Genomic DNA, 111,264 nt, shown 5'->3' with positions numbered 1-111,264 from the left:
CCGTCCATCAAAACGGCGGATGGTTCTGTCAACGAGCATATTGACGGGTTTATCAAGGAAGAATGCCGGGCCATGCTTTCGACCTTCGACGGAATCACGGAAGAGAATGCAAGCAAAGTACTGAATGTCTTGATTGTCTCCGTGCTGACGGTTCAGGCAGGGTTTTACCAGGCTGTAACGAAGAAGTATGTGGCGGATGCACTATCTTGACAAAAAAAGCCTGTCCTCCTTCAAAAGGGGACAGGCTTTTCTATGATTATTTTGCTGCTTCGACCGTTTTTGAGTGCTGTATATGAGAGGTAAACCACGCGATTCCACCAGCCACAGCCAAATAGGCAAACAGAATCCACAGCTGGTGCGCAAGCTGAGTGAAGTCACCTAATGTAATGACCTCCTGGAAGCTGCTTAACGAGTGAGCCATCGGCAAGTTCTCACCGATCACGCGCAATATCGGTGTATTCAAGTCTCTAGGGAACGTCCCTCCACAAGTCGCAAGCTGCAGGACGAGGAAGGTGACAGCCAGAAACTTCCCGACGAATCCGAATACGGTGATCAGCATGAAGATAAAGGTCATGAACGTAAAGGAAACGATGACACTCGATAGAATAAACAACGGTATATTCACGACTTCTAAATGGAATCCAAAGAGAAGGACCGCGTCGACGATGAGTGCCTGAATGGATCCGATGGCAAACACCAATCCCCATTTATTAATGAAATGAGTCGTGCCATTCACGCGAAGATCATTGCGTTTGCCGAGTGGCAGGATGTTCGCCGCCATGATTCCCCCTACGTATAACGCCAATGACAAGAAATAAGGTGCGATTCCGGTTCCATAGTTCGGTACCTCAGACATATTGGATTTCACAAGATGCACGGGATCCGAGAACATGGACGATAACTCTTCCGTTGAATGAACAGCGGAGGTTTTTTCTGCTGCATCGGCGAGCTTCGTCGCTAATTCCCCTGAACCTGCTTCAAGATCTGTCAGTCCATCATTTAAAGCACCAACACCTGATGAAAGCCTGTCACTTCCGTTTGATAAGCGGTTGAGTCCGGCAGTCAGGGTTGTGAGGCCCTTGTTCCATTCGGCAAAACCAGAAGAAAGGGTGGACGTACCGGACGCCAGTTCAGATGTTCCGTTGGATGCCTGGTTCAGCTTGTCCGTCAATCGGGAGAACCCTGCATGTAGCTGACTCTGTCCACCTGCAAGCTGTTCAGTTTGCTGATGAAGTTTTGTTTGTTCACTTTCAAGCTCCGATGTGGAAACTGATAGCTTTCGGGAAAGTTCTTGAAGACGAGCGAATTCAGGATCCTCTTTTGCCTCAGGATGTGTCTCCTGATACGTTTGAAGCTGACTCGCAAGCTTCCCAGCAGTTACATTTGCTTCCGTTTGTTGTTGTAGGAGCTGATTCTCTGCGCCAGCCAGCTTCTTCGTTTGTTCCGCCAGTTGTTCAGTGCCCGTATCCATTTTCTCGCCTGCTTGGGACAGGCTCTTCATTCCACCGGCTAATTGGACGGTACTTGAATGGAGATGCTTTAGGCCGCTCTCAAGTGAACCTGCTCCGGTTGACAGTTTTTCACTTCCGGCTTGAAGTTTTTCGGATCCTTCTCCCAGTCCAGTGATACCGGCTGCAAGAGAATTCATTCCTGCCTTTTCATCTGCAATTCCATTGTGGAGTCTGCTTGCTCCGTCACCCGCTTTCGTTAATCCCTTCCCTAGTTCCTCAAACTTGGAAAAGACACCGTCTGCATAGGATTTGGAGATCGTATCAGACAGCTTGCTTTTCATTTTCTCTGTAGCACTCGAACTGATTTGAGAGGCTACGAAGTTCTTACCAGGGTTGTCCGTATACAGAAGTTCGGCAGGCTTGGGATGATCATCCATTAAGGTGCTTACCCTTTCCGAGAAGTCTTTGGGGATCGTAACGACCATATAGTACGACCCTTCTTTAAGACCCTCTTTCGCTTTAGCAGCGGTAACGAATTTAAAATTCAGATCTTCCGACTTTTTCAGTTCCTTTACAAAATCTTGACCCGCCTCGATCGGTTCATCCTCCATCACGGCTCCCTCGTCCTCGTTGACGATGGCAACAGGTAATTGCTCAAGCTTGCCGTATGGATTCCAGTATCCTGACAGGAATAATCCCGAATAGATCAATGGAACTAAAAGAAGAAAGCCGAGGGCGATTCTTCTGTGCTTATGGCTTAACATTGCCTTTAAATCTTGAAATATTAATGCGAATCCTTTCATAACAAACTCCTTCTTATACTCATTTACATCCATTTATCATACGTGGATAAAATGATAATGTATAATACATAATTAGTTATACATATATAGCTTTCAGTCTATGAAAGGATGTGTCCTTATGGAACTACAGCAGCTGCACTACTTTCAGACCGTTGCCCGCCTGGAACATATGACCAAGGCTGCAGAAGAGCTACGGATCGCCCAGCCTTCCCTCAGCAAGACAATTGCCCGTCTGGAAGAAGATCTAGGAGTGCCTTTATTCGAACGGCAGCACCGTCAAATCAAACTGAACCGTTTTGGAGAACTGTTCCTTAACCGGGTGGAACGTGTCTTCATGGAGATTAACGAAGGAAAGAGAGAGATTATGGAGGCCATGAATTTTGAGGAACATACCATACGGATGGCCGTCACGATTCCAAGGGTACTTCCCGATTTGGTCGGCTCATTTTTAAAGGAGAACCCACACGTCCGATTTCAGCAATTCGTCCACTCCATGAGTCGGATGAAGGAGCAGTTAAAGAATGGGGAAGTGGATTACTGCATCTCTTCCATCCCTCTGGAGATGATGAAGATATTGTATGGGAACCGCTTATGACAGAGGAAATCTTCCTGATCGTACCTCCTGGTCATCGGTTGGAGAACAAAAGTGAAATCGATCTGATTGAAGTGAAGGATGAACCGTTCATCAGTATGAATACAGGCTATGGACTGCGTAACCTGACAGACGAACTGTGTTTACAGGCAGGATTCTCACCCGTGATCTCCTTTGAAGGAGATGAGCCCGGCGTCATCGGAGACTTGGTCAGGCAGGGACTCGGTATCGCCTTCATCCCCGCCATCTCCTGGATGAATCGCAGAACACCCTTCCCCCACAAAATCCGGATCAAAACGCCAACCTGTGAGCGCACCATCGGACTCGGCTGGTCCAAACGGAGGCACCTCACCAAAACCGCCAAACAATTCCACCCATTCATGATCGACTACTTCAACCATATAGAAAAAAAGCTGCATCAACTATAAAGGGACGGACCTTCATTTTGGCAAATGAAGGTCCGTCCTTATTGGGTTTATCCTTAAAATTAGAGGTCCGTCCCTCTCTTAACCTATCTCAATCCATAAGCCTTCGTAATTTCCTGGCTGATCTTATTCCCTTCATCGTCCCAGGCACTGGCTTTCAATGACACACTCTTGGCATTTTGGGGGTTCTGAATGATCGCTTTGAACGTATCTCCATCACGTTCAAGCTTCACTTTCTTCCATGATTCCCCTTCGTTAAAGGACACTTCCAATGATGCATCTTCTACATTCCCATAACCCATGGCACCTTCTACCTTATCGACAGTAAGTTCGAGTTCGGTTGGACGATTCAAAAGGGCATCTCCGTTCACATCTGTATCTACCTTGTAATCCAGGATAAGGAATGGAAGGTCTTCCATCCAATTCTCAGTTTCTTCTGTCCAGAACGTCCACTCCGTATGGGTCCGTGTGGAAGTGTTCCAGCGGTTCTCATCCCGTTTGGCATCTGTGACGAATCGGTATTGAGTGCGTTCTTTCGGTAGGATGTCCCAGACATTCAATGCCTGACCTTTCCCTTCTTTCAGCAACGCATCTCCTTTGTATAACTTAGTGGTCTGGTTTTGGAATGAAACATCCCAATCCGTCCCACCGGTGTTCCCTTTCCCGCCGTCAGCCCATGCAGGAACATTGATTTGTAGTGAGTCACCCTGTCTTCTCGGAGGCCAGTATCCATCTCCGAGACTTGGACGAACGACCGGTGAGAACCAGTTCTCAGTGATGTTCTCTCCACCGTCATATGTCTTCAGCGGTTGTCGCACCTGCCAGGTCTCATCGAGTACGTTTGCCTGATGATACCAACCTGTTCCTTCAATTGCCGATACATATTCAGTACGGGCGCTTGGCAACGAGACTTTTTGTAAGAAGCCGATAGCCCTCATCGTATGTGGACGGAGATCAAAACGGAATTCCCCTCCATCCGTTTCAACATGTGACGTGTAGTTTGTTTCGATCTTCGCCAGTTCCTTTCCTTTTGGCGCATACGTCAAATCTTTCGGAATTGAGCCCTCATGAACATCCATCAAATCATAAAGGTACGGAGAATCGACCGTTCCCTCCACCTTTAACTTTACGTTTCCTGAGCGGACTGCTTTCACAAGCTTATCCCCTTCACTCTTACTGATACCGGCAACGGCCACAGGATTATCCTTATAATCAGAGGTCCCCGCATACACACTGAATTCCTTATCCTCATTGTTTACAACGATCAACAGTTTCGCTCCTGCTGCTACGGCATTCGTTGCTTGTTGGGACACGTTCACTTCCGCATTCCGATCGACCACCACAGCTTTCCCTTTCGCTTTCAGGCGTTCAAAGTCAGCTGAGGTACCCTTACCCGCATATACGGTGGACAGATTATACTTTCCATCCAATCGGGTACTTCCCACTTGTGGGATATCATCCAATTCTTTCCCATTAAAATCAATCGTCAAGGCCGGTTTCGTCAAACGCCAGCGGGTCAATTGCTCAAAATACCCACTTTCCGTTTTTTTCGTCGGAACAGCATACAGCTTATCAATCCAGACAGGCATCAAGTATGAACTTGTCATTGGCATATCTCCGATGGTTTGGTGATATTCCAGACGCTTATAGTTCGCTTCTGCTTTCTTCGGAACGACGGCTTTGATTTCTTTCGCTTTCCGTGCATCAAGTTCCACCGTTTTCGGTCCATCCAGTTTCACTTCCGGATCGCCTACAAGCGCTACCCCCATATCATCAGTCTCGGTATCCACATCCATCAGTGACATGGCCGAATACGTACCAGGCGGCAGTCGAAGCTCGAGTGTTCCATTGACAGCCACGACTTCAGGCTCCATTTTCTCACTGAACAACACGACGTACGCAAGGCCTTCCGTCCCATCACGATCGGTTGCATTCAGGGTCAACGGGTAACGCTCTTCCTCCTTGACCATGGCCATCGTCGTCCGGACGAGCTCTGTTCCGTTTGCTTTCGCTGTCAGGAACCCCTGGTAGCGGGACCCGGTTTCACCCAATGTGGAATCGAGGGTCACTGTAACATCCACTTTTCCACCTGCAGGTACCGTCACGGTTTCTTGAGAGAGGGCCAGCATGCCGGATGGAGCTTCTTTCCCTTCTGCATTTATAAAATCAGAATCTAATTCCAGCGTCACATCCTGCTCTCCATCATTGTAATAGGTGACCACCTTCTCAACAGGTTGAGCCTCATCATGCGGCCATTTGAAGAAACCGAATGAAACGGATTCAGTCGCTCTTACATCTGCGTCGAGTGCTGCCGGGATGTCCACTCGCCCGGTCCCCACATGATAAGGCTGATACCCATTAAGCTTTTTGGTCGTATTCATGAGGGCCTGTTTCAATGTTTCTCCGTCCCACTCTGGATGCTTCTCTGCTAAAATAGCTGCTGCTCCTACTACATGAGGCGTGGCCATCGAAGTTCCACTCATGCTTTTATACAATCCCTCTCCACTTGAGTAGTGGGAACGGGCCGCCACGATGTTTACACCGGGTGCTGATAGATCGGGTTTCAGACCCATATCTCCATATCTCGGACCCTTGGAAGAGAAGTAGGCAAGTTTGTCCGACTTATCCACGGCTCCAACCGTCAATGCAGAATCGGCCGCCCCAGGAGAACCAATGGTCCCTTCCCCGCCTCTATTCCCTGCAGCGATGACAAATAGTGTCCCTTTTTCGTCGGTCAATCGATTGACCGCTTCTGACATTGGATCTGTTCCGTCACTCGGCATGTCACTGCTAAGACTCATATTGACGATTTTGGCATGCTCAGAAGCCCATTCCATTCCATCAATAATCCAGGAATCCTGTCCATATCCTTGATCACTCAGAACCTTTCCTACTAAAAGACGGGCATCAGGCGCAACCCCTTTATGCTTCCCGTCACCCGCTCCAGTCCCGAGCACCGTCGAGGCCACATGGGTACCATGACCATGGACGTCCTTTACTTCTTCTCCCGGAACAAAACTGACAGCTTCATCTAACTGACCTGTAATGTCGGGATGTTCCGAGTCAATCCCTGTATCCAGGACCGCCACCTTGACTCCTTCACCCGTATACCCTTGTTCCCAGGCTTCGTCGGCTCCTATTTGCGGCACACTTTGATCAAGGGCGGCTTCTACACGTCCGTCGAGCCAGATTTTATCGACACCATTTTTGAATTTTGATGTCACTTGCTTCTCATCATTGTGGACCGTTACGTCACTCCAGAAAACTTCCGCCTGCTTTTTCTCTGCAGAAAGAGCCGCTCCATTGATACTTTCCAGATCACGTACTTTCTTTGAACCCTTTAGAGCGGACGAGACGGATTTCGCCTTCGTTTCCTGATACTCGACGATGACCGGTACGGAATCCGTGTTCTTGTCATCATAGCCATACTCTATCAATTTCGTGATGTTAAACAAATCCTCATCCAGCTTACCAGCTGACATATAAGGCATTGCCGAGTTCGGGAAAACGAATGTATCATCTTGGATGATCATCACCCTTACTCCCTGCCCGTTCTTATCTGCCGGCTCTACATTGATGATCTGTTTGCCATTGTCCAGTGTAGAGACTTTTACCACATCACCTGTGATGAGGGTGATGGTATGTTCCCCTTTAACGGCGGCATTCACATCGACCGTTGACTGTTGGGGATCGGCCCCATTCGATGGGACACCTTTGGCATTGACTTGGAACATCGAGCCTGAAATCATCGTTGCAGCGATGGATCCCACGAGAAGTGGTTTCACGTTCAGCTTTTTCATAATCATTCTCCTATTCTATTAAGATCTTGATTTGTTCATAGAGTAGTTTCTTGGTGAGGAAAAATGAAGAAGGTATGTAGTCCAAAAAACGATTACATAAATGATAGACTACTGGAATGTGAGTCAGTTACCTGGATTGATTGTGTGCAGTCTGGGTATGTGACGCTTCTGGGAGTCGTGAAAAGCTCATGTCGTTAATCAAATTGTAAGGTGTCCGACACGCATTTCTCAATTGGGGTTTTTTTGCGGTACGAGAGTACTAGAGAGCAATCGCACGGATGGAAGAAGGAAATAAATCTATGTAATTGGGTTGATATAAGAAAGACGAATAATAGATTAAAACATCTTTTTCCCATTTCAACAAGTTCTACAGGTGGCTAAAGTCCCTTTAAATGATCCTTTAGTTAATCGGGAGAAAGTATCTGGATTTCGCCATTTATGTCAGCCGTTACGTCATTGTTCCGGGCAACCAGCTGCCTCGTTGGATTGTAAGCCTTCATTTACTTGAGAAACACAAACGAAAGAAGGCAGGATCCTGAGGAACGCTGCCTTCTTTCGTTTGTATTGCCGAGACTATATGAACGGGTCATTGGGTTCATTCCGTCACCTTACATCTTTCACAAGCTCAAACGTTCCTTTGTCTTTTAGGTACAGCTGTTCAGCTCCCTCAGCCGAAACATTATTTAGTGAGGGTTTATGAAGATCCGTCATCACACGTGTCGCCCCGATCAGCATCAGCTTCGCCGACAGGATCGTCAACGTAAAGAACACCACCGGAATGAAGGAGATCCATGGATAGGTGGTCCATAGATATTGCCACCAGCCTCCAAGGAGACCAGACCATTCGTAAGAAAGTGACACAAGCACCGTGTTTTGAAAAAAGTCTTCATCAATCACAGCCCCACCGATAAAAATCTTCAATACCCCAAGATGCGCAATCAACAGCATGATAATCATGAATTCACGGATTGATATGAGAAGGATCTGCGGGAGGATAAAGGGCCGGATATGGTTCATGATGTAATGGCGTTTCGTTGCCCCCAATACTTTGGCGCTGTCGATGAATTCCTCTTTCATGATCCTGTCATATTCATTTGTAAATAAAAGGGTCAGACTCGGAATCGAGATGATGATGAGAATGACCAGGTAAAACATCGTTTTATCTGAAAAGTCATAGGGGAAATGATCGGGATTGTATAAAGGCCCCTCAAGGAGCATCCAGTTCAATAATAAGAACGATAGTAAAGTGGGAGGAAAATAATTGGCAGCATCCACTATGTTATCGATGATTTTCCTGAACGGCTTGAAATAAAAATGAACCACCAGTCCAAGGACAACCGAAGGCAGCACCCTGAAGATCATGATGACAAGGGCCGCGCCTATCGTATATTTCGCACCAACGATGATGAGAAGAAGGACATTCCGGTTAAAATTATCCGTACCAAGCGGTGGATACTCTAACGGGGAGTATGGAGGGCTAAGAAAATCCCCCTCTTCATTTTTCACAAGGTCCAGCTTCGGCACCTCATTCCCCCAGACCGCGTAATAAACAAGACTTGCAGCACACATCCCAAACAGAAAAAGAAAGCCTGTTAAAAATGCCGGATTCTTCATCAATTTCATGAACATCAAATCACCACCTTCTGCCCGGTCTTTTTATCAATGATCACCCGGATGATGAGGAGGAGCAGGAATACCGGGAGATAGAACAGGATCAAACTGAAACAAATCACATCCATTTGAGAGAACGACAGGATGAAATGGGTGATCCCATAGATATTGAACAATCGTTCAAATACGATAAGAGAGGACAAGAGAAACAGAATGATGGACTTGGAGTGATTGAGCAAGCTGAATGTGATGTTCCTCAGAATATGGATAAAGAAAATGAAATGTTTTGACATCCCCCTGCTTTTGATCAGATCCACATAGGGCTTGCCATATTCATCATTTACCAACAGGTATGTAATCCTGAACAACATGATTGTCGGTAAGATGGACAATGTCAGGATCGGAATGAGATACACCTTTTCCTGTGCTCCGACGATGGGAAACAACAATACCCCCGTCTCTTTCAGGATAAAAATGACGCTATATTGAATCACGATCAAAATGAAGATATCCGGTGTGGATTCCAGAAGATTGGTGGTCCTGATGATGAATTTCGACCAACCGGCGGGCAGCAAATGGGTGAGGTATGCAAGGAGTATGCCCATTATAACGGATAAAAGAAAAGCAGCTATGAAAATCGAAACGGAGTAAAAATACGGTTCCCAGAAGGCAGGGAACATCGGATACGAGTTCTTCACTTCATTCGTAATGGTCATCGCCTCTGCATGAAGCAGCGAGCTTGAAATATCCTTCAGGTTGATGAGATATTGTTTCAAGCTGAGGTCCACTCCCTCATTGAACAACCCAATGAGCCCTGATAAAAGAATGATACCGAACCCAACGAAGATAAATTTCAACACCAAGGAACCGATAGATTTAAGATACATAGATTGATCCTCCAAAAAGATAGGTACATGTTTTTATAGATTACCATAATAAACCAAAAAATCCCATACAAAAAAGGTGGAACCCCTCGGATTCCACCCACCTTTCCTTTTCCTATCGATCTTTTCGTACAAGATCCGCATATGTCTCCCGCTCAATGACAACCCGGGATTCCCCATCCTTGACAAATACAACAGCCGGCCTCGGTATCCGGTTATAGTTACTCGCCATGGAATACCCGTAAGCACCGGTGCTGAACACGGCCAGGATATCCCCATAATTCGTAGGCGGAAGCATCAAATCCCAGATCAGCATGTCACCTGACTCACAGCACTTCCCGGCAATACTCACAAGCTCCGTGCATTCCTCATTCGGACGGTTGGCCAGGACCGCATGATACTTCGCCTGATACAGTGCCGGACGGATGTTGTCCGTCATCCCTCCGTCAATCGCCACATACGTGCGCACATCCGGGATGATTTTCTTCGATCCCACTTTGTATAATGTCGTTCCCGCTTCGGCCACCATGCTTCGGCCGGGCTCCACCCATACTTCCGGGAGTGGGTATTCATGTTGGGCAAAATAGTTTTTCACACTATCCGTAATGCCCTTTACATATGTCGGGATCGGCAGTGGCTGGTCTTCTTCCGTATAACGGACACCAAAGCCTCCACCGATATTCAGTACAGGCATCGTTACGTCCAAATCAATCCGGATGTGCTGCATGAAATCAGACAGTACCCTGATCGCCTGGTCAAAGCCTTCCTGTTCAAAAATCTGGGATCCGATATGGGAATGGAGGCCTAGCAATGTGAAGTATGGCTTACGAGTAGCCAGTTGAATCGCCGTCGCTGCCTGCCCGTTCGCAATACTGAATCCGAATTTCGAATCTTCCTGCCCTGTCGTGATGTACTCATGGGTATGGGCCTCCACACCCGGAGTGACCCTGATCAGAATCTGAACCTGCTGCTCACGCTCCTTTGCAAGGTCATGCAATAGTTCAAGCTCGAGGAAACTGTCGACGACAAAACAGCCGATCTCCGCTTCAAGAGCCATAAGAAGCTCTTCTTCCGACTTGTTGTTTCCATGGAAATGGATGCGTTCCGCAGGAAATCCTGCTTCCAATGCCGTATACAATTCCCCGCCGGACACAACGTCCAGGGAGAGGTTTTCCTGCTCTGCAAGCCTCACCATCTCTTTGCAAAGAAACGCTTTACTCGCGTAAGCCACCTGATAGTTCAATCCACTTTCATTGAACGCATCCCGAAACAATTTGGCGTTCCCGCGGATCATCCCTTCATCGTATACCATCAACGGCGTGCCATATCTTTCGACCAGCTCACCTGTACCCATCCCACCGATTGTTAAATCTCCTTGAACATTCACATCAACTGTACTCATATCCCTAACTCCTTTAGACTCTCTAAAAAAACACAAAAAAACCGTATGAAGCAGATGCTCATACGGTTACTCATCAACGTTTTCGGACACTTGATGAAGACAATGTATTAACATCTCTTCAATAGTGCTCCACAACCTTTGCATTGTGACAGTCCAGCATTTCTTCAATGCTGGCCCAACAAAAAATAGAATTGGCTATTTTCTGCTTCGGCGATCTGCCTTTCCCAACTTATCCCGGAATCCATTATTCTCAAAGAAGGTACTCTTCATACTCGCGCCTCTATTATCAGAGAGTGACTGTTTATTTGATTGGCATTACTATATCATTCTCTTGAAATGGTTGTCAATTGGTTTTAGTAGAAAAGAGGCTGGGACGTAACTAAATTCCCTCACTCTAAAGACGAACAATTTCTAAAAAATTATTATTTGTTACACCGCTGTTGATTTCCGTGCAAGACTTCGCTTTCCTCGGGCGGAAGGCGAGCCTCCTCGTCGCTCTCGCTCCTGCGGGGTCTCACCTATTCCGCTTTTCCCGCAGGAGTCTTCGTCTTGCACTCCAATCAACAGCTAGAACTTGCTAAATACATAGAATAAGCTTTAGCACTAAAATTAAAAATCCGAACGAGTTATAATCACTCATCCGGATTTTTCTTTGGCTGAAACCCTATTGTCACAGCCTATTCAGTTTACTTCAATTTAATTTCGAAGGGCTTCATTTCAATCGGTTTATCGTTTCGGCTTAAGCTTTCGAATGGAACGACTAATGAATAGTCATCCAGATTGGCACCCTCGGGTAAGGCAAAAGTCGATTGATAACGGAGGGCAGCCTTATCAACTGTCTTCGTATCAGTACTTCTGATCATATGATTCAACATCTTATTATAGTCCAGTTCATCTTTGTCATCCCTTTTAATATCTTTAGATGGGATCATCTGAACAAATTGAGCAAAATTCTCAAGAATGTCATATCGGAATTGTTTTTCTTTGATATGGTCAATGGTGAAATCTACCGTTACCTTCCCTTTAGTGCTTTGAATATCCTCTACTGTGATTTGATAACCGAAACGTGGACTCTTTAGTTGAAATGGAATCGATGTTTTCAATGAGTGGAGGGCATCGTCGTCCACTTGCTCCATGTCTGCCTGTACTTTCAGCGAATGGGCCTTATCATCGAGTTTACTTGTAAAGAGCTCCCTTACCGTCTTTTCTGCCTTCCCAGCGACTTCTTTGGTATGGAGTACCTCAGCACTCGATTTCGACAACCTGTTCCCAAGGTCATCAAAGACGATCAGGTCTAACGTATCCTTCTCGGACTCCACTGTATACGTATACTCCAGTATCGTCGTCGCTTTCCCTTTCGTAACGGAAGATATTTGCAGCTCATATTCCCCATCCGGTGATTCCGTCCTTGCATCTGTTTGAATGGTTTCAGATGGGATCCTCTTCACAGGTACATCAAATGACCAGGTGCCGTTTACATCGGCCATATGGGTGAACGTTAATGGGAGGGTGAAGTCTTCCGGCATCTCCTTTCCATCCCGGTAAAAGTCAATCGATCCTATGAACTCATCTCCGTCTTTTTGGAGGCCTGAACTACCCGATCCCCATTGATTCTGATCCTTGCCGTCAAAAAGATGATAGCTGTAGCCGCTCACGGGACGGTTTCCTTCGTCCATATGCTCGATGGAAAGGTCGTCACCCTTCGCTTTAAACGTGACCCCGATGACATTCCCATCGTAATATGTGCTGGTGATTGTAATATCAACACCATTGGATGTGGCTGCCTGGTTGACCTCGGTCACTTTATCACTCGAATAAAGTTCTTTCCCTACTCCTGATCCGACTTTTTCATAAATCCCACCCAGTACGGGAAGCTTTGCCAGCGCATTATTCACAGGGGCGAAGAGAAATCCCGAGACAAGAACCATGGAGGCCGCAGCAGTGGTGAAGGCGGCACTTACTTTGAACGTTCTTCTTCGACCCTTTATCTTCCTGCCTTTTTGAATACCTGTCGAAATGGACTTGTACACGTCGTCTTTCGGTACTTCGATCTTTTTCATTTCATCCTCAAACCATTTTCTGTCCAACCTGATTCACTCCTTCCAGCAGCTTCCTCAATTCCAACTTCGCCCGGTGAAGATACGTTTTGACCGTTCCTTCAGGCGTATCCATCGTATCGGCAATCATCTTGATCGACTGCCCTTGAAAATAGAATAAGATAATGACGGTTTGATAGTGCTGATTCAAGGAAGACACAGCCGTAATCAAATCAATCCTTCCTTCTATGTCCGATTGTTCTGAGATGAGGGAATGATCAAGAAAATCATCCCCAGTCAGGACAAGTCTATTTTGTTTTTTCAGGATGCTGTAAGCCGTATGAATCAGGATCTTAATCAGCCATGTGCTGAAATACTCCGGCTTCTTTAATCGGGAAATCGAGGTGAATGCCTTACAAACCGTCTCCTGAACCACATCGAGTGCGTCTTCTTTATTTCTTACATACAGGAATGCCGTCCGGTAAAGCTTTTCGCTTTCTAAGTGAATCAGCTTTTCGAATGCCTGTTCATTTCCTTTGATTGCTTTTTTTACGAGTTTTACATCCATTAAGTAACCTCCTGTCATTCATTAGAGCCAGGCGGGGTTGGAAAAGTTTCAAGGAATTTAGTATAGGGGAGGAAAATTCGCAGATGAGTTTTACCATTTATTTCAAAAAGACGCAAATAGGATGAAGAATGACGCAATTATCCTGAAAATGACGCGATCACATACGATTTTGACGCAATGAACTAGATTGGAAGGGCTCAGACGACACTAAGGATGAATAATAATGGTTCCACAGCCATAGAAAGAGTGAAAAAGGCCTTTTATAACCTCCAGTAAGGCTTTTCCCTTTAAAAAGAAGCTTATCCTCATCGATAAGCTTCAATCTGCCCGTCCTGTATAGATCATCACAAAGTGAAGGACCGCTTCCGTTGGCTCTGTATTGATGTAGCTGTGATCTTTGTCTGCATGAAATTTCATTGAATCATATTGGCCGAGTTCAAAAATCTCTTCCTCAAGCTTCACCTGAACCTTCCCTTCCATGACAGTGACAAATTCGATCACCCCGGGCTGGTGTGCGTCGGCACGGTACTCACTGTCAGGTTTCAGAAAAGCACGGTGGGTTTCTAGCGAGCCATAGCCGGAGGAGGTGAACATCGGTTCAAGTGTCAGGGATTCGTTGGCACTGATCACTTTACTACCCTTATTTTTCCGGGAAATCTGGACTTCCTGCTTTTCCACAAGGAGGGCGGATATCGGAATCGAGAGTCCATTGGCAATCTTCCAGATGATCGTAAGGGATGGATTCGCCTCTCCCCTCTCGATTTTCCCGAGGGTCAGGGTGCTGACATTTGTGATGGACGCGAGCTCCTGCAAGTTCAGGCCGCGCTCGTTTCGTATCGTTCTCAGTGTCATCCCGACGTGCCGGGCAAGCTTTTCAGGGTCCTCCCACGTCAAACTGTCATTGCTCATATGTTTACCTCTTTCTTTAGTCATTGTTTTTAAGTATATTATAATATATATAAAATAAACTATAGTATATGTACCAGAAAGGAGTGCTTCTCATCAAAGAACTGGCTCTCGGTGTCATTTCTTCTATGTTCTTTGCCGTCACCTTTATCCTGAATCGTTCCATGGAGCTTGCCGGTGGAAGCTGGATGTGGAGTTCATCCCTTCGATTCCTGTTCATGCTCCCCTTCCTTTTCCTTATTGTAGGTTTAAGGAAGAATGTAAATCAAGTCTTGATTGAAATGAAGAAGAAACCCTTCGAATGGTTGACGTGGAGCTTTGTCGGATTTGTCCTCTTTTATGGTCCTTTAACCTATGCGGCAGCGTATGGACCGGGCTGGCTCGTTGCGGGTACGTGGCAATTCACCATCGTTGCGGGGATTCTCCTCGCTCCTTTGTTTTATACTTCCGGACCAGTCAGACGGAGGCATACGATTCAAAAAAGGGCCCTTGGCGTCTCCTCGATTATTTTGGTTGGGGTGCTGTTCATTCAACAGGAAAATGCCAGTGGATTGTCACCCTCAGAAATGGTCGCAGGTGTCTTACCTGTGATCATCGCAGCCTTCTCATACCCTCTTGGAAACCGGAAGATGATGGAGGTGTGCGGCGGGAAGCTTGATACGTTCCAACGTGTGCTTGGGATGACAATCGCAAGCACACCCTTCTGGCTGATCTTAGGGAGCTATGCGTTTTTCAAGGTAGGGGCACCCTCCCCTGATCAAGTGACTCAATCCTTTATCGTGGCCATCTGCTCCGGAGTGATTGCGACCTCCCTCTTTTTCCTTGCAACGAACCTTTCGAGGCATCATCCCGGCAAGCTTGCAGCGGTGGAAGCGACCCAGTCCACACAGATTCTGTTCGTGATCCTGGGAGAAGCGGCAATCCTGTCTGTTCCCCTCCCCTCAGGATTCGCTCTGATCGGCATCTTCCTGATCATTACAGGAATGATCATTCATACCCTGAACGTGAAACGTTTGAATGCCGGAATGGGTAAACAAATTAAATCCGTGAGCTAAAAAAGAGGAGCGCCCCCGGGACGCTCCTCCTTTTCTATTATTTAAAAACTTTCCTTCTCATCCACTGTGTCGCAGCCCATTTATCCCCGATGACGACCGGTGCTCCGCCATGCAGCGTCAAGTCGTTCAATTCCTGATTATCATAGAAATACTCGAAGTAGACCGCCATCCCCTTCTGAGGAGATACAGAGAGATTCAGCTTCGGGAAGTACGTTTCCCCGCCTTCCTCGACGTCATTCAGGTACATGACGAGGGTGCTGATCCTCGGGTTTTTCACCGGTCTTGCCGATGCCGAGAAGAAATCGAAGTGGGCCTTGTATTCCTGACCCGGTTTATAGTTCAGGATTTGAAGACCTTCCCCGTGCTCCACGGGTATATTCATAATTTGAGAGACGCGCTTTTCAACACGAGTCACGACGTCATGACTTTCTTCCAGAAACACAGAACTGCTCGTTCTCAATCCATCGACTGTCCGGGTGTTCCCGATTTTCGAGCGCTCTACCCGGTCCTTGGACAGCTGAATGAGTTCGTCACACTCTTCATGGCTCAGGACATTGCCAAGCACGACGATCAGCGGCTCCTCCATCTTTGCGATGATGTGAATGTCCCGGTCATCCGTCTTGATCTTATTCCCCGTATGGTGAAAAATCGTTTGTTCCTTTACAGCTATTTCAGTCGTATTCATTGCCAACGTTCATCAACCTCTTATCGTATTTTTAACATTCAGAATTCTCTTGCCGGTGGAAGCGTTCACGTACTCTTCCAATCTATCAAAACGATTGCAACAATAGGCATAACTGTATTTTCTGTTTTGGGCGTTTCCTCCTGCGTGTGTATTTTCATATATTTTACACCCGGGATGATGTGAATTCTATCTTTTTTTTCATGAAAAAGAAGGGATTTTTCCGGGACTGGGAACCACTGTAGGATTGGCGTAGGGGAAGGACCGTCACAGATTGGACACGGATGGGAGGATACACCTTTTTTTTAAAAAAAGACTGCCGAATTAGATTCGGCAGTCTCCTAAAAAAGTAAAGGGTACTTCTGGCTTTTTCTTTTAATCGAGCCCCACCTTCACCCTGTCGTCGACATATTTGGTGGTGCTGTAGCCTTCGATGATGAGCTCGGTAGGTGTGAAGTCTTCTGTGGAGCCGTCATTGTAAAATTCGAGCTTCTGCTCGGTTTCAAAGTAGCGGGGTTGATCTAATTTCTCATATACATACTCTTGAGGCTTGTGGACGTTTCCATCCTTGTCCAGTAAGACGCCCTCACCGCCATTTACCCCGATTGAAACATTTTGATCCTTTTCGGGGCTACGGTAGAATTGATAGTTCACATTCTCATATACCCGATCCTTCCCTAGATCATGAGTCAGAACCACAAAAGCTGGATTTCCGACATTGATCTCGTCTATGGATATGGTATTACCAAGATATTCAGTCACTTGAGGCAGGTCCTTGTTGGCATCCAGCTTAATGATTTTCTTTTCGTCTACAGAAAGATGGACGGAACCGAACCGGATGTTCACTTCTTCTGGGTCTTCAAAATAGAGGGTATCGAAGCTTGCAGTAAATGTACTCCATCCTTCCTGAATACCAGATTCCACGTACATGTTTCCCCCAAAGGGATTTGCCTCTACCTTCTTCCCGTCGGTTTCAAGAGAATCGAAGTTGATCACGTCAATCCGTCTCCCCTCACGATCATTCTCGAAACGATATTGCAGGACCGTAGTAGTGGGAGCGATCGTCAGTTTATCTAATCGAACCGGAATCCCTTCCACTTCCACCTCCTTATCCAGGTCGTGTACGCGGGAGGGCTGCTTTTCAAAGGGAATCTCGAAGCTCCAGTCCCCTTCAGCAAATGTCATACCCCTTGCGCCGCCAAACCCCTTTTTCGGATCCTGCGGCAGTTGCATAAGTCTTGCCACACTCAGCTTAATGGTTCCCTCGTCAACTGAAACAGGAAACAGGCTCATTGTCCCCTTGTACACGTTTTTTTCCTCATTATGTATGTCGTCTTGATCGATTGGAGGAGAATAATATCGGGTATTCGGATCCGTACTCATGATGTCTCGCTCATTTTCAATGTATAAGCCTTCATACGGATTCATCATATACCGATTATCTTTCTTCTTATCCTCAATCTCATAAAAAACGAGCGTCTGCACGTCATCAGCCACAACACTCTTGATCGTGATCTTCACTCCGTCACTTTCCGCCTCAAGGTTCAACCGTTCCCCCAGATTGTGCTGGAGAATCGTGCGCAGCTGCTCGTCCTCTTCCGTATAAGAATAGTAGAGACTTGCAAATCCACCGGTCACGAACCCTGTCATGATAAGGAGGGTGAATACACCTGCAATGGAAAGCAGGACCGATTTCCGTTTCTTTTTCCTCTTCTGCCTGCGTGCTTCCCTTTCATCCAGACGGGCTCTCACTCTCTCCATCAACTCTGGTGGAAGCTGTACGTCTTCTCTCAAACCGGCAAGAGTGAGCGTCACTTCCTGGAACGAGGCAAGGTCTTCCTGGCACTCACGGCAATGATAAATATGTATTTCAAAATCCACCTTTTCAGGGCGATCCATCCTTCTTCCCAGGTAATCGAGATAATGCTTCTGGTAGTTGTGACAGCCATTATAGTCGCTATGGAATCCCATCGTTTCCCGAAGCTTCCGGACGCCCCTGAATAAACGGGATTTCACCTCATCCACCGAAATGTCGAGAGTACGGGCAGCTTCTTCCTGAGTGCAGCCTTTCACATACACCAAAGCCACGGCTTCTTTATCTGCAGCTTCCAACCGGTTAAAAGCGTGAAAGGAATCCTCCCCATCCTGACTCTCTGAACGTTCAGGCATCTCCAGACAGTTCTTTAGAAAAACCGATATGGCAGACTGCCCTTTCTTCCGTCTATGACTTTCATCATATACCTGGATGATTGAACGGTAAAATACGTCCTCTATGTCCTGTTGTCGAGTAAGATACACTCTGGCCAGTGCATAAAAGGAATGCTTCTCACCCTCAAATCCGTTGATGATTGAATCAAGTCCCCTTGCCATGGGGGTACTGACCGTTACGGGACCGGTTTCCACTTTTGCCATTGCTGTCATCCCTCCTCCCATTTTCCTACTATTAATTATTTCAAAATTCCCAATACTTCTCAATCCTTTTCTTGAAAAATGATCAAATCAGATTGACGGATCTCTTCCGTCTCCTCTATAATTTTTTTACCGAAGTGTCATTTATTAGGGTATGAAAGAGGCGTGAAGATGAAAACAAAAGAAAAGTTGATGGATTACTTTCGCTTGCAGTCGGATGAGATCATAAAGGAATGGTTAGGTATGCGTGAGGTAGATCCATTTTCGATCTTTCACGCAGATGGATCCAAAGAGATGGAGGATCAGCTGAAGCATGAATCAGGAAGTTTCATTGAACAAATCACAAAAGCATTAGTAGATAAGGAACGGGTGATTCCACCGAAGCTGTTGGAATGGTCGAACACCATTGCCAAAGAGCGGGTGAATGACGGGACAAGCATCGATAAGGTGCTCGATCAATTTCACCGCTTCAGATCCCTTTATTTTCAGTTCATGAAAAAATGGCTCCTTGAGCATGGAGACCTGACTCCGGAAGAACACTATGAGATGATTGAAAACTATCATTCTATTTTTGATGAAGTAATCAAAACCTTTGTCATGTCCTACAAAGCCTACTATGAGAACAGGCTGAAGGATCAAATGGGATTGATCAATGAGTTAAGCTCTCCTATCATCCCCCTGTCAGAGACGATTGCAATTCTGCCTCTCGTGGGTGATATCGATACGACGAGGGCCAAGTATATTATGGAGCATGCTTTGGAGGAGTGCGTAGCAAAGGAAATTCATCATCTGGTGGTGGACCTGTCCGCCGTCCCCGTCATCGACACCATGGTTGCCCAGAAAATCTTTGAGCTGATGAACACCCTCAAATTGGTAGGTGTCCATCCGGTGATCACGGGGATACGGCCGGCCATCGCCCAGACAGCCGTTCAGCTCGGAATCCCTCTTGGCGCATTGAATATCCATTCCTCCCTCATCCAGGCATTGAGGAATCTTGGATACAGCCTCAACCCCAGTCAATAACCATAAAAGAGGTCTGGATCAACTAAAGATCCAGACCTCTTTCTGATTTATAAATGATCGATTTCACCAAGCTGCGACTGCATATCCAGTTCCACCATCTCTTGTGCCTTGGAAAAAGTAAAGACTTCATTCGATACCCAGTGATTATACAATTTAGCCAGAGCGTTCCGGTGATAGACCGTGCCTTTCACCTCTGTGAAGAAATAGATGATCAAAAGATTGGTCACGTCGGTCGGAAGGTTCTTCTTACGTTCGATCCCTTTTAACGAAAGGATGTCTAGTCCTCTTAGCGGACCGCCGATCACGGTTTCCGCCATGTGAAAATGGTCAGCTGTCTGACATAGTGTCACGAGTTCCGGATTTAATTCTTCAAATTTCAAGTGAATTCCCCATTTACATAGATAGTGAACAATAGTGTTACACTTCAACTTCAACGATTACTAAGATCCATTACTATGTAGTATAACAAAAAAATGGTACAGGAAGACACTTCAATGTGTTAATTTTTACTCAACCAAAATTCCATGATCTTTTCGTTTGCAGAAGGATAAATCAGACTTTTCACCTGAGGCTCGACTAAGTAACATTCGGTGAGCCAATCCGGGAGGGTAACATTCTTTTCCTTCCATAGACGGGTTCGCTCCAACGCGTCCACCACGCTCATCTTCACCCATGTATCGGTGACAATATTCCTTCCGTCACCTGTCCCTTCCTCCACCAACGGATGAATGGACCGATCGAAATAGGGAGTGTCCTTCCCCATGTGGCTGATGTTCCTCACCCATATGACACTCTCCCTGGGGAGGAACCCTATATTCCTGATCCCTGTCGCAGATAGAGTATACTCTTCCAAATAACAGAAACATCCATCCCACTTCTTTTCTCCATCAGGGGGGAGGATCATTTCCGTTGTATAGACCGATTGACACGTATGAAAAAGATTATGGATTTCCCGGTTGATAAACACCGGTTTCCGTTCTTTATTGACATTGGGTGATCCGCATGTGAATCCATCGTGATGGAAACGAATCATTTTTACATATTGCATGGCGCCCCTCCTTCTCTCGTGAATTTCATTAAGGGTACACCTTATCGCATTCACTCTATAATGGTGGTATTTCCCTATATATATTTATTTCAAACAAAAAAAAAACGAGAGATGACAACATCGCTCGTTTGTATGAATCCCTTTACTGCTGCTCGTTCAGCGCACGCTCCAAAGTCGAAGTGACCGAAATATTTTCAAATGATATACCCAGCTGAATCGCCGTTTGGGCAATTTCGGGACGGATTCCGGAAATGGTGCTCCTCACCCCGATTAAGTTCAAACTTTCAATGATTTGAAATAACTGATGAGCGACCATTGTATCCACCATGATCACACCTGATAAATCAATGAATAAGTGTTCGACATTTTTATCCACACATTCGTTCAAGGTATTCTCAAGGATATATCTCGCTCTTCCCGTATCGATATCCCCGACAAGAGGCAGGACGCCTGTCTTTTTATTCAATAGAATGACCGGGGAACTCAATTCTCTGATCATTTCCTGCTGTGCCTTCAATCTCCTTTGGGAATACTCATAGTTTTCTTCTGCAAACTTGGAGATGACGATACTGAATGTGTTAATGATCAATTCTCTTAAGAACTCGGTTTCATCTAAAGTAAATTCACTTCCATGCAAACGGATAAATTCCTTCAAAATCGCTAAATACTGATCCTGGGTCCTGAAGAATTCCCTCAATATAAAATGAGTAGGGGTTTGTAAGTGCTCTTCATCCTTGGCAATTTCCTCAATCCACAATTCGAAGTTGCACAGTCTATCCTGCCCCACATCTTTAAAAAGGTGGCAGAATCGTTCATGGAAAGCATGATTTTGTTCCTTCAACGTTTGGATCACCTTTGTATCTTTTGAGGCATACACGCCAGACGGGTCACTCTTATCCAAAGATTCATACCATTTCTCTGTCAGCTGCCACGTTCGTTCCTTCATAAATTCATAAAATTTTTCAGATACCTTCATAATCGACCTGCTTTCTACAAGAAAAGATATATGCGTTCTTCTATCAAACCGATACTATATTTGTAAATACTTATAAATGTAATGTACTATGCCAAGGGAATAAAAGAAAGAAAAAAGTTCAGCTGAACTTTTTTTCTATTTCCGCCTCCATTTTATTAAGGCAAAGGACATGTCTTTTTAGGAGTTCACTGGAAAGAAAGAACGGCCCTTTTACATTTTTCTCAGAAGCCCGCCGCAATCTTTTGAGGCTCCCCAGCAAAGAGATTTACCATGGAGGAACCATGGGGACAGGTCCCCTGGCTCCTTTTCCTGTTTATGGGTGCTGGTGCTGCGTCGAATTGTATAATTTTTTATCAATTTCCGGGGAAATAGTTGTAGAAGTATGTAAGATTATTGCGCGGGACTGGAATGATCGAACGGTTCATCCTGTCCTGGTGTGACAATTATTTCATATTGCCTCTCCTCCAATAAAATGGAATAATATACCTATAACGACATTTACCCCAAGGAGGAATGACCTATCCGTACCTTAACGGAAGTAGAACAATATTTCCACACCATTGAGATCAACACCTTCAGCGTCAATGAAACAGGTGATAAGCTTGTGTTCAGCACCAATCTGAACGGGAATTATAACCTTTGGGCCATGGACCTTCCCCACTCGTTCCACTATCCATTGACGACCATCAATCAGAAAAGCAGCCTCATCCATATCGACCAGGATCAGATCATCGCAACATTCGAGAAGGATGGCGATGAAAACCACCAACTGCATTATCTGCCCACATCGGGAGGAACGCCTATTCCCTTCCTTGAGAAAGAAGCCGGTTCGACCTGTTATCACGCCTGCTTTACAGGCAATCAGGAAATGTATTACTCTACCAATCATGAAAACCCATTATTGAACATCTACAAAACAGATTTACCAATGGGAAAAACCAGCCTGATCCACAAAGGGGAAAAAGCTCCAATCGTAGTCGCCGCCGCTTCTCGGGATGGATCCTATGTGTTTACGGAAACCTACTCCAATACCCATGCCGCTGCTTTCTATCAATCTGGCGATAAGAAAATCCCGCTTGTGCCGGACCCTGCCAGCCCTCATATGATCAATGATGTATTCATGACAAGGGATTTTGTTTATTTCACGACCAACTATGGAGAAGAGTTTTCCTATCTTGCTTCTTTTAATCTTTCAACTTATGAATTTCACCCAGTCTTCTCTTTAGAAAAAGAAGAAATCACTTCCATACAGTTCAATGAGACCTCGAACAGTATTTTCATCACTTCGGAAAAAGGGGTGAGAGATCACCTATATGGCTATGACCTGTCCATGGGTAAAGGAGAGAGAATCGAGATTCCCTGCGACATCGTCAAAAAAATAAAGATGACTAAGAAAGGGACCCTCTTTCTCCTTGGGATTTCAGCTGACAAAACCGATACCATTTTCAAGAGGGAAACGGATGGCAAGTGGACACAACTGACAAACACAAAGGTACTTGGTGTTCCAGAAGGAAGCATGATCAAACCGGAAATCGTTCATTATGAAAGCAAAGATGGACTCGAAATCGAAGCCCTGCTATTCCAACCGGGGAAACCAAATGGATATACGATTCTCTGGCCACATGGCGGCCCCCAACAGACGGAGCGCATGAAATACAGACCCCTATTTCAGTACCTTGTCCACAGTGGATATACCCTCTTCGCTCCCAACTTTAGGGGCAGCAAGCGCTACGGTGCCTCGTTTGAGAAGATGGTGGAGCGAAACTGGGGGGACGGACCCCGACATGACTGTGTAGCAGGAATGGAATGGCTTATACGTAAAGGACTTGCTGAAAAAGGCAAGATCGTGGCGATGGGTGGCAGCTATGGCGGTTACATGAGTCTGCTTCTTGCCGGACGGCATCCCGAATACTTCAGTGGGATCATCGATATCTTCGGCATTTCCAATCTCCTGACTTTTCTTGAGAAATCCCCGGCAACCTGGAAGCCACTGATGGATCAGATGGTCGGTAATCCAGAAAGGGACTATGACAAGCTTGTGAGGGACTCACCCATCACCTATGTGGATAATATGAAGTCCCCGATGTTCATCGTTCATGGAAAGAATGACCCGAGAGTGAAGATAGAGGAGTCTGAAAGTATGGTGGAGCAGTTAACAAGGAGAGGAATCGCTGTTGAGTTTCTAGTGTTCGATGATGAAGGACATGAATTCTCGAAGAAGCGAAATGAAATGCAGGCCTATAAAGGGATTCTCAGATTTTTGGATAAGTTGACAGCCGGAGAGGTATTAACAGGTATGTAAAAACGATGAGGAATACTGCCCTCACTTATTAAATTCATAATGGAGTGGGGGCAGTGCCATTCTTATATATAATTCTATCCCTTCGATAATCGTGATTTTCTGACAACTCTGTAAAAAAACCAATGCAATGTAAAAAATGCCATAAAGTACACAGGAATGGAATACCATAATTTCCATTCTAAATGTTTCATGTACCCATTCAAACTGAATGCAGATTCTATGAGGAATGATAAGATGGTCCAAATGATAACATAACGCAAAAACTTCCCATTCTTAACAAGATTTAAAAATAATAGTCCAATAAGTGAAGGAGTAAGCATTACCAAAAACAAATCAGTCACTTCCACCTTCTTGTAATACCCAAAATCCACATAATCCAGCATTAGTCCAACTACGACATGGGAAACCGCCGCAAAGTACCCAATAAAAGGGAACATAATGAGATTTTCCTTTAAGGATAACTTCTTTGGAACAAAAAACAAAACAATGAACAGAATAACGATGAGTGCCCATACCAACCCCAAACAGTAACCCCTCCTACCTGACCATCCGGTTCTTAAGCCAATCTATCATCGTATGTATTCTTTCCATTTCGAAAAAATATATGTAAAAAACAGCTCTTAAAAGTGAGAGTTAATCAATGTCTTAACCAATATTCCCTCCAATAAAAGAAATGTTTTGTATGATACCCCTTGCTATGAAACCCGTTTCATACTTTATATTGATGTAGAAGGTGAGAGATCACATTCATATGATTGGCGTAACGCCTCTATGGCGGCGTGACAATCTCTTCCTGAAGTGTTCATATTATATGGACGCTTTTTTTCATGTCCCCCACTGGGTAAACCCTGCCGATATGGAATAGTGTTTACAATTCAAATGAAATATTCATCCAGGACGGGAGTTGGAGGATAAAACGTGATGGTCCCTGTTACAAAAGCACATTTTGTTGTGCCTCTTCCCAATTCATTGTTTTTCTAATGTTCAATAGAAAGAATACACTCTGAATTAAGGTTAAGGAAAAAAATATTTTTTTAATAAAATGTTTGAATATTCTATAAATGGTTAGTATAATAGAAAAAAGGTCAAGGAGCTGATGATCATGAAGAAGTATTTGCTTAACTCACCACAGTCTGATGTAAATCACATGGATTCCCTATTTGCAGAAATGATATTGGACGAGGCACTGCTGACATTTCGGAAAGAGCAAATCGCGCAAGGTATTGACCAGGCATTACGCAAACGGAACAGAGAAGAATTCCTGCGTTTGACGGAGGAATTGAAGCAGATTCAGAATGTAGGATAAGAAATGTATCTATATAAACCAGGACAATTCTTTTGCTGAAAGGCAATGGAATTGTTCTTTTTATATTTTTAAAAAAAAACGCATTGGTTATCCTCTATCCAATGCGTTTGATCTCCATAAGTCGAGCCATATAAATTGTGATAATCTTAAAGAACCCCCTCTTCGATTAAGATTTCTTCAAATATCCTGACAATCTCTTGATCGTAATGTGTCCCTGAAAGTCTCTTTAGCTCTTCTATGGCATGCTTCTTACTAAATGCCTTACGATAGGCCCTATCCTCGGTCATAGCATCGAATGTGTCACTGACAGCAATGATCCGAGCCTCGAGAAGAATGTCCCCAGCTTTCAGGCCACGGGGATAACCGCTTCCGTCGAGTCGTTCATGATGCTGTTCGATGATGGGGACTAGTTCTTTATAGTACGTTTCTTTGATCATATCGGCTCCATCTTGGGGGTGCTTTTTAATAATCGAAAACTCCTCATCTGTCAGGCGATCCGGCTTATTAAGTATTTCTTCCGGCACATGAATTTTCCCTACATCGTGAAGTAGTGAAGCCATGGTGAGATTCTCCAGCTGATCTTTATTTAATTTGAGCTTTTTAGCGATTTTCACGCAGTACTTGGCCACTCTGTCACTGTGCATGGAAGTATACCGGTCTTTTTGTTCCACTTCTTTTACTTTGCCCATTAAGGTGGACATATCCTTGCTTAGATGAAAGAAGGTTGGGTCTGTCACTGCCCATAATAAGGTCACTTGGGTAAATGCTGTAAAATGGATTGGTTCTGTAAGGCCCTTGGCCGAGAAGTAGTCCCCTGGTCCAAGCATCATCTTTTCACCCTCTACTTCACATTCCATATCACCTGATAGAACATAATAAAACTCCAGCCCATTCGGGTTATCACTCGGATAGACGTAAAATAAGCTTCCTTCATTAATCGTCTGAAGTAAAACCTCCACACCGTCCCCACGGGATAACAGGCTTAATTCAAAATTGTGAAAGGTTACTTTCTCTAGTGGTTTCCTGCTACTCCCTAATGTAAATCCTTTCATTTGTTCCTCCCCCTTCTATGTAATTGACTTCTACGATGAATAAAACGAGCCCCGGTTTGAACTCGTTTTATCCTTTTCTCATTCAGTTCAACTGCTTAGTAGTATCCAACCACCCGAATCGGATCGATCCACACCCACCGGTCAGCAAAGCGGACATATTTCCAGCTGCACTCAGCCATGACGCCTTTTTCAGCTGCCTTTCGGATCATATCCTGTGACATCTTGAAGGTTTCGTCATACACCTTATTGACGATTCCATCTAAATCTTCTTTATATTTGTGAGAGATTCCATTCATCTTATCAGATCGTTTACTTAGTTTTTCTTCTAATTTAGCCAATTTCTTGTTCACTTTTTCCTTCTCTTTATCATTGCCGGAATTCATTTTCTCAAAGGCTAGTGCCTCTATTTCCTCCTGGATCAACCTGATCTCGTTATCTATTTCTGCCTGTTTTTCAGCGATCCTATCTTCTATATCCGATAGATTCTTTTTGAGTTTTTCATGTTTCTTTTCATCATGTTCTGCGCGTTTCCATTCTTCTAACTTCTTTTCCCTTTCTTCCTTCAGCTTAACGATTTCTTTTCCTTCTTCCACTTCACGAACTTCATTCAGAAAAGAATCATTTAACTTATCTGCCTCTTCCACCGCTTTTCTCACTTTTTCATCGATGTCTTGATTGGTTTTCTCGATGGATTCAAGAACCTTATCATATTCTTCCTGGTTGGAAGCCGCCATTACACTGTTTCCAAAACCAAAATATACCATTGCCATCAACATTAACATGAATGCCTTTTTCATATGTAATCCCTCCGATTCGTTTTTCAAGGTTTTGCACACTTCATTTTTGACATCATATACCAATCTATAAGAATAGTATAAAAGTCCCTACCGCAAATAACAACAATTTTTTTCTGAATAATCTGTCTTATTTCGTCGTAATAAAGTATACCCGCCTCCTCCAAAGTCCATATACGATGGATTGATATACACCTTTGTCGTAATATGTACTACAACTATTTCACAATACCCCAAAAGACCTACTGTCTAACCCTTCTTTTTGACTATTCGTCAATATAAAAAATGCCTACTCCAATGAGCAGGCATCTATTCATTTCTTAAGACACATAATCAATCGTTGCTCCGCCGATCTCAGCTTCCCTGCCAAATAGTCGGGAATATACACCGGATTGATTTTGTAACAGATCACCATGCTTCCCTTGCTCGACAATCCGTCCATCCTCAAGCACGACAATTTGATCTGCAGATAAGACTGTTGATAAGCGATGAGAAACGATGATGATCGTTTGGTTCTTCCCTGCACGAAGCACGGCTTCATTGATCTTCGTTTCCGTAATGGGATCAAGGGCCGAGCTCGCTTCATCCAGGATCAAAATCGGGGCATCCTTTAAGAGCGCCCTAGCCAGGGACAGACGCTGCTTCTGTCCTCCCGAAAGCAGGCTTCCCCTTTCACCTACGGAAGTATTGAGTCCTTCTGGTAACGTGTCGATGAGTTCACCGAGTCCACTGTCCGCTAATGCTTTCAGAAGTTCTTCATCCGTGGCATCCCGCTTTCCGATCCTCAGGTTATCTGCCAATGTTCCGCTTCGGAGCATGACGTCCTGGGTCACAATCGCCATTTGGGAACGAAGCCACGCCGTATCCCACTCACGGATATCCCGGCCATCCACTTCAATCCGTCCGACTCCTGTATCGTAAAGCTTGAATAACAGATCGACAATCGTGGATTTCCCGGATCCACTCGGTCCGACCAGTGCCCACTTCTCACCGGCACCAACTGTAAAGGACACGCCTTTTAACACATTTTCATCCTTCCCCGGATAAGCGAACGCTACATCCTGGAGTCGAATGCTTCCACTTGCCCGTGCACCCTGCATGCCTTCCGACACCTCTGCCTCAGACACTTCTTCGGAAAGCAAAACTTCAGAGCGATCCAGGGCAGGTCCTGTTCTTCTCACGGACAGCCAGTTCCTGAGAAGGCGCTGCATTTCATTCGCTGCAATCGTCACAAGCCCTCCTGCCGTCAACATCTGTCCACTGGTCAAACCTTGATTCCAGATTAATAATGTACTGATTAAATAGACTAGTCCTAGGGCAAATCCGTTATAACTTGCAATGACGACGACCGATTGCATCCTCGCTTTCAGTTCTTTGACCGAATGCTTCACGAAGCTGTCCCGGATGGAGATGACACTGTCCACCTCACTGTCCGACACCCCCATGACCCGTGACAGATGAATGCCTGTCACCGATTCTCTCAACCTTTCAAGATATCTCGATGCTTCTTGACGGGCATCCGCTGAAGCCAACCGGGTCCTTGCCCCTACCATATTAGAGGTCCAATAGAAGATTACACCGAGGACGACGCTAGTAATCATCAGATAAGGATGAATCCATAACAGCACCAAACTGTAGATGAATACGCCCTGCACGCTTGCCATGAAGGTCGACCCTTCCCAGGCAAGGAAATTATGAAGGGTATCCGGATCATCCGACACCCTCGCAAGCATTTCCCCTGTGGAATTGTGGTGATAAAACGAATATGGAACAACCTGCAAATGACGGAACAGACGCAGCTTCTGCCAGTTCGTCACGGTCTTCGCGGTCTGATGACAGAAGTATTCGTCGATGACCATCATCACCAGATCAAGCACCGCTGATAAAATCAGGAGCCACATCAATCCCCATAGCCAATTGTAGTTTTCGTTAGGAATGATCGTATCCACGAGCCAGCTGAGGGCGAGTGTCGGGATCAGCGCTGAGAACACCTGACTGATCGCAATGACGATGGAGTCTGCGATGACCCATTTTTTATACGGACGAAGAAAGCTCAGGACCCTTCTTCCGTCACGATTCTTACTTGTCGGGGCCGTCATCCGATCATCTCCTTTTCAAGCTCGCTGTATTGAGCTCTGTATAATTCATAATACTTGCCATGCAAGAGAAGCAGCTCTTCATGGGTCCCTTTTTCAGCCACAACCCCTCCATCAAGGAGAATGATCACATCGGCATTTCTCACCGTTACGAGACGGTGGGCGATGGTGATGGTTGTTCGGCCGGGGATCAGCTTTTCTAAAGAAGCCTGCACCCGTTCTTCTGTTTCCCCGTCCAGGGAGGAAGTCGCTTCATCGAAGATCAATACAGGCGGCTGTCTCAGGATCGCACGGGCAAGGGCGACGCGTTGCCGCTGACCGCCCGAGAGCTTCAAGCCCCGCTCCCCGACGATCGTTTCGTATCCCTCGTCCAGGGAATCGATCAGCTCTTTCAATCCTGCTGCCTCAACAGCTTGATTTAGTTCCTCTGTTGTCGCATCAGGTTTTCCGTACAGCAGATTCTGACGCAGCGTGCTATTTAACAGGAACGTTTCCTGGGAGACGACCCCCACCTGCTGACGGAAGCTGTTCCGGTTGTATTCAAATAGATTCTTATCATCAATCAAAACAGAGCCTTGCTGTGGTTCATACAACCCGAGTAAAAGCTGGACAAGGGTACTCTTCCCTCCTCCGCTCGTCCCGACGATCCCGATGTGATTACCCTGATCCAGGGATAAGGAAACTCCTTTCAGAACCTGCTTATCACTTCCGGGATAGGAAAACCATAGATTCTCTAAGTCTATTTTCCCTTTTACCCCACCAAATGAAGGAAGCTCCTCCTCATGTTCTTCAGGCAGATCGAAGTATTCATAGATCCGCTGAAGGGCTGGAATCGCCTGCTGAATCGTCAGGGCATGTTCTGCCATGGACCTCACCGGCAAAAACATGATGGGAATGAAGCTCAGGCAGGCAACAAGGGTACCAACTGTGATGGTTCCGTCCCAGATTGCCCATCCACCGACTAGCATCACCACACCCGGTGCTGCGATATTAAAGAGATTCCCGAGGCGCCAGTTCACCTTTCCGATCAGCGCTGCCCGGATCGAGAATTGCTTCCAATCACTCAGCTTCTTCTCCTGAGTGCCAACTTCTATATCCTGTGTCTGATAAGTCCTCACCAATCGGACACTTTCAATGCTTTCCTGCAGGTGCTGATACATATCCGCACTCATCTCCCGCTGGACTGCGCTCATTTTCCTCATTTTTTTACCCAAGGTGAAGGAAGGGATGATATAAATGGCAAACACCGCGAACATCACGATGGCAGCCGGCCAGAATAGAACAAACACCGTCGAAAAAGCCGCAATCGCTCCCACGACCTGCTGCAGGATACGGGGCACGACCGTATTATTCAAGTTCTGGATCGACTCCACATCATGGGTCAGACGGAAGAGCATATCCCCCCTCGGTGTCTTCGAGAAGAACGACATCGGTGTCCGGTGAAGCTTCCGGAACGCCCGGATTTGCATATCTGTAATGACATCAAGACCGATCTTCACCTGTACATATTCCTGCATCGTTTCAAACAGGGATTTTCCGAGGTATGCACCGAGAATCCCGGCTACGACCCACACTAAGAAATTCAAATCCCTTCCGACAATGACGTCATCGACCAACCGCTTTACGAGAATGGAAGGGACGATGGTAAATAGACCGCCTATCACCGAAAACACAAGTGCCACCAAGAGCTTTTTCCAATAGGGTTTAAAATGGTTTAAAGTTGTTTTTAATAAGTTCATGTTGAACCCCCTCACAAAATTCTATTTTATACCAACAGATGAAAATTTTCACTATAATTTGAATTGATGAAATAGTCGTTATAATGACAGTATATCCACCCTCTCCGTTCACAGCTTCCGCCATTTGGATAGAAGGATTCTACGACTTTTGAATGAAAAAAAAGATGATCCCGTTTGATTTGGGATCATCTTTTCTGATTCATTTTATAAAACCACTGAGTGTCTCCTCGTGGATGTCCTTTCCATTCACCCAGTCCTTAAAGTTCACATCAAGAACGTCCCCGCCACCTGCAATGGCTGTAAGGATTCTGGAATCCTGATAGGAATAAGAGAAGGTGTGAAGCGTTCCGAAAAAGTGTTCATAATCAGTAAAGAACATAGGCGATTCCTCACTCTTAAAATGGTGGAACATTTGATCATGGGACCAATTCTTCTCCTTCAAGCTCAACAGATGCTTATTCCTCTGGAGAGAGCCTTCGATGGATGGACGATTCTTGCTCCCCATTTGATCTTCCTGAAAGTGATTTACACAAGGGAGGAAGTATTCACCGTACCGGACCGTCACCAGATCTGGACTCGCCTCCACTACGGCCATCTGTCCATCACGATCTCCCAGGGAAAAATTATAACAGGCACAGTGAGGGATTTCCTTCAGCATGGAAGCTGCTTCTTGAGCGGTAGCGCACGTATCCAGAACCATCCGGATGGCCGCCCAAGGTGAGACTCCTATTCTGTACCCCTCGTGGCTGACGAAGTGTAATCCTATCGCCAGACCCTTCTCATTTACTCCATCATGCCTCCCCAGGACTTGAAGATTGTAACCGGCGGACGCAAATGCGGTATCCGATTGAACGCAGCTAAAGATCCCATCATAAAAATCAGGGGAAAAATCATAATTTCTTACATAGTAGTCGCTTGTTAGAAGCGTTGAGCATCCCATTGCCTCTGTCTTAGGCACATCATAACCACTTAACAAAGCAGCAGCTCTTCTGGATGAAATCCCTAATTCTTCAGCAAGGCCCTCCAGCTCTTCAATCAAGTGCGGAGCAAAGGAGGTATAGATCGATTTCATGCCTGGATAGTCGATGTCATGCTTCGTGATGGTATTCAGGACGTTTAGAATAGCGGTGTCTTTAAGCAGTTCCCCAGTTTGTAACCCGATTTGAAAGGAACTCCCCCTTATTTGAAGGATCCTTACATTAAATTCAGACATATGAAAACCTCCCAGGATTCCATCATAGCCTTCCTAATAGTAAAGTACCTGTCATTTTATGCTTGGTTTAAACAGATCCATGGGTTGTTAGTCAGGGCATCTATGCTAAAATGGTCCAAAAGAAAAAATTGATAAAAATATTCTTTTTGTGTAAAATTACACTAAAAGGTTGGTGACTCTCTTTGGATATTGTGTTCATGATTTTAATTGGATTTCCGGTCCTTTCGCTGCTCGTTGGCATCTTAGGTTATTACCTTCTTAAAAACATCTTCGTGCCACCATTAATCGTCTTTCTAGCGACGCTTTTTGCCACGTTTACTGTATTCAATGATTCGTTTCTGATATGGGTTTTTGTATACACCTTTTTGGTATTTCTTTCGTCCTCAGCCGTGAAAATCTTTCAAGAAAGAAAGGGAACATGATGAAGAATCTGCTTCGAGGATTGTTGTTCAGTTTATTCTCATTATCTGCTTTTATGGCCGCTCGGATGGTGGCTGGATTATGGCCATCGTTTGCCTGCTCACTCTTTATCACCACTGCTGTTTTTCTGTTCAGTGGATTCAAGGGGAAATGGAGCGGAGTAGAGATTATGTTGGTGTCCTTCAGTACAGGAGTGTTCTATTTAGCATTTGCCTGTTTTGGGATTTATTCATTCCCGCCCGAACCAATTCGAGATCTGGGTGATCTCATTATGCCTTACCTGCATGCAGGTGTATTTGCAGTCTGTACCGTGGTTGTGATGGGGGCAGCGGGGATGGTTTTCTTCAGGCTGAGATAGCCAGTCCCGGCACGGATCATGCCACCTTGTATTTTTTCATAAAAAAAAGCTGAAGAAAACCACTTCTTCAGCTTTCATGCAAGATATTCACTTAACACCCTCGGCAAGTTCCCGCATAGCATTCAATTTAGCTGTCAGCTCCAGGAACCACTCTTGATCCCCTGTTTCAAGGGCCAGGTCGATCAGGAATTGAATTTGTTCTTTATTTTTCACGTGTGTATCCGGGATTTTATTGACCTGTCTATTTAATAGGGGAAGACTTCTTCCTTCAATAGTCTTGTTATCACTGGTTACGATTTTCGCTTTCACGGCGCTACCCTGGTTGTCAAGGTTCTCGACATAGCCGATGATCAGTTCACCTGTAAGCAATGTTCCTTTGATCCAGTCTCCTACTTTCAGGATTGCTTGTTCGTTTGACATATCTTTTCACCCTTTCAACTGTAATATAATTTGTTACATTTATATGTCCAGAAAGCTTTTACGCTTTCTCCTGATTGATCATCTCGATGATATCTTTGATGGTGTAGTCCTTAAGGTAATCCCCAAGCTTTTCTTCAGCCCCAAGGAAAATCTGAAATAAGACATTTTTCATGTTTGCACCAACGAGGCATTTTTCATTGGAAGCCGTGCATTTTGGCTGCAGAGCACCTTCTGACGTGATTTTATAAATATCCCACAGATTGATGTCACTGAGTTCCCTGGCAAAGATGAATCCGCCTCCTGTGCCTTCTTTGGATGCGATGAATCCCTGCTTTTTCAAGAGACTGAGGACTTTGCGAATCCGAACGGGATGGACTCCTGCACTTTCCGAAATCGCGTCGCTTGTCGACATGCGGTCCGTCTGCAAGGCCAGGTACGTCAAACTGTGGATGGCTAATGTAAAGTCGCTATTCATGGCCTGCCTCCTTCACGGATATTACTGTAATGGTAACTTTTACAGTTTAGACTGTCAAGAATCCGGTTTATGATCAGTTGGCCAATTTTTGCAGCTCATTGTATTCGAAATTACGGATTTTTCTTGGTAGAAAACTGCGAATTTCTTCATCATTATAGCCAATCTGCAGTCTTTTCTCATCCAGCATGATCGGTCTTTTTAAAATCAGAGGATTTTCTTTAATCAATGTATATAAATCTTGGAGCGGCAACGAATCAATGTCGACCTTTAACTCCTGGTACGCCTTTGATTGTTTGGAAATGATGTCCTCTGTCCCATTTTCCGTCAGGCGAAGGATCGATTTGATTTCATCAGGTGTCAACGGTTCTGTCAGCATGTTACGCTCCACATATTGAATTGAATGTTCCTCAAGCCACGCTCTCGCTTTGCGGCAGGACGTACAGCTTGGTGTCAGAAATAGATTGACCATGTGTTTACACACTCCTTGTTAAATGTAATAAAAAAAGTAACAGTTGCAATAAAAATATTTACCCTTTTTTCGGGTTCACTGTAATAATAATATTTACAGTTAGAGATGTCAACCCTTTTTTGAATACTCTTTTGATCGCTCTGTTATTATCACTTACCCGCTAAGCTGACTTTATAAACTTGAAAACGTACTTGTAGTTTTTTCTACAACAAGCGATAACCATCAACTAGCGCTCATAAACTCAGAAGCTGGCTTACACCTTTCCTTAATCGCTTCATATGGTGGAAAACCCGTATCAATATTTGTAGATTCATATATATTCTTAATGACGCCACTCACATACATTTCCGAGGGAAAAATACTTCCTCCATGTTTACTAGCGTGCAAAAAGAGGTTGGATAGAAAGAAGAATTCTTCCCCAATTAGAGAAGAATCCTTCTTACCAATCTATTTCCGTGAAACCGCACCCTTGGCAGAAACGGCAGCGAACGTAATGGTGATGGCACAGACAATCACAATCGCAATCACGCCCTGCATCAGATCCCAGAACACCCACCCGTCGATAAGGGCAGTACGCATACTTTCAAATACATAGGTGGTCGGATTGATCGTGGCGGCGATTTTCAACCACTGGGCTTCGATCAATTCATAGGGAACAAATGTCGTACTCAAAAAAATCAGCGGGAAGAAGATAAATGTACCCGCCTGGGCGGCCTGGGCGTTTCTCGTCCTGAGGGCGATCCCGACGGAATAACCGGCAAACGCAAGTCCCCAGCCGATGGCAATCAACAGGACAAATAATACGCCGGCAAAACCTGTCTTAACGTCAAGGCCAAGTAAAAACGCCATTCCGATGATGAGGAGCGTCTGGACCAAAAGCTGCAGCATGCCTGCGATGATCGGGCCAAGGACGATGGCCATGCGCGATGCCGGAGTGAGAAGAAGTCTCGAGAAAAACCCGGTCTCAATATCTTTCACAATACTTTGCCCTGCTCCCCCTGCTCCACCGATGGCAGCAGAGACGATGGACACGGGCAGGATAAACGCCAGATAATCGGCCCCTTCAAAGGTCGGCAATTGAGATATACCACTCAATCCTCCTTCGTATACGAGAAGGAAGAAAGCAGAAATGATCAAGTTAGGTATGAATGAAAACGGGTTTCGGAGAGTGGTCTTGATATTTCGGACCGTCATGAGCCACGTATCCTTAAATACATTATTCCCCACGGCTCTTCACCCCTTCCTTCGTCTCCGTCGTCAATTTCAGGAAGATATCATCCAGGGTAGGGGATGACAATTGAATATCCGTGATGCCGATATCTTCTGTATCGAGGATCCGGACCACCTCGAGAAGCTGTCTGGTCCCTTCTTCTACATATACCAGGATCTTATCCTGCTGAGCGAGGACGTCGACACCCTCCAATTGCGTGCGGATCAGTTCCACACTGTGATCGATCTCGGCACGATTTTTCAATGTGAGGGTGATGAGATCCTGACCAATCTCTGCCTTCAATTCCTTCGGGGACCCCATGGCCACGATCTCGCCCTTATTGATGATGCCGATCCGGTCTGCCAGGGAGTCCGCTTCCTCCAGATATTGGGTCGTGAGAAAGATCGTCGTCCCCTTTTCTTTATTCAGCCTCCTGAGCTCTTTCCAGATCGCTGCCCGGCTGGATGGATCCAGTCCCGTCGTCGGTTCATCCAGAAAGAGAATATTCGGTTCGTTGACGAGGGTCAGGGCGAGATCCAGCCTTCTTCTCATCCCGCCGGAATACCCGCCGATCCTCCGTTCGGATGCTTCCGACAGATCCACGATCTCAAGGAGCTCCTCCGCGCGCCGCTTCCCTTCTTCCTTCCCGAAGCCGAATATATACGCCTGGAGCTCCACCATCTCACGTCCTGTCAGGTCAGGGTCAACCCCCGTTTCCTGAAGGGCGACGCCAATATGACGGCGGACATGTTCAGGCTCACTGATGACATCATACCCTGCGACTTCCACTTTCCCGGAAGAAGCATTAATCAGCGTTGTTAGTATCTGGACCGTCGTCGATTTCCCTGCTCCATTCGGTCCTAAAAAGGCGAAAAATTCGCCCTCTTCCACTTGGAACGATACACCTTTCACCGCCTGCACGTTTCCTTTTTTAAATGTTTTGGTGAGATTTTCCACCTGAATCTTTCCATTCATGAGCTTCCCTCCATTCTACCTATTTCTATTCGGGGAGGGGGTTGGTTTATCCTTTAATAAGATATGGTCGATGTGCTGAAAAAACTCAAAGAGACAGGTCCCCCCGGTTCTATACGTGAACCGGGGTGCCTGTCCCTTTGGCAGTCATGAACGCCCTGGTCAATGAAACCATCTTCCCGGGTTGTTCGAGAATGGTCCAGTGGCCGCTTTCTTCTACTTCAAGAAGAATTGCGTTTGGCAGATGGACCATGACATTTTCTTTTATGTAGGCAGGGGTTAAAACATCATGTGATCCCTGTGCAATTGCAATGGGGAGGGAACGAAGCTCTTTGAGAGACGGAAGCAGGTTATACTCTTGATCAAGTTCTCTTCCGATGTGCTTAAGGGCATCTTTGTTGTATAGAATCTCTTTTTTCCTCCTCAATGTATCGACGGAATACACATAAAAAGGATCCAGCAATTGTTCGAGCTTCTTTGAAGCATTGACACTGAAGAGAGATGAGAAAGAATACCATCCGAGAAGCATTTTTTTCTTAAATCCAAGCTTTCGAAAAAGATTTTCTTTGAAGGCACGGTAGTCTCGATAAGTTAAACCGATGGCGGCGGTTAGGATCAATTTATGGATACGGTCAGGATACGTTGCCGCATACGACAGGGCAAGGATACTCCCCCAAGACTCGCCGAACAGCGTCACCTTATCCAGGTTGAGTGCTTTCCTGATTTCTTCAAGATTACTGATTTCATCGTCAATTGAGTACGAGTGACCTGCAACCGTTTCAGACCTCCCACACCCCGTCTGGTCATAAAAAATGAGTTGAAAATCCTTCGACAGGGACTCCATATGCGGAAGAAAATAGTCAAGACTCCCACCCGGTCCGCCATGAAGGAAGATCATTGGCTCCCCATCCCCTTTTTGTTTGACGAAAAGATTCTTCCCATTGATCTTGAGCTCCTTCTCTTCCATCAATCCAACAGCCTCCTGTTTATGAATAGATACACGGCTGTAAGCAGGACCAGCATAGCAACTACAAGTACGGTCCCCTCATATGCATAATCGATGATGCTGTTGATGATGACCATCAGGCCCAGGGGAAGGAAGAAGAGCAGCCCGGTGATGGTTCCAAGCAGCGATTTATTCTTGATCATTTTTTCATTGAAGCCTGCCAGCAGCCATGTCTGTTTTTTCACACCGACTAAGTATGAAACCAGTAAAAGGGAGATACCGATGATCAATAAGCCGTAGTCCATTTAGATTCCTCCATTGTATTTAGGAATGTATTAAATACATGTACGTATCAACTTCACAAAGGTTCCATATATTCCTAAAAAATAAAAAAGACAGGTCAACTGGCTCTTTTGAATGGAGCACCTAGGGACCTGTCCCTGGAATACATCACTATGGCATGGAGCTGACAGCAAAATAAATTAACACGGTTGCCCCCATCAAAAACACCATCCACCCATTCGATATGGACAACAACCTTCTAACCATCATGACTTTATCGAGCTTTAGTTGAATGATGAATCCTAGCCCCACCAAGGCAATCCAAGCGGTGATTCCATAAAATGAAAACAAGTGTCCTGAGTTCATGATCCAGAGAATGAAGATAATAAAGTGAGTCAACATCATTGTGACAGCCAACTTCATCATACCGATTCCTCCTGACTTGAGTGGTGAGGTCCGGATGTAAGAAAATTTGCACCGTCTGAAATCGCTCCCTGCCCTTTCACCCGCTTCAATGTTGCTACGATCAGGAAGCTGACGATCACGAGTAGAAGCCAAGAACTGACCTTTCCAAGATGAACAAGGCTCCAGGCGTCCGTCTGATTCGGATATTCCCAGGCACCGAAGAACGTGGCAATGTTCTCGGCGACCCAGATGAAAAATCCGATAAGGACAAATGAAAGGGCGAGGGGCATGTGGTATCGGGTGCCGCCGATTACATAGACGACCCATGTTTTCCAAAAAATGATGAGGACAAGTCCCGACAGCCACCAGCGGATATCGATCCAGTAATGGTGAGTGAAAAAGTTCAAATAGATCGCTGCGGCGAGGAGAACGACAATCCAAAACGGCGGCCACTCTATCAGTTCCACCTCAAGCCTCCTCCACGCCTGGCACAGGTAGCTTGCTACACTTGCATACATGAATCCGCTGTATAATGGGACACCGAACAGTTTGGAATAACCTTCCCCAGGGTAGGACCACGAGCCCATATGCACCTTGAACAGTTCAAGTGCGAGTCCGATCAGGTGGAATAGGGTGATCACCTTCAGTTCATCACGGGTTTCGAGACCCGATTTCACCATCCCCCACTGCATCAGGAGGCAGATGAGAAGCAGCCAGTCGTATCTCGGCAGGTAAAGAAGCGGGATGATTTGTGTCAGTGCCAAAGAGGCAAAAATGACCACTGGAAATAAGCATGACAGTGCCTGCTCCCAGCCGAAACGAAGGAGCTGTTTGAGCGCTCTCATCTTCATTCCCCTGTATCTTCATCACGCTGATATTCCAACAGATCTCCGGGCTGACAATCGAGTGCATTACAAATCGCCTCTAATGTGGATAATCGGACGGCCTTTGCTTTCCCATTTTTCAGGATTGAAAGGTTCGCCATCGTGATTCCCACTTTTTCTGACAGCTCCGTCACACTCATTTTCCTTTTAGCTAACATTACGTCAATATTGATAATAATGGTCATATTCTCACCTCAGACCGTTAAATCATGTTCAGATTTGATTTCGATGGCATTGTTCAATAGCTTCTGCAGAACGGCGGCAAAAACGGCAATCACGGCTGAACCGAAGATGAAGATCATCCCGATCACAATCACACCGGGTGCGTCGTCAAACTCCGCCAGGGCATAAAAGAGCGGCATGCCCGCCACGTAGAAGGAACAGATCACAATGGCACATGTTTTGATCGTCTTCAAAGCTTTGACGGATGATTCTGAGAACGCGTTATGTTGATCAATGAACGTTAACAGTTTGTAAGCCTGAAACAATGCAGTGAAGAAAGGAATCGCCGACGCGTACATGACGGCCAGTATCCCGTAGACTACATAGGCTAAGCTCCAACCTGCTGCATTCATGGCCAGCATGGGCATACCGATGAAGCATAAAGCTGCAATCGGGGCCCCGATGAGAAAAAGGGCGATCTTCAAAAAGAGAGTTTCCCGTTTCATTCATAGCACCTCACTTGATAATATAGTTAGAATTTATCATGAAATTTATTGTTTTACAATAAATTTTTATTATTTTTAAAGATATGTTTATTGATTAATAAAAAACACCCCCTCACAAAAGGGGATGCTCTCCAACCGGAATCCAGATGTCCATTTCATATTCATTGCTATCTTCTTTTCCAAATAAATGCGCGTCCACCACTTCAATCTCGGGCATTCCTTTTTCAATGAGATATCCTCCCTGGTCAAAGACCTTCCACAACTTGTGGTAGGTTTCGGGGATGTTTCCGGAAGGCCCCGTATGCTTAAATACGACATATTTCTGTTTCGGGAAGGTGTGGACCGTCAACTCACTTCTCATTTTCCTGAAAGCTGCAGAATCCATCTCTATCCCACAGGTGTAATAGTAATCATCACTTCTTGGGGGAAGGCAGACCCCTATGATCTGATCGGCCTGATCTCTTGTGATGAATTCCTTCGCTTTCTCCCATAGCCCCGGTATGGGGTAGGAAACATCTCCGCCCCAGCTTCCCGGAGCACTATATCCGACCATAACAAAAGCTTCCTTCACCACTTCTTTAAACTCCATCCCTCTACCGCCTTTCATCTCCACTGCACTCTACTAATATAGTAAAAACTCCAGAAACCTTCCTGTTCGTTCTTGCTCATGAAAGACAGGTGAGGGACGGACCTTCATGAGGCAGGAACTATTCGAAGAAATCTTCCCTTAGAAGGTCCGTCCCTCCAAAAAAGGAGTCCGGCCATTGTGGCCGGACTCCTTGAAGGGAAATCTATTCATGGGCGAGTACGGTGCGGGATTGTTTTCGTTCCTGGAAATAATAGAGTACGAGTGTTGCCGCAACCAGGATGCCCATGATCATGTATAGGGAACGGTAGCCTGTCAAGGGAATTAAGAAGCCAAGAGCATACGGTCCGAATCCGAGGCCGGCATCCAGGGAAATATAGTAGGTGGATGTGGCGAGACCTACTCGCTCCGGCGGCACGGCCTTCACGGCGATTGCCTGTGTGACCGATTGCATGTTCCCGAACCCGAGACCGATCAGGACACCTGAAAGAAGCAGGATCATTGTGTTACTTGCTGCACTTAAAAGAAATAAACCAGCAGCGAACAAGACGAAAGCAGGCAGCATAACAGCCTTGGCACCTTTCGCATCCATTAGTCTCCCTGTAAACGGACGCGATACAAGGATCGCTACAGCATACACCACAAAAAATACACTCGCAGCTTCGACAAGGTCGATGTCGACGGCATAGAAGTTAATGAACGACAGGACGCTTGAATACGCAAGGGACACGAACAGAACGACGAGCGCAATCGGAAGCGCCTTCGGTTCTATGAAGCTCGCAATGGAGAGACGCTGTTTCTCGGTTTTCTCCCCTGCCGTTTTCTTAACGACCGGTATTCTCACAAACAAGGTGAAGACATAGCTGATGACCCCAAGGGCAAGACAGAAAGCAAAGATCGTCCGAAAGCTTGCATGCTGACTCAAGAAAAGACCGAAGAACGGACCAACCGCTGTTGCGAGGGTGATGCTCATGCTGTAATACCCGATCCCTTCTCCTTTTCGGCTCGCCGGGATAATCTCTGCTACGATCGTACCGGTAGCGGTACTGACCATGCCGAGTGCCACCCCGTGAAGAAAACGCGTGAGCAGCAAGAAGCTGATGCCGCCCTCCACGAAATAAAGGCATGATGTAGCGATAAACGCGATCATGCCGACAAACAGCATTTTCTTATTTCCGATGGCTGTGATCATCCTTCCGAGAAATAATCGTCCAATCAAGGTTCCGATAATGAAGATCCCCGTCACGAGACCCGCCTGACTCTCGGACGCCCCAAATTCATCCACGGCATAAACCGCCATGGTAACGAGCAATAAGTAAAAAATTAAATAGATAAAAAAATTGGCGATGGACATGAGGGTAAAGTCCTTGGTCCATAGCCTTGATTGTGTCTGACTCATCTGTAAAACTCCTTATCTGTTCATATTCTCCTTGATCCTATTCATCAGTTCGATCATCTCAAGCTGCTTCTCTTCACTGATTCCTTCCATAATGGACTGTTCAAAGCGATCGATGGTTTTACGGGCTTCCTCATAAACGTCAATGCCAGCCTGCGTAAGCTGCATTCGCTTTTCTCTTCGATCCTTACCTGGTATCCGCTCGATATAGCCCGCTTCCTCCAATTGATGAACCGTCCTCGTAATGGTCGGCTTCTCCACGCTTTGATACTGTGAGATCTCCACATTGGATGAAGGCCCATTATGGTAGAGGTTATAAAGAATCGTCCACTGGGCCCTGTGCAGACCGTGTTCATTCAGCTGGACGTTCAACTGATTTTCAAATGGCCTGTAAAGTCGGATCAACTCCTGAAAAAACTGCTGTGCCGGTTTCAATCGCTGCTTCCTCCTTTTTATATAGTTATTTCGGGTAATAGTTATCATTGGTAACTATAATAGTGTAGCAGATTTTTTATGGGATGTCGATATGTGGGATTGGGAGATAGATTGATGATATATTGGAGGTATTTTCCGAATCAAAAAACAATTTGGCATTTTGTAAAGAGTCAGCTTCATCTCAATGTGTCGTATTATCAAAAAGACTAATGTAAAGGATAAAAAAAGAAGCAGCATCAGCTACTCCTTTTCTATCAAACTATTCGTTTCTAGGGTCGATATAATCCGGATAATCCGTAATGATCGCGTCCACGTCCATGTCGAACAGGAAATTTGCCGCTTCGTGACTGCGCACTGTCCACGATCCGATCTGCATGTCCAGGGAGTGAACGTCCTTCACTACCTGTTCTGTCACGATCCCGTAGCTTGGATTGAACCATTCTGCATACGTGGAAATTTCTTTTAATGCTTCCGGTGTCGATTGCGACTGGCTCCAGGCTAAAACGCCGACTGGAACTTTAGGAAGCAGTTGATCCATTTTTTTCATCGAGTCAAAATTAAAGGATTGAAGGATGATTTTTTCATTTTGCGGTTTATCGAGTTGACGTTCCTTTAATGCCTCAGCCACTTGTTCTTCGATTCCTGGATAAAGTTCGGGAGATTTCAATTCGATCAGGATCCCCACTTTTCCATGATAGCGATCCAGGACTTGATCGAATGTCGGGATCTTTTCTCCTGCAAATTCTTCGCCTTTCCAGCTCCCTGCGTCAAGACTCTTCATTTGCTCCAGTGTCAGATCCCCCACTTTTCCAGATCCATCGGTTGTGCGGTCCACTGATGTATCATGGATGACGACCAATTCACCATCTTTGCTTCGCTGGACATCAATTTCAATATAATCCGCCTTCATATCGACCGCTAGATCATAGCTTGCGATCGTGTTTTCAGGTGCATAGGCTGCCGCCCCGCGGTGTGCAATATTCTCCACCTGCTTTTCCTCACCTGTTGTCGGCTCTTCAGCAAACGCCTGACTGAATGGGCTCAATAACAACGAAAACGCAATTCCTGTACCCACTAAAAATTTTTTATTCATGTCCTTCATCTCCTATCCCTAATATGTATTCGACTACATTTTAGGAGAGGGATGTTGAGTGGGTATGTAGTGAGCTGTTGGTTTTGGTGAAGGTTGTGTGAAGGAAAATCGATCTTTTTCCTTACTTATTTTTACAAATTAGAAAAGAGACAACCCCTATGTAGTCTATTGTGCTTACGGGGCAACGGATAGATTGATGAGCAAATCATCGAAGGGATATCGGTGATCAGGCTCTCTGCATCATACCGATATCCTTTCAATTCATTCCGGATTAGGATAATCGTGCGGGATGTAGATTTTTCATGCAGAAGACGAAATAATCATGCGGGAATGGCGATAATCGAGCATCACTGTCGAATATTCTTTATAAAGTAAAGACCGCTCACCATGTATAAGGGATCAGCCCTTCTTAATCGTTTCCCACTCCTCCTCCAACATACTCATCTCCCACAAGCTCCAATATTCATCCCCGTGTTTCCTGGCATCCCGCAGTAAGCCCTCCTTGGTGAATCCTGCCTTCTCGTAGCATCGTATGGCCGGAGCATTGAAGTCGAATACGCCGAGGCTTACACGGTGCAATCCTAGTTGTTCAAAGGCGATTTGCAGGATACTTCGAATCATTTGTTGACCCACTCCTTTGCCGCGTGTGTTTTGGTTTCCGACCAGCACCTTTCCAATTCGGGCCGACCGGTTATTCCGGTCGATTTTCCCCAGGGAGATATGGCCGATGACTGTATCAGAATCGAGTACTTTATAGATCAGGGTTTCTGCTCCCTCCTGATTGGCCTTCTCCGTGTACTTATCCAGCTGTGCCCCATCCAATGGGTAGTGAAACCCGGGCCCTCCCCATTGCAGGAGAAATTCGGGCGATTCAATCCAGGCGATCAGCTGCTTGTAATCTTTTTTTTCGAAGTATTTCAGTTGAATCATTTGTTTGTGCCCCCTTTCTCCGATTGCAGGTTCTCCATATCCCACAAGGTCTCCTCACCCGTCTCCATATTCTTTACCCTAATCTGTTTCTTCTTGATTTCTTCCTCCCCGATGATGATGACGTTGCGGACCTTTTCTTTGTTTGCTTTATCAAGGAGTTTACCCAGTTTCCGGTTGCTCATCTCCAGTTCCACAGTGTAGCCTTTTCGCCTTAAATCATTGGCTACTCGTAATGCCTCCTTCCTTGTCCCGAGGGGAATGACGTAATAGTCAACGGCAGACGTCAGGTTCACTTGCTCCTTTGAAGCGCTGATCGCTGCATAGATGACGTCCAGCCCGAATGAAATGCCGACCGTTGATACTGGTTCATTGGTTCCTAATAGACCACCGATGGCATGATCATACCGTCCACCGCTTCCGATGCTTGAGGTGATCGACCGGTCCGTTAAAAAAATTTCGTAGATGCTCCCTGTATAGATTTCCAGGCCTCTCGCTAAAAAGGGATTGAACACGCATTGCTCGCTGATATCCAGGTAATCCAGATAAGAAGTCAGTTCTTTTAATTCCTCCAGCCCCTGTCTGATTTGCCCGTTCTGATCGGCGTATGATTCGAAATAGCTTAATCGGCTATTGTCCTGGTCAGACAAGAATTGTTGAATCAACTGTTTGGTTGCGTCTGAAAGGTGGAGGTCCCCGAGTTCTGATAACACCGCTCCGGCACCGATTTTCTCGAGTTTGTCGAGGATGAGTACCGCTTGATTGACCTGATCCGTTTCCACACCGAAAATTTCAAGCATCCCCGCCAGGAGTTTCCGATTGTTAAACTGGATGGTGATGTTCAATCCGAGCTTTCCGAATGCATCCACGGCCATCATCATCAGCTCGGCCTCTGCCACCTGTGAATCGACCCCCACTATATCCACATCACATTGAGTGAATTCGCGGAACCGTCCTGCCTTGATAGGTCCGTCCCTGAACACTTTTCCGATTTCATAGCGCTTGAACGGCATGGGGATGGTCGGGTTCATGGCTGCCACTTTGGCGAAGGGAATCGTCAGGTCATATCTCAGGGCTAAATCCCTTTCTCCCCTGTCCGTTAAGGTGTACATCTCTTCCAGGATTTCATCCCCTCCCGCATATTTCGAGGCAAGCAGATCAGTGTAATTCAAGATCGGTGTTTCGAGGGGCTTGCAGCCGTATTGGATGAACACATCCTCCAAGGTCCTTCTGACTTCCCGTCTGATTCCTTCCGCTTCCGGTAAATAATCCTGTGTGCCTTTGACATTTTGGTAATCCATTTTCTTCATTTTCATCTTTCTTCTCCTCCTTTTTTCTTTTGGAAAACAAAAAGAACCGCACTTGATATAAGTGAAAAACTTAATCAAATGCGGTTCTATGGGAAATAACCTTCCTATGTGCGATTTTTAAAAATCGGATAGCAAGGTTACTTGATATGATGATGGAATTGTGTGAATGAGCGTTGCTTGTTGATGAAAGTCATGTGTATCCACCCCTTATTTCTAATTAAATTATCATATTGTTGTAAACTTTTCAATATTTTACTTTTCAAGAGAAGATAAAAAGAGAATGAATGCCACCAGGCTCTTCCGTTTCTGTTTCCTTTTCCTGATCAGAAAATCTATCCTGATTTTTTCAGGTAGTGGCTCAGAATGGAGACCATTCCGGTTTTTCATCACGCTTGACGGGAGTATACTCATACCCAATCCGTCTTCTACCGCCTGCAGGATCGATTCCAGGGAGTCAAGCTCCATGATCAACGGGTCTTTCCCCTCAAACAGGTGTAATGTTTTGTTCCGATAGATGCATGAAGGATCACTATTGACAAGTAATAGCGGTTCCTTACCAGGTGGCCGATTTCTTGATGAAAGAAGGACGATCTCCTCGAAATAGGAATGCACCGCTTCGAATTGATCATCGCGATATGGACCATGGAGGAATAAGCCATCAAGTTCACCGTAGTAAAGCATGTCCTGCAGCTTTTGCTTATCCTGTGTTTTCAATTTCAGGTCTATGGTGTGATGTGCTTGTAGAAATGCGGTGAACAGCTGTGGTATTTTAACGGCAGAAATAGTCTGAGATGCCCCGATCGTCAGGGATTCCCTCCATTTCGACGGGTTAATGAAAGTCTTCGCTTCCTCCATCAAGTGCAGGATTTGCTCAGTGTATTCTAATAATGAGGTACCTTCAGTGGTGAGGGTCACTCCCCGGTTGGTTCGCTTCAATAGCCGGACACCAAGCTCTTCTTCCAGCCCCTTGATCCGCTGACTGACATTTGGCTGTACGTATCCTAACTTTTCAGCAGCGGCCGATATGGACCCGAGATCCGCCACAGCTTTGAAGATCCTCAGATCATGACTTTCCAATACCCTCACTCCCGTCCTGGATATCATTTAAAATGATATCACCTTCATTATTCTGTATTATACTCTTCTCCGCTTTATAAGCATAATAGATTTATAAGAAATGGAGAGGATGAGAAAAAATGGAACTGAAGGATAAAGTCATGATCATTACGGGCGGCGGTACGGGAATCGGAAGGGCAACCGCACTGAAATTAGCCGCGGCCGGTGCGAAAGTGGTGGTCAATTACAGCCGGTCGGAAACTGAAGCAACAGATGTCGTTCGCTCCATCCAACAGCTGGGAGGGACAGCCGCTGCGATTCAGGCAAATGTAGGGATCGAAGCAGAAGTGGAAAATCTGGTGACAGAAACACTTGGCACCTTCGGAAAGGTGGATGGTTTGGTCAACAACGCGAGCATCACGGCCCACATTTCCATGGATGACCTGGACTCAGTATCAAGTGATGTGTGGGATACCCTTTTCAACGTCAATGTCAAAGGGATGTTTCACTGTATTAAAGCGGTTGCCCCCCATATGAAGAAACAATCATCAGGAGTGATCGTCAATATGGGAAGTGTGGCGGGTGTAACCGGCATCGGCTCATCCATCCCCTATGCCGCAACAAAATCGGCCATCCACACGATGACCCGTTCACTGGCCATTGCCCTCGCCCCACACATACGTGTCAATTGCATCTCCCCTGGTGCCGTTGATACAAGATGGTGGGAAGGAAATCATGACATGATGCATCAACTCGCCGGGACATTACCGCTTATGAGAATCTCCACACCCGACGACATTGCCGATGCCATCCTTTTCCAGCTCACACAAGATTCGCTCACTGGACAAGTGATGATTGTCGATAATGGGCAGACATTATAAAAAAAACATGGGGTCAGTTTTTACAGGCATCAAGGATGAGTGAAGGAGCAGCTAGCTTTTCACCCTGATTTCGCGGGTCATACTTCTTAGAACGAAAAATGACCCCGTCAGTGCCTTCCCATCCATTTTCATGAAACTGTCCCTTCTCATCAAAATACTCAAGCAATTTCACTTCAAACCCGGCCGCTTCAAATACTTCTGATAACAAGCTGTAGTTGTAGACGATTTTATGACTGGCAGCAGGATGATCTTCCGGCCCGGGTCCTCCTACTTGGACCACCTTTTGATAAGTTTCATCAGGAAAATACCCATCCGGCACAGCACAGCGGATGTACCCGGACGGCTTAAGGTACTTCATACATATCTTTGCTGCCTGCAGTCCTTCTTCATATGTAAGGTGTTCCCATACATGCTCAGCTAAAATAGCGGAAATCGAGCTTCCTTTGAACATGCTTTCCCACGTCGTTTCATCCAGTAAGTCCAGCTCATCTTCCTGTGTATGCAGCCAACCGGGATTATTATGATATTCTCCTGCTCCGATTACTACCTTAAGTTCCGTTTGATTCATTATTAATACCTCACTTTTTTTGGCTATGCCTCTTATCCAAAAACATTTTGATTTCCTTCACAAACCTCTCTGTTTCTTCCAGGTCAGGAAAATGGGCACTCTCCTCAAAAAGGACCAGCCTGCTATATGGCAGGTTTGTATGAATCAATTTCGAGATGGGAACGCCCGTATTTCGATCGAAGACTCCTGTCAGAATGAGTGTCTTGTGCTGGATCTCCTTGAGACGGTCCAGAAGGGGGACCTTTACTGGACTGTTCATTAGGGCACGGCTCATCAGCCCTGAGTTAACGAGATGGCTTTCCTCCCACAACCCGCGATTTTTCCTGGCAATCTCCTGATCTTCAAATAATAAAAGGTCCACCAGTTCGGGGCTCACCATTTCCCAAACCCCGTTATAAATTGCTTCGAGAGTTGCTCCTGTTTGAATATCCTCTGTTAATCGATTGAATAGATCGGATTCGCCGATAGACATAAATCCGGTTACTTGGACCATTTTTTGAATAACGGTTTGTAGAAGACTTGGGGCTGACAGGATGAGTTGATGAATCTCTTCAGGAAAGTAATTGGTGATTTCAAGAGCCAGTTCTCCTCCAAATGAGTATCCGAGAAGGTCGACCTTTTCAGCACTTAACCATTTCTTCAATTCCTTGAAGTCCTTTATCAATAAGTCAATCGAATAATCATCATCTGATTCCGGCCTATCTGAACGGCCACACCCTCGCTGCTCATAGTAAATAATCGTCCTGCTTTTCGCCAATAATGGACCTGCCGTTCTTTCAAACACATAATGATTTCCACCTGGTCCCCCGTGGATAAGGATAAGGGGAATGGTTTGGTTTTCAGCTCCTTCAATTTTCACCCAGTGATTGATTCCATTAAGATGTACTGTGAATTCTCCGTCCTTGAGATTGGCCATAGTGGTGTCTCCTTATTTTCTTAAATTGAAGTGGATGTATATTCGTCTTTCAAACATAGCTTAGCGATGTACAATATTTGTCCCATATGTTCAGAAAAGTGGGCAGCACATTGATGTAGAACTTCCAGATTGGTACGTTCTCTTCCTCTGACTAATTGAGTTTCGAGGAGAGATTCCTCAGACATTTCATTTATGGTTTCGATTACGAATTGAAATTGATCAATAACCATTTTTTCTAAATCTACTTTAGGAATATACAGAGGCTTGAACTCATCTTCACGATTCCTGATAAATGTTCCTTTACATATTCCCTTGTAAATTCTTTCTTTGATATTTCCATCAATGTGTCGAATAAGTGTCGCTACACTATGCCCGGTGTTTCCAGGTCTCCAATTCACTTGTTCATCCGTCAATTGAGCGATTGCTTTTAACATTCTATTTTCTAATTCATCAAATTTGTTGATTAACCAATCAATCTGAATAAGACTCTCCCCCTCTCTTGCACTATATTGCTTAAAACAGCCAAACATCTGTCGTGAAAGTAGCAATTAACAAAACAGTATAAAATCCCGCCTCCATTAGTGTATAGGTGTGCTCCCTTTTATCGTGCGTCCATTTCCTCTCCATATAAGACTTCCATAATAGCCTCCCAATGAAAAAGAAACCGATGATCAAATACGGTCGCAAATACCTGCTTTCGTAGTCAGTGCTTACCACCACAATGAACCCGGATATCATTGCCAGCACAGTCAAATATCCTAATCGTTTATCTCCTTTTTCGTGCTGATCATTAATCATCTCGTGAGAAAAATACTTCCTCTTCTGTATACCCAGCCACCTGCTGGTTACATGATGAAACAAGGAGACGAAAACGGCATAAATGCCTATAATGAATAGGATTTTCAGAAAAAAGGTTGTCATAAACCCCAACATTCTCATCTCCTTTCTTTATAATAGAGGTCAGATGTGTCCCTTGTCTTTTATGTCGTTGTACTCCCTATCCAAAATACTCATAAACACATCCGTCTCAAACTTCCCTTCTATCAACGCCCCTTCCCGTTCAACCCCTTCTATTACAAACCCGCACTTTTTATAGCAGGAGATTGCCCTGTGATTGTACTCCAACACCCTCAGATCAACCCTATGTAACCTTAATTCTTCAAATGCGAATGACACAAGCAGTTTAGTGACTTCTGTCCCCAACCCTTTTCCTAAAACGGAAGGATTGAATATTCCAATGGCGAACCGTGCGCGTTGATCTTCCTCATTGACGGTGAGTCTCGCCTGCCCAACACAATGCCCCATGTATTCAATACACCAGTTGTATTGACTAGTTAAAATCTTATCAACGAACATTTTGGCCTCTTCCATCGTAAATGGTTTGAGGTTTCTTGTATCGCCACCATACATCCTGACGATTTCTTTCGTTCTGCCACACCTGAAGCGGTCCATGATGTCACCATCTTTTGGCTTCCTGAGGAGAACTTGTTTTCCTTCTATAAGAGGAGATTGATTCATCGCTTCACCACCGTTCAATAGTTCGAATCCCTCAAAGCAAATCCTTCCTTTATGGTCGGCCACTCCTCATCAATGATCGAGTAAACAACGGCATTCCGGACATATCCCCCTGACAGGATCCTTTCTTTCCTCAAAACTCCCTCTTTCACAGCCCCTATTCTTTCAATCGCTTTCTGGGAACGGAGATTCCTTTCATCTGTTTTGATCTGAACCCGCATCATCCCAAGTGTTTCAAAACAATAGCGGAGGATCAGATTTTTACAATTGGAATTCACGAAGGACCTTTGATGGTCTTTGCTGTACCAGGTGGAACCGAGCTCACACGATTTTTGTGTGAAGTTGATTTCGAATAATCTGGTAGACCCGATGATCTTATTCTGTTCTTTTAACACTACGGCAAAAGGAATGGCAGTCTGTTGGTCCCGCAACCGGATGGCGGCAGTTACCCATTGTTCCATTTGTTCGAAGGTAGTGATTTCCGTCAGCATAAAACGCCAGATCTCCGGATCGTTCACTTCAAGAAGCGCAGCTGAATGGTGAGCCTCCAGGGGAATCAATTTTATTCTCTCGTTTTCTAATGTTGGTGGGGATTGAAAGATATTGGTTTTCATAGGTCCTCCTAATCTTCCTGTTTAGCACATTGTGGTTCTTCAGTTGGCGTTAAATGTTCTTAGTTGAAGGGCACATTTTATTATTCACAGCTGAAATCTATTAATAATGATTTCAGCAACCTCTTCGGGCCTCATATCCGTATTATTGATCTTGATATAATTCTCTCTTTCTATTTCCCCTTCAATTGAATTCAGACGAAGTGTGTCCAGGGAAGCGAGCAAACGTTTCTCGGAGTCTTCAATATTACGCTTCGACGGTTTATGCTGCAGACGGTTCGGAGTAATGTTCCTTTGCAGCCTCACCTCGAGGTCGGATTCAAGCTCCACGAAATATACTTCTGCCCCGTTGGACTCGAAAATGTTTGAGACCTTCTCGACCCATTTCCAGTCCTCTTCTTCGTTGAATGCCCACATGAAGGTATAAATCATCCCGTACTGATCCGTTTTCGCGAAAGCTTCAAAGACTTCTTCTCTCAACAAGTTGCATATCCTCCACATTTCTTCAGTGAACCCAAAGAAGGGTTGGAGTAATTCGATGGTCATATGGTTATGAAATAGTTTCAGTTCTGTTCTTTTTTCCAATTCTTGTCCTACCGTCATTTTCCCAACGGCTTGGGGTCCGAATAGTAGTATGAGTTTCAATGATATCCCCCCTCTTTTGTTGCTTTCCTATGAATTTGTTCTGATATCAGGGCTCTAATCGGACCTTTCCGTCTCTTTCTTTGCCATCTCGATGTTCTCAGAATGAATATTCTTCATTCCTTCAAAAAAAGCATACCGTTCCCGGTAAAAGGCTTCGACGTTGTCACTATCCTGTAAAAGGTTGTCTATATAATAGGTCGATTCCTCCATTCTACGTTCCACTTCTGCAGGGTCCTCCGTCACCGAACCGTGACCTGGTACATGAATGTGGACCGTATGATCCCGCAGGATTGATTCTGCTTTTTTCAACGTATTCTTATAATCTATGTAACTGCTGAATATAAACGGAAACTCGACATCAGATAAATAGTCCCCTGATAAAAAGATACCCAAGGGCTCTACAACCGTGAAAAGACCATCGTGTGTGTGGCCCGGTGCTTTGTAAAATGTAAGTGAAAGATCACTCAGATCAAGCTTTTCACCATCATAGGATATTGCGTGGTCCACATGAGGAAAGTGGGGCACGTAGTCTCTTTTTATATAATACCGTTGATCGAACTGATGGATCTTTTGGACAATTTCGTTTTTATATTCATGATTTTTGAGTTCTTCCGTTGCGATTACCTTCGCTTCCGGGAAAGCACCGCATCCGATGATATGATCAAAATCACTGTGCGTGTAAATAATATATAGCTGCCTGTTCCCAAGTTCCCTATCCACATAGTCCCGAATGGCTTGGACTTCATTTGGAAGCCAATTGGGATCAGTCAGAATCATCACGTCGTCGGTTTTAACGACAGCGGATGTGGTCTGATATAATGAGCTTCTGAAAACGATTAAATGATCATTTTTGAAGTGGATCATGGTATGTTTCCCTCTCTCCATTTGAATCTAGACTTTTAGCAAATCCTGTACTCTTGGCCACATATCCTCTCTTGCGATAAAAAGCATGTGCCTGTAATCTCTCCTCCCTGTTCCCGCTATTCAGCCCAATGCCTGTAGCACCAATATGTCCGGCCCATCTCTCGGCTTCTGATACTAATTCATGGCCAACACCCAATTTACGAAATGCAGAATCGACAACCAGGGCGACAATTCGCACATAGCAGCCATCCATTTCGTAGTAATATCCTTTCGTCAGCCCAATCATTCCGGCCACTTTCCCCTTCACTTCAGCTACTAAGGTAAGATAATCAGGGTTGGAATCGATTTGGGCCATTCTTGACTTCATCTGCTCCAAACTGGTCGGATAGCCAAGTTGATTCATAAATATGGCCAACTCTTTCACATCACTTTGAGTTACTTTCCTAATCTCCATTTCTCTCCTCCTGCAATGACTCCGTTGGTCCAACCCTTCTTATTACTCCATCTCATTCCCATATTTCTCAGGCAGCAATTCCAACACACTACACTTCACCAGTTCACCACGATAAGAAAGGATGACATCAATTTGTGTCCCGTAGTCACTGATTAATTCCCGACACATCCCACAAGGTGCCACGACCCAGCATTTCTCGATGTCTTCGTGAGGATGGGGGTGTGCTACGGCGACAATCGTTTCAAATTCGTGGTCTCCTTCAGAGATGGATTTCCCGAGAGCCATCGCTTCACCGCATACGGTGATCCGGCCGACGTTTGCTTCGACGTGGACGGCTGCATAGACCTTGCCGGATGTTGCTCTCACGGCTGAACCGATGTGATGCCGACCGTAACTATAATTCGTTTCTATGACTCTTTCTGCTTCTTTGATTAATTCATAGTCCCTATCTTCTAATGGTTTAACGTTTAACATGATGCACTCCCTTTTTTCATATTTGTTGTAAAATCATTTTCACTATCTCATCCTGCGTCATTTCATCTGTCAATTGAACTTCTCCATCCACACGGAGATAGTCCTCCGGATTCCACCAGGAACGGAGAGATTCTTCCCCGAATTCTGTTTTTTTCGCACGGCCATTATGGCGAAGGACGGTTTCTTGAAACGATAAATCAAAGTAATAGGTATGAGCATTCCCTTTATAGAAGTTGATCAGCTGCTTCAGCATGTCACCGTATCGCTGTTGGGAAAGGATCCCCTCTACAATGACCACTTCACATTTCCCTTTACCATATTCAGCAATCTGTCGGATCAAATCCAAAGACAGATTGCCGTCACGGTCCTGGACCTTCAGCATGTCGCGTCTGACGACATCCTGTGATACCAGCAAAGTGCCCCGGCCAAAATGCTGTTGAAGACGTTTAGCCGTCGTTGTTTTTCCACTACCCGAGTTTCCACGGATGATAATTAACGTTGATTCCATATTTCCTCCATAGCGTTTATAGATTAATATTGTGTATTTCCAATAAATCCTTTAATGCAGGCCTTTCGTTCCCATCCCGGCCGACTACATGCCCCGCTGTGATCAAGGAGTTCAAGACCGCTTCTTCCGTCGCTTCCCCGATCGCCCGGAAAGCAAGGTCAATCTCTTCTTCGTGAATCATCGGGATGGACATACATTGAGACGTCTGGTCATGTGGGATCCTGGTCGCCGTCGAGAAGCCTAGGGCCACTTCACCGCTCCCGGTTGTGATGATGGAACCAGTACGGGATAACCCCGTGATCGACCTCTTGATGATCCGGTTGAGCTGTCTTTCGGATACGGGGAGGTCCGTCCCTGCAATGATGATGACGGAACCTTTGTCCCGTTCTTCCCGTGATTCCAGAATAGCTTCTTTCAGTTCTTCACCGACCGCTCTTCCATTCACGGTCAGGTCGCTCAGGATACCGAAGTTTGTTAAGACGAGCACTCCCATCGTGTAGGTACCGTGACTCATCTTCATGATCCTTGAAGCCGTCCCGATACCGCCTTTCAAGGAATAACAAAGCATGCCGGTTCCGGCGCCGACCGCCCCTTCCTCCACCTGTTCTGAGGTGTGTTCAAGTGCCTGCCGGACATGATCCTTCTTCACAAAACGCGCTCTGATATCGTTCAGAAACATGTCATTGCACTCACAGACAACGGGATTTACGGTTCCTGTCGTCCTGCCGATTTCGGGATTCTGCTCCAGCATATAATCGATCAGGGCATCGGCAGCTGTTCCGATGCTCAATGTGTTCGTTAATAGAATGGGAGTTTCCAATGTTCCCAGTTCGTTGATTTGGATCGTGCCCATGGTTTTGCCAAACCCGTTGATGACATGTGTGGAAGCGATGAGTTTTTCCTTGAACAGATTGCCCTGATGAGGCAGGATGGCCGTGACTCCCGTCTGCATGTCGTGATCACTGAGTGTGACATGACCAACCGTCACGCCTTTAACATCCGTGATCGAGTTTTGGGACCCTGTTTCTAATTTTCCTATTTTTACACCATAATCCCTTATTCTTTTTGGTGTTTGATTGAGCATGATGGTCCCTCCAGTTAGGTGAATATTCCGAAAAATTCAGTCGTGTAGAATAAGAGTAGAGTGACGGTCAGGAAAGCTAATTGGGAAAGGGTGAATTTATAATCGTTTGGATTGTCTGACAGTCTTTTTTCAAAAGCAGCCCTGACTGATTCGGATACCGATACAAAAGCAAACAGCAAAACGTATGATTCCAGGTACCATACTTTTCTCTCTGGACCTAGTGTGAACGTATTATAGAAACCGCCAACTATGATGAAGATGGCAGCAATGATTCGAATCGTCCAGTCTATCTTTTTATGCTTTTCACTGAGGTGATGATAGGAAAAAACCTTTTTCCGCTTGACATTCAGTACTTTTCTCATCCCTGCGTTAAACAGGAAGATGAGCAGTCCATAGATTGCTAAAAATAGAAAAGCTTTTATCCAAAAAGCGTCCATAGATTGATTTTCTCCTTTGGAAGGCTTGAAATTCCGCCCAATATTAATTATTCCAAAATATTCAAGGGAACTCAATGCTTTCTTCATCGAAAAGGTATAGGGATGGAGAATTCGAGAGCAGCGACTCCTGTCTTGTGTGCTAATCATGCACGTTTTAGATTTATCATGCGGGATTAGAAAGGCATCGAGGGAGATTTGATTTTTTCAAGCGGGAATGAGAACATTTCAGCCGGATACAATCAAATCGGGCAGCCATGTTGATGATAAGTGATTCTCCAAAATGATTAAAAAAAAGAAAACGGCGTTGACCAATAATAGGTCTTCACTGTTCTCTCTTACGTTTTAGCCTCAGGGAACTCGATGATAAATTCCGTCCCGACTCCTTCTTCGCTTTCCACTTTGATCTGTCCCTTGAAGGAACGAATGATTTGATAGCTGACCATCATGCCGAGTCCCGTCCCCTTTTCCTTCAGGGAGTAATATGGGGAGCCCAGACGCTCTACTTGTTTCTGGCTCATCCCGATCCCCTGGTCTTTAATGGTGAGCCTGATATGCCCATCATCCGTTTGTCGACAGCTCGTCCAGACAATTCCACCCTGCGGCATGGATTCTACTGCATTTTTCAGTATATTGATCAATGCCTGATTCAATTTTTGAGGGTTCGCCTCCAGCCAGCAGCCTTCCTCAATATCAGATTTAAATTCAATCTGCTGATTCAAGCTGAAGCTTTGGATGAGCGTGGCAGCACGATTCAATTGTTCACCGGCATTGATCTTGCCGTAGGTATTCAGGGAAGGCTTGCCGAACGAGAGGAAGTCGCTGATGATTTCATTGGCACGGTCTAATTCTTCAATCGATACGTTGATATATTCCTTTTTATGAGGGGGCAGTCCGGGTTCATCCAGAATCTGAAGGAATCCCCTGGCTACCTGCATCGGGTTCCGGATTTCATGAGCGAACACTCCGGTCAGTTCGCTGATCACCCGGAATTTCTCGGCATCTTGAACCTCAAGCCTCAGCTGGTGGATTTCCCTGATCTTTTCGATGAGAAGCGTACAAAATAAGGTAACCGCAACGGTGAAAAGAAGGTGGATGCTTTGCACTTTCAATTCAGCGCTTGAAAATCCATTCACCGCACCGGACACGGTCATCCCGCAAAGACAATAAAAAAGGGATAAACCTCCTGCCAGTACCACTTTTCGATCCCTATTCACTTTGCCGAACAAGCGCTCTACGAACAGAATGAAAGGAAGGACAATGGCTAACACCAGGACCGTCGTATAGAAACCTGTACTAATACCAAAGGAAGGGCGATAAAGGATGATGAGGACGGACAGAAACACTCCCGGCCACACGCCCAGATACAACATTCCCAGCAGAAGGGGGATAAATCGGATATCGAGGCGCAACCCTTCCCCATATTCCACCGGAAAGGACATGCAGAGCAGGATGGACACTCCCCATAACAGGGTCATAACCATCTTGATGGTCCGGTCCTCCTTTACCTTCTCCAGAATAAAGGTGAAATAACTGAATATCGGTATGACCATCAGTGTCAATTGCAGCAGGAAATCTTTTACTATACTCATCTGGGCACCATTCGCCTTCTGTTCTATATACCTCTTATTTTAGCAAAAATCAGAGGAAGGAATGAGATTTATTTCCTTATTTGAAAACTTAAAGGGAACAAGATAAAAAACAAGATCGTGACCCCACCCAAAGGGATAAAAAAGCAGATGATGCTTACAACCCGTAATGCGAAATATTGCCGATAAGTTTTCATGAAGCGGGATCTTCTATTTAGCAGATGAAAACCAGTGTGTATGACAAAACATATAAGCAAAAAGAAGAGGAACACCATGATCGACTCCATCAGAAAAAACGGTAGAGTAGAGTCCCCGCTATCACTATACATGCCGGTGAAGGACATGAAAAGGAGTGCCAGCAGGAAGAACGGGACGGTTAATCGTATGAGCATCTTCATCGTGTAAAACGTTTCTTGCATGTACCGGCGCCCCCCTTATCCCTCGCTGAATATGTAATCCGCCCTCCCGACTGGATCTTCATGAAGGAGGTAATGCTCTTCAGCCTTCCAATATCTCCGTTCGTACTTGGCGATTCTTTCCTGCTCATCCCCAAGATAGGCATCCCGTCTGATGACTCTTTCTGCCCGTGTTTCCGGGGGACAGTCCAGGAAGATCACATAGTCAAAGAAATCACGCCATTCTTTCCTCTGCAGGAAGACACCTTCGATCAGGATGATGGTGTCTTGAGCGTAGTGGAAGTCCTTTTGTACAATGGTGCCGGTGGAAGAATCATAGAAAGGTAATATGATCTCGAGGTTATGATGCAGCTTTTGAAACAGGTTTGTTGAGAGGGATGCGACGTCCCATTGAAGGGCGTAGTATTCATACCATTCCTCGTTCCCCGTCCCGTACCGGCGGCCCTTTTCCACAATGAAATCGTCCAGGTGGAGGATGGATGGGCTATACTTGATTTCTCTTTTTAACGCTTCCGCGAGGGTTGTTTTACCGGACCCTCCCAGTCCGTCAACTCCGACGATGAATGGGCGGTGTGGCGAAGGTCTCTTATGATAATGGATGAGCACTGTCTCGGTTACTTGATTAAACGCATTAATCATTGGATTCCAACACCTGCCCGCTATACGTGCCATGCTTCTCTACTATCTCTTTCTCGAATTCCTCACACCATTGCTTTATTTCTTCCATATCAGTCGTTTCAAATACTTTTTGATCCCAGGGCATCTTCGTGTGCCGCTCCTTGTCTGCGCGGTATTCATCGAATAAAATATAATAAGGTTCTTTCCCTTTTGTGAAGTTAGAGTACTTTCTGATTTCATCCCATTCTTCATCAAACACATCTTTGTTGCGATCTACCCTGCAAAGGATTTGTCCGGGATGGAGGAAAGGGTAACGTTCTGAGACCCCCCACAAAGGATGATCTGCTTTCATGAACTCTTCTTCATTTTCCTCTTCCATTACCACGTAGCTGTAAATGTCATACCGGTTTTCCTTCAATGGTTCCGGCTTTGATGCTCTGATCATCATGAAAACCACAAATATGAGTATGACTCCAATGATTAAATAGCCCATGTCATCCCCCCATTTCGTATGTATTTCGTAAATTTACTACATGATTCGGATTCGACTCCCACTGCCTCATGAGCTCGAGTTGCTTCATCTTTAAATCAGCATACGGTTCTTCCCGTACGTCGACCTCTTGGAATTTCCGTTCAAAGATGCCTGCTCCGTTGATTTTTTTATAACCTCCAAACCCTTCCCCGTCATTCAGTGCCCACACCACTCGTTTCATATTGGCAAAGAGAATACCGCCTGTACACATGAGACACGGTTCCAGAGTCGTGTAGATCGTGAATGCCTTACGCTCTATTTTCGCTTTAAATATGGCCGATCCTGCATTCCGAATGGCGTCCATTTCCGCGTGTGCCGTCACATCCTGATCGGGATGGACGCGATTACGTCCTTTTGCGATGATGTGTTGATTCTCATCCACAATGACCGCCCCGACTGGGTAGGTGTTTTCCTGTAATGCCTTCTCCGCTTCTGTTAAAGCCAGCTCTAAATAATATCGATCATAATCCATCCTTTTCCCCCTTGCACAATTCTTACCTTCCAATTATTTCAAACAACAAAAAAGAACTCAATTCTTTTTTTTAGAAGAGAATTGAGTTCCTTTCTTTCATGCATGGAGAATCACGTTACATATTCTCGGCCTTTTTACCCGGCCACTGAATCACTTTTTCCAAGATGCATTGATAGAAATAGATGAGGACTGCCAAGGACAGGATGATCAAGTAAAAGAACAGATTGCTCATTTTCCGTAATTTAAATGCGCCCATTTTATCATAGAATTTCACAATCGGGAAAGCCAGCAGGAAATCAATCAGGGCATTTAAGGCAAAATACTTTCTAAAGTCACCAAAGGTCCATTTAAAAACCCAGAGTGTCGTGATGAAAAACATCCCCCCAACAAACGGAAGATCGATTTTGGTCTTTTTCCAAAAGAAAGGGTCCGCTTTCCACCATCTTTTATTACTGGCGATGATACTGAGGAAACTCCATACCACATTCGTAAATACGGCGACGGATGTAAATCGGACAAAGGTATTTTTCCCGAGGAGTGGTGCGGTAAACCAGGGAAGAACCAGAGTACAGGTAGATAATATGGTTGATTTCTTACTAGACACGATACGGCCTCCAATATTGTATTAGATAGTTGTAACGTTTCCTAAATAAGGAATTTTATGTATCAGCGCCGTCTTTTCCATTTAAAAAAGGTCTGTCCTTCTCCACGCATAACGTGTCGTTGGACAGACCGCTTTTACCTGATCTTATTCTTCTGAGTCATGACCATGCTGACCTTTATGATCGTCATGCCCGCCATCATCCTCTTTGTATTCGTGGTGGTTCCTACCATGGTCTCCTCTCGAGTCCACACCAGGAATTCCGGAGATATAACCGACTCCGCCTGTTTCCATGATACCAAGCGTCTCTTTCATGGCTTGTTCAAGTTCTGTTTTATCAACGGCCGTGATTTCTTTCTCATCAAGATCCGCGCCTGGATGTTGATAATTGCTTAGGACATAGTGAGAATCCTTCATTGAATCCACTGCGCTTAATCCTGTGGCTTCTGCCCCGACGGGAACGGAGAGGATTCTTGAGAGCTTCTTGGTTTGCACATCGTACGCCCAAACGAAGTTGTTCGTATGCATACCGCTGTCTTCTCCGATGAAGAGAGTATTCAGATCTTCAGAGTAGCTCAAGTTGTCAGGGTTTGCTACTAAATCAGGGTTTGCCGTGTTTCCTAGTGCATCTGGAGAAGCAAGGTCCTCTCCTACTACAAATCCGTTCATGCTGGCAGGAACATACCCACTGTCAATCTTCACATTGTCACGATCCTTTTGATCTTTTTGAAGATTCAATTCATACGTGACACCTGATTCAATCTTCGGAAGTTGAATGTCATCCTGAACGGCCCCATCCTGCTTTTCCATGCTTCCTTCTTGATAAGAGATGGCCATATACGCTTTATGATCTTCAGCGTTGACGGCAAGACCTTCCATTTTGTTGAATTCTGAAGTCGCACCAAGGATGGCACCGTAACGGCGAGGTTCTAAGAATGCTGCCGCTTTTTCTTTCCCTGGTTTCACTTTTAGATATTCAACGGAATCATGGGAGTTCGTCTTAACAGCCGTAAATCCTTCTGTTGGTTCTTCCGTTGTCTCAAAAATGTCGCTGAATGTCACTCCGCTGTTGATGATGTCTGCAATTTCCTGGTCCGTACCGTGTCCGAGCTTGATCCACTGTAAGTCACCGGATCCACCTTTTTCTGTACCAGTTTGATCGAATTTCGCAGCATATAGGGTTCCTGCTGAGAAATCCTTTGCTTCGTCGGCAACATACATGAACATCATCGTATTGCCACCATCGTCACCGAAAATGGCCGTCTTGTTATCAGGTAGGACTTTCATCATTTCGTGTGAGAAGCGTCCAGTGCTGTAATGTTTGACGACAGATGGCTCTCCATCATGGGATACCGAGATCTCAGGAATCCATCCATAGTTATAAGGATTTGCTTTGGACTCATCGTTAAAATAATACTTTGCAAAGTTGGTTACTTCTTTATAGGCATCAGAATCTTTATTGGCAAATTCCCGCGCATCCGGCTCATATTCCTCTGAACCAAGATGAGTGCCCCAATCCGTTGTGGATCCGTTACATGGGTTCCAGAGGCCGTTCACACTTGAAAAGTCAATTTTATGGGCTTCTTTTACTGAAAGCTTGCCCGTTTTCTTATCCTGGTTCAGTTCGGATAGGGTCATGGAGGCAGGCAGACCGGAAATCTCCTCTCCGGCATTATTCTCGGAATCGTATTCGAAATGGGAAATCATGAATGATTTGTTCCCTTTTGTCAGAAGGCTATTCGAATCTGGAGCATCCGAAATGAAGTAAGAAGGGTTTGCCGGAACGCTGGTGTCCATGATCGGATCACCGTTCACATCGATTGGTGTTCCTGCAGGGATCATTTCCCCTTTGTTGGAGACGATTTTATCCTTTGATAGGTAGAGTTGATCATAGTTAAGGGGTAATTCTTTTACTGTTCCATCTTTATACGTCACTTTAACAGTTGCTGTTGTGTAGGTTCTCACCATATTCTTAATCGTATCAGGAGCTTTCATGGACGAGAATTCAACACTCTCAATTTTCTTATGAGACTCTTTGTTTTTACCGTGATCTTCTTTGTCATGAGCCATCGCTGTTAAGGAAGATGAAGCGAGTAACGCCATTGATAAACCGATTGATAGTCTTTTTTTCATCTGTAAAACCTCCCGTGGTATTTGCTACTACTCTAGTAAAACATGAGAGTTTTAAGCCTGTATGAATACAATGGGAGGAAGTTTAAATCTATGTAAATATTCATTTACGTTATGATATCAATTCATAAGGATAAGGTCATGGGTCAACTAGAAGGTTTATGAAACCGGGGTACGATGACTGGAGGCAACCTCCAGAATATTCCCTTCAGGGTCGATGATATGAAAGACTGCCCCCCCTTCCGATCTCCTGGTCTTGAAATGGCGCGTTTCCAGCAGGCGATAATATAAAAAGATCCGGGAAGGGTCCGACTGCTTGATTGCGGTTGAGAGCCTCTGGATCAATTGGGGATTGGAGGATGCAGTAACAGGCAGTTCTTCCGGAACGGCAGTCAATTTTTTTCTAGCACGATGAAGAGCTGTCTTGACAGACTCATCACTGATCCTGAGCATGGCTGCGATTTCCTTTGTCCTATATTGAAATACATCCTTCAGGGTGACAAGCATTGCCTGTTGCAAGGGCAGGACAGCAAGCAGGATCTCAATCAAAGCGTCGAATTCATAAGGGTCGCTTACTTCTCGCATTTTCTCATGATGAGAAAGGAACTCCTTCTTCTTTCTTTTTTCATCGATGAAAAGGTTTTTGGCCACTTTGTATAGAAAAGAGAAAGTGTACTCCCGATCGGGAGCGGACTTTTTCAACCGGTAGATTTTCAGCATCGTTTCCTGTACAAGATCTTCTGCCTGCCAGGGTGAGCCTGTTATTTTTAAGCAATAGCGGTACAGTTTGGTGATTGTCTGTTCCAACTCATCAAAGATCATTTCAACAACCTCACATTTTTTTGTAACTTTTTCTTCATTATATTCGTTATACATAGGAATTTCATTTATAAGGAGAGGATACTATGTTTAAAATTGGAAGTGTATTTGTCCCTGTCACAAATCTTGAGAAATCATCCGCCTGGTATGAGAAGCATTTAGGCGTGAAGAAAATCGGTTCATGGGACGGGGGTGCAGGTTTTTACCTCCCCAATGGTTCGACCCAATTTGGATTGATTGAAGTGGAAACCCCTCAGCCGACCGAGTTTGTCATTAAAGGAAAACAAAAGAATAGCTATTTCAACTTTGTGGTCCATGATGTGGATGCGATTCATGAGGAATTGAACGGCAAAGGTGTGGTCACGACGGATATCGATGACTTCGGAGGAATGCGCTTTTTTGATTTCTTCGATCCGGACGGAAATCCATTCAGCGTGGTGAGCGAGGTAAAAGGTTCTCCTTTTCACTCGGATCATGTGAAAAAGCTTCAGGAAATGAATAACTGAAGAAAGGTGACCGGGATCCCGGTCACCTTTTCATTCTGATTCAACGGCCGTTTCCAGTGCATCGAATGGCTCTTTTTCTTTGGATATGATCGTATAGACGGTTTTCCCTTCCTGCCACTTCACGACCGTTTCGGGATGTTCCTTGAATCCGTTGATCGTGATTACGCCCTTGTCAGGCGCAGGTAAATAATTTTTTTCTAAATAGTCTACGACTTTCTTCGCCATGTCCCCAGCCCCGTCATATCCATCAATGCGATATTGCGGATCTGTCGGGAAGTTGACTTTGATCAGCCAGCGGCCTTCATTCCAGGAAAGATACTCATGACCGGCTGCCCCTTCCTGGAGTCCTTTGATGCCGTGACCAAGATCGATGTTCGTCTGATCGACCTTCTCATATCCCTCGATTTCAGCCGCTGCTTCTTTAGGTGAATCAAATTCCAGCTTCTGAATATCCTCGTTCTCATTGCTGGTATCACGATCTGTTTCGCCACTCGTGTCTCCTGCATCTTCCTTGCTGCCATCATCGGCGTTCACATCATCACTGGTATTGTCCTCTGAACTGTTTTCTTCATTCATGTCCGTTTGGTTTTCATCCACGGACTGATTGGTTTCGTCCTTTTCATTTGCGTTCCCGCTGCAGGCAGTTAAGAATACAGCACTGCCCAGGAAGAGAGCCGCAGTAGTTGTTTTAAAAGACATGGCTGCACCACCTTTTAACGTATGTATACCACTTGGAATAGAATTTATTCAATAAATCCTGGAAAAAGGGTTAATCCTTGGATAAAGAAGGGTATGGACATATGAATATAAAATGGGGTGTTTTTTCATGAGGATGACAAAGCTAGACCTGATGTCCTGTTTACTGGCAAGGGATCATCATTCTTATAAGAAATTTTATCAGGATTATGAATTGTTTTTGTTCCGGACAGGCTATCGGGTAACGGGGTGCAGGACGGCAACGGAAAGGTTGATCCTGATGATCGTGAGTGAGATTTGGGATCAACCCTCAGTCATTTCCCGCTCTTCGGACCGCTACTTATCGGTTATTCTGCAGAAGTTGATGGTGAACATAAATGAAACCGTGCTATTAATGGAAGAACAATAAGCCTTGAATGGAAGAGTATAGGCAAAGCAAGGAGATAACAAGAAATAACCTTCCCCTATGACCCTTTAGCATTTCTTCTATTCCCGTAACTCCAATGGATAGACTAAGCATGACCATCATGAGTTCAATCCATCTAAAGTCACTCATCGCCAGTTTATAGATGGCTAGGATGAAACCCTCAAATGAGAAGACAGCACTTCTCCTCTTCCGTGGTCAAATCATCAATACCCTTCATCTGAAGAAAGTCTTCTTCCTCTATTTCACTGATCGTTTCAAGTATTATCGGTATATGAAAACTCCTTTGCCCTCTTATATTCCTGCACTGACTGAAGCAACATTAAGGTCATCATGCCAATTAAATAGAGGGGCTGCCAATCAAACGAATCTTCAATGACAACATCCCTGATCAGAATAAAGCAGCCATACAAGATCCAGAAGCTTGTAAAGCAGGTGGCAAACAACCAGAACTTCGGATACACTTTTTCTTTTGTCACTTTTTTGCCTCCTCGCGTTCTATTTTATCAATATGGATATCTTCATCCTTCAAAGCACCCTGACCCACATATCGGATCAGTTTAGCTGATTCATCCCTGACACGTTTGATCCCTATCTCACTTTGAAACCAATTATCGACTCTTGTATTGTCATCTTCTGCCGGGCACAATGTGAACGATATCCATTCAGGCATATACGTTTGAAGCGTGAGGTGAAGCCTTCTCATATGGTAAGAAGACGTTACAACAAGCAGCCGTCTGATATTGTGCAAATGAAATTCCCGGTCAAGGACAAGAAGGGACGCAAGCACATTCTCGAGGGTATGCATGGAAAGGTTTTCTGTTAGAATATCCTCTTTTGGAACCCCTAATGAGATCGCACCCCTCTTTAATTCCTCCGCTTCTGTAAACTCACTCCCCCTCCACTTCACACCACCGGAAAACAGGATTTTACCCGCCCTTCCCTGTTTGTAAAGCTCCACCGCTTTCGGCAATCGGTATTGTAAAGCCTTGCTGCTACCCACCACGAAGATACAATCCCCACGTTCGTGAGTGTCTTCAATATCTGAGAATAATAGATGCCCCATCTGTTCAGGGGTAAGTTTTTCAATATCCATTGTCGATATGTACATACTCAAATACTCACCATGACAGAATAAAAGAACAGTAGAACCGATATCACTCCAATTGCTAACAGGGACAACTTCTTAAGTCGATCGTTTTCAAACGTTTTATTTAATAAGTAAAAAAAACCTACTACCCAAATTCCATCCAGAAAAAAAGTGGAAATGATATTTCTGAACACGTTAAAAATAAAGAATAAGTTCATCTTTTGTTACGCCCCTTTTTTCTCTTTCTTCATCGTCTGAAGTGTAAAAATAACCCCTGTAAATCCCGCCAAAAAAGAAGGTGGCAGACTCCACATCAGGTATCTCCACTCCCACGTATATAAGGAGACAAAAAGAAACAGAATGGGAAAACCGACTAGAACGATGAGTGATGCAATCAGTGCCGACCTATTTCCATTTTTCATATTGAACCTCCATTTACATCTAGTTTACTCCCTTTCATTTTAACATAATTTTCCTGCATGTAGACACCTTGTGTCTCCATAAAAAAGGGGTACTTTTCTTCAAGAAAGAAAAGTACCCCTCCTTTACCTTTTAAATAAAAGGAATAAAATAAGAAAAATGAGCAGAAAGAGAAACAGGAGATATCCCATCCCCATGCTGTATACGAAATACACCCTCACATGGAGGATGATCCGGATGATGTGAAAGACCAGGATGCAAAAGAGCAACAGGATGACGATATTGACCTGCCTGTCTCGATTTCGATACATAGCCATCAGCTCCCATCAAAGAGCCCCTGGTACAAGGAGGAACTCGTACCATATGTCTTTCTATATACCTATTTCCCTTGGATGCCCATTATTCATGAAACAAATGATTAGAGTTGCAGGGTAGCATCCAGTTCTTTATTCAGATGAGAAAGCTCCTGTTCCAGTTCGTCTAATTTCTTTTGTTGTATATCCGTGTTTCTTCCGAAGGATTCAAGCTTCTCAAGGTCACCCTGGATGCGGATATAATCCAGTTTCACTTCGTTTATTTTGTACTCCAGTTCTGATTTTGTCATGGTGATTCCTGCCTTTCGGTATGTGGTGGGACCTCTATCATTTTCTTTTACAAATATGAATTCAACGCTACAATCATTAATAGCATAAAAAATCCAATTCGATAAAACGCCTTTTCTTTCCTCGTGGCACCGATCTTATCATCCGCAAATTTGAAATACGACACAAGGAAAAAATATCCGAACATGGTTAACCCGTATCCAACGGTATCCTGTACCACAGACAAATTTCTTAAGATCGCCAAGCCTATGAGCAGGAGTCCTGAATAACCCAGTATGAGATGAATATGCTTTCTGGCTTGTTCTCCCTTCATGTTGCAGCCCCCTATTCAATACCTATTACCTTTCTCTGTCTTTCCCTCACTTCCTCTGTTCGTTCGCCTTTTCATTATTACCCACAATCCAGGCCAGTGCTCACACGGCCCCCGTTACGAAGATTGGTGTGAGTAGATTCATAATCTCTCCTCCTATCATTTCTTTATAGAGTATGATTTACTGAATGTCATTCCTCGAAAGGTTGAATCCAGGATATCCACCAACTTCTCCGTTGTCTCGTCAACAAATTGGCTCACTTCACCCGGGGTTAAATAATCAAAAGGGTACTCTGGTTCTAAGGCAAAGCCATAGGCATCGCTATGATAAAACTCCGTGATCCTTTTGATTTGTTTCGTAATCTGATTTTCCGGAAAGATGTCCAGGTAATCCGGGAAACTCCCGATATGTTGAAAAACCCGATGAAAGATCGTATCCCCGTTTTCTTGTAGATACACAAAATCCGAACCATACCAGTCCCCTTTCACCTTTCTAGTGTATTCGGGCGTTCCGAGTATCGCTTGATATACCGGTTCTTTCTTCTTTTCACGATGCATCCTGCTCCATTCCACATCGGTCACGAGGTGAAGGTAGTAACCTAAATAAAAGGAGGAGCGGGGATCGGTGAAATCATCTCCCTCCTTTATGTACTTTTTCAAAAACAGATCCGGGTTTATGCTCCCCTCATCCTTAAAATGGGTGGCGATTTTGTCAGGATAAAAGATTCCCGTCTCTGGATCGGGCAGCCCGCAATCCGGCCCGATGTTTCCGACAACAAACTCTTCCTCTGCTACCTGTAAGCCTCTATTTAACAGATTCTCTGCGATTCTGAAATGTACCATCCATGTGGCCATTGGACTCATCTCCTTATTTTTCTACTAATCAAATACACGATAAATCCAACCAAATATAAGCCGCTCAGAAGCCAAATATAGGTGAACGGGTTGGTCTTGAGGGCGATGATCAGCACATCAACCGGGTAAATATCACTGCAGTACTGAACATCCTGAGGGGTGAAAATGAACAGGGGTTTACACTCGGACTGCGGCAAATATGCGATCTTGCTCGTGATAAAGATGGAATAAACATATGAGATCAAAAAAACAGGTATATTTAATATCCAGAGAATCCACCACTTTTTCACATTGATCCCCGCCTTCTTATTGAATCATTCTTCCCTTCTTTTTTATTAGACGTTTGCTAAGCGGTTAATGTTTCTAACAAACCCTTATTACTCCTTTTCATAAAAAAAGCTCATCCAATAGTGGACAAGCCGTTAATCATTCATGCCCTTACCGTCCAATATGTGCTGCACATATTTTTCCACCCTCGACTCCCGGGTTTTTGCTTGTTTTGCTTTTGAAATATAAAGGATATATGCCCTCTGTCGGCCAGGCGTCAGGTTTTCAAACGCCGATTTCAGCTCCGGCATTTCAGCGAATTTCTGCTGAAGTTCATCTGGAACGGGATATTCTTCCGTCTTTTTCAGTTCCACTTGCAGACCTGCCTTTTCTACTTGGATCGCTTCCTGTATATAGGCTTCCAGGATCGGCTTCATTTCAATGATTTCTTCTGCACTGGTGAACCGGATTTGACGCGCTGACTGTACATTCTCTGTCTGTTGGATGAGAATGCCTTGGGGGTCTTTCAGCAGTGCCCCTTTGTGGAACAGAAGGGCACAGTAATCTTTGAATCCATGCATCAACACGATGTTTTTTCCCTCTAACGTGTAACAAGGATGCATCCATTTGATTTCTTCCTCCAGCTCCTCAAAGGAAAGGAGGATACTTCTGAGCCGCTCATATTCTTCTTTCCACTGCTTGGCTTTTTTAATGAATCCATCCACCTTGCGATTTGGCTTGATCAACGTGTAACACTCCTTTCTTCTATTTTCGCCAAAAGCCCGTGAATTCAGCTTTTTCCTGAATATTATAGGTGATCATATCCTCAAGCAGTTTGTAATCGACAGGATCTTTCCATGGAATGCGGAATAACCCTTTCGTGGCACTGTACCCTGCTTCCTTGATCCGGTCGGCAAAATGCACCATCGTGACTTCTTCAGGCGCCACGCTCACATGATGCTTGGCTGTCGAGATCCCGATGATGAAGGTGCCGTGATCCGTAAACATCGGGGTGTTCCACTTGATGGCGGGTTTCAATTGGGGGAATGTCTCCTGCACCCACGCCAGGATTTCCTCCATCCGCTGGCGGTGATCAGGTTGGTCGATTTCGGCTAAATAATTAGAAAATGCATCCATTTTATCCTCTCCTTCTCTATGCTTTTCTTCGCAAAACCGTAATGAACCCATCCAGGATATCATGGGAGATCGTGAATCCTTTTCTCTGATAGAATGCCAACGCCTCCTGATTCCCATTCGAGGTGAAGACGAAATAATCCTCGACATCGTCAAACGTGGCGAGCCACTCCATCGACATCCTGAACAGTTTCGATCCAATGCCAAACTGTCGGTACCCTTCTTTTATGTAAAACTGAGATAAACAACCTACATTTTCGTTTTGGACAGAGGAAAGGTCAAAGAATGTGGCGAATTCATTCGAATAGGTTTCTTTGGGTGATATGTTGGTATACACATAGGCGATGATCTCGTTATTCATTTCGGGATTTTTCACGACCACAAGATAATTATGTACGGCACGTTTAATCGATGGAAGCAACCTTGTTTCGAAATTCATGCTGTCAAACCGTTCGGGTGCAATGGTTGCCTTCGACTTTTGGAAAGCCATCAGTTCATTGCACAGTTCCCGGCAGGACTCGGCGTTTTCTTCCGGTATTACTTCGTATAGTAGATTCACCTTCCAGTCGCTCCTTCATGCTTTTTCTTGTATTTAATTCTTTGTTGGGTTACGTTTTTCCTTTTTCTGAATCCTTCCCCTCAAAACATTCCTCACATATGAACGTTCCCTCATTGTTCAGGTACGCCTTGATCTCTGTCATCCCTTTCCTTTCCGGATATCTCATCTTGACGTAAACCATATCATTTCCACTTATTTCTTTCCCGCATGTTGAACATGTTGGTTTGTTTCCGAACATTTCCTCGCCCCTGACTTTTTAGAATGACGGTCCAGTTCCAGTACGTTGTGAACCACCGTTTGGGCAGTATCTTCAACCGGGGGCATCCAGAGATTTGTGACCGGACCGTAGACCACTGGATTCAATTCCACTTCGTAACCCCCGTGAGGATAGGCTTCCTTTGTGGGTAAATAACCTAGATACCCATTCGTGTAGCCTCCAAAAAAAGCAAGTTTGTCATTTAATTCCCCTGTGATTTCAAGAGCTGTTTCTGAAAAGGGCTCCATGGGGATACCGGAAAAGGAACCTTCGTTAACCCGGAATGACTGGACCTCTAAATCGATTGAGATCTGCCTGTCATGGTGCTCGTATTTTTCCAATACGTGTGAAAGCCATTTACTTGTGTTTACCCCCCATTGCTCCTGGGCGGCAGATGCCATTTTTTCAAGTGCTTCCGGTTCTGGAATTTTGATCAATGTCATAGGCATGATCACAGAATTGGTTTCCAGCCTTGTCATCTCATGGTACGTGATGTGAGGGATCATCGTTAAGACACTTCCGCTTAAAGCATAAGCCATCTGCTTTAAGGCCTCCTCTGATCCACGGTATTTTGCATTCACATTTCCCGCCGCTCCTTGTACGATGATGACGGGGCAGCCAAGGATCTGTTCAAGGATTCTTCTGGTCATTCCCGGGTAATCTCCTGACAGACGGTCACTATCCGACTTCAAGACATTGGGATGGGCCGTACAGAATACGATGGCTCCTGAGTGGCGGTGATCTTGTTGATTTCGAATCGACAGGATCCCGATTCGTTTATCCACCACTCCCTTCTCATTGGTCCCCATCATCACTTTTCCATCAGCACTCTCTTCTCTCCGGTTGACCCCGATATCCCCAAGCGTCACGTTCCAGCCAACTTCAGAAGGCTGCAGACGTTCATGTGCCTTTACAGCGGCCATGACCGTATTTTCAATGAGGGTGGTTTTGTAGGCCCTCACGATTTCACTGCTGCTAACGGTTGCTGGACCCGAATGCGTATGAGTATAGACGACGGTTATCTTGTCAAAAGGTACATCGAGTTCAGCGGCAATCCGTTTACGTATCACTGCCGTGTCGTTTATCAGCATCCCTATGTTATCAACACTAATAAACACTGATTTATCATGCTGGTGTTCAAACACGAAGGCGGTGGAATAGATGCGTTCATCGACCTCCATGATCCCCCCGGGTCTGTGGTACCCAATAAACTCAGTTCCTAACGGCGGCGTAATATCACTCTTATAAACTCCTACTCTGCTCATGTGCCTTCTCCTTACGAAAATTGTTTTCTAAATCCCTGAATTCTTATACCCATGGATTTCAGAAACTCCTTCACCACTCAATAAGGTCCGTATCGGGAGGGATATACCCGAGCTGCCTGCCTATTTTCACGATTTGTCCCTTATGATGAAATTCATGTGTGACCGTATGCGTATACAGCCATAATGCAGAAATCTCTGCACTCTCCCCGTCCCCAAAGGATACTTGAAGCGTGTGATCCCAGTTCCCTTTAAACTCTTCTAGAAATTCATGAATCAGGTCATCTGTCTTCCTGAAGATTTCACGCATTTCCTTTACGTCGTGTACAGATTCTGGAGTGATCACTGGGAGGGATTGGCCAAGTGCCCGGGCTCCCAGCCATACGCGATAGCAATCCGCTACGTGAACGTGCAGATTGCGGATCGAGTCCCCTCCGAACCCTTCAAGTTCTTTTACATAATCTGCTGGTGATATCGTTTCACAATAATCGAATAACAACTCTCTTGTGCGGCGGATCCACTCATATTGGCTGACGAAAGCATCCATTTTATCTGGTCTCCTTTAAAGGTTATAGTTTGATATGTCTATTAATCTTTCTGTACTGAACCTTGTAATTCCTGTTTGACTAATGGATGGTTTACTTCCACATTCGCTCAACCCCCATAAAACCCAACCCTTTAAATTCCATTCTATATATATCCGGTTTGGACGTACTATGTAAAAAAGGTAAATCGAATCGACTGTCATAATACCCCATCATCAGCGTCATGATGGCTCCGTGTGTTCCGATTACGATGTTCTTTCCTTCATATGTATTCAAAATCGTATTCAAGACGGAGATGGCTCTCTTTTGGCATTCGGCATTGGATTCCCCGCCTTTTACAGCGAAATTCGGATCATCGAAGGATTTCTTAAGGATCGGACCGAGTTCCCCATCGGATATCCGTTTGTTTCCAGAGGAAAAGATTCTTTCCTTCAGGTCTTCTTCGATTACGACGGGCTGTCCGATGTACTGACTTATGCCTTCGACGGTCTGAACTGAACGAAGGTAAGGACTTGATACCACTGAGTCAATGTTTTCCTTTTTTAATAAGTCCGTTACTATTTTGGCATCAGACATCCCTTTCTGCGTCAATTCCCTGGTCCGTTCAATGCCTTGCTTCGGGGAATCTCCGTGTCTCACCATGTAAATGTATGTATTCATTGGTTGGATTCCTCCATATGTTGCAGGACTGTTCTTTTCAATTCTGTGTATTGATTCAGGTTAGTATCCTGAAACGCTTCATCCCGATTAGAAAGGACATCTCCATACTGGATGGTTTCATTGAATTGTGAAGCGGTAAAATCTTGACGGATACGATCAATCCTATTGTAAAAATGCCAGCCCTCAGGTAGAAGGGTTTTATAGATCTCTCCACCCAACAGGTCGTTCACTACCAGGGATGTCACACCGCACTGTCCTTTCGCAGGATTGTCAGCCGTCCATTTGGAACTCGTTTTCAGGGACCAGGATCTTTCCAACGCTTCACCTAATTGATTGATATTCATATGTTCAGCTCCTATAAATCGATCGATTGAATAACTTCATCCCCCTCTTTCTCGACCAGCTGGACCTGGTTATATGTACTCTCTGGATCCTTCTCAAAATACCAAAGCGATACCCCTTCCAAGTCATATTCCTTCACCACTTCAGGGGATAATGAGGAAAGGTACAAGATGGTTGCATTCTCGTCATCCACTTTGACGATCCGCTCTTCGCCCTTGTTGATTAAACCATAGATCAAGTTCTCTCCGTGACCTTTAATTCCCTCCAACCGATCAAACTTCCTATCAGGAGTAATTGGTCCCCAGGTAAGCATCCCGCTCTTCCAACCGAAAAACCCTTCATGAGCGTAAACCGCTCCAAGATTATGTTTATTTTTCATAAAAAAGTATAATGACTTTTCCTCCGTTTTATAGGCAGGGATCAGCAAGAGTCCGTTGTCCTCTGCAAGGATCGCTTCATAGGGTTCTGAATAAGCATTTTGATCTTCTGCGTAAGCCCAAAGACTGGTGAGTGTGATCCCCATCATCAATAAAGAGACGATGGCGAATATAGAGAGGTTTTTCATGTTGATTCCTTTCATTTTTCAAAAAGAATATTTTATTAAAAATGGAGTGACACTCGATCCATTTCCTAACCCCACACCTGATAATCGTGCGGGTTTTCACTACATTCGTGCCCCATATAAAATATTCATGCCGAATTCAGATTTATCGTGCGTGAATAGAATGAATCATGCCAGGTTGTCGAATTTTCTTTATCTCTCACTCTCCTAAGCTCTCCCCTGTCAAAATCTCAAACAATCGAGCAGATTCTGCCTTTGGCAGCTGCGTATAGTCCTGAGGTCCCTGCATGACTTCCAGCTCATCTTTCTTTGGGCTGATCCACACGCTGTGAAGCACTGGCTTCGCATCGGTTTCGGAGTTTTTATATTCATAAATAAATTGATAATCAGCAGGACGGATAAAATCTACTTGAGCTTCATTCCAATGGGTATCAGCCAGGATCTTCCGTACCTCTTCCACCTGTTTTGTGTCGGTGATTTTGTTAAACTCTTCATAGTTATTTCCATCTCCGACCTGCTTACTGACGATAATGTTTTGCTCTTCATGACCCGTATCATTTGAACAGGCTGAGATCATTAAGACGACGAGAATAAGCACCAATGGCTTAAGATACTTCCTCAACATATAGCGGTCTCCTCATTTTCGACTTCCCCTTTTTCATTCACGCTGTCTGTCCCCCACTCACAGTTTTCTTCGTTCTCCCATGCGACAATATATTTATTCCATTCCTTCGTTACGGAGACGATTTCCACTTTGCCGGAATGGTGTTCCATCACGATGGCTATCGCCTGATCTTCCGTCAGGTCCGATTCGATGCCCTGACAGCCGACCAATAAGAGGGATGAGAATGTGAAAATCGTTCTTTTCATTCCGGTACCTCCCTAGACAAACTCCCACCCGAACACCGTATCATTTTCAGGATGGGTGATTGACTCTATTCAAAGCCACCCGTTTAGCTACCAGTCCTCTTCTTTTTGATGAAAGGGCTTATTGCCGTTCCAATCGAAAGACCCAGAAACGCAGCAATGGCATAAAAACCAATCGCCATCCCTTCCCAGCCCCCGACCAAGAATATACTGTAAAGAATAATTCCTAGACTGATACAACCCAGCATAGCAGACAAACTAAATACGATGTAATTGCCGGTATACCTGGCCATCACTACAATCAGACATGCTGTACTGAGAAAAAGCAATATGATTGGCATCCATCCTTCTAAATAGAGCATTTTGCCACCCCCAATCCTACCTTTTAGAACCTACTGTCGGTAAACCACCAAAAGAAAAAAACGATAACTGCCAAGATAAAAACAAATAGAGCTACCGTATATTTTCTTTCTGTTTGTTTCTGATTGGAATTTGCGGCAAGGATGCCGCCTGCCAAGGCCATGAAAATGGCGATCCACATCCAAAAACCCATCTAGCTGGCTTCCATGAGCAAGAGGATTTTTTCTCGCGTCCCGCCATTGCTTGTATATAGGATATACGTCCCCGATTTAGCCTTGATCACGACTCTGTCTGTGTGCCCATATGGATACCCGATTCTGATTGCCTTCTTCTCTTCACCACTATATGTATCATCATTTGTTACTTCTTTGATTTCAGAAAAAGGTATATCGATTTGACTGAGCTGCCATTGTATGCGTAAGTTCTCGCCATTCCTTGAAACTTTCACTTCCATTTTCATCACTCCTGTCTTTATATGAATATATACGTTAGACACTATATAAAGTTTCAATTATTTCCAATCCACTGAACTTGAATGAACATGTCACATTCCAATTATATTTGGTAAAATCGAAATGTTATGGTATGATGAAGTTCATCTTGAGATTGACTCCAATTGAAACCCACTTCATTCGAGGTGGGTTTTCTTTTTGTTCCTTTTATTCTCCGGCTGCTTCAACCAGTAACGAACCCCTTTTCCAGCCAGGGGCTCGTCATTGTACCTCGGGATGACGTGGAGGTGGCAATGGAAAATAAATTGATTGGACACCTCTCCGACATTCCATCCAAGCGTATAACCGTCCGGAGAATATTCTTTATCCAGGTATGTCTTTGCTTTTTGCAATAGTTGGTATGTATCGTTCCATTCTTTCTCGGTCAACTCGAATGCGTTTGCGTGATGATTCTTTGGGACGATCACGCCTGAGCCTTCCAGGACGTCCTGGTGCTTGTTATGCTGCAGGAAATAGCAGGATTCATTTTCAAATACGATGTTTTGGTCTTTGTCCTTTTCCGGGTGGCAGAATGGACAGGTTTCTTCATTAGTCATGTGCTTTCTCCTTTCATCTTTTACCGAAGTGCCTTGCCAGAAATAATATGCCAATGCAGATGCTTTGAATCTTGATAGTCTCCTATATTCGTAATGACCTTACACGCCCCATGTTCATCGGTGACCATGTGCGCCACCTTTTTGATGACCCCCATTAGATCAAGCAATAATTCGTCATCACCTTCTTCCAGCGTAAGAAGGGATGGAATATGCTTTTTCGGGATCGCCACGATATGGACGGGATAGAAGGGTCTGGTGTGATGGTAGGCGAGGACATTGTCTGTTTCCAGCACCTTTTGTATTTCTGTTTTTCCACTTAATACTTCATCGCAATAAAAATCATTCGTCATGGTTTAACCTCCCCTATCCGTTTTATCTTACCAATTATTTCAAAATTCTATCACTTTGACAATCCAAAATCCCCATACTGATGCCTACCTTCCCCAACTGTTCAACTTTGCAAAAATAACCCTTACGAACTCTACACAGTGAAACCCCTTTCATTCCCGACAAATAGCCTATATAATAGATTTATAAGATGATCATCTACTAAACAAGAATATAAATATGCAAAATTAACTAGAGGAGGACCCTCATGGTATTGGATAAAAGACGTGCACACTTATTATCCATCATTCAGCATTCACCCGACCCGGTTCCCACAAAGGAACTGGTCGCCAGGATGAACCTGTCCCAAAGGACCATCTATTACGACCTCGATCAGATCAACAGCTGGTTGAGGACGGAAGGGTTGGAACCGATCGAGAGTCAGCATGGGAAAGGATTATTCTTACCCCCTGAATCGAAATCGCAGTTGATGGTTTCGAAGGATCAGAGTTTCGAAGACTGGCAGTATCAGTTATCGAAAGAAGAGCGCGAAGTTCTGATTAAAGCCTCCATCCTTTTGGAGGAACAGGATGCTTCGATGCAGCGGTTCATGGATTTGACGAGCATGAGCCGGGGGACGATCGCAAAGGTGATTAAAGACATTAAGAAGGAATTTCGTGAAGCGGGTCTGGACCTTTATTATAAGAAAGGTTCAGGCTACCGGTTGAGCGGACCTGAGGAAGCAAAGCGGACGATGCTTTCCACGATCCTTGCGACCATCTTCTCCCATCAGGATTGGCAGAATGTCCGGAATGAGGTTCACAGGATGATTCAGCCGGAAGCAGACACGTGGTCACAGGAAACCGAGCAGAGGCGTCTGGTGAGGGAAGTTCTTTATGAAGCCGAAAAGGAATTGGGGTTGACCCTGACGGATGAAATGGTCGAGATCCTGTCGCTTCAGATCCTCATGATCATGAAGCGGATCGAATTGCACAAGTACATTTCAGTCCCGGAAGCGGAAAAAGAAGTCTTGAAGCAGACTGAAGCTTACAGGGCAGCTCTTCATATCACCAATAAGCTTGACGTCACATTTCCAGATGATGAGGTTTGCTTCATCACGATGAACCTGCTTGGATCCAAAGTTCAGCAGGATAATTTCAACCGCTATACGGAACAGGAACTATCAGGGCTGAAGGAAGTCGTTCAACGGATGATCCATGATTTCCAGCTTTACTCCTGTGTCGTGTTCGATGACAAAAAGGGACTCGAGGAAAACCTGATCTCTCATATTAAACCGACGTTTTACCGGCTGAAATACGGGCTCTCGATCGCGAATGATCTGTCCGACAGCATTCAAACGACGTACCCGGACATCTTCCACCTGACAAAGCGGGTGATGAGACATCTGGAACTGTATGTCGGAAAAGCTGTACCCGATGAAGAAGTGGCCTATATCACCCTGCACTTCGGAGGATGGTTGACGAAAGAGAAGAAGAAGGTCGAGACGAAGTTCAAGGCCCTCATCGTCTGTGAAAACGGGATCGGGACATCGAATATGCTCCGTACCCAGCTCGAGAATCTGATTGCCGGGCTCAATGTCATCACGACTCTTTCCATGAGGGAGTATCGAACGAACACGTACGAGGCGGATATTATTTTTTCCACCAATTATATAAAAGAAAAAGACATTCCCGTCATCCACGTTCCCGCGATCTTGACGAATCTTGAAAAGGAACGGGTCATGCAGAGGATGAACGAGCTTTTCGACTCGAAGCCGACGGAAAAGAACCGGACCGACCTTCTGATGGACGTGATCAAGCGTCACGCGACCGTCCATGAAGAGGACGCACTGAAGAGAGAACTGGTCCAGCTTTTAGAACAAACTACTCCCACGATAAAGGAGCTCAGAAAGCCTATGCTTAATGAATTACTGACAGAACAGACGATACAGCTGAAAGAACGTGTCACAAGTTGGGAGGAAGCCATCCGGATCGCGAGTGAGCCCCTCGTCGATCAACAATCGATCCGTCCGGACTACGTGGACGCGATGATCACAAACGTGAAGGAATTGGGTCCTTACATCGTCATTGCACCGAACATCGCCATCCCCCATGCCCGTCCGGAGACAGGCGTCGAACAGCTTGGGATGAGCTTCCTGCGACTTGAGGAACCCGTTTATTTTTCCGAAAAAGAAAAGCACCGCGCCCAGCTCATCATCGTGCTCGCGGCGATTGATAATCAAACCCACTTGAAGGCCCTGGCACAGCTTACGGAATTATTATCGAATGAAAGCAACGTCGAACGGTTGATCGCAGCAAGTGATCAAGAAACCGTCATCGAATTAATCAACCAAGCCGTAGAAGTATAAATCTGAGGAGGAAATCAAAATGAAAAAAGTATTAGTCGTATGTGGAAATGGATTAGGAAGCAGCATGATCGTAGAGATGAACGTGAAAGCAGCACTCAAGGATATGGGGAAGGAAGCAGAAGTTTCCCACACGGATCTGACAACAGCGAAGACAGAACAGGCGGATCTTTTCCTGGGATCTGAGGATATCGTCGAAAGCCTGGAAGACGGCCGCAAAAATGTGGTGAAGTTGAAGAACCTGATGGATAAGAACGAACTCCGCACAGCGTTGGAACAAAATATCTAGACCACTTTGAACAAGAAAGGAGCGATACAAATGGTTGATATCATTATGAAGGATATACTCGGTACACCTGCAATCCTTGTCGGTCTATTCGCCTTAATCGGTCTCCTCTTTCAACGAAAGAATTCAGGGGATGTCGTGTCCGGGACATTGAAAACAGTCATGGGCTTCGTCATCCTCGGGGCGGGTGCGAATGTACTCGTCCAGTCCCTGGGGCAATTCAGCAGCATGTTCAATCATGCGTTCGAGGTCGACGGGGTGATCCCGAACAACGAAGCGATCGTGGCCCTTGCACAGGAAAGCTTCGGTACGGAGACCGCGATGATCATGCTGTTCGGTATGGTAGTCAATATTGTCATTGCACGATTCAGTCCTTTTAAATACATCTTCTTAACCGGACATCATACCATGTTCATGGCCTGCTTGATCGCGGTCATCTTAACCACAGGAGGATTCACCGGAGTACCATTGATCATTCTCGGTTCGATCATCCTTGGAGCACTCATGGTCCTGTCACCTGCTATGCTTCAGCCTTTCACCCGCAAAGTCACCGGGTCGGATGACTTTGCCGTTGGTCACTTCGGATCAATCGGGTATCTCGTTTCGGCTGCAGTCGGTAAAGCGGTTGGGAAAGGGTCGAAATCGACAGAGGAGATCAAGGTGCCAAAGTCACTCGGATTTCTCCGTGACACATCCGTCTCAGTATCCCTGACGATGGTCATCCTGTTCTTCGTCGTAGCAGGCGCAGCTGGTCCTGCCTTCGTTGAAGGAGAATTAAGCGGCGGACAGAACTTCCTGGTATTCGCCTTTATGCAGGGGATCACCTTTGCCGTTGGTGTGTATATCATTTTAGCCGGGGTACGCATGCTCCTTGGTGAAATCGTCCCGGCATTCAAAGGGATTGCGGACAAAATCGTCCCGAATGCCAAACCGGCACTCGATTGCCCGGCCATCTTCCCATTCGCAGGGAACGCCGTCATCATCGGATTTCTATTCAGCTTCATCGCCGGTCTTGTCAGCATGCTTTTCTTGCCTTTACTAGGTTTGAAAGTAATCGTTCCGGGCCTTGTCCCTCACTTCTTCACAGGTGCAGCTGCCGGAGTGTTTGGTAATGCAACCGGCGGACGCAGGGGTGCTGTCATGGGTTCAATGGCGAACGGTGTCATGATCAGCTTCCTGCCGGCCCTCTTGCTCCCTGTTTTAGGGAATTTAGGATTCCAGGGGACAACATTCGGAGATGCAGATTTCGGATTGATCGGAATCGTACTCGGTAATCTCGTCACCTTGATTGAATCCAATATGATGGTTTTCGTTTCCATCATCGTCCTTCTCGCCGTCCTATTCTACATCAGCTTTAAGTCTAAAGGGACTGGGGAAAAGGAAGAAACGGAAGTAGCATAAAATGAAAGAAGCCACCCTCTATGTTCGTGGAGGGTGGCTTCTTTTTGGGTTAATCTTCTATTACGATCTGAATAAGCATCAATAACCTTGCTACATGATGCACTTAATACATATCCTTCTGAGTAAAATTCCAAAGCGCAACGGCAAGGCAAGCGACAGTCCATACTGCAAGTACGGTTAATGAAAACGGAAGTGACATCCCTTCGATCGGGGGAGCTTGACCTTCCAAGTAATTGATCAGATCAAAATTCAAGTTCACCAAATACTTTGAGCTCGTCCAGCTAGAACCGATGGAAGATAAGAGGGTGCCTGCAATCAACACAGCCATCATCGCTCCGATACCAGTTGCTGTATTTTTCACAAGTACTGAAATCATCAGGCTTATGGTTGCAACAGTCGCTGTAACGACCCATGCAAGACCCGCTGACATCAGTAAGCATTCCCACATCGGGAGGGTATGGATATAGGTCGTCGAAAATTCACCCGATGGAGAAGCTTGAAAGCCCGTCAGAATAGGTGCCGTCCAGCCATCATATCCGAGGACAATCCCTGAAATCCCATAGCAGACAACGACAGTAGCTGCTATCAGCATCGATGTATACAGCAAAACGGTCAGCCATTTGGCCATCAGGATCTTCCATCGTTTGATCGGTCGGGATAATAATGTCTTGATGGTCCCATCATTGTATTCCCCACTCACAACATCAGCCATAATGATAATGATGAGTAAAGGCAGGACCAGTGTGAGTCCCTGTGAGAAAAAAATACGGATGAAGGTAGGTGCTCCAGGATAGTTCGGATTAATATTGTTGTCCAAGTAGTACTGCTTTTGCTTCAAATCCAATTCGAGGAATTGCCTTGCCTCATCCTGGATCCCACTGGATGCCAGCCGGTTTTGCCGATCGACGATCTCCTGCTGCAGCTCCACCCTCCAGTCCAGCGTACCCTGCTTTTCAATCTTCTCTTGTATCTCCCGGTATTGTGCATAGGTAAACATGGAGACTAGAATGATTAAGATCGCGATGACAACCGCAAAGCGTTTTTTGGAAGCAATTTTCATGACTTCATTATGAATCAGACCAATCATATTTGGATTAGACAATATGATCGCCCCCTGTCAAACGAATAAATAAGTCCTCCAATGTCTGGACCTTCCTTTCAATTGTCCATACCTCGATTCCCGCCTGTAGTAAAGATTCATTCAGGAGCGACGTCTTGTTTTCATCCATAAGAGTATGGATCGTATGATCATCGTACAGTTCTGCAGATTGGACATAGGGAGATGCTTTAAAGAGATCAAGTGCACGAAAAGCATCATTGACTCTCCAGTCCACACCTGATGACAATGCATCCACTAAATCTCTTACCGTGCCTACCTTCACGATTCTCCCACGGCTCATGATCGCCACTCGATCGGCAAGCATTTCGATTTCACTTAATATATGACTGGATACAAGAACGGAAAGACCCGTTTCGTCGACCAGTTTCCTGATAAATGTACGAAGGTCCTTTATGCCCATTGGATCCAACCCATTCGTAGGTTCATCCAAGATAAGCACATCCGGCCGGCCCAACAATGCTTGTGCAATCCCGAGCCTCTGACGCATCCCAAGTGAATAGGTCTGTACCTGGTCATCAATTCGTGCAGTCAGATCAACCAGATCAATGACCTCCTGTATTCGTTCACTGTCCACATCAGGCAGCATCCGTGCAAATAGCTGCAGATTTTCCCGACCGCTCAAATACTTATATAATTCTGGATTTTCTACGATCGAACCGAGGCGCTGCATCGCCTGTACAAATTGCTTTCTCACATCAAAGTCACAGATTTTGATGACTCCCGATGTTGGCTTGATCAGACCGACGATCATCCGGATCGTAGTCGTTTTCCCGGCACCATTGGGCCCAAGGAATCCAAATACTTCTCCTGGATAGATGTCAAATGATATATTATCAATAATCGTCTTTTTCCCTATTACTTTCGTTACGTTTTTCAATTGAACAGTTGGCTTTATGCTCATATCATCACCCTACATCTATTCTAACGAACTTTTTTCTCAATTGCTCTTTTCAATACTCAGCATGAGTAAAAGTTGGTACAATCATAATAGAAGGAGAGATTTTAGAGATGAAAAAATGGATGTGGCAACTATTTATCACCCTTTCCCTTGCGCTGACCGTCCTATTTGGTTATGGATTTGCAAGAGCCTATTCGGATATCGCCAACCCTCCCCAAGAGAAGATAGCAGCAGAATCAGAAGAAGCTCCCGCTACTCCTGGAGAAACGTATATTGCACTTGGCGACTCATTGACAAGAGGGGTGGGATCTTCAAAAGGAGAAGGCTTTGTCCCGCTGGTTGGAGATTCACTTAAAGAAACCAATACGGTGGAGCGGTACCAAAACTTAGGTATACGGGGTGCCAGGATTGAAGATTTACTGGCCCAGTTAGAACAAAAGGAGGTCAAGCGATCTCTTAAGGACGCCAAAATCATTTCCATCACGATCGGTGGAAATAACCTCTTTAATTCCGGTGAGATTTTAAACAATTATTCAGAAGCTGCCGCCCTTGACATTCTGGAAACCGAAATTCCTAACCTGGAAAAAACGTTTAAAACCATTCGTGACATAAATAAGGATGCCGTCATCCTCTATATGGGACTATATAATCCCTTTAAGGAATTACCGGACGGGGATTCCTTTGATTCTGTCATCCAAAAATGGAATGAATCCGCCCGCACATTAGGCTTGAAATACGACGTTCAAGTGGTGGATACCTTCAATTTGATTACGGATGCCAAACGCGATCTTTCAAGTGACAACTTCCATCCAAATGATGCTACTTATCAGCAAATAGCTGATAGTCTGTCACTTGTGATTGAAAAAAACGTTATACAATAATCCCCAAAAAGGTGAATCCCTTGTCCACTTGAAGTAGGATGTAGGAGTCACCTTTTCTTTTTCATATGTTTATTTTTCAAACGATAACCTACTTTAATTGTTTCTCCCGGGAAAAGCGCCTGAAGATGGAGTGCCAATGATATAGATACAAGACCAACTCAGCACTCGAACCCCATTTTCAAAAATTCAAAAGTGCTTCCATTCGTATCTTGCATAAAAGTTTCAATATCCTTAAACCCTATTCTTCTGTACGTTTTTATGGCCCTTTGATTAAAAGTTGCTACTGATAACGTAATCTTTACGGGATTGAATCTTGACTGGACGAAATCAATACCAGAATTCAAAAACTCCAACCCCATTCCTTTACCAGTCAAATCCGGTCTCAACCCTAATCCTATATCACATATGTCCGGACCCACTTTATTAATACTGAAAAACCCAATAAGTTCATCCTCTTTCAGAACGGCAAACACAGAGTCACCTCTAGTGCCTGAGTCTAAAAATTCAGCTAAATCATCTTCATCGGCTTCCATATCATAAAAAGAATATTCTCCATCATAGTGCCAATTATAGGCAATGTCTTCGGCTTGTTCCTGATTCATCATTTCAAATGTAAAAGTCATAACAATCTCCTACCTACTCAACTTTCCCTCAATGTTAAGGATTATTGGGGAATCACATATTTCTCCCTGAAAACCGGACTGAGCTCACTCCACACATCGAATTTATTCCCGTCTGGATCGTAGAAAACAAAATTCCTTCCGGAGTGACCCCTGTTTTCGATTTCCCCGACTACAATCCCACTACTGATAAAGTCCCCATGGAGGGTTTGTAAAGCATCCAACCCGTTCACTTCAAATGTTAAGGAAAAACGTTCCTCACCATGAACATCTATGAAATTAGCCGTTTGATTTTCCTTTGATTTAACAAGGAACATACTTTGGTTTGCAAGATTCAAAATCGCTTTATCTTCATCTTTGTAGCTTACTTCTGCATCCAATTTCGTTACGTACCACTCGGTTGAACGCTCCACATTTGTAACTGGAATATACGTTGTTCCGATTCTTAATAATGTTTCTTTCATGTAAAATCCCCTCCAAATATGATTGTGCTAAATTAATGAACCATTACTTCCCGAAACGCACCCTTATACAGTCAAAACCATTCTATACATCCTCGTTATATGACCTTCAAGATCGTCATCAAACTCTGAGACGATGTCAAATCCTTTGGCCCGGTAAAAATGTGTTCCTGTCTTATTTTCTTTTTCTACACTGATATACACTGACCTGGCACCATGTAAGTCCTTTATGCCTTCTTGAAGCAGGGCTGTTCCAATCCCATTGCCCTGATATTCCTGATACAAGTAAATGGCCCCTAATTCCACCTCCCCCTTTTCTTTTACAGGAGAGAAATTAGCGAATCCGACAATCTTTCCGTCTATTTCAGCAACATACAGGGAAGAAACGTCCAGACGCTTTCGCATCATGTCATCGCTGTATGCAGAGTCCAGGAAACGTTCCTGGATCTTGTGGGGAATGATGTCTTCGTATGTAGTATTCCAGCTTGTTCTTGCCACGTCCTGCACCTGGTCGATATCCCCGTTTTCCATTTTGCGTATGATGTACTTCATCCTGTCACCCCTTTCACTGAGAGAGCCTGCTTCATGCTTTTGATGATTCCCATATGAAGGCTTTCATGGTTCATATGAAAAATAACCATGTCCCCGACTGTTTTCATCCCCAAAAAGGATTCCTTCAGCGGTTCGTCAAGCCGGCCCCTGCATGCTTCTTCAATAAAAAGGGCCTGTTCAGCCAACTCTTTAATCAGCTTATCCATTGAGGGAGGCTTTTCCGTCCAGTCCAGCGGCTTACTTTCTCTCGGAAACATCCTGTGATACGAATCCGGCAATCGCCTCTTTTGATTAATAGCCGGAAACATCGTATGATCCCACCCCACTAAAATATGACCTGCATTCCACCGGATATTGTTGTTGTATCCAGATGGAATGTGATCGGCCATTTCCTCTGGGATCGTACCAAGGTAGTCAACCGTCCAGCCCCTCCACATATTCATCTGGTTGAATAATTGATCCTCTTTCACTCCATTCATCTCCTTTTACGGTCATGATTCTTTTCACCATCAAAGCTGTTGGACAATATCCAACAGACGCTTGGGATCCTCCGAAGACACACCTTCAGACAATCTTGCTGCGGCTATCATGGGGGCCCATTGATCGATTTCCGCTCTTGGCAATCCGCTCTTTTCACAATAGAGACGCATATACATCTCTGCCAATTCGGGTGAAACCTGGGAATATAAAAGATATGTCCGATAAACGTCCGCCCGGATGTCCCCTCTGCTGGAATCGACCCAGTCGATAATGGCGACTTCATGATCCGACATGATCAAGTTGAATAAATGAAAATCCCCATGACAGAGCCTTTCCTCGAAGGTCATTGAATCTAGTTTTTTGATTAAGGCAGACTTACGTTCTACATCCAAGTGGGGGGCAGATGCTATTTGACGGTTTAATTTCTCAGACATGGGTTCGATGGTATCCGCTTTGATCTTATGTATGTTCATTTGTATATCGACGGAAATGTTCATATAATATTCCGCTTTATCCATGTTCTCCGTTAGAATGTCTCCTACCGTCCGCCCTTTTATATGTTCCATGATGATGACCTGTTTGCCATCTATTCTGGTTACATCCACTATTTCCGGTACAGAAAGGCCACACGAAAAAGCATACTTTTGCTTATAAGCCTCATGAGCGGATTCTGTATCCGATAAGGAATCATGAAACACTTTGAAGACCTTGTTTTCAACCACATATACGTTTGCCGTATTTCCTATGGCCATAGGAGTGCCTAAATCCATCAAATTCACCCACTTTTTCCGTTGTAGTATCCGTACACTTTTGAAAGATTCCCCTTCATTCCAGAAACACCTTTCCATTCCGCATACTCATCTGGTACTTCCAAATTTGAAACAAAGTCTTCAAGGGACACATGATTCGTCACGGCTTCTTTTGATTTTCGAATCAAGAAGTCTACATACTTTTGCATTGTACTTACCAATTCATTTCCCCCTGGATCCCCATGACCAGGCACGACAGCCTCCATCCCCAGTTGTTTCACCTCTTTTAAAATGGAACTAAATGCTTCAGGGTCATCAATCGGTACATGCAAATCGACCGTGACCAGGTCACCCATAAACCCGATCTTCTCCTGTGGTAAGTACAGAAAGGTGTCGCTAGGGGTATGGCCTCCTCCCAAGCAGTGCAGCTCTACCGTTCGATCGGCACCTTGTATCACCAATTTATCTTCAAAAAGAACGGTCGGGAGCACGAGCCTCATAGTCGGTACGTCTCGCAGGATGGCGGACATTTCATTGTATTGATTAGTGAGACTCGCCTTCATGACTTTATTTGAAGTGATTTCGATCTGACCTTTCAGCTTCTTCAAATATTCTTCCGTTTCTTCTATTTCTTTCTTCACATCCACGATTTTATTTTTATCTTCACACCATTCCCTTGTGAGGGATGTGGAGATAATCGTTGTATCCGCAAATGCTTGATTTCCGAACACGTGATCTCCGTGGTAATGACTGTTGATCAGGAGCTTTACTTTTTTCCCAGTGATTTCTTCAGCCACCCTCCGTAACTCATACCCGGCGGAAGGAGTGGCCAATGAATCGTAAATCAGCAACTCATCGCCCATGTCTACGATCCCCGCATTACTCCAGGCGCCCCGGCCCGGCTTCGCGATAACGGCATAGACTCCGTCGCATAAGCTGTACACACTAAAAAATTCTGTGTCTTTGATCATTTCCCTCAACCTTCTCACCCTCAGTACCGGAACTTTGCTGGCTACCGCAACACTTTATACCAATTATTTCAAAATTAAGAAAAATACTCAAGATGAATCTACAGAAAAAGCTTACCCTTTTGGATAAGCTCTTTTTATTGAAAGGATCAGGACATTGCTTTCTTATATAAGAAAAGGTCCGTCCCCACTCATCTCCCAGGAGTGGACCAAGGTACCTGTCCCCGTGGTTCACTCAAGGTTTATTCCAAAAAAACGTCGTCACAATAAAGGGAATCAGCAGCCCAACCACCAATATGAGGCCATTTCCAAACAAGCCGAGCTTTCTATAGATTACTTTTTCACCAAACAAGGCTGCCACAAAACCAATGGCTGCGATGATGACAGATGGTAGTAAGAATGTGTCCTTTCCTAAAAGAGAGAAACTATATAATCCAAGACCAATTAGAAAGAAAATGAATGAACCAACACTCAGGATTTTTTTCAACTAAACCCCTCCCCTTCTCATACCTACATATGTTGAAGCAAAAATCATTCGTCACTCAGTGGAGCAAACGGTTCTTTTTTTTATTTCCCCAACACCATATTCAAAAGAAATGAACTAACCAGCCCTGAAACAGCCACCACCAGACCATTCAGTCCTACAGAGGTGAGGCTCATGCCACCCCATCCCCCTATGGCCAAACCAATGATCCAGCATGCTGCAGACAGAAGGGTAAGAGCGAAAAAGAGCTTCACATTAAAAAAAGAACCGATTTTTTCGTATTTTTGCAAAGCCTGTAAAGCACATGCCGCAACCGTTCCGATCAGTAACAGCGAAACTATGTTAAATGACATCATTGAATGCCTCCCTGTCAGTTCCTGTTCATATCTATATGCCCATAGAAGTATGCATATCCACTGACCGTCTTGTTTAACCATCCAATTATTTTAAAATAAGACAATTTGCACATTCATTTTTTTGGCTGACTCACACATTCGCCTTCAAAGCTTTCAATTTCTCCGTATCAATCCCAGCTTCCCTCAACTTCAAATCTGCCTCATCTTCAATGAGATTTTTTAACATCTGAAGTGTATGATCAAACCCGACATGCTTATCCATCATAAAACTCATTCTGTGTTCAACTTCAAGCCACGTAGAAATATCCGCTTCATTATGCTGGATCTGGGCTTCCAATTTATCCAATGCATTGGCGACCTTGGCTTCATATGTTTCTTTCTCTTCAAATTCATGCCAAAGTTCGTAAAATTCTTCGCCTAAGGCATTTCCCAGCATATCTCTAATCCTCTCAATGGACTTCCTCTCACTGAGTAACTTTTGCTTTTTTGTTTCTGAGTCATCCATCGTATCAAACGCCGGAATGTCACCGGCTTCTGCTTCGACGAGATCGTGGATGATGATCATCTTTAATAATTTCGCCGTATCCACTTTCCCTGTTAAATATGGTTCTATTAACATGGCCATCAGGGAAACCCTCCATGTATGCTCGGCGACGCTTTCCTGTCTGCCGTTCGAGAGCCAGCTGTGTCTCATTTCGGATTTAAGCTTTTCTCCCAGTTTGATCAGTTCTAATATATGTACAAGATCTGTCCCCATGTTGGTTTCTCCTTTTTTTATGGTTGAAGCGGCAAGTACACCACTACTTCTTCCCCATCATCTTCTGTTGGGCGATACGTCTCAACGATATACGCATCCGCTTTTCGCTGATATCCTTTTTCATCTATCCACTTCACTAAATGGCTGTGTAGATCGCCTACGTGATGGACATCTCCTTTTGTTGTCGCATAATCTTCCTTCAGTTCGAGATACGTCATCTCTTCAGGAAGGTCGGTGAGGGGTTCTTCCACTGTGATCCCGACATAATAAATCCCTTTCAAATGATTCTCATCCCTCTTGGGTTCATAAAGAGCGATTTCTGGACCCGTCACCGCGTTTACTTCATGTAACTTTTCCAGAAGCTGCCCGGCCAATTTCGGCACCTCCGTACCGAAGTCGGCAAAGGTTCCTTCCCCTTTCAACCCTACCATACGGAACGTTTTTTCCACTTTTTCATATGACATGAGTACCCCTCCCTTTCTATATTCACTTTAACATATTTTCCCTTTTTAATGATTGAAAAGTTTAGAATATTCCCAAGTTTTCATTCCTGTTTGATAAAAGCTCCTGGCTGCTTCATGAGGATAAACAGACTTCTACTGAAGTGAGAAGGGTGATATGCTGATTGTAATGAATGAAATGGAATAGGAAGGATGTTCAAACGTGACAGCAGAAACCAAAAGCATTTATCTTCTTTCAGGTCCAGTCGGGTTGGAAAATCAACCACTTCCAAATTACTTTCTCAACAGGTTAAGAAATGTGTGCTTCTTGAGGGTGACTCTATCCTCGACATGTTTGATTTCGCATCAGAAGCGTCTTGGGAGGAGCGTTTGCGTTTAACGTGGGAGAGTATCCTATCATTAACCAGGAACTTTATTCAAAATGACTTCAATGTCGTCATTGACTTCGTGGTAGAAGAAGAACTGGACTGGTTTTGTCATCATATTGCCGATTTACAGGTAACCCTGAAATATATCGTACTAAGAGCAAATAAAGAAACACTGATAGAACGCATAGGGAAAAGGGGAGATGATGATTCAGTCGAACGCTCTTTGTTCTTGCTGGACAAACTTGAATCAACCCCGTCGAACCAACCTTATCTGTTGGATACTACCCTTAGGCATCCAGCCGGGATTATAGAGGGAATCATTCAAGAACCTAGGTATACGGTTAAAATTTAATGAATGTGATTGATTGTGAAGCTCGTTCGTTAGATTGGTAAAAGTGGAGATAGAAAAAGGCAGCAATGGCTACCCTTTTTGTTTCAGTAATCAAGCTCTTATTTCCTGCCTCTTCACCAATCTGCCAAATACAAATCGAATGAGGGGTCCCATGATGACGAGCTGTAATGGGAGAGCAAAAATGAAATTTTTAGAAGCGATCGATAAATAGCTTTCCAGAATGGGTTCGTTTCCAATTCCGTTAAAAAAATAGGCCGTCCCCAAACCAAACAGAGACATGAGGCTGACCATCCCGACCACCATGAACAGGGAGGTAAAGAGAATCACATACAAACCGTTGGATTTGTCGAATGGCAAAGAAAACACCATTTTATGCGCAACCGGACCGACAATGAATACCTCGAGGAGGAACGCAACCACAAACCCCGAGATAAGCTGAGCCAATATTCCTTCCAGGCTCACGGTCCCTATCAATCCATTGATAAGCAGGTTATATAATGTCATTACCACCACCATTCCGGCGCACATCATCATTCCAAAATATAGATTCTCCTTCTTTGTTGTTGGCATTTTTATCATCCCTTCTTTTGAACACTGTGTCATTATAGCGAGTCAGGGGTGGGCTGCATAAGTGAACATTTTGTGAACAATTGAATGATAAGAAAAGAGTAAGTTACTCGTGATAAATTTATTTTCAACAAAAAAGCTTCCCACCAAAAGTGAGAAGCCCCTTCTTTACCGCTTGTTCATCATCATCCTTTGTCCAACCAGATACCCGCCTGCCAGTACAAAGAAAATCACCAGCAGCCAGGCAAATCCGTCTGTAAACCCCGTCTGTTCAATGGCATAGCCGAAGACCGGGAAACTGATCATGATGACGAAGCTCTCCATCAACCCAATCAGGGAAAGGAATGTGGATCTGACATTGCTCTTCAGGAAGCTTTGCACGAACGAGCTGAAGATCGGTTCGAACAGGCTCAAGAGTTGTGCAAGAATCAAAAACGACAGCAGGATCGCCCAGTCCGTCGCAAAGATGAACAGGATGAAAAAGACAAGAAAAAGACCTAAGCCGTAATAAAGGATGTTAAAGAATTTGAATCGTTCCTCGACCTTGTACGCGAGCTTTGCCATCACGACGCCAAGGAGACCTTCAACGGTGAACACCGCTCCAACGACGATGGATGAATAGCCCAGCTCCACGAAGTATTCCTGTCCGTAGAATACCATGATCACCATGACCGCACTCGCAAGAATGAAGAGGACAACCGGTGCATGAATGACCCCGTTATTCCTCCACACATTGACCCCCAGCCGGAATTGATGGACCCACTGATGATACCAGCGGCCGCCGATGTCCTCGGTCTTCTCCCTTTCCGGTTCTTTCATGAACAGAAGGGGAATCACGGCCAGGACATGGGTGAAAATCGTGGACCCATACACCCACTCCCAGCTGACTTCGGCCATGAAACCACCGAGGAATTTCGCCAGGCTCAAGGATAACAGGGAAATTGCCGTCATGCTCCCGATCACCCGGGTATAATCCTTCTCCCGTTTGTCATTTTTCAGCGTGTCATAGGCAAATGCCTGCTCGGCCCCTGAATGAAGGGTCACCATGAGCCCCATGGACAGAAACGCCAAGGTGAACATGGAAAATGAGCCGCTGAGCAGCATAAACAATCCATACAGAAGACTGAACAGGTTTCCAATCACGAGACTGACCTTCCGTCCATACAAATCAGCGATCATCCCCGTCGGCACTTCGAATAACACGATGGCCAAATGAAGCAGGGCCTCCAGTACACCGATTTCGCCTAAGGTCATCCCCTTGTCGCCAAGATAGATGACCCATAATGCCCGGTCGAAAAACAGTTGGGCAAAAAAGAGATAAAAGTATAATAAATAGATATTATTTTTGGTTTTCAGTATTTTCATCATTTCATTTCGTCCTCTCATAACAAAAAAATAAATGAGCTCGAACGGCTTGGGTTTCAGCTGCTGATAATCTGCTTAGATTCAGCAGCTGAATAATCGGTCACTCCCTAGCCGCCATCGCTACATAAAATCAAAAAAAAGCCACAGGGAATCATTCCCCGTGGCTCTCGCTATACTAGGAAATCATACACTCGTTCACATTATGGAAAATCAGCTAAAAAAGGACAGACGTGTCCCGAGGACGGCTGAAATTCCAATAATAGACATCATTAATACACGGTATTTTTTGATGTCTAAAGTGAACGTATGCATGATATTCCCTCCTTTATTTTGTAAGATTCCTTTCTATTATAGCTCCCTTCCTTTTTCTGGACAAGGGAAAATTTTTCATATCGTCTGGTCGTACCGCTCATACTACCAACGTAAGGAGGTGAATGTAGATGAAGAAACCTGATCAAACGAAGATGACATCCACGACATCCGGGACGGACCCACAGCAGGTAAAAAAACAAATTCAAAAAGATGTAGCGGCAGGACAGGGTGCGATGACTTCCCGGGAAGCGGGAGCCATGCGGGATTAAGGATGCCAATGGGCGGTTCACACCGTCCCTATTCCTCTTTCAAAAAAGGAAAAGGTTTAAGGTAGATTGTCCGATGTCTATATTTTATAATGAAATGAAGGAGGTGAGAAAAATGGAAAAGCAAATACTTGAAATATTATTGGATTTAAAAAGTGAAATGAAAGAGTTTCGGAGTGAGCTGCAAACGACTCAAGCTGATGTCCGTAGCATGAGTTCTGATTTGAAAGAAACTCAGGCAGATGTTCGCAAGATTAGTTCTGATTTGAAGACAACTCAAGATGATGTGAAGGAAATAAAGGAAACCGTCAACCGGATTGAAGCCTCACAAACCGAAGACATCATTGCGATGTTAAAGGTGACGAGGCAGAGCATAGAATCTGAATTTCATTATACAAATACAAGACTGACTGACATAGATAAGCGGGTCTTCAATCTTGAAAACCGGGTGGAACGGTAATGCGGCTATATCGACATCGTCTACTACTCAACCGGCCCCGCCAAAACCCCTTTGTCTTCATCAGAATTGCTTTCCACTTAATGCTGCTTTCTACTCCACTTAAATGGCTTTTCCGCCCAATGAAATAGTAATACAAATATGAACATGAAGAAACCTATAGAACTATTTTCCATACATCTGATTTCCCCATTCTTGAGCCACTGATATATGATAGATATCACGAAATAGATCAGGGGAAGTTGAATTCTTTTCTTTAACATGCTCATGCCACCTTTCTATGCGTATGGACTAAATAGGTGTCCTTCAGCATTTCTGACGATAAAAATGGACCCTCCTATACCCATCAGGTAACAGAAGACGTTAAGGGTTCTTCGTTTGTTGACTGTCCCCATGCCTCACTTCTTTGCTGATTTCCTATCGGTCAAAATAAGCCAAATAAGAAAAAGCAAAAACCCACTTAAGATGATTTTTCCTTTCCAATTCCACACGAGAACCTGCTGTATCGAATATGCTTCAATGACAAGTGCAGGCATCTTCCCTAATGTACTCGCAACAGAATATTGGATGATCCCTACTTTACTGACGGCGGCTGCCAACGTCACGAGCCCTGATGGAATGAATGGAAAGATCCTAAGGGCGATGATGAGGAAAAAAGCTTCTCCCCCTCTCGATTGCTGCATTCGCTTCAATAATCTGCTGTTGATTTCTTTATGGCGCAGAAACTTATTCATGCCTCTGCGATATAAATAAAAGCTGACGATGGCACCGAGCGCTTCTCCTGCAATCGATACGGCCAATCCTTCTTGAAAGCCGAAGAACGCAATATTGACAGCGGTGATGGCGACACTTGGCAGGACACCAAGCACACTGATGATGATGTTTAGTAGAATGCTTACTATGATGGCATAGACGCCTAGTGTGTTGAACCATTCTAAGAGGGAAGCTTCCAAGGGGTCATTCTCCTTACGACGGTATATTTGGTGATCTTTATAAGCATACTTATGTACAAAACGTGTTCAATCCCCACTACATAACCCGTTCTTTGTCCCCATTCAAGATTTTAAAATGAACATCCATCGTGCTTGCTCCATCTACATGATTGGGAACATTGGATAAATCGAGTACTTCCTCCAGATTGACCATTTTTTCACGATTGGCTTCGATTGTAATCTCCACAGGACCATTCTCATTCATGAGTGAGGTTAATCGTGTGTCGGATAGCGGAAAGAACGTATCCAGGAATTCAACCTCGAATGTTACGGGATGACCGCTATGATTGGTCATCAGGAGATTGCATTCTCCTTTAAACAATTCGTTCTTTACCTGTTCGAAGTCACACGTCCCCTTTCCATCATAAGATATGGCGGCAATTCCAGTTGCTAACGTTTCCTGATACATCCAAACCATCCCCAAAGGGAATAGTGTATAAGCAAACAAAACGATGATCACTGTCCTTACATGGTATTTTGATATTCCCTTCACAAGTAAAACAATGGCGAAGATGAATAAAAAAGATCCTATAATAGCGAGCACATTGTATCCATCGTAATCTGAGATGGGAAAGGACATGAACGTGGTACGCGTGTAAAGCAATTGATTATTTGGAAACGGGAAATAGAGGGACATGCAAATAATCAACAGCACACCTGAAGCAATGAGAGACTTTTTATTTTTCACCATATTTACATCTTCCTTTTCTATAGGTTCAGTGATATTCATTCCTTCAAATGTTGTTTAAGGTCAAAAATACCCATCGTTCCACACACCACTACGCCTCCCCCTAAAACAACCGTAAGAATCCAATTCTCTCCCCAGCTTGTAATGCACGTTAACAAACAACTGATGGCAATAACCATACTTCCATATTTCGCACTCTATTTGCCCGGTTCAGAAGATTTATCGGTGCCCAAAGTATTCACTCCTTTTTATTTTCTACGGTGTCGGTTTCCCATTACGTTTTTTCTCAAAACCTCTTACACACTACCAATTATTTCAAATAATCACCCTTTATACAATCCCTCTTCTTCAGGCGGAATTCAATCACTTTCATGCGAGATTAAGATTTTTCGTGCCGTATAAGGAGATATTTGATATTGATGTTTACTTGTCGAATATTCTTTATTCCCCACACTTAGCCGCACTTTTATTAAAATATTTATACCTCGTCTGGATTTCCATAGCTATCCCGAATTATACCGCTGATTTCACCGTCTGATCCAAATATAACAGGAAAATACAATCAGAAGTATTGTAGTATGATAGGCATAGATTAATGGTATTCTCTAACAAAAAGTGCTGAGCTTTTCAAGGGGGTGTAAACAATGGCAGAAATAAATGACGGAACGAGAGTCATCGAAGACGGCGGAGGCCAGGGTGGCGTCACCTGGATAGAAGCCTCCCGGAGTACTTCGGGCAGTTATACAATCGTCTTATATAAAAGCGCAAATGGCGGGAGTCAGTGGAAGAAGGTCACGTATGACAAAAGCGGAAAAATCGTGAATGTAATATACGGGACCTATTAACAGAGAAAGGATGATGGAGCAGGAACCCATCATCCTTTTTCATTAACGGAAGGACTCCGCCATTTTGATCATGTCGTCTTTCGTTAGGCTGATGCCGGACCGGGCGGGCATGTATTTCAGTTCGTACAAGGACTCGCCCTCGATCCATGTCAGCAAGTTTGACTTTAACGGACCCTCTGATTCAGTATAGCTTCCTGTAGAAGTACCGACTTTCACGGGTTCCTGTAATAAGTTCAGATCAGTCCCCGGCTCTAGAAGATGAAAGGACATCGTGATCGTCTGTTTCTCTGGACCTAATAAGGTGATCATTTGCATGTTACCGTATGGGCCTTCAGCCGTTTTGGTGCTGACATTTTTCACTTCGAAAGGTACCTTGGTGATGAATTTGAACTCCTTCCCCAGGAATTCCGGACGATCGCTTACTTCATGTAACGGGGCACTCGCATTGTTTCCGAAGATGCCCAGCTGTGTCCCACCGAAGTAAACAAAGACAGAAAGACAGGCGGCAAAAAATAGCACAGACAGGATAGGGGCAAAGATCGGTTTTTTATGAACGGAAAACGGCCCAGGCTTCTTAGAATGGACTTCACTCCGGATATTCTCCCTCATTTGATCCGTAAATCCCCGTCCTTTAAATGTTTCTTCTTTCATCAATCCACGTAAAGATTTAAGTTCATCCATTTTTATACACCTCGCTACGTTTGATGGCGGACTCAAGCAATGCCTTTCCTCTCGCCAGGCGGGTCTTCACCGTATTGGTGTTGATGTCGAGGCTCGCACCGATTTCGGATAACTTCATTTCTTCAAAGTAATACAAAAAGATGACTTCTCGATATTTGACGGGAAGGGACAAGACGCTTTCAATCAGCTCTGAATTCCGTTCATTCTCGATGACGGTTTGTTCAGGTGCCCCCATTTTCCCCTTGACCATCTCATTGATTTTATTGGAGATGCTGATCATTCTCGTATCCCACCGCCTTAAATAATCCTTGCAGTGATTGACAGCCACGCTGATGATCCAGGTTTTCAGGGAAGAATCTTCCCTGAAGGTATCCACCTTTTTGTAAAATTTAATGAAGATCTCCTGGGTCAGGTCCTCTGCCAGGCTATGCTCTTTCACATAAGAATAGACAACATAATAGACATCATTTCCGTATGCCGTCATGGCTTCCTCAAGTAGTCGATCTTTCTCGGATTTCGTCCGCTGCTCCATTTTCACCATTCACCTGCTTTATGTATCTCTAATAATAAGACGGTTCTCGTTTGCTAAAGGTTTTGTTTTTACAAAATAATCCAAATAAATCCCGCTTGTCTCGGTATCATTATGACAAACCATTCCAGATCATACAATCTTTTCTTTGCTCGGGCAATGCCGTTGAGACAGGTCCATTGGCACCCTGCTTCTGTCTCGATGATTTCGTTCCCAGGTGGGACGCTTCATATGGTTGATCGAAATGGTCCGTGAAGGAATAGATTTATATCGGAGTACCTCGGATTCAGCAAGCCTCTCCATGCATTTTTCAATTCGGCCAACCAAGCCTCTCTCCTCCAGTGACTGATATAGGGGAATAGGGATATTCATCATGCGAGACTCCATTATAATAGTGCCGGATTGCAAATAAATCTTTATTTGCCATAAAAAAAGACTCGTCCATCATCGACGAGTCTTTAAAGGTTCCCATAGCTCATTTATTCCGCTTTTTCTTCCCATAACCGGACAATCTCAATGATCACCCTGGTCGCTTTTTCCATGTTATCGACAGAAGCAAACTCATATCGGCTGTGGTAGTTTTCGCCGCCGGTAAAGAGATTTGGCGTCGGCAGACCCATAAAGGAAAGGGTGGATCCATCCGTTCCTCCGCGGATCGGTTTAATATCCGGCGTGATGTCCAGATTCTCCATGGCATGCTTGGCGAGCTCCACGATTTCGAAGACAGGCTCGATTTTTTCCCGCATATTGAAGTATTGATCTTTGATTTCAAGCTGAACGTTTTGTTGACCGTGAATGTCCTGCAGGTCGCTGACGATCCCTTCCAGCATGTTCTTTCGTTCATTGAAGCTTTCCCCGTCGAAATCCCTGATCAAATAATGCATGGTGGTTTGTTCCACGTCTCCCTGGATCGAGGAAAGATGGTAGAATCCATCATACCCATCGGTAAACTCAGGCGCTTCTTCTGCGGGAAGTCTGCGATTCAACTCCATGGCGATCTTTGCAGCGTTGACCATTTTGTTTTTTGCCGTACCTGGGTGTACATTTCGACCGTAAATCTTGATGGTTGCTGCTGCGGCATTAAAGCTTTCATACTCTAATTCACCCAATGGTCCACCATCCACTGTGTAAGCGAACTTGGCATTGAAACGCTCTACGTCGAACTTATGGGCTCCCTTTCCTATTTCTTCATCCGGTGTGAAGCCTACCCGGATATCCCCGTGCTTCACTTCAGGATGATCGATCAAATAAGCCATGGCCGTCATGATCTCGGCAATCCCTGCTTTATTATCCGCACCGAGAAGGGTCGTTCCATCGGTTGTCATGAGGGTATGCCCCTTATAACCGGAGAGCTGAGGAAAATCCTTCACCGACAGCACAATTCCCTGTTCCTTATGTAACACGATATCGTTCCCATCATACTCTTCCACAAGCTGGGGATTCACATTTTCCCCCGTAAAATCCTCAGAAGTATCCACATGGCCAAGAAACCCAATGGCAGGAACTTGTTTATCCGTATTGGACGGCAATGTCGCCATTACATAGCCGTGCTTGTCGATCGAAACGTCAGTCATTCCGATTTGTTTCAATTCTTCTACAAGCATATTGGCTAAGATGAGCTGACCAGGTGTCGAAGGCGTTTCATCCACTCCGTCCCTCGACTCTGTATATACCTTCACGTATCTTGTTAAACGATCGATCAGTTCTTGTTTCATCTTGCATTCCCCCTTTTTCTTATAATATCAAATTTCCAACGTGTCCATGGGCTTTTTTGGCTCATCAAAAAAGGCTGAAGTGGGAGAATCATGCGGGTTTCAAGGACAATCGTGTGAGATAGGAAAGAATTGTGTGTGTCTTAGATTAATCATGCGACTTTACACCATCATCATGCCGGAGTGTCGAATGATCTAATAAAAAGGACCCGCCTCACTGACGGGTCCTCTAAGTCACACGCACAAAATAGTTCTCCATTTCCTTCTCAGAAATAATCATCCTTCTGGAGAAATCCTGTGTTCTCACCACATATTCCTTGATCCCGATATATTCTGATTCGACAACCAAATAGAATCGGGTCCCTTTTTTCACGCCTTTAAAATCTCGTTTCAATTGGTATCTCTTCATTTCAGCTAAAGCCACCCCGTGGGGTTACTGGCTCTCCTCCACCTGATACGACTGGGGACGGATCGTCGGGATTTTCTTGATAAAATAATAGTGCTTATACAAAGCGAGTCCGATCAGGATGATGCGGACAAGAAGAATGTCTACGTACAGGACGGAAAGCAGGATAAAGAAATCTGCTGTCAGGTTGATTCTGATTTTTTCCTTAACAGTCATTCCCTTCTTTTCGAGGAAAGTGACCACGTACTTTTTATAAATGGTGGTGTTCTGGAACCAGGCTTCCATCCGCTTCGAACTCTTGGCGAAGCAGTATGCCGACAACAGGTAAAACGGGCCTCCGGGCAGAACAGGCAGCACCGTGCCGGCGATTCCGAACACTAATGCAATGAACCCGAGCAGCATGAACAGGATGCTCTTCATCTTTTTCATCGACCCATCTCCCCTATCCTTACTGGATTTCTTCCCTTCATTGTACTATAAATATACCAGAAAGGTGGAGTTGCTTGTTTAGGAGATTATTGTTAATCCCTTCCCCTTTGCCTTCATAACCATCGGTGCCAATCATCAAAATAGTCGTTCAAGTCTTGATCAGGGGCCCTTTTCACAACTTCCGCTTTCAGGGTAGAGGCTTGAAGAAAGCTTTCCAACGTCAGGACTTGAACCGGCTTCTGCCTGTATTTTTTCATCAGGTAGAAAAATAATGATAGTATCATGGAAGCAGCCCCTTTCCTTTTTTATGAGTATGTAAGGAGGGGCATTGGCATGACAAATTTCATCGGAGACACTAAACCGTTTTTCTGACTCGCTTAAACCGTTCTTCTTCCTTCAGTGTTTCTGTTTGCTCAGATCCGTGTTTCTTTAACACTTTCTCTGCTCTTCTCTGCCCAGCCTGATAACCCTCAAGCATCATCTTGAAAGCCAATACCGTCAACGTCAGTAAAAAAATCGGGCAGATCGCGATCCACCAGTAGGTCGTAAACAGAAACTGAAAATTATTCCCGATGATCCCGGACCATTCATTGGAAAGGGAGACAAAGACCATATTCTGAAAGAGGTCTTCCTTCATCGTTCCCCCTCCGAAAAAGATGCCCAGGATCCCGAGATGAGCGAGGAGGATCAGGACCTGGATCATCTCCCTGAGAAAAATGACCACAAGCTGGGGCTTTAAAAACGGAAGGATATGTTTGACGAGAATATGTCGACGGTTGCCCCCAAGGACCTGAACACTGTCCATGAACTCTTTCTTTAAAATGAGATTTACTTCCTTTGAAATCGTCAGGGATGTGATGGGAACGGCTGCGAGAGTCAGAACGAGGATCTCGATGAATACCCTTGTTCCAAACCCATAGGTGAATTCAGCATCCGTACCGTTAAACATTCCGTCTGCAAAAAGGACCCAATACAGCATCAGATAGGCAATAAGGGTGACTGGATAATAGTAGAATGCTTCAAGAAACGGACGGATCCGTTCATTCAGCTTCGGAAGGTATAGCTCTGACAGCGTTCCCCATACAGATGAGATCACAAATCGTAAAGTTGCGACAAGAAAGGCGACCCCCAGCGTAAACTTCGCTCCGATCAAAAGGATATGAAACATGCTTTCAGCGAGATTATTCGTCCCGAATGGCGGATACTCCCATGGGGAATAGGGTGGTCCCTTCACCCCATCTTCCGTAAATCGCAGCTTGGCAATCGGGATTTCATTATCGAAGAACCACCCGTACATCAAGCTCCCCATAAGCATCACGAAGATGAATAAAAAGCCGGTCATAAAGAGCTTACTTTTCCATAATGCCATCATCCTCCCACCACCTTCGTTTTCATCTTTTTAACCAATTCTTCGAGGAAAAATAGCGGAATGAACATGAGGATGACACTCATGGTCGCAATTTCGTATGTCGGATGATGAATGACGAACCAGGTGAGACCGTATGTATTGAAGAGAATCTCCAGCATGATCAAGTTGGAGAGCATAAACGAAATGATCATCTTCGAATGATTGATCAAACTCACTACGCTGTTGCGGAACACATGCTTCAACAACACGTGCAAACCCGACAACCCCTTCCCTGTCGCAAGTTCCACATAGGGCTTCATCAATTCCTCTTCAAAAATGAGGATCAGCGTCCGATAAAGGAAGATGGTCGGCAGGATGCTGTACGTAAGGAGCGGAAGGGCATACGGCCGTTCTGCTCCCCCCACTACCTCGAAGACTAGTATTCCGGTATTTTTGAATAGAAACACAAAGAACATCTGGGCCATCACGATGACGAACACATCAGGGACGGACTCGAGGATCGTTGAACTTCGGATTAATCGTTTCCTTTTCTTCAGTGAAAGCTGAAACGTGATCAGGACCAATAGGATGGCGAGCCCCAATGAAAGGAGAAAGCCAAGGAACAGAATGGATAGCGTGTAAAGGTAAAACTCTATGAAGCCGGGAAATACATTATACTTTGCATTAGCCGAGAACGACTCAGTCCGGAAGGTCATCGAAGCCGGATGAGTGAGGGCATCGATGAGATGGGTGAAATTCTTCCAGAAGGATGCGAGGTTTACGTGGATGCCGTTTTGGAAAAGGCTGATGAAGGCTCCGAGGGTGATGATGGTTAGGATGATGGACAACATACGGATCATGTTTTTCACTGTGGTCACTCCTTATATGAAAAGGGAATCTGCTCATTACAGACCCCTATTATTAAAATTGCTCATTAAACCATGTCGAAGTGACCGCATTCAGCTCCTGCTGCTTGTTCATGAGACCATGGTCTCCATCAGGAATGAGTTCAAATGTCGTATTCTCATTCTCTTTTTTTAATCCTTCATAAAAGCTCTTTACAGGATGCCAATCAATATGACGATCCGCGTCCCCTTGTAAAATCAGGACTGGGACATCAATTTCTTCAACATTGATGGACTCTTTTTTTGTTTGCTCTGAGTCCTCATCATAGTCGCCATATGCTTCTTGAAACATCTCGAGAAAACCAATGTCTTTATCCCGATTGTCCAACAACCATGGATAAACAATATCCAGACCGACGTAAGGGCTTACCGCCACAACATCTGCAATATCATCCCGAATGGTGGCGAGTTTCAGGGCCACTCCCCCGCCAAGGGATGTACCGTATACAAACACTTTTCCTGTACTCTTTCTTTTCTCATTTTTCTCCAGATACGCCGTTAAGGCATCAATGGCATGACTCGTGTCCAGAGTTGCTCCATTCAATCCGGGAACGGTCCCGCCGCTCTCCCCGTATCCCCTGTATAAAGGCACAAGTCCGATCAATCCGGGGGAAGATGAGTAGAGAATCATATTTTCATTAAAGTTCAGCCCCAACATATCTGGTACATGGGACATGTCTTTTGGAGTTGGAAAACCTCCGTGCAACACAAGATTTAGATTATACGCTCCTGTTTTCTTCGGTAACGACACGTAGGCTGCGGCTTTTTCCCCTTCGCTCATGTAAATCATTTTATACGATTCCAAAGAGGGATCCAGCCCTTCCACCTGCATCGGATCGAATGATATGACTTGGTTTGCGTCCTTTTTCTCTTTCTCACCGGTACAAGCGGCCATTAGTAAACAAAAGATGAATAGGATAATAGGCTTTGTAAATTTCATCATATCCCCCTTTTCTATAGATCAGAGTCCCTTGTCTACGAATACAAAATCACTCTCCACCAATGTACCTTTATCTTTCTCGGAAGAAGGCTCCATTCTGCCTGCTCCCACCTTCACCTCATCCTCCTCCAACCACCCTTCAAGCCCCCTCGCGATCCCCGTCAAGGCAAGGATCGTCAAGGCGAAGAAGGTCATCGGGATGATGAAGATCCACCAGGCATTAGTCAATTCCACAAAGCTCATGGACATGATGCTGGCCCACTCCTGGACGAAAGGTTTTGGGGGATCACAGGCCGGCCCGTAGCACACATCGGTTCCTCCGAAAAACAGATCGAAGAATCCGAGATGAGCGATGATGAGGAGCACTTGAATCGTGATCTTGGGAAAAATGATGAACAGACGCAGCTTCAAGTGTGGCAGGACATGCTTCCGGAACAGGAAGAATCTGCTCCCGCCGAGGACCCGTGCGCTCGTTACGAACTCTTTGTCAAGAATCTCCCTGGTTTCGTTGGATAGTAGAATTGCCGTGGTCGGGGCCGTGATTACTGCCAACGTAATCGACTGCCAAACGACCCTCTCTATGAAACTTGTTTCAAACCCCTGTGGCGTTTCCCACAGTAACGGATAAAGAATATTGTAAGCAATGATCGATTGCGGGATGAAGTAGAAGGATGTGAAAACTGATTGAGTCCACTTCTTCGTACGAGACTTTGTAAATCCTCCCGCCACTCCGATGACAAAGGAAAGCACGAAGCTGAGAAGGGAAATGAGAATGGCGGCACCAATCGTATATTGAGCGCCCTCCAGCACTTTATAAAACAGATCGTCCCCTTCCCGGTCCGTCCCGAACGGAAAATCCGCTGAAGGCGGGAACGGCGCGTCCCCGATGATCCTGCCCTCATCATCATACTGCACGAACGTATTTGGGATCTCCCCATCGGTCAGATTGAAGAGCATACTCCACCCGACCAGCACGACGATGAATACGAAACAGAAGGCAATGGTAAAATGATGCCGATTCCAGCTTTTCATAGACTCATCTCCCTGCCTATTTTTCTCGAAATCACGAGCTGCATGAATTTTAAAAGAAGGTATAACGGGACAAACAGCATGATCGAGGTGATGGCAAAGATGGCCGGCGTATTATAGGAAAACAAGAACGAAGTGATCCCGAACACGTTGAATAAATACTCCAGAATCAATAGATTCGACAGCATCATCCAGACGATCTGCTTGCCGTGGTACGTCAAACTGACCAGCACATTCCGCATCATATGAATGAACATGACCCTGAATTTCCCGAGACCCTTCCCCTTTGCAAGTTCCACATACGGAAGCCCTTCCTCCTCCTGCAAAAAAGACACCATCGATCCGAGAAAAAAGAACGTCGGGAGGATCGAAAGGGTGATCGCCGGGAACAGGATGACCTGATTTTCACCGAGGGATGCGATGTCGATTACAAGAATGCCGGTCTGTTTAAAAAACCAGATGACGAGCATCTGCAGGATTCCAATGATAAAAATATCCGGCAGGGACGCGAGATAAAACGAGACGCCTTCGATTCCTTTCCGAATCCTCTTCCCTGCTGAGAAATAGAGGATCATCAGAAGAATTGAACACGTCAAAGCAAGCCCCAGTGCCAGGAAAAAGATTCGCGCACTGCTCAGGAAGGCTTTAAGGATAATGGGAAATAACGGACGTTCGACATCGGAGATCGGGTTGGTGTAGATCAGTTTGTGGGGTTCCACCAGCTCCTTGCATACGGTGAGTAATTCCTGACCATATGTCACGAGGGAAAACGCCTGATGTTTGAAGAGGCCGGATGTGGCACTGACGAGGATAATCCCTACTATAATAAGAACGGCTTCAAGGCCGGATTGTTTGAACTCTTTCATGTATGTACCCCTTTTATGTTTTCTAACAATTACCAGTATACTAGAATTGAAAATTCTGTCAATTTGTTCTGGTAATTCTGTTTTAAGGTTTCATATTGGGGAAAGACCTCTCCTTCATGATCTGAATCGTGCGGGTTTTGAAAAAATCGTGCGGGTTTTCACATAAACGAGCAGGAATTGGAAGAATCGTGCGGGATTTCTAAGAATCATGCCGGCATGTCGAATTTTCAATATTAAATATGTAAGTGATTACTCACTTTTTCATTGACTTTCCACTAAAACCAAGTAATATTAGATTTATGAGTGATTACTCACTTTTATATAAGGAGGTCGATATACATGAACATTTTCAAAAACAAGCTGGTCCTCGCATCCCCTCTCATTGCACTGGCCATCATCTTTATTTTTTCCCTGACGCTGTTCCCATCGGTTCAGCCGCAGCCAAAGAATCTACCGATTGCGATCGTGAACGAAGATGAGGGTGTGCAAGTACCGGATCAGCCGAAAATGAATATGGGGGAAACCCTTGTTGAAAAGATTCAGACCATGTCCAGCACCAATGCAGGTGAAGAACCTGCCGTGAAATGGGTGAACGTGAAAAACGCCGAAGCTGTACAAAAAGGCCTGGACAATCAGGAATACTATGCAGCCCTTGTCATCCCGAAGGATTTCAGTGCCAAGCAGGCTTCCCTGCGCACACCGGATCCGATTGCTTCTGAAGTACAGATTTATATTAATCAAGGGATGAACACGATGGCTTCCACTGCGGCAGGTCAGATTTTGAATGGCGTCGTGGACAATATGAACAACGCGGTACGCGAACAGCTTCTTGATGGATTTGAGAAACAGAAGGCAACCTTGACGCCGAAACAAGTCCAAAATTTGGTCACCCCTATTACCAAATCGGTGACGAACGTCAATGAAATCGGGACGAACAGCGCCAATGGGAATGCTCCAGTTTCCTTATTCCAGCCACTTTGGATGGCGAGCATGGCAAGTGCCGCGATCATTTATCTCGCGGTCAGTAAGTTACCCGTTGTCTCTAGAAAAGAAAAGCTTACGGCAAAATCCCTCCAAATCCTGATCGGTGCGGTTGTGGCACTTGTCGTTGGATTCGGGCTGACGTGGCTTGCGGACGCACTGATTGGATTCCATATCCCGGATGTTAGTGATACCGCCCTGTTCCTGAGTCTGACGTCATTCAGCTTTTATCTCATGATTTCGGCGATCCTGTCCCTGATCGGCATTAAAGGCATGCCTCTCTTTGTGCTTATGCTATTCTTCGGGGCACCGCTGCTTGCCATGGCACCGGAAATGATGTCGTCGTTTTACCGGGACTGGTTTTACTCCTGGCTTCCGATGAAATTCATGGTGCAGGGATTACGGGAACTCTTCTACTTCGGGAAGGGATTATCGTGGAACTCAGCCGTGTCGACCCTTCTTTGGATCGGTGTTGGTGGAATGCTCGTCATTTTGGCCACTGCATTCAAGCCTCATACGGTCGAAAAAACAGCAGTACAAATGGAAAATGGTCAGGGCGCATAGCCTCTGACCACTTTTTTATGAACCGCCTGAGTTTTTGTTCGCATTGTTATTCTTATACGCTTCATCGATCTTCGAGGCATGCTCCGTTACCTCTGGAGGGGTCATGCCTGATTTTTTCTCAAGATAGATGGCGATGCCTGCAACGACCATGATGGGGATGAGGATGAAAAGCCAAATCATATGTAACCTCTCCTTTTTTCATTTAAGAATCGTTCCTTCTTTAGGACCCTAACTAAAATGCAACGGGGTCAGGTACATCGACTCCTTTTGCCAGCCGAGAGGCCAAGGGACCTGTCCCCCTGGCCCATCACTTCTTTCGTATTGAATTCAAAAGAGACGTTGCTATGCTCGCCACTAGATCACCCACTGCAGTTAAAAGCGCAATCATAAGCGATTTTTCTCCCCTTTCACTTTATTCTCCAAGTCCTCTGAGTATTTCGACCAGAAACCGATGGCGCACCAGGAAATGATGGTGAAAAGGGATACGACGATGGCAACCAAGATTTTCATCAAACACTCCTCCTAGAAACTAAAACGCTTCATAACACTCCCTGCAATGCTGCCCATTCATCTGACGCTGATTTGCTGCTCCGCATTTCGGACATTTGACCGTCACGTACTGCTGGTCGATCCCTTTACGGTTATGCATGTATTGATTGAGTGCTTTATTGGTAAGAAAAACTGTGCCTACGATGGCACAACCAACGGCTGCCAATATGAGGATCAGGAAAATACCATTCACAGGAATCATTCCTTTCTGGATACTTCTTTCTTATATATACGAGTGGATTTTGTAAAAAGTTTCAAAAAAAGAACACTGACCCTATGGCCATCTGTCCTCGTCCTTAAATAACCTTCACGTTTCCTGTGCATCCTAATAAAGGATAAATCCAAACAGATGGAGGTGAACCGTTTGTCGATATCAGAGCTTTCTTTCAGACTTATTCTTTCCTTCCTCGTTTTGTTGGGTCTTACCCGCATCATGGGAAGGAAAGAAATTTCCCAGATGACGTTTTTCAACTTTGTATCTGCCATTGCCCTTGGGACATTGGGAGCATCCCTTGCCACCGATTCCTCCATAAGTGTACGGAATGGATTGATCGCATTGGTGGGTTGGACCCTTTTCACGCTGGTGATGGGCTATGTGGATCTTAAGTCGAAGGGATTCAGGAAGGCCGTTGAAGGAGTACCCCGGGTTGTCATCCGAAAAGGGGAGATCATGGACGCCGAGCTGCGTAAAGTCCGATTGGACCTTGATGCCCTGAACGCCCTGTTGAGAAAGAAAAACGTGTTTTCCGTTATGGATGTGGACTACGCAATCTTTGAAACGGATGGGACTTTGTCTGTCATGAAGAAAGAGAAGCAGCAATCTCTCACAAAAGGTGACATGAACACGTTCAGCGTGGGTTCAAGCAATAGGTTCGCTATTCCCACCGCCCTGATAGAAGATGGAAAAGTAGTGATGAAAAACCTGAATGAGTTGGATTTGGATGAAAAATGGCTGACAAACCAACTAAACTCCCTTGGCATCACTGCAATTTCTGACGTTTTCTATGCTGAAATTCAGAAAGATGGGACCCTTGCTGTGGATCCATACAATGATAAAGTGCACTAACAGGAGCCGCGGGGTCAGGTACCGCGGCTCCTTTTGCATATTAGAGGCCAAGGGACCTGTCCCCCCTGCCTACAAATCCTTCTGGTCCACATTCAATTCCACCAGATTCCCATCCGGATCCGCACAGAACAGCTGGGCAAATCCACTTTTGGAATGAGGTTTCTCAAGGACTTCTACGTTGTTTTCTTTTAACCACTGGAGAGTATGATGGTAATTCTCGACCCGTAAGGCAAAGTGGCCTTCCCTGCTGGAAAGATGCTTGTCTTTCCGGATCGTCTGGGACGACGGATCCACGATGAGATGGAGCTGCTGTCCTTCTATTTCATACCAGGCCCCGGGAAAATCAAAGGCTGGTCGCGAAATTTCGTTTAAGCACAGTGTCCCCCCGTAGAATTGTTTCGCTTTCTCGAGATCGGTCACAGTCAGGCTGACATGATGAAGACTTTTGTACTTGATCAATACACTCACTTCTTTCGGATAGTCTTTTCTTTTAGTGTACAGAAGAATGAAGGGCTATGCGAGGGGATTGTACAGCCGGGAGAGAAAAGCCAAGGAACCTGCCCCGGGTCTCCTTCCCCCATTCTTTGTCCATACTAGACATGAACGCTATGGTAAAGGAGATTCAATCATGGATGGAGTATGGATACCAATCGGAAGAACGATGATCAGTTTTCTATTGTTGATTGTGGTCACCTTGGCCATCGGAAAGCATATTAACTCTCATAAGAATCATTACAGTTTCGCCCTGTCCATTACGATTGGGTCGTTTATTGCCAATATGGGATTTAACACCAATATTGATTTTTCCGACACATTGATTTCCTTTTTTGTATTGGTGATCCTATTTTATTTCCTGCTGGTATTTTCGTCGAACAGCAGGTGGGTCAGAAGATGGCTGTCGGGACGTCCCACGGTTCTAATCGAAAAGGGGAAGATCCTCGATCAGAATATGAAAAAGGTAAAGTTCACGATGGATGACATGAATCAGCACCTCAGGGAATTGGGAGTGTTTGACATTAACGAAGTCGAGTATGCGTTATTGGAAGTGAGCGGCGTCCTGTCGATCAAAAAGAAAAATCGTTTTCTTCCCCCGACAATGGCCGATATGAACATGGATCCTTCCCCCGCTGCCTCCATGCCGATCGAATTGGTGATGGACGGCAAGGTCATTCAGAAAAATGTCACCGGGCCCTACACGGTGGAATGGCTGGAAGGGGAAGCGGTGAAGCGGGGTATCCGGTTAAGGGATATTTACTACGCGGTCATCAACAGTAACGGTTCCCTCTTTCTTGATCTGTACAAAGACGGTATCCATTCGCCGAGTGACCTGGAATAACTTCTTTTTATTTACAAAGAGTCGAACGAATGGGCTGATGAAAGCATATAGTATCCCATAGACAGAGAGGTGGGAAACTGTGCAGACTGTAGTAAACCTATACTGTATGAAGGTTAACAGCGTATCCGGAAATGGTTCGATCACCATAGGAGAAGCTGTCCATAACAGTCATACGTCGAATAATAAGTCTCAAGGGATCAACTCTTCATACGGTGATACTTCCCCGACAGAATCCATGATGGAAAACGTATATATCGATCCAGATGTGAATGATCAATCCGATTTGGGCAATGCGGATTCAGTCAACGCGGGAGCACCTGTGCCGGTTCCTGTACCGGTGGACCCAAGAGAAGCCGGGAAGGAGGATCCTCATGCCGTATCAGATCAACATATTTAATATTAAAGTCAATGGTGTGACGCAGAATGGGAACGTCGATATCGGTCCGACCGTCCACAACAGTCATACCGCCAATGCGAAACTATTCGGGGCCAACTTTTCATTCGGTGATTTATCGCCTACCGGCTCGCAAATGAATACCGGCGTACTCGATCCGGATGTCAGCGATCAAGACCAAATCGCCAACCCTGCCATCCCTTATACAGTTCAAGTTTAAGCGGCACATAAGAGGTGATGATTGATGGACATGGAAAAAATGAAGAAGTGGCTGGAACTGACCAATCAGTATAAAAGTGATACCTTCTGGAGCAGCGTCTTTGAACATAACAACCCTGCCCAGTTTTTCAATACGGATGACGAATTTCCCCGGTATGATGTCTATCAAAATGAAAGCCACATTTGCATCATCCTGGAAGCCCCCGGTGTATCTCAAGAAGACATTAAGTTTTCATTGAGTTCCAACACCAAGCTCCTGATCAAGGGGATCGTCAAGCCGGTGTATCCGAAAGAAATGGAAGTCAAGACAGAACGGTTCCACGGGGAGTTTGAACGATCAATTCCCCTGCCGGAACCAGCCGAAGCAAAATCGATCAACATCCAATTTCTGAACGGGCTCATCCAGGTCGCTTATCCACGGAAAATAGAAGATGTTTCATTACACGGAGGCTCACAGTGAAAAAATACTAAAAAGAATGTGAGAACATGCTGTATACTTTCTTTCAAAAGAAACTGACTTCGTTTATCAAAAAACGCGTTGAAGAAGAGCATCATGAGATGAATCTTAAAATCCAGACGCTCGAAAATGAAATACGCACGCTAAAAAACGGCTTGGTGTCAGAAGTGACAACCAACCTTTCCAACCGGCAGGAACCATCCAAAATTGTGATTGAGCATTTATCCATCGAAAACGTCAACATTGAACATGCCGATCTGAGCAATAACTTCGGCAACCTCGGCATCAAAGATCTAAAAGGACAATTATACATCGGAACCACCTATGACAAATTGGCGGCTAATCAAACAATCGAAAAAGACCTATCCCTTCCCCAGCAATCGAAATCCCCTTCAACAAACCATTCCCCAACCGTCAACGTCACATCCAGAAAACCGCAATAAGGACATTCCTTCCCGATTGGAATGTTTATTTTTTTTTGGGACAGACCGTGGGAAAGAGGGTTTGAATCTTCGTTACGCAGGAATGGTCGTCCGGGATAACTTCCTGCCATTTCCAATCATTGTCGGATCGGCTTATCACATCAGAAGGAAATATGAACCGTGGCGCCGAATACCATGTAGTAGCAAAACGGGTCCCCGATAAAGGGGATATAAGAGGAGAGATCATGATGGATAAGCAGGAAAATCTGCGAAGATACGATTTGGATTGGATGAAAGTGATCGCCACGTTATGTGTTTTTTTATATCACTGCTCTATGTTTTTCAATCCCTTCGACTGGCATGTGAAGAACAACGAGTTGAATTCAACGGTCATTCTGGCTTTCTCCCTTATGGTGGGGACATGGATCATGCCTGTCTTTTTTGTCGTTTCCGGAATCAGCTCGTACTATTCGTTACAAAAGAGACAAATGGGAATATATCTGAAAGAACGGTTCATCCGTCTTGGCATTCCCCTTTTATTTGGTGTGTTCATCTTGTCTCCGCCCCAGGTCTTTCTGGAACGCGTGTACAATCATCAATTCAAGGGCTCCTTCCTCGACTTCATCCCCCATGCCTTCGAGGGAGTGTATCTGGAAATCGGAGGGAGTGGGAACTTTGCTTTCTTCGGATTGCATCTATGGTATTTGCTTGCCCTCCTCCTATTTTCCCTTTTGACCTCTTATGTATTTGGGAAGACCGGGGCGTGCAGGAAGGTCACCATGATCCACTTGCTGATCCTACAGGCCGTCATCATTCTTGTTTCGGTCTATATCGAAACCGTTCATCTTGGAGGCTGGGATCTCGTGGTGTATCTTCTATTCTTCCTTGCCGGTTATTATATTTTCAGCAGTGGTTCACTGCATGAACTGCTGCATAAGAATTTCAGGCTCCATCTCACCGCGGGGGTGTTATCCTCCATCGTCTATACCACCTGGTTCATGAAGGGTCTCCCGCCACATGGGTCCCCGGGTTCCTTTCTGTTTACATGCCTGATGGTGACGGCGAGCTTCAATCTGATTCTGTCCTTTTACGCGTTGGCCAACCGGCATCTGTCCTTCTCCAACAAGATGCTGAGATATTGCAGTGAGGCTTCCCTGCCGTTTTACATCCTGCACCAGCCGGTCATTGTATGGATCGGGTTCCTGATGAAAGACCTCAGCTGGCCCATACCTTTAAAAGTGGTACTGCTTGTGAGCATGTCGTTCCTGATCATCGCCCTCACCTATCATGTGCTGATCCGCCCCACCCCTTTCCTGCGGGTCCTGTTCGGCATCAAAGCAAAGAAAAGGTCCGTCCCTCTCACTGGTAAAGCATTAACGCAGTGAGGGACGGACCTGTGATGACGGGGTCATGCTTCTGACGCTTTCTTCTCCTTCATAGATCGGGAAGGAGAGGATGACGGAGGTTCCTTTGCCCGGTTTGCTTAGGACTTTGATCGTTCCTTTCATCCCTTCTGTGAGTTGAAAGGCGGTCATCATGCCAAGGCCCGTGCCGTTTTTGCCTTTCATGGAAAAGTAGGGTTCCCCGAGACGCATGAGCTGCTCTTTGGTCATCCCGATTCCGGTATCGTTGATGACGATGAACACGTTCCTATTTTCCAAATAACTGAATA

At 45.0% G+C, this 111,264-nt stretch carries 139 protein-coding genes, 2 pseudogenes and 1 riboswitch (2 of these 142 cut by a window edge); of the genes and pseudogenes, 28 read left to right on the top strand and 113 right to left on the bottom strand.

Going from position 1 to position 111,264, the window contains the following annotated elements:
• A protein-coding gene (locus tag CN378_RS19140; protein ID WP_098354078.1) for a DUF1836 domain-containing protein crosses the window boundary here: on the top strand, positions 1–210 show its 3' portion. Its footprint begins 498 nt before the window's first position; the window shows 210 of its 708 coding nt (coding positions 499–708); the start codon falls outside the window, past its left edge; its stop codon occupies positions 208–210.
• A gap of 46 nt (positions 211–256) precedes the next feature.
• Here CN378_RS19140 and CN378_RS19135 read toward each other — a convergent pair whose 3' ends face one another.
• Positions 257–2,254, bottom strand: a complete 1,998-nt coding sequence (locus CN378_RS19135; RefSeq protein ID WP_098354077.1) for a YhgE/Pip domain-containing protein — start codon at positions 2,252–2,254, stop codon at positions 257–259.
• 118 nt (positions 2,255–2,372) lie between these two features.
• Between CN378_RS19135 and CN378_RS19130 the strand changes: the two are divergent.
• Positions 2,373–3,274 (top strand): annotated as a pseudogene (locus tag CN378_RS19130) (LysR family transcriptional regulator).
• Between the two features lie 83 nt (positions 3,275–3,357).
• Here CN378_RS19130 and CN378_RS19125 read toward each other — a convergent pair.
• The 7 genes and pseudogenes from CN378_RS19125 to CN378_RS19095 form a co-directional block, all read right to left on the bottom strand.
• A complete protein-coding gene (locus CN378_RS19125; protein WP_098354076.1) occupies positions 3,358–7,071 on the bottom strand; it encodes a S8 family peptidase in 3,714 nt (1,237 codons plus the stop codon).
• 603 nt (positions 7,072–7,674) lie between these two features.
• The gene (locus CN378_RS19120; RefSeq protein ID WP_257141210.1) at positions 7,675–8,700 is read right to left on the bottom strand and encodes an ABC transporter permease subunit; all 1,026 of its coding nucleotides are present in this window, start codon (positions 8,698–8,700) and stop codon (positions 7,675–7,677) included.
• Positions 8,700–9,569, bottom strand: coding sequence for an ABC transporter permease subunit (locus tag CN378_RS19115; RefSeq protein WP_257141209.1), 870 nt, complete (start codon positions 9,567–9,569; stop codon positions 8,700–8,702). Before CN378_RS19115 ends, CN378_RS19120 begins: the two co-directional genes overlap by 1 nt.
• 112 nt (positions 9,570–9,681) lie before the next feature.
• The gene (lysA, locus tag CN378_RS19110) at positions 9,682–10,968 is read right to left on the bottom strand and encodes a diaminopimelate decarboxylase (protein ID WP_098354074.1); all 1,287 of its coding nucleotides are present in this window, start codon (positions 10,966–10,968) and stop codon (positions 9,682–9,684) included.
• A 114-nt stretch (positions 10,969–11,082) separates the two neighbouring features.
• A riboswitch (Lysine riboswitch) is annotated at positions 11,083–11,259 on the bottom strand.
• A gap of 395 nt (positions 11,260–11,654) precedes the next feature.
• Positions 11,655–13,055, bottom strand: coding sequence for a DUF4179 domain-containing protein (locus CN378_RS19105; protein WP_098354073.1), 1,401 nt, complete (start codon positions 13,053–13,055; stop codon positions 11,655–11,657).
• A pseudogene (locus tag CN378_RS19100) lies at positions 13,025–13,590 on the bottom strand (sigma-70 family RNA polymerase sigma factor). The gene CN378_RS19105 and the pseudogene CN378_RS19100 overlap by 31 nt, the downstream one beginning before the upstream one ends.
• 300 nt (positions 13,591–13,890) lie before the next feature.
• Positions 13,891–14,481 (bottom strand): helix-turn-helix domain-containing protein, encoded by a 591-nt coding sequence (locus tag CN378_RS19095; protein WP_098354071.1) that lies wholly within the window; start codon positions 14,479–14,481, stop codon positions 13,891–13,893.
• A gap of 92 nt (positions 14,482–14,573) precedes the next feature.
• Between CN378_RS19095 and CN378_RS19090 the strand changes: the two genes are divergently transcribed.
• On the top strand, positions 14,574–15,533 hold the full coding sequence (locus tag CN378_RS19090; protein ID WP_098354293.1) for a DMT family transporter: 960 nt from the start codon (positions 14,574–14,576) through the stop codon (positions 15,531–15,533).
• A 37-nt stretch (positions 15,534–15,570) separates the two neighbouring features.
• Here the strand turns inward: CN378_RS19090 and CN378_RS19085 are convergent, their stop codons facing one another.
• The gene (locus tag CN378_RS19085) at positions 15,571–16,218 is read right to left on the bottom strand and encodes a 2OG-Fe(II) oxygenase (protein WP_098354292.1); all 648 of its coding nucleotides are present in this window, start codon (positions 16,216–16,218) and stop codon (positions 15,571–15,573) included.
• A gap of 372 nt (positions 16,219–16,590) precedes the next feature.
• Entirely contained in the window at positions 16,591–18,627 is a 2,037-nt protein-coding gene (locus CN378_RS19080; RefSeq protein WP_179884987.1) for a DUF4179 domain-containing protein, read from the bottom strand.
• 168 nt (positions 18,628–18,795) lie between these two features.
• Here CN378_RS19080 and CN378_RS19075 point away from each other — a divergent pair, with 168 nt between their 5' ends.
• Positions 18,796–19,647 (top strand): STAS domain-containing protein, encoded by an 852-nt coding sequence (locus CN378_RS19075; RefSeq protein WP_098354069.1) that lies wholly within the window; start codon positions 18,796–18,798, stop codon positions 19,645–19,647.
• Between the two features lie 47 nt (positions 19,648–19,694).
• Here the strand turns inward: CN378_RS19075 and CN378_RS19070 are convergent, their stop codons facing one another.
• The 3 genes from CN378_RS19070 to CN378_RS19060 all read right to left on the bottom strand — a co-directional run bounded on the left by CN378_RS19070 (position 19,695) and on the right by CN378_RS19060 (position 21,671).
• Positions 19,695–20,027: a hypothetical protein gene (locus CN378_RS19070; protein WP_098354068.1), complete on the bottom strand. Its 333-nt coding sequence runs from the start codon at positions 20,025–20,027 to the stop codon at positions 19,695–19,697.
• Positions 20,028–20,146: 119 nt separating this feature from the next.
• Positions 20,147–20,695, bottom strand: coding sequence for a hypothetical protein (locus CN378_RS19065; protein ID WP_098354067.1), 549 nt, complete (start codon positions 20,693–20,695; stop codon positions 20,147–20,149).
• A gap of 142 nt (positions 20,696–20,837) precedes the next feature.
• Positions 20,838–21,671, bottom strand: a complete 834-nt coding sequence (locus CN378_RS19060; protein ID WP_098354066.1) for an STAS domain-containing protein — start codon at positions 21,669–21,671, stop codon at positions 20,838–20,840.
• Positions 21,672–22,275: 604 nt separating this feature from the next.
• Between CN378_RS19060 and CN378_RS19055 the strand changes: the two genes are divergently transcribed.
• Both CN378_RS19055 and CN378_RS19045 read left to right on the top strand, forming a co-directional pair.
• On the top strand, positions 22,276–23,973 hold the full coding sequence (locus tag CN378_RS19055; RefSeq protein WP_098354065.1) for an alpha/beta hydrolase family protein: 1,698 nt from the start codon (positions 22,276–22,278) through the stop codon (positions 23,971–23,973).
• 1,102 nt (positions 23,974–25,075) lie between these two features.
• Complete coding sequence (locus CN378_RS19045) at positions 25,076–25,279, top strand: IDEAL domain-containing protein (RefSeq protein WP_098354063.1); 204 nt, start codon at positions 25,076–25,078, stop codon at positions 25,277–25,279.
• 146 nt (positions 25,280–25,425) lie between these two features.
• Here the strand turns inward: CN378_RS19045 and CN378_RS19040 are convergent, their stop codons facing one another.
• From CN378_RS19040 to CN378_RS19020, 5 genes are all read right to left on the bottom strand, one after another.
• The gene (locus CN378_RS19040) at positions 25,426–26,331 is read right to left on the bottom strand and encodes an HD domain-containing phosphohydrolase (RefSeq protein WP_098354062.1); all 906 of its coding nucleotides are present in this window, start codon (positions 26,329–26,331) and stop codon (positions 25,426–25,428) included.
• Positions 26,332–26,426: 95 nt separating this feature from the next.
• Positions 26,427–27,128: a hypothetical protein gene (locus tag CN378_RS19035; protein WP_098354061.1), complete on the bottom strand. Its 702-nt coding sequence runs from the start codon at positions 27,126–27,128 to the stop codon at positions 26,427–26,429.
• A 317-nt stretch (positions 27,129–27,445) separates the two neighbouring features.
• A complete protein-coding gene (locus CN378_RS19030) occupies positions 27,446–29,224 on the bottom strand; it encodes an ABC transporter ATP-binding protein (protein WP_098354060.1) in 1,779 nt (592 codons plus the stop codon).
• On the bottom strand, positions 29,221–30,960 hold the full coding sequence (locus CN378_RS19025) for an ABC transporter ATP-binding protein (protein ID WP_098354059.1): 1,740 nt from the start codon (positions 30,958–30,960) through the stop codon (positions 29,221–29,223). The genes CN378_RS19030 and CN378_RS19025 overlap by 4 nt, the downstream gene beginning before the upstream one ends.
• 199 nt (positions 30,961–31,159) lie before the next feature.
• The gene (locus CN378_RS19020; protein WP_098354058.1) at positions 31,160–32,173 is read right to left on the bottom strand and encodes a C45 family autoproteolytic acyltransferase/hydrolase; all 1,014 of its coding nucleotides are present in this window, start codon (positions 32,171–32,173) and stop codon (positions 31,160–31,162) included.
• A 197-nt stretch (positions 32,174–32,370) separates the two neighbouring features.
• On the opposite strand from CN378_RS19020, the gene CN378_RS23280 reads away from it, so the two are divergent.
• Both CN378_RS23280 and CN378_RS19010 read left to right on the top strand, forming a co-directional pair.
• Complete coding sequence (locus CN378_RS23280) at positions 32,371–32,595, top strand: DUF2651 family protein (protein WP_142323635.1); 225 nt, start codon at positions 32,371–32,373, stop codon at positions 32,593–32,595.
• Positions 32,592–32,951 carry a hypothetical protein gene (locus CN378_RS19010; RefSeq protein ID WP_098354056.1) on the top strand — a complete coding sequence of 120 codons (360 nt, stop codon included), beginning with the start codon at positions 32,592–32,594 and terminating at the stop codon, positions 32,949–32,951. Before CN378_RS23280 ends, CN378_RS19010 begins: the two co-directional genes overlap by 4 nt.
• Before the next feature lie 87 nt (positions 32,952–33,038).
• Here CN378_RS19010 and CN378_RS19005 read toward each other — a convergent pair whose 3' ends face one another.
• The 18 genes from CN378_RS19005 to CN378_RS18920 form a co-directional block, all read right to left on the bottom strand.
• Complete coding sequence (locus CN378_RS19005; RefSeq protein ID WP_098354055.1) at positions 33,039–33,371, bottom strand: IDEAL domain-containing protein; 333 nt, start codon at positions 33,369–33,371, stop codon at positions 33,039–33,041.
• 58 nt (positions 33,372–33,429) lie between these two features.
• Positions 33,430–33,846: an RrF2 family transcriptional regulator gene (locus CN378_RS19000; protein ID WP_098354054.1), complete on the bottom strand. Its 417-nt coding sequence runs from the start codon at positions 33,844–33,846 to the stop codon at positions 33,430–33,432.
• A 73-nt stretch (positions 33,847–33,919) separates the two neighbouring features.
• Positions 33,920–34,315, bottom strand: a complete 396-nt coding sequence (gene spxA, locus CN378_RS18995; RefSeq protein WP_098354053.1) for a transcriptional regulator SpxA — start codon at positions 34,313–34,315, stop codon at positions 33,920–33,922.
• Between the two features lie 447 nt (positions 34,316–34,762).
• Positions 34,763–35,542 carry an ABC transporter permease gene (locus CN378_RS18990; protein ID WP_179884986.1) on the bottom strand — a complete coding sequence of 260 codons (780 nt, stop codon included), beginning with the start codon at positions 35,540–35,542 and terminating at the stop codon, positions 34,763–34,765.
• Positions 35,532–36,500 carry an ATP-binding cassette domain-containing protein gene (locus CN378_RS18985; protein WP_098354052.1) on the bottom strand — a complete coding sequence of 323 codons (969 nt, stop codon included), beginning with the start codon at positions 36,498–36,500 and terminating at the stop codon, positions 35,532–35,534. Before CN378_RS18985 ends, CN378_RS18990 begins: the two co-directional genes overlap by 11 nt.
• Positions 36,501–36,609: 109 nt before the next feature.
• On the bottom strand, positions 36,610–37,464 hold the full coding sequence (locus CN378_RS18980; RefSeq protein ID WP_257141220.1) for an alpha/beta fold hydrolase: 855 nt from the start codon (positions 37,462–37,464) through the stop codon (positions 36,610–36,612).
• Entirely contained in the window at positions 37,464–37,748 is a 285-nt protein-coding gene (locus CN378_RS18975; RefSeq protein WP_098354050.1) for a DUF3784 domain-containing protein, read from the bottom strand. The genes CN378_RS18980 and CN378_RS18975 overlap by 1 nt, the downstream gene beginning before the upstream one ends.
• 148 nt (positions 37,749–37,896) lie before the next feature.
• On the bottom strand, positions 37,897–38,151 hold the full coding sequence (locus CN378_RS18970; protein WP_098354049.1) for a hypothetical protein: 255 nt from the start codon (positions 38,149–38,151) through the stop codon (positions 37,897–37,899).
• A complete protein-coding gene (locus tag CN378_RS18965) occupies positions 38,148–38,975 on the bottom strand; it encodes a DUF817 domain-containing protein (protein WP_098354048.1) in 828 nt (275 codons plus the stop codon). The genes CN378_RS18970 and CN378_RS18965 overlap by 4 nt, the downstream gene beginning before the upstream one ends.
• Positions 38,976–38,977: 2 nt before the next feature.
• Positions 38,978–39,199 carry a helix-turn-helix domain-containing protein gene (locus CN378_RS18960; protein WP_098354047.1) on the bottom strand — a complete coding sequence of 74 codons (222 nt, stop codon included), beginning with the start codon at positions 39,197–39,199 and terminating at the stop codon, positions 38,978–38,980.
• Between the two features lie 9 nt (positions 39,200–39,208).
• On the bottom strand, positions 39,209–39,682 hold the full coding sequence (locus CN378_RS18955) for a DUF2975 domain-containing protein (protein WP_098354046.1): 474 nt from the start codon (positions 39,680–39,682) through the stop codon (positions 39,209–39,211).
• A 112-nt stretch (positions 39,683–39,794) separates the two neighbouring features.
• A complete protein-coding gene (locus CN378_RS18950; protein WP_098354290.1) occupies positions 39,795–40,271 on the bottom strand; it encodes a GyrI-like domain-containing protein in 477 nt (158 codons plus the stop codon).
• 202 nt (positions 40,272–40,473) lie between these two features.
• Positions 40,474–41,667, bottom strand: a complete 1,194-nt coding sequence (locus CN378_RS18945) for an MFS transporter (RefSeq protein ID WP_098354045.1) — start codon at positions 41,665–41,667, stop codon at positions 40,474–40,476.
• Between the two features lie 12 nt (positions 41,668–41,679).
• Positions 41,680–42,099, bottom strand: a complete 420-nt coding sequence (locus tag CN378_RS18940; RefSeq protein ID WP_257141208.1) for a MarR family winged helix-turn-helix transcriptional regulator — start codon at positions 42,097–42,099, stop codon at positions 41,680–41,682.
• Between the two features lie 259 nt (positions 42,100–42,358).
• The gene (locus CN378_RS18935; RefSeq protein ID WP_098354043.1) at positions 42,359–43,192 is read right to left on the bottom strand and encodes a glycerophosphodiester phosphodiesterase; all 834 of its coding nucleotides are present in this window, start codon (positions 43,190–43,192) and stop codon (positions 42,359–42,361) included.
• Positions 43,193–43,591: 399 nt separating this feature from the next.
• On the bottom strand, positions 43,592–44,122 hold the full coding sequence (locus CN378_RS18930; protein WP_098354042.1) for a GNAT family N-acetyltransferase: 531 nt from the start codon (positions 44,120–44,122) through the stop codon (positions 43,592–43,594).
• On the bottom strand, positions 44,119–45,429 hold the full coding sequence (locus CN378_RS18925; RefSeq protein ID WP_098354289.1) for a histidine--tRNA ligase: 1,311 nt from the start codon (positions 45,427–45,429) through the stop codon (positions 44,119–44,121). Before CN378_RS18925 ends, CN378_RS18930 begins: the two co-directional genes overlap by 4 nt.
• A 252-nt stretch (positions 45,430–45,681) precedes the next feature.
• Positions 45,682–46,506 carry a LysR family transcriptional regulator gene (locus tag CN378_RS18920; RefSeq protein ID WP_098354288.1) on the bottom strand — a complete coding sequence of 275 codons (825 nt, stop codon included), beginning with the start codon at positions 46,504–46,506 and terminating at the stop codon, positions 45,682–45,684.
• Positions 46,507–46,625: 119 nt separating this feature from the next.
• Here CN378_RS18920 and CN378_RS18915 point away from each other — a divergent pair, with 119 nt between their 5' ends.
• Positions 46,626–47,366, top strand: coding sequence for an SDR family NAD(P)-dependent oxidoreductase (locus CN378_RS18915; RefSeq protein WP_098354041.1), 741 nt, complete (start codon positions 46,626–46,628; stop codon positions 47,364–47,366).
• Between the two features lie 13 nt (positions 47,367–47,379).
• Here the strand turns inward: CN378_RS18915 and CN378_RS18910 are convergent, their stop codons facing one another.
• The 14 genes from CN378_RS18910 to CN378_RS18845 form a co-directional block, all read right to left on the bottom strand.
• Complete coding sequence (locus CN378_RS18910) at positions 47,380–47,934, bottom strand: class I SAM-dependent methyltransferase (RefSeq protein WP_098354040.1); 555 nt, start codon at positions 47,932–47,934, stop codon at positions 47,380–47,382.
• Between the two features lie 10 nt (positions 47,935–47,944).
• A complete protein-coding gene (locus tag CN378_RS18905) occupies positions 47,945–48,850 on the bottom strand; it encodes an alpha/beta fold hydrolase (RefSeq protein ID WP_098354039.1) in 906 nt (301 codons plus the stop codon).
• A 20-nt stretch (positions 48,851–48,870) separates the two neighbouring features.
• Entirely contained in the window at positions 48,871–49,380 is a 510-nt protein-coding gene (locus CN378_RS18900) for a DUF1572 family protein (protein ID WP_098354287.1), read from the bottom strand.
• Entirely contained in the window at positions 49,364–49,783 is a 420-nt protein-coding gene (locus CN378_RS18895) for a DUF4181 domain-containing protein (RefSeq protein WP_179884985.1), read from the bottom strand. Before CN378_RS18895 ends, CN378_RS18900 begins: the two co-directional genes overlap by 17 nt.
• 27 nt (positions 49,784–49,810) lie before the next feature.
• Positions 49,811–50,386 carry a GNAT family N-acetyltransferase gene (locus CN378_RS18890; protein ID WP_257141207.1) on the bottom strand — a complete coding sequence of 192 codons (576 nt, stop codon included), beginning with the start codon at positions 50,384–50,386 and terminating at the stop codon, positions 49,811–49,813.
• On the bottom strand, positions 50,383–50,979 hold the full coding sequence (locus CN378_RS18885; protein WP_098354037.1) for a GNAT family N-acetyltransferase: 597 nt from the start codon (positions 50,977–50,979) through the stop codon (positions 50,383–50,385). Before CN378_RS18885 ends, CN378_RS18890 begins: the two co-directional genes overlap by 4 nt.
• 84 nt (positions 50,980–51,063) lie before the next feature.
• Positions 51,064–51,621, bottom strand: coding sequence for a DEAD/DEAH box helicase family protein (locus tag CN378_RS18880; protein ID WP_098354036.1), 558 nt, complete (start codon positions 51,619–51,621; stop codon positions 51,064–51,066).
• 54 nt (positions 51,622–51,675) lie between these two features.
• A complete protein-coding gene (locus CN378_RS18875; protein WP_098354035.1) occupies positions 51,676–52,485 on the bottom strand; it encodes an MBL fold metallo-hydrolase in 810 nt (269 codons plus the stop codon).
• Complete coding sequence (locus tag CN378_RS18870) at positions 52,466–52,939, bottom strand: GNAT family N-acetyltransferase (RefSeq protein ID WP_179884984.1); 474 nt, start codon at positions 52,937–52,939, stop codon at positions 52,466–52,468. The genes CN378_RS18875 and CN378_RS18870 overlap by 20 nt, the downstream gene beginning before the upstream one ends.
• 42 nt (positions 52,940–52,981) lie before the next feature.
• Positions 52,982–53,413: a cytidine deaminase gene (locus tag CN378_RS18865; RefSeq protein WP_098354034.1), complete on the bottom strand. Its 432-nt coding sequence runs from the start codon at positions 53,411–53,413 to the stop codon at positions 52,982–52,984.
• A gap of 16 nt (positions 53,414–53,429) precedes the next feature.
• Positions 53,430–53,921, bottom strand: a complete 492-nt coding sequence (locus CN378_RS18860; protein ID WP_098354033.1) for a kinase — start codon at positions 53,919–53,921, stop codon at positions 53,430–53,432.
• 16 nt (positions 53,922–53,937) lie between these two features.
• Complete coding sequence (locus tag CN378_RS18855; RefSeq protein WP_098354032.1) at positions 53,938–55,005, bottom strand: DmpA family aminopeptidase; 1,068 nt, start codon at positions 55,003–55,005, stop codon at positions 53,938–53,940.
• A gap of 14 nt (positions 55,006–55,019) precedes the next feature.
• On the bottom strand, positions 55,020–55,442 hold the full coding sequence (locus tag CN378_RS18850; protein WP_179884983.1) for a DUF4181 domain-containing protein: 423 nt from the start codon (positions 55,440–55,442) through the stop codon (positions 55,020–55,022).
• A gap of 335 nt (positions 55,443–55,777) precedes the next feature.
• Positions 55,778–57,031: an ATP-binding protein gene (locus tag CN378_RS18845; RefSeq protein WP_098354030.1), complete on the bottom strand. Its 1,254-nt coding sequence runs from the start codon at positions 57,029–57,031 to the stop codon at positions 55,778–55,780.
• A 270-nt stretch (positions 57,032–57,301) separates the two neighbouring features.
• Here CN378_RS18845 and CN378_RS23045 point away from each other — a divergent pair, with 270 nt between their 5' ends.
• Positions 57,302–57,433 (top strand): hypothetical protein, encoded by a 132-nt coding sequence (locus CN378_RS23045; protein ID WP_257141206.1) that lies wholly within the window; start codon positions 57,302–57,304, stop codon positions 57,431–57,433.
• 29 nt (positions 57,434–57,462) lie between these two features.
• On the opposite strand, the gene CN378_RS18835 is transcribed toward CN378_RS23045, so the two are convergent.
• The 6 genes from CN378_RS18835 to CN378_RS18810 form a co-directional block, all read right to left on the bottom strand.
• Entirely contained in the window at positions 57,463–58,083 is a 621-nt protein-coding gene (locus tag CN378_RS18835; RefSeq protein ID WP_098354028.1) for a kinase, read from the bottom strand.
• Positions 58,076–58,555: a hypothetical protein gene (locus CN378_RS18830; protein WP_098354027.1), complete on the bottom strand. Its 480-nt coding sequence runs from the start codon at positions 58,553–58,555 to the stop codon at positions 58,076–58,078. The genes CN378_RS18835 and CN378_RS18830 overlap by 8 nt, the downstream gene beginning before the upstream one ends.
• A 1-nt stretch (position 58,556) precedes the next feature.
• Positions 58,557–59,066, bottom strand: coding sequence for a nucleoside deaminase (locus CN378_RS18825; protein ID WP_098354026.1), 510 nt, complete (start codon positions 59,064–59,066; stop codon positions 58,557–58,559).
• Positions 59,067–59,181: 115 nt separating this feature from the next.
• Complete coding sequence (locus CN378_RS18820) at positions 59,182–59,670, bottom strand: hypothetical protein (protein WP_098354025.1); 489 nt, start codon at positions 59,668–59,670, stop codon at positions 59,182–59,184.
• Positions 59,671–59,814: 144 nt separating this feature from the next.
• A complete protein-coding gene (locus CN378_RS18815; RefSeq protein WP_098354024.1) occupies positions 59,815–61,800 on the bottom strand; it encodes a PhoX family protein in 1,986 nt (661 codons plus the stop codon).
• A gap of 156 nt (positions 61,801–61,956) precedes the next feature.
• Positions 61,957–62,619 carry an RNA polymerase sigma factor gene (locus CN378_RS18810; RefSeq protein ID WP_098354284.1) on the bottom strand — a complete coding sequence of 221 codons (663 nt, stop codon included), beginning with the start codon at positions 62,617–62,619 and terminating at the stop codon, positions 61,957–61,959.
• Between the two features lie 83 nt (positions 62,620–62,702).
• Here CN378_RS18810 and CN378_RS18805 point away from each other — a divergent pair, with 83 nt between their 5' ends.
• Positions 62,703–63,122 carry a VOC family protein gene (locus tag CN378_RS18805; RefSeq protein ID WP_098354023.1) on the top strand — a complete coding sequence of 140 codons (420 nt, stop codon included), beginning with the start codon at positions 62,703–62,705 and terminating at the stop codon, positions 63,120–63,122.
• 30 nt (positions 63,123–63,152) lie between these two features.
• Here the strand turns inward: CN378_RS18805 and CN378_RS18800 are convergent, their stop codons facing one another.
• A complete protein-coding gene (locus CN378_RS18800) occupies positions 63,153–63,821 on the bottom strand; it encodes a hypothetical protein (protein ID WP_098354022.1) in 669 nt (222 codons plus the stop codon).
• Positions 63,822–63,948: 127 nt separating this feature from the next.
• On the opposite strand from CN378_RS18800, the gene CN378_RS18795 reads away from it, so the two are divergent.
• Positions 63,949–64,227, top strand: a complete 279-nt coding sequence (locus CN378_RS18795) for a hypothetical protein (protein WP_098354021.1) — start codon at positions 63,949–63,951, stop codon at positions 64,225–64,227.
• Between the two features lie 272 nt (positions 64,228–64,499).
• Here CN378_RS18795 and CN378_RS18790 read toward each other — a convergent pair whose 3' ends face one another.
• The 23 genes from CN378_RS18790 to CN378_RS18670 all read right to left on the bottom strand — a co-directional run bounded on the left by CN378_RS18790 (position 64,500) and on the right by CN378_RS18670 (position 75,731).
• Positions 64,500–64,721 carry a hypothetical protein gene (locus CN378_RS18790; protein ID WP_098354020.1) on the bottom strand — a complete coding sequence of 74 codons (222 nt, stop codon included), beginning with the start codon at positions 64,719–64,721 and terminating at the stop codon, positions 64,500–64,502.
• Positions 64,718–65,353 (bottom strand): YdcF family protein, encoded by a 636-nt coding sequence (locus CN378_RS18785; RefSeq protein ID WP_098354019.1) that lies wholly within the window; start codon positions 65,351–65,353, stop codon positions 64,718–64,720. The genes CN378_RS18790 and CN378_RS18785 overlap by 4 nt, the downstream gene beginning before the upstream one ends.
• A 203-nt stretch (positions 65,354–65,556) precedes the next feature.
• Positions 65,557–65,754, bottom strand: a complete 198-nt coding sequence (locus CN378_RS18775) for a hypothetical protein (protein WP_098354017.1) — start codon at positions 65,752–65,754, stop codon at positions 65,557–65,559.
• 123 nt (positions 65,755–65,877) lie between these two features.
• On the bottom strand, positions 65,878–66,063 hold the full coding sequence (locus tag CN378_RS18770; RefSeq protein ID WP_098354016.1) for a hypothetical protein: 186 nt from the start codon (positions 66,061–66,063) through the stop codon (positions 65,878–65,880).
• A 107-nt stretch (positions 66,064–66,170) separates the two neighbouring features.
• Positions 66,171–66,356, bottom strand: a complete 186-nt coding sequence (locus CN378_RS18765; protein ID WP_098354015.1) for an SE1832 family protein — start codon at positions 66,354–66,356, stop codon at positions 66,171–66,173.
• 47 nt (positions 66,357–66,403) lie between these two features.
• The gene (locus tag CN378_RS18760) at positions 66,404–66,667 is read right to left on the bottom strand and encodes a hypothetical protein (RefSeq protein WP_098354014.1); all 264 of its coding nucleotides are present in this window, start codon (positions 66,665–66,667) and stop codon (positions 66,404–66,406) included.
• 156 nt (positions 66,668–66,823) lie between these two features.
• The gene (locus CN378_RS18755; protein ID WP_098354013.1) at positions 66,824–67,519 is read right to left on the bottom strand and encodes a zinc dependent phospholipase C family protein; all 696 of its coding nucleotides are present in this window, start codon (positions 67,517–67,519) and stop codon (positions 66,824–66,826) included.
• Between the two features lie 5 nt (positions 67,520–67,524).
• Positions 67,525–67,809, bottom strand: a complete 285-nt coding sequence (locus tag CN378_RS23275) for a DUF4306 domain-containing protein (RefSeq protein ID WP_098354012.1) — start codon at positions 67,807–67,809, stop codon at positions 67,525–67,527.
• A gap of 132 nt (positions 67,810–67,941) precedes the next feature.
• Positions 67,942–68,532 carry a YdeI/OmpD-associated family protein gene (locus CN378_RS18745; RefSeq protein WP_098354011.1) on the bottom strand — a complete coding sequence of 197 codons (591 nt, stop codon included), beginning with the start codon at positions 68,530–68,532 and terminating at the stop codon, positions 67,942–67,944.
• Positions 68,533–68,551: 19 nt separating this feature from the next.
• Positions 68,552–68,923, bottom strand: a complete 372-nt coding sequence (locus CN378_RS18740; RefSeq protein ID WP_098354010.1) for an iron chaperone — start codon at positions 68,921–68,923, stop codon at positions 68,552–68,554.
• Between the two features lie 16 nt (positions 68,924–68,939).
• Positions 68,940–69,479, bottom strand: coding sequence for a GNAT family N-acetyltransferase (locus CN378_RS18735; protein WP_098354009.1), 540 nt, complete (start codon positions 69,477–69,479; stop codon positions 68,940–68,942).
• Between the two features lie 192 nt (positions 69,480–69,671).
• A complete protein-coding gene (locus CN378_RS18725) occupies positions 69,672–71,000 on the bottom strand; it encodes a neutral/alkaline non-lysosomal ceramidase N-terminal domain-containing protein (protein WP_098354007.1) in 1,329 nt (442 codons plus the stop codon).
• Between the two features lie 70 nt (positions 71,001–71,070).
• Positions 71,071–71,544 carry a DinB family protein gene (locus CN378_RS18720; RefSeq protein ID WP_098354006.1) on the bottom strand — a complete coding sequence of 158 codons (474 nt, stop codon included), beginning with the start codon at positions 71,542–71,544 and terminating at the stop codon, positions 71,071–71,073.
• Between the two features lie 91 nt (positions 71,545–71,635).
• Positions 71,636–72,202, bottom strand: coding sequence for a histidine phosphatase family protein (locus CN378_RS18715; RefSeq protein WP_098354005.1), 567 nt, complete (start codon positions 72,200–72,202; stop codon positions 71,636–71,638).
• Positions 72,199–72,546: a YunG family protein gene (locus CN378_RS18710; RefSeq protein WP_098354004.1), complete on the bottom strand. Its 348-nt coding sequence runs from the start codon at positions 72,544–72,546 to the stop codon at positions 72,199–72,201. The genes CN378_RS18715 and CN378_RS18710 overlap by 4 nt, the downstream gene beginning before the upstream one ends.
• An 11-nt stretch (positions 72,547–72,557) precedes the next feature.
• Positions 72,558–73,109: an aspartyl-tRNA synthetase gene (locus CN378_RS18705; RefSeq protein WP_098354003.1), complete on the bottom strand. Its 552-nt coding sequence runs from the start codon at positions 73,107–73,109 to the stop codon at positions 72,558–72,560.
• 196 nt (positions 73,110–73,305) lie between these two features.
• Positions 73,306–73,731, bottom strand: a complete 426-nt coding sequence (locus tag CN378_RS18695) for a YhfM domain-containing protein (protein WP_098354001.1) — start codon at positions 73,729–73,731, stop codon at positions 73,306–73,308.
• Positions 73,725–73,976 carry a hypothetical protein gene (locus CN378_RS18690; protein WP_098354000.1) on the bottom strand — a complete coding sequence of 84 codons (252 nt, stop codon included), beginning with the start codon at positions 73,974–73,976 and terminating at the stop codon, positions 73,725–73,727. Before CN378_RS18690 ends, CN378_RS18695 begins: the two co-directional genes overlap by 7 nt.
• 83 nt (positions 73,977–74,059) lie before the next feature.
• Entirely contained in the window at positions 74,060–74,335 is a 276-nt protein-coding gene (locus tag CN378_RS18685; RefSeq protein ID WP_098353999.1) for a YesK family protein, read from the bottom strand.
• 23 nt (positions 74,336–74,358) lie between these two features.
• Positions 74,359–74,526, bottom strand: a complete 168-nt coding sequence (locus tag CN378_RS22750; RefSeq protein ID WP_179884982.1) for a hypothetical protein — start codon at positions 74,524–74,526, stop codon at positions 74,359–74,361.
• Positions 74,527–74,787: a SunI/YnzG family protein gene (locus tag CN378_RS18680; RefSeq protein WP_098353998.1), complete on the bottom strand. Its 261-nt coding sequence runs from the start codon at positions 74,785–74,787 to the stop codon at positions 74,527–74,529.
• A 174-nt stretch (positions 74,788–74,961) separates the two neighbouring features.
• Positions 74,962–75,381 (bottom strand): HIT family protein, encoded by a 420-nt coding sequence (locus CN378_RS18675; RefSeq protein ID WP_098353997.1) that lies wholly within the window; start codon positions 75,379–75,381, stop codon positions 74,962–74,964.
• Positions 75,382–75,401: 20 nt separating this feature from the next.
• Positions 75,402–75,731: an HIT domain-containing protein gene (locus CN378_RS18670; protein WP_098353996.1), complete on the bottom strand. Its 330-nt coding sequence runs from the start codon at positions 75,729–75,731 to the stop codon at positions 75,402–75,404.
• A gap of 245 nt (positions 75,732–75,976) precedes the next feature.
• Here CN378_RS18670 and CN378_RS18665 point away from each other — a divergent pair, with 245 nt between their 5' ends.
• From CN378_RS18665 to CN378_RS18655, 3 genes are read left to right on the top strand one after another with little or no spacing between them, the layout of a single operon-like run.
• A complete protein-coding gene (locus CN378_RS18665; RefSeq protein ID WP_098353995.1) occupies positions 75,977–78,076 on the top strand; it encodes a BglG family transcription antiterminator in 2,100 nt (699 codons plus the stop codon).
• Positions 78,077–78,095: 19 nt separating this feature from the next.
• Positions 78,096–78,362 carry a PTS sugar transporter subunit IIB gene (locus CN378_RS18660; protein WP_098353994.1) on the top strand — a complete coding sequence of 89 codons (267 nt, stop codon included), beginning with the start codon at positions 78,096–78,098 and terminating at the stop codon, positions 78,360–78,362.
• 30 nt (positions 78,363–78,392) lie between these two features.
• On the top strand, positions 78,393–79,760 hold the full coding sequence (locus tag CN378_RS18655; RefSeq protein ID WP_098353993.1) for a PTS ascorbate transporter subunit IIC: 1,368 nt from the start codon (positions 78,393–78,395) through the stop codon (positions 79,758–79,760).
• Positions 79,761–79,863: 103 nt separating this feature from the next.
• On the opposite strand, the gene CN378_RS18650 is transcribed toward CN378_RS18655, so the two are convergent.
• The gene (locus CN378_RS18650; protein WP_098353992.1) at positions 79,864–80,862 is read right to left on the bottom strand and encodes an ABC transporter permease; all 999 of its coding nucleotides are present in this window, start codon (positions 80,860–80,862) and stop codon (positions 79,864–79,866) included.
• On the bottom strand, positions 80,855–81,781 hold the full coding sequence (locus CN378_RS18645; RefSeq protein WP_483295099.1) for an ABC transporter ATP-binding protein: 927 nt from the start codon (positions 81,779–81,781) through the stop codon (positions 80,855–80,857). The genes CN378_RS18650 and CN378_RS18645 overlap by 8 nt, the downstream gene beginning before the upstream one ends.
• 107 nt (positions 81,782–81,888) lie before the next feature.
• Here CN378_RS18645 and CN378_RS18640 point away from each other — a divergent pair, with 107 nt between their 5' ends.
• Entirely contained in the window at positions 81,889–82,659 is a 771-nt protein-coding gene (locus tag CN378_RS18640) for an SGNH/GDSL hydrolase family protein (protein WP_098353991.1), read from the top strand.
• A gap of 158 nt (positions 82,660–82,817) precedes the next feature.
• Here the strand turns inward: CN378_RS18640 and CN378_RS18635 are convergent, their stop codons facing one another.
• The 10 genes from CN378_RS18635 to CN378_RS18590 all read right to left on the bottom strand — a co-directional run bounded on the left by CN378_RS18635 (position 82,818) and on the right by CN378_RS18590 (position 88,550).
• Positions 82,818–83,282, bottom strand: coding sequence for a GNAT family N-acetyltransferase (locus CN378_RS18635; protein WP_098353990.1), 465 nt, complete (start codon positions 83,280–83,282; stop codon positions 82,818–82,820).
• A 41-nt stretch (positions 83,283–83,323) separates the two neighbouring features.
• Positions 83,324–83,743 (bottom strand): VOC family protein, encoded by a 420-nt coding sequence (locus CN378_RS18630; RefSeq protein WP_098353989.1) that lies wholly within the window; start codon positions 83,741–83,743, stop codon positions 83,324–83,326.
• Positions 83,744–83,806: 63 nt separating this feature from the next.
• On the bottom strand, positions 83,807–84,292 hold the full coding sequence (locus CN378_RS18625; protein ID WP_098353988.1) for a GNAT family N-acetyltransferase: 486 nt from the start codon (positions 84,290–84,292) through the stop codon (positions 83,807–83,809).
• The gene (locus tag CN378_RS18620) at positions 84,289–84,762 is read right to left on the bottom strand and encodes a DinB family protein (protein ID WP_098353987.1); all 474 of its coding nucleotides are present in this window, start codon (positions 84,760–84,762) and stop codon (positions 84,289–84,291) included. Before CN378_RS18620 ends, CN378_RS18625 begins: the two co-directional genes overlap by 4 nt.
• A gap of 39 nt (positions 84,763–84,801) precedes the next feature.
• On the bottom strand, positions 84,802–85,542 hold the full coding sequence (locus CN378_RS18615; protein ID WP_098353986.1) for a phosphotransferase family protein: 741 nt from the start codon (positions 85,540–85,542) through the stop codon (positions 84,802–84,804).
• 5 nt (positions 85,543–85,547) lie between these two features.
• Positions 85,548–86,492: an MBL fold metallo-hydrolase gene (locus CN378_RS18610; RefSeq protein WP_098353985.1), complete on the bottom strand. Its 945-nt coding sequence runs from the start codon at positions 86,490–86,492 to the stop codon at positions 85,548–85,550.
• A 232-nt stretch (positions 86,493–86,724) separates the two neighbouring features.
• On the bottom strand, positions 86,725–86,976 hold the full coding sequence (locus CN378_RS18605; RefSeq protein WP_257141205.1) for a hypothetical protein: 252 nt from the start codon (positions 86,974–86,976) through the stop codon (positions 86,725–86,727).
• Between the two features lie 80 nt (positions 86,977–87,056).
• On the bottom strand, positions 87,057–87,326 hold the full coding sequence (locus CN378_RS18600) for a hypothetical protein (RefSeq protein ID WP_179884981.1): 270 nt from the start codon (positions 87,324–87,326) through the stop codon (positions 87,057–87,059).
• Between the two features lie 133 nt (positions 87,327–87,459).
• Positions 87,460–88,086, bottom strand: a complete 627-nt coding sequence (locus CN378_RS18595) for an HD domain-containing protein (protein WP_098353983.1) — start codon at positions 88,084–88,086, stop codon at positions 87,460–87,462.
• 17 nt (positions 88,087–88,103) lie between these two features.
• Positions 88,104–88,550, bottom strand: a complete 447-nt coding sequence (locus CN378_RS18590) for a GyrI-like domain-containing protein (RefSeq protein WP_098353982.1) — start codon at positions 88,548–88,550, stop codon at positions 88,104–88,106.
• Between the two features lie 189 nt (positions 88,551–88,739).
• Here CN378_RS18590 and CN378_RS18585 point away from each other — a divergent pair, with 189 nt between their 5' ends.
• Entirely contained in the window at positions 88,740–89,267 is a 528-nt protein-coding gene (locus CN378_RS18585) for a P-loop nucleotide/nucleoside kinase family protein (RefSeq protein ID WP_257141204.1), read from the top strand.
• 90 nt (positions 89,268–89,357) lie between these two features.
• Here CN378_RS18585 and CN378_RS18580 read toward each other — a convergent pair whose 3' ends face one another.
• Together CN378_RS18580 and CN378_RS18575 are read right to left on the bottom strand one after the other, a co-directional pair.
• Positions 89,358–89,837, bottom strand: a complete 480-nt coding sequence (locus CN378_RS18580) for a DUF2798 domain-containing protein (RefSeq protein WP_098353981.1) — start codon at positions 89,835–89,837, stop codon at positions 89,358–89,360.
• A gap of 165 nt (positions 89,838–90,002) precedes the next feature.
• Positions 90,003–91,202 carry an MFS transporter gene (locus tag CN378_RS18575; RefSeq protein ID WP_257141203.1) on the bottom strand — a complete coding sequence of 400 codons (1,200 nt, stop codon included), beginning with the start codon at positions 91,200–91,202 and terminating at the stop codon, positions 90,003–90,005.
• Positions 91,203–91,639: 437 nt separating this feature from the next.
• Here CN378_RS18575 and CN378_RS22745 point away from each other — a divergent pair, with 437 nt between their 5' ends.
• Entirely contained in the window at positions 91,640–91,780 is a 141-nt protein-coding gene (locus CN378_RS22745) for a hypothetical protein (protein WP_179884980.1), read from the top strand.
• 112 nt (positions 91,781–91,892) lie between these two features.
• On the top strand, positions 91,893–92,237 hold the full coding sequence (locus CN378_RS18570; RefSeq protein WP_098353980.1) for a hypothetical protein: 345 nt from the start codon (positions 91,893–91,895) through the stop codon (positions 92,235–92,237).
• A gap of 395 nt (positions 92,238–92,632) precedes the next feature.
• Here the strand turns inward: CN378_RS18570 and CN378_RS18560 are convergent, their stop codons facing one another.
• Together CN378_RS18560 and CN378_RS18555 are read right to left on the bottom strand one after the other, a co-directional pair.
• Complete coding sequence (locus tag CN378_RS18560; RefSeq protein ID WP_098353978.1) at positions 92,633–93,187, bottom strand: TVP38/TMEM64 family protein; 555 nt, start codon at positions 93,185–93,187, stop codon at positions 92,633–92,635.
• A 76-nt stretch (positions 93,188–93,263) separates the two neighbouring features.
• Entirely contained in the window at positions 93,264–93,917 is a 654-nt protein-coding gene (locus tag CN378_RS18555) for a hypothetical protein (protein ID WP_098353977.1), read from the bottom strand.
• Between the two features lie 641 nt (positions 93,918–94,558).
• Between CN378_RS18555 and CN378_RS18550 the strand changes: the two genes are divergently transcribed.
• On the top strand, positions 94,559–94,759 hold the full coding sequence (locus tag CN378_RS18550; protein WP_098353976.1) for a hypothetical protein: 201 nt from the start codon (positions 94,559–94,561) through the stop codon (positions 94,757–94,759).
• 42 nt (positions 94,760–94,801) lie between these two features.
• Here CN378_RS18550 and CN378_RS18545 read toward each other — a convergent pair whose 3' ends face one another.
• The 12 genes from CN378_RS18545 to CN378_RS18500 all read right to left on the bottom strand — a co-directional run bounded on the left by CN378_RS18545 (position 94,802) and on the right by CN378_RS18500 (position 103,604).
• Entirely contained in the window at positions 94,802–95,440 is a 639-nt protein-coding gene (locus CN378_RS18545) for a hypothetical protein (RefSeq protein WP_098353975.1), read from the bottom strand.
• A complete protein-coding gene (locus tag CN378_RS18540) occupies positions 95,433–95,972 on the bottom strand; it encodes a sigma-70 family RNA polymerase sigma factor (RefSeq protein ID WP_179884979.1) in 540 nt (179 codons plus the stop codon). The genes CN378_RS18545 and CN378_RS18540 overlap by 8 nt, the downstream gene beginning before the upstream one ends.
• Before the next feature lie 129 nt (positions 95,973–96,101).
• On the bottom strand, positions 96,102–96,341 hold the full coding sequence (locus CN378_RS22370; protein WP_179884978.1) for a hypothetical protein: 240 nt from the start codon (positions 96,339–96,341) through the stop codon (positions 96,102–96,104).
• A 107-nt stretch (positions 96,342–96,448) separates the two neighbouring features.
• The gene (gene pepT / locus CN378_RS18535) at positions 96,449–97,684 is read right to left on the bottom strand and encodes a peptidase T (RefSeq protein ID WP_098353973.1); all 1,236 of its coding nucleotides are present in this window, start codon (positions 97,682–97,684) and stop codon (positions 96,449–96,451) included.
• A 226-nt stretch (positions 97,685–97,910) separates the two neighbouring features.
• Positions 97,911–98,090 carry a hypothetical protein gene (locus tag CN378_RS18530; RefSeq protein ID WP_098353972.1) on the bottom strand — a complete coding sequence of 60 codons (180 nt, stop codon included), beginning with the start codon at positions 98,088–98,090 and terminating at the stop codon, positions 97,911–97,913.
• A gap of 24 nt (positions 98,091–98,114) precedes the next feature.
• The gene (locus tag CN378_RS18525; protein ID WP_098353971.1) at positions 98,115–98,516 is read right to left on the bottom strand and encodes a YbaN family protein; all 402 of its coding nucleotides are present in this window, start codon (positions 98,514–98,516) and stop codon (positions 98,115–98,117) included.
• A gap of 113 nt (positions 98,517–98,629) precedes the next feature.
• Entirely contained in the window at positions 98,630–98,800 is a 171-nt protein-coding gene (locus CN378_RS22740; protein ID WP_179884977.1) for a hypothetical protein, read from the bottom strand.
• 71 nt (positions 98,801–98,871) lie between these two features.
• The gene (locus tag CN378_RS18520; protein ID WP_098353970.1) at positions 98,872–99,888 is read right to left on the bottom strand and encodes an ABC transporter permease subunit; all 1,017 of its coding nucleotides are present in this window, start codon (positions 99,886–99,888) and stop codon (positions 98,872–98,874) included.
• Positions 99,885–100,733, bottom strand: a complete 849-nt coding sequence (locus CN378_RS18515; protein WP_098353969.1) for an ABC transporter permease family protein — start codon at positions 100,731–100,733, stop codon at positions 99,885–99,887. Before CN378_RS18515 ends, CN378_RS18520 begins: the two co-directional genes overlap by 4 nt.
• A gap of 52 nt (positions 100,734–100,785) precedes the next feature.
• A complete protein-coding gene (locus tag CN378_RS18510) occupies positions 100,786–101,709 on the bottom strand; it encodes an alpha/beta hydrolase family protein (protein ID WP_179884976.1) in 924 nt (307 codons plus the stop codon).
• A 21-nt stretch (positions 101,710–101,730) separates the two neighbouring features.
• Positions 101,731–102,741 (bottom strand): ABC transporter permease, encoded by a 1,011-nt coding sequence (locus tag CN378_RS18505; protein WP_098353967.1) that lies wholly within the window; start codon positions 102,739–102,741, stop codon positions 101,731–101,733.
• A complete protein-coding gene (locus CN378_RS18500; protein ID WP_098353966.1) occupies positions 102,738–103,604 on the bottom strand; it encodes an ABC transporter permease subunit in 867 nt (288 codons plus the stop codon). Before CN378_RS18500 ends, CN378_RS18505 begins: the two co-directional genes overlap by 4 nt.
• 345 nt (positions 103,605–103,949) lie before the next feature.
• On the opposite strand from CN378_RS18500, the gene CN378_RS18495 reads away from it, so the two are divergent.
• Positions 103,950–105,149: a YhgE/Pip domain-containing protein gene (locus CN378_RS18495; RefSeq protein WP_098354280.1), complete on the top strand. Its 1,200-nt coding sequence runs from the start codon at positions 103,950–103,952 to the stop codon at positions 105,147–105,149.
• A 15-nt stretch (positions 105,150–105,164) separates the two neighbouring features.
• On the opposite strand, the gene CN378_RS22735 is transcribed toward CN378_RS18495, so the two are convergent.
• The 3 genes from CN378_RS22735 to CN378_RS18490 form a co-directional block, all read right to left on the bottom strand.
• Positions 105,165–105,329, bottom strand: a complete 165-nt coding sequence (locus CN378_RS22735) for a hypothetical protein (RefSeq protein ID WP_179884975.1) — start codon at positions 105,327–105,329, stop codon at positions 105,165–105,167.
• Between the two features lie 204 nt (positions 105,330–105,533).
• A complete protein-coding gene (locus CN378_RS23035; protein WP_257141202.1) occupies positions 105,534–105,659 on the bottom strand; it encodes a hypothetical protein in 126 nt (41 codons plus the stop codon).
• Between the two features lie 19 nt (positions 105,660–105,678).
• Entirely contained in the window at positions 105,679–105,891 is a 213-nt protein-coding gene (locus CN378_RS18490) for a hypothetical protein (protein ID WP_142323632.1), read from the bottom strand.
• A 162-nt stretch (positions 105,892–106,053) separates the two neighbouring features.
• Here CN378_RS18490 and CN378_RS18485 point away from each other — a divergent pair, with 162 nt between their 5' ends.
• Complete coding sequence (locus CN378_RS18485) at positions 106,054–106,764, top strand: YetF domain-containing protein (protein ID WP_483295103.1); 711 nt, start codon at positions 106,054–106,056, stop codon at positions 106,762–106,764.
• 69 nt (positions 106,765–106,833) lie between these two features.
• Here the strand turns inward: CN378_RS18485 and CN378_RS18480 are convergent, their stop codons facing one another.
• A complete protein-coding gene (locus CN378_RS18480) occupies positions 106,834–107,223 on the bottom strand; it encodes a VOC family protein (RefSeq protein WP_098353963.1) in 390 nt (129 codons plus the stop codon).
• A gap of 169 nt (positions 107,224–107,392) precedes the next feature.
• Between CN378_RS18480 and CN378_RS18475 the strand changes: the two genes are divergently transcribed.
• The 6 genes from CN378_RS18475 (at position 107,393) to CN378_RS18450 (ending at position 110,977) form a co-directional block, all read left to right on the top strand.
• A complete protein-coding gene (locus CN378_RS18475) occupies positions 107,393–108,100 on the top strand; it encodes a DUF421 domain-containing protein (protein WP_098353962.1) in 708 nt (235 codons plus the stop codon).
• Between the two features lie 106 nt (positions 108,101–108,206).
• The gene (locus tag CN378_RS18470) at positions 108,207–108,497 is read left to right on the top strand and encodes a spore germination protein (protein WP_179885002.1); all 291 of its coding nucleotides are present in this window, start codon (positions 108,207–108,209) and stop codon (positions 108,495–108,497) included.
• The gene (locus tag CN378_RS18465) at positions 108,472–108,714 is read left to right on the top strand and encodes a spore germination protein (protein ID WP_098353960.1); all 243 of its coding nucleotides are present in this window, start codon (positions 108,472–108,474) and stop codon (positions 108,712–108,714) included. The genes CN378_RS18470 and CN378_RS18465 overlap by 26 nt, the downstream gene beginning before the upstream one ends.
• A 24-nt stretch (positions 108,715–108,738) precedes the next feature.
• The gene (locus CN378_RS18460; protein ID WP_098353959.1) at positions 108,739–109,173 is read left to right on the top strand and encodes an Hsp20/alpha crystallin family protein; all 435 of its coding nucleotides are present in this window, start codon (positions 108,739–108,741) and stop codon (positions 109,171–109,173) included.
• Positions 109,174–109,199: 26 nt separating this feature from the next.
• Positions 109,200–109,613, top strand: a complete 414-nt coding sequence (locus CN378_RS18455) for a hypothetical protein (protein ID WP_098353958.1) — start codon at positions 109,200–109,202, stop codon at positions 109,611–109,613.
• A gap of 152 nt (positions 109,614–109,765) precedes the next feature.
• Positions 109,766–110,977: an acyltransferase family protein gene (locus tag CN378_RS18450; protein WP_257141201.1), complete on the top strand. Its 1,212-nt coding sequence runs from the start codon at positions 109,766–109,768 to the stop codon at positions 110,975–110,977.
• On the opposite strand, the gene CN378_RS18445 is transcribed toward CN378_RS18450, so the two are convergent.
• On the bottom strand, positions 110,966–111,264 hold the end of the coding sequence (locus CN378_RS18445) for a sensor histidine kinase (RefSeq protein ID WP_179884974.1). It continues 1,018 nt past the right edge of the window; 299 of the gene's 1,317 nt are visible here — the last part of the coding sequence; its start codon lies beyond the right edge, outside the window — the gene reads right to left on this strand; the stop codon is at positions 110,966–110,968. The two genes, CN378_RS18450 and CN378_RS18445, sit on opposite strands and share 12 nt — an antisense overlap.

This window comes from Bacillus sp. AFS015802, from assembly GCF_002561455.1.
In the GTDB taxonomy this organism is placed as follows: domain Bacteria; phylum Bacillota; class Bacilli; order Bacillales; family Bacillaceae_B; genus Rossellomorea.
This window is presented reverse-complemented; position numbering and strand designations above follow the sequence as displayed.

Excerpts from the sequence above, each read along its gene's own strand:
- CN378_RS22750 (WP_179884982.1), bottom strand. The coding sequence starts at position 74,526 with ATGGGTTTTTGGATGTGGATCGCCATTTTCATGGCCTTGGCAGGCGGC.
- CN378_RS18690 (WP_098354000.1), bottom strand. The coding sequence starts at position 73,976 with ATGAAAAGAACGATTTTCACATTCTCATCCCTCTTATTGGTCGGCTGT.
- CN378_RS18850 (WP_179884983.1), bottom strand. The coding sequence starts at position 55,442 with ATGGACGCTTTTTGGATAAAAGCTTTTCTATTTTTAGCAATCTATGGA.
- CN378_RS18610 (WP_098353985.1), bottom strand. The coding sequence starts at position 86,492 with ATGATCAAAGACACAGAATTTTTTAGTGTGTACAGCTTATGCGACGGA.
- CN378_RS18910 (WP_098354040.1), bottom strand. The coding sequence starts at position 47,934 with ATGAATCAAACGGAACTTAAGGTAGTAATCGGAGCAGGAGAATATCAT.
- CN378_RS18695 (WP_098354001.1), bottom strand. The coding sequence starts at position 73,731 with ATGTTGAGGAAGTATCTTAAGCCATTGGTGCTTATTCTCGTCGTCTTA.
- CN378_RS18540 (WP_179884979.1), bottom strand. The coding sequence starts at position 95,972 with ATGGAGCAGCGGACGAAATCCGAGAAAGATCGACTACTTGAGGAAGCC.
- CN378_RS18765 (WP_098354015.1), bottom strand. The coding sequence starts at position 66,356 with ATGACAAAATCAGAACTGGAGTACAAAATAAACGAAGTGAAACTGGAT.
- CN378_RS18475 (WP_098353962.1), top strand. The coding sequence starts at position 107,393 with ATGGATGGAGTATGGATACCAATCGGAAGAACGATGATCAGTTTTCTA.
- CN378_RS18590 (WP_098353982.1), bottom strand. The coding sequence starts at position 88,550 with ATGTCATATGAAAAAGTGGAAAAAACGTTCCGTATGGTAGGGTTGAAA.
- CN378_RS19125 (WP_098354076.1), bottom strand. The coding sequence starts at position 7,071 with ATGAAAAAGCTGAACGTGAAACCACTTCTCGTGGGATCCATCGCTGCA.
- CN378_RS19025 (WP_098354059.1), bottom strand. The coding sequence starts at position 30,960 with ATGAACTTATTAAAAACAACTTTAAACCATTTTAAACCCTATTGGAAA.
- CN378_RS18845 (WP_098354030.1), bottom strand. The coding sequence starts at position 57,031 with ATGAGTATAGTAAAAGATTTCCTGCTGCAATTGACACTGATGGTCATA.
- CN378_RS18450 (WP_257141201.1), top strand. The coding sequence starts at position 109,766 with ATGAACCGTGGCGCCGAATACCATGTAGTAGCAAAACGGGTCCCCGAT.
- CN378_RS18520 (WP_098353970.1), bottom strand. The coding sequence starts at position 99,888 with ATGATGGCATTATGGAAAAGTAAGCTCTTTATGACCGGCTTTTTATTC.
- CN378_RS18665 (WP_098353995.1), top strand. The coding sequence starts at position 75,977 with ATGGTATTGGATAAAAGACGTGCACACTTATTATCCATCATTCAGCAT.
- CN378_RS22740 (WP_179884977.1), bottom strand. The coding sequence starts at position 98,800 with ATGATACTATCATTATTTTTCTACCTGATGAAAAAATACAGGCAGAAG.
- CN378_RS19020 (WP_098354058.1), bottom strand. The coding sequence starts at position 32,173 with ATGTCTGAATTTAATGTAAGGATCCTTCAAATAAGGGGGAGTTCCTTT.
- CN378_RS19085 (WP_098354292.1), bottom strand. The coding sequence starts at position 16,218 with ATGAATACGACTGAAATAGCTGTAAAGGAACAAACGATTTTTCACCAT.
- CN378_RS18985 (WP_098354052.1), bottom strand. The coding sequence starts at position 36,500 with ATGAATGGAAAGATTCAGGTGGAAAATCTCACCAAAACATTTAAAAAA.
- CN378_RS23045 (WP_257141206.1), top strand. The coding sequence starts at position 57,302 with ATGATCGACTCCATCAGAAAAAACGGTAGAGTAGAGTCCCCGCTATCA.
- CN378_RS18800 (WP_098354022.1), bottom strand. The coding sequence starts at position 63,821 with ATGTCTTTTAAAACAACTACTGCGGCTCTCTTCCTGGGCAGTGCTGTA.
- CN378_RS18855 (WP_098354032.1), bottom strand. The coding sequence starts at position 55,005 with ATGCTCAATCAAACACCAAAAAGAATAAGGGATTATGGTGTAAAAATA.
- CN378_RS18670 (WP_098353996.1), bottom strand. The coding sequence starts at position 75,731 with ATGACGAATGATTTTTATTGCGATGAAGTATTAAGTGGAAAAACAGAA.
- CN378_RS18870 (WP_179884984.1), bottom strand. The coding sequence starts at position 52,939 with ATGGAGATTAGGAAAGTAACTCAAAGTGATGTGAAAGAGTTGGCCATA.
- CN378_RS18625 (WP_098353988.1), bottom strand. The coding sequence starts at position 84,292 with ATGAAGTACATCATACGCAAAATGGAAAACGGGGATATCGACCAGGTG.
- CN378_RS18550 (WP_098353976.1), top strand. The coding sequence starts at position 94,559 with ATGGCAGAAATAAATGACGGAACGAGAGTCATCGAAGACGGCGGAGGC.
- CN378_RS18950 (WP_098354290.1), bottom strand. The coding sequence starts at position 40,271 with ATGGAGTTTAAAGAAGTGGTGAAGGAAGCTTTTGTTATGGTCGGATAT.
- CN378_RS18960 (WP_098354047.1), bottom strand. The coding sequence starts at position 39,199 with ATGACCATTATTATCAATATTGACGTAATGTTAGCTAAAAGGAAAATG.
- CN378_RS18710 (WP_098354004.1), bottom strand. The coding sequence starts at position 72,546 with ATGAATATCAATCAATTAGGTGAAGCGTTGGAAAGATCCTGGTCCCTG.
- CN378_RS18570 (WP_098353980.1), top strand. The coding sequence starts at position 91,893 with ATGGAAAAGCAAATACTTGAAATATTATTGGATTTAAAAAGTGAAATG.
- CN378_RS18815 (WP_098354024.1), bottom strand. The coding sequence starts at position 61,800 with ATGAAAAAAAGACTATCAATCGGTTTATCAATGGCGTTACTCGCTTCA.
- CN378_RS18645 (WP_483295099.1), bottom strand. The coding sequence starts at position 81,781 with ATGAGCATAAAGCCAACTGTTCAATTGAAAAACGTAACGAAAGTAATA.
- CN378_RS19115 (WP_257141209.1), bottom strand. The coding sequence starts at position 9,569 with ATGTATCTTAAATCTATCGGTTCCTTGGTGTTGAAATTTATCTTCGTT.
- CN378_RS19045 (WP_098354063.1), top strand. The coding sequence starts at position 25,076 with ATGAAGAAGTATTTGCTTAACTCACCACAGTCTGATGTAAATCACATG.
- CN378_RS18530 (WP_098353972.1), bottom strand. The coding sequence starts at position 98,090 with ATGAAGAGATACCAATTGAAACGAGATTTTAAAGGCGTGAAAAAAGGG.
- CN378_RS22735 (WP_179884975.1), bottom strand. The coding sequence starts at position 105,329 with ATGATTTGGCTTTTCATCCTCATCCCCATCATGGTCGTTGCAGGCATC.
- CN378_RS18915 (WP_098354041.1), top strand. The coding sequence starts at position 46,626 with ATGGAACTGAAGGATAAAGTCATGATCATTACGGGCGGCGGTACGGGA.
- CN378_RS18685 (WP_098353999.1), bottom strand. The coding sequence starts at position 74,335 with ATGCTCTATTTAGAAGGATGGATGCCAATCATATTGCTTTTTCTCAGT.
- CN378_RS18965 (WP_098354048.1), bottom strand. The coding sequence starts at position 38,975 with ATGAGAGCGCTCAAACAGCTCCTTCGTTTCGGCTGGGAGCAGGCACTG.
- CN378_RS18945 (WP_098354045.1), bottom strand. The coding sequence starts at position 41,667 with ATGAGTCAGACACAATCAAGGCTATGGACCAAGGACTTTACCCTCATG.
- CN378_RS18465 (WP_098353960.1), top strand. The coding sequence starts at position 108,472 with ATGCCGTATCAGATCAACATATTTAATATTAAAGTCAATGGTGTGACG.
- CN378_RS18875 (WP_098354035.1), bottom strand. The coding sequence starts at position 52,485 with ATGATCCACTTCAAAAATGATCATTTAATCGTTTTCAGAAGCTCATTA.
- CN378_RS18955 (WP_098354046.1), bottom strand. The coding sequence starts at position 39,682 with ATGAAACGGGAAACTCTCTTTTTGAAGATCGCCCTTTTTCTCATCGGG.
- CN378_RS18655 (WP_098353993.1), top strand. The coding sequence starts at position 78,393 with ATGGTTGATATCATTATGAAGGATATACTCGGTACACCTGCAATCCTT.
- CN378_RS18810 (WP_098354284.1), bottom strand. The coding sequence starts at position 62,619 with ATGATCTTTGATGAGTTGGAACAGACAATCACCAAACTGTACCGCTAT.
- CN378_RS19030 (WP_098354060.1), bottom strand. The coding sequence starts at position 29,224 with ATGACGGCCCCGACAAGTAAGAATCGTGACGGAAGAAGGGTCCTGAGC.
- CN378_RS18640 (WP_098353991.1), top strand. The coding sequence starts at position 81,889 with ATGAAAAAATGGATGTGGCAACTATTTATCACCCTTTCCCTTGCGCTG.
- CN378_RS18795 (WP_098354021.1), top strand. The coding sequence starts at position 63,949 with ATGAGGATGACAAAGCTAGACCTGATGTCCTGTTTACTGGCAAGGGAT.
- CN378_RS18865 (WP_098354034.1), bottom strand. The coding sequence starts at position 53,413 with ATGTTAAACGTTAAACCATTAGAAGATAGGGACTATGAATTAATCAAA.
- CN378_RS18770 (WP_098354016.1), bottom strand. The coding sequence starts at position 66,063 with ATGTATCGAAATCGAGACAGGCAGGTCAATATCGTCATCCTGTTGCTC.
- lysA (WP_098354074.1), bottom strand. The coding sequence starts at position 10,968 with ATGAGTACAGTTGATGTGAATGTTCAAGGAGATTTAACAATCGGTGGG.
- CN378_RS18680 (WP_098353998.1), bottom strand. The coding sequence starts at position 74,787 with ATGGAAGTGAAAGTTTCAAGGAATGGCGAGAACTTACGCATACAATGG.
- CN378_RS23280 (WP_142323635.1), top strand. The coding sequence starts at position 32,371 with ATGATTTTAATTGGATTTCCGGTCCTTTCGCTGCTCGTTGGCATCTTA.
- CN378_RS23035 (WP_257141202.1), bottom strand. The coding sequence starts at position 105,659 with ATGAAAATCTTGGTTGCCATCGTCGTATCCCTTTTCACCATCATTTCC.
- CN378_RS18930 (WP_098354042.1), bottom strand. The coding sequence starts at position 44,122 with ATGATTCAACTGAAATACTTCGAAAAAAAAGATTACAAGCAGCTGATC.
- CN378_RS18720 (WP_098354006.1), bottom strand. The coding sequence starts at position 71,544 with ATGGATGCTTTCGTCAGCCAATATGAGTGGATCCGCCGCACAAGAGAG.
- CN378_RS18830 (WP_098354027.1), bottom strand. The coding sequence starts at position 58,555 with ATGGGCTATTTAATCATTGGAGTCATACTCATATTTGTGGTTTTCATG.
- CN378_RS18760 (WP_098354014.1), bottom strand. The coding sequence starts at position 66,667 with ATGAAGGGAGAACAAGCCAGAAAGCATATTCATCTCATACTGGGTTAT.
- CN378_RS22745 (WP_179884980.1), top strand. The coding sequence starts at position 91,640 with ATGAAGAAACCTGATCAAACGAAGATGACATCCACGACATCCGGGACG.
- CN378_RS18935 (WP_098354043.1), bottom strand. The coding sequence starts at position 43,192 with ATGAATAAAAAATTTTTAGTGGGTACAGGAATTGCGTTTTCGTTGTTA.
- CN378_RS19060 (WP_098354066.1), bottom strand. The coding sequence starts at position 21,671 with ATGAAGGTATCTGAAAAATTTTATGAATTTATGAAGGAACGAACGTGG.
- CN378_RS19080 (WP_179884987.1), bottom strand. The coding sequence starts at position 18,627 with ATGGCAAAAGTGGAAACCGGTCCCGTAACGGTCAGTACCCCCATGGCA.
- CN378_RS19010 (WP_098354056.1), top strand. The coding sequence starts at position 32,592 with ATGATGAAGAATCTGCTTCGAGGATTGTTGTTCAGTTTATTCTCATTA.
- CN378_RS18660 (WP_098353994.1), top strand. The coding sequence starts at position 78,096 with ATGAAAAAAGTATTAGTCGTATGTGGAAATGGATTAGGAAGCAGCATG.
- CN378_RS18575 (WP_257141203.1), bottom strand. The coding sequence starts at position 91,202 with ATGATGAAAATACTGAAAACCAAAAATAATATCTATTTATTATACTTT.
- CN378_RS18805 (WP_098354023.1), top strand. The coding sequence starts at position 62,703 with ATGTTTAAAATTGGAAGTGTATTTGTCCCTGTCACAAATCTTGAGAAA.
- CN378_RS18510 (WP_179884976.1), bottom strand. The coding sequence starts at position 101,709 with ATGAAATTTACAAAGCCTATTATCCTATTCATCTTTTGTTTACTAATG.
- CN378_RS18835 (WP_098354028.1), bottom strand. The coding sequence starts at position 58,083 with ATGATTAATGCGTTTAATCAAGTAACCGAGACAGTGCTCATCCATTAT.
- CN378_RS19120 (WP_257141210.1), bottom strand. The coding sequence starts at position 8,700 with ATGTTCATGAAATTGATGAAGAATCCGGCATTTTTAACAGGCTTTCTT.
- CN378_RS18580 (WP_098353981.1), bottom strand. The coding sequence starts at position 89,837 with ATGCCAACAACAAAGAAGGAGAATCTATATTTTGGAATGATGATGTGC.
- CN378_RS18675 (WP_098353997.1), bottom strand. The coding sequence starts at position 75,381 with ATGACTAATGAAGAAACCTGTCCATTCTGCCACCCGGAAAAGGACAAA.
- CN378_RS19000 (WP_098354054.1), bottom strand. The coding sequence starts at position 33,846 with ATGAATAGCGACTTTACATTAGCCATCCACAGTTTGACGTACCTGGCC.
- CN378_RS18740 (WP_098354010.1), bottom strand. The coding sequence starts at position 68,923 with ATGGATGCATTTTCTAATTATTTAGCCGAAATCGACCAACCTGATCAC.
- CN378_RS18500 (WP_098353966.1), bottom strand. The coding sequence starts at position 103,604 with ATGAAAGAGTTCAAACAATCCGGCCTTGAAGCCGTTCTTATTATAGTA.
- CN378_RS19095 (WP_098354071.1), bottom strand. The coding sequence starts at position 14,481 with ATGAGCAATGACAGTTTGACGTGGGAGGACCCTGAAAAGCTTGCCCGG.
- CN378_RS18455 (WP_098353958.1), top strand. The coding sequence starts at position 109,200 with ATGCTGTATACTTTCTTTCAAAAGAAACTGACTTCGTTTATCAAAAAA.
- CN378_RS18585 (WP_257141204.1), top strand. The coding sequence starts at position 88,740 with ATGTTCAAACGTGACAGCAGAAACCAAAAGCATTTATCTTCTTTCAGG.
- CN378_RS18925 (WP_098354289.1), bottom strand. The coding sequence starts at position 45,429 with ATGAAGAAAATGGATTACCAAAATGTCAAAGGCACACAGGATTATTTA.
- CN378_RS22370 (WP_179884978.1), bottom strand. The coding sequence starts at position 96,341 with ATGAATATCCCTATTCCCCTATATCAGTCACTGGAGGAGAGAGGCTTG.
- CN378_RS18905 (WP_098354039.1), bottom strand. The coding sequence starts at position 48,850 with ATGGCCAATCTCAAGGACGGAGAATTCACAGTACATCTTAATGGAATC.
- CN378_RS18975 (WP_098354050.1), bottom strand. The coding sequence starts at position 37,748 with ATGGACTACGGCTTATTGATCATCGGTATCTCCCTTTTACTGGTTTCA.
- CN378_RS19035 (WP_098354061.1), bottom strand. The coding sequence starts at position 27,128 with ATGAAAAAGGCATTCATGTTAATGTTGATGGCAATGGTATATTTTGGT.
- CN378_RS18615 (WP_098353986.1), bottom strand. The coding sequence starts at position 85,542 with ATGGATTTAGGCACTCCTATGGCCATAGGAAATACGGCAAACGTATAT.
- CN378_RS18755 (WP_098354013.1), bottom strand. The coding sequence starts at position 67,519 with ATGGCCACATGGATGGTACATTTCAGAATCGCAGAGAATCTGTTAAAT.
- CN378_RS18860 (WP_098354033.1), bottom strand. The coding sequence starts at position 53,921 with ATGGAATCAACGTTAATTATCATCCGTGGAAACTCGGGTAGTGGAAAA.
- CN378_RS18460 (WP_098353959.1), top strand. The coding sequence starts at position 108,739 with ATGGACATGGAAAAAATGAAGAAGTGGCTGGAACTGACCAATCAGTAT.
- CN378_RS19040 (WP_098354062.1), bottom strand. The coding sequence starts at position 26,331 with ATGAAAGGATTTACATTAGGGAGTAGCAGGAAACCACTAGAGAAAGTA.
- CN378_RS18595 (WP_098353983.1), bottom strand. The coding sequence starts at position 88,086 with ATGGGGACAGATCTTGTACATATATTAGAACTGATCAAACTGGGAGAA.
- CN378_RS19135 (WP_098354077.1), bottom strand. The coding sequence starts at position 2,254 with ATGAAAGGATTCGCATTAATATTTCAAGATTTAAAGGCAATGTTAAGC.
- CN378_RS18705 (WP_098354003.1), bottom strand. The coding sequence starts at position 73,109 with ATGAAAAACCTCTCTATATTCGCCATCGTCTCTTTATTGATGATGGGG.
- CN378_RS18545 (WP_098353975.1), bottom strand. The coding sequence starts at position 95,440 with ATGGATGAACTTAAATCTTTACGTGGATTGATGAAAGAAGAAACATTT.
- CN378_RS18635 (WP_098353990.1), bottom strand. The coding sequence starts at position 83,282 with ATGACTTTTACATTTGAAATGATGAATCAGGAACAAGCCGAAGACATT.
- CN378_RS18630 (WP_098353989.1), bottom strand. The coding sequence starts at position 83,743 with ATGAAAGAAACATTATTAAGAATCGGAACAACGTATATTCCAGTTACA.
- pepT (WP_098353973.1), bottom strand. The coding sequence starts at position 97,684 with ATGAAACAAGAACTGATCGATCGTTTAACAAGATACGTGAAGGTATAT.
- CN378_RS18885 (WP_098354037.1), bottom strand. The coding sequence starts at position 50,979 with ATGAAAACCAATATCTTTCAATCCCCACCAACATTAGAAAACGAGAGA.
- CN378_RS19075 (WP_098354069.1), top strand. The coding sequence starts at position 18,796 with ATGAAAACAAAAGAAAAGTTGATGGATTACTTTCGCTTGCAGTCGGAT.
- CN378_RS18555 (WP_098353977.1), bottom strand. The coding sequence starts at position 93,917 with ATGGTGAAAAATAAAAAGTCTCTCATTGCTTCAGGTGTGCTGTTGATT.
- CN378_RS18895 (WP_179884985.1), bottom strand. The coding sequence starts at position 49,783 with ATGTTGGGGTTTATGACAACCTTTTTTCTGAAAATCCTATTCATTATA.
- CN378_RS18505 (WP_098353967.1), bottom strand. The coding sequence starts at position 102,741 with ATGAAAAGCTGGAATCGGCATCATTTTACCATTGCCTTCTGTTTCGTA.
- CN378_RS18470 (WP_179885002.1), top strand. The coding sequence starts at position 108,207 with ATGAAGGTTAACAGCGTATCCGGAAATGGTTCGATCACCATAGGAGAA.
- CN378_RS19005 (WP_098354055.1), bottom strand. The coding sequence starts at position 33,371 with ATGTCAAACGAACAAGCAATCCTGAAAGTAGGAGACTGGATCAAAGGA.
- spxA (WP_098354053.1), bottom strand. The coding sequence starts at position 34,315 with ATGGTCAATCTATTTCTGACACCAAGCTGTACGTCCTGCCGCAAAGCG.
- CN378_RS18775 (WP_098354017.1), bottom strand. The coding sequence starts at position 65,754 with ATGAAAAATGGAAATAGGTCGGCACTGATTGCATCACTCATCGTTCTA.
- CN378_RS18600 (WP_179884981.1), bottom strand. The coding sequence starts at position 87,326 with ATGTCATTTAACATAGTTTCGCTGTTACTGATCGGAACGGTTGCGGCA.
- CN378_RS18900 (WP_098354287.1), bottom strand. The coding sequence starts at position 49,380 with ATGTTTGGCTGTTTTAAGCAATATAGTGCAAGAGAGGGGGAGAGTCTT.
- CN378_RS18785 (WP_098354019.1), bottom strand. The coding sequence starts at position 65,353 with ATGTACATATCGACAATGGATATTGAAAAACTTACCCCTGAACAGATG.
- CN378_RS18825 (WP_098354026.1), bottom strand. The coding sequence starts at position 59,066 with ATGGATTATGATCGATATTATTTAGAGCTGGCTTTAACAGAAGCGGAG.
- CN378_RS18725 (WP_098354007.1), bottom strand. The coding sequence starts at position 71,000 with ATGAGCAGAGTAGGAGTTTATAAGAGTGATATTACGCCGCCGTTAGGA.
- CN378_RS18525 (WP_098353971.1), bottom strand. The coding sequence starts at position 98,516 with ATGAAAAAGATGAAGAGCATCCTGTTCATGCTGCTCGGGTTCATTGCA.
- CN378_RS19065 (WP_098354067.1), bottom strand. The coding sequence starts at position 20,695 with ATGCAATATGTAAAAATGATTCGTTTCCATCACGATGGATTCACATGC.
- CN378_RS18715 (WP_098354005.1), bottom strand. The coding sequence starts at position 72,202 with ATGAATACATACATTTACATGGTGAGACACGGAGATTCCCCGAAGCAA.
- CN378_RS18970 (WP_098354049.1), bottom strand. The coding sequence starts at position 38,151 with ATGATGAAGTTGGCTGTCACAATGATGTTGACTCACTTTATTATCTTC.
- CN378_RS18980 (WP_257141220.1), bottom strand. The coding sequence starts at position 37,464 with ATGGAAGAGAAGGAGCTCAAGATCAATGGGAAGAATCTTTTCGTCAAA.